Consider the following 114,821-nt stretch of genomic DNA (forward strand, 5'->3'; position numbering starts at 1 on the left):
ATTGAACTATATCCGTATTCCATCTCTATTTTTTAAATAGTATTATTTAAACCTTTGGGTTGGAAATGCGAATAAAAATAATAGAAGAAACATAAAATCGAATAAAAATTAAAAAATTAAGAAAAATAAAATATTAAATAAAGATTAAAACGGCCAAAGCGATCAAGTGAATGACCATGAAGAGCGGAACCATCCATGTGAATGGTTTCTTTTGTGTTTTGTGCCGGAAAACCTGCATGCCGGCATAAGCGCCGAAGGGGCCGAGGAAAGCTAAAAACAAAAGGGTGGCTTCCGGTGTGCGCCATTTGGCATTTTGGGCTTTTCTTTTATCGAGACCGTACGCGGCAAACGCGACAACGTTCAAAAGAACGTAAATGAGTAGAAGGATGTACAAATAGTCCATGCATCTAAAAATCAATGATTTTATAAATAGATTTTGACAAAAACATTATACAGTAACACCATTATAAAAATAATAAAATATATACAAATTAAAATAATTGAAGAATGAGAAGAAAAATAGAAAGAAGACGAAAAAAGAAGAAGAAGGAGAAATCGGAAAAATAAAAGATAAAAATAAAAGATAAAAATAAAAGATAAAAAAATAAAAAGAATTGAGAGAAATATTCTCTCAAGTTAATTTTTAATTGTTCAAATTAAAGCCGGGTGTATTCCGCAGCGTTGCCCAGTTCTTCTTCAATCCGGAGAAGCTGGTTGTATTTGGCCGTCCGTTCACCGCGGGCCGGCGCGCCTGTTTTGATCATATCGGCGCCGAGCGCGACCGACAAATCGGAAATGGTTGTGTCTTCCGTTTCGGCAGACCGGTGGCTCACGAAGAGGGAGAAGCCGTTTCTTGTTGCAAGCGTGGCGGCGTCAATCGATTCAGAGATGGTTCCGATTTGGTTGACTTTGAGCAAAAGACCGTTTGCGGCGCCGCAAGCGATTCCTTTGGCGATGCGGTCCGGATTGGTGACAAACAAGTCGTCGCCGACGATAATGGTTTCCCAAAGTTCGCCGGTCAAGGTTTCGAAGTCTTCGAAGGATTCCTCGTGGAACGGATCCTCGATGGACAAAATCGGATAGCTGTTCACCAATTCGACGTAATAGGCCGTGAGTTCTTCGGGCGTCATGAGTTCGCCGTCGATTTTGTAATTTTCGCCGTCAAAGAATTCGGAAGCTGCGGCATCGAGACCGATTTTAATGTCGTCGTCGGTGTAGCCGGCGCGTTCGATCGCAATCATGAGCGCGTCCAAGGCTTCGACGGTTTTGTCCATTTTCGGCGCGTAGCCGCCTTCGTAGCCGACGTTCGTGGAGGATTCGCCGTAGGATTCTTTGAGATATTTGCCGAGCGCATGGTAGGTTTCGGCGCCCATTTGAATCGCTTCTTTAAAAGTTTCGGCGCCGACCGGCTGGATCATAAATTCCTGAATCGCCAAATCGTTACCGGCGTGTTTGCCGCCGTTGAGAACGTTCAGCGTCGGAACCGGGAGACTGAAGGCGTTGGAACCGCCCAAATACCTGTAAAGCGGAACGTTGAGGCTGTCAGCTGCGGCTCTGGCGACCGCCATTGAAACACCAAGGATTGCGTTGGCGCCGAGGTTCGCTTTGTTGTCGGTGCCGTCCATGGCCAGCATCATCATATCGATTTCGCGTTGCTTGCGAACGTCCGTCCCGATCAGATTTTGGGAAATCTTGCCGACGTTTTCAACGGCCTTTTGAACGCCTTTGCCGTTAAAGCGGGTGGCATCGCCGTCCCGAAGCTCAAGCGCTTCATGGGAACCGGTGGATGCGCCCGACGGCACGCCGGCCCGGCCGAAACCGCGGTCGGTGAAGACGTCGACTTCGACGGTCGGGTTGCCGCGGGAATCCAAGATTTCGCGGGCGGTAATTTTTCGAATCGTAAATCGTTCATTATTGCCTAAAATTTTCATAAATTCACCTGAAATTCTCTTGAAATAGTTCTGAATAAATAACATCCATGTTATTAAAGCATTTGACTAAACTTATTGGATTGACAGTAAATAAATTTTTGTTTGATTTTTTTGGCGGCGGCACACGCGCGCGTTATGGCGTCCATTTTTATTTCGATTTTTTAAAAACCGGAGTCGGTTTTGTTTTTGATTCGATGAGTTTTCCGTTCATTTTCATCATATTATCTCAAAACCGTCCGCTCATTTTTATCCATTTGAGCAAACCACCCCGTTTAAACAGACGCAAAGCGTCTGTTTAAACGGATATCACAGAATGAGAAGGTGCAATCGGAAACAAGAGATGCAAAACTGAGCAAAGTAACAACTGTATTGTTGGAAACGGTCGGTGCAAAACGGTACCAAGAAAAGACTGTATTGTTGGAAACAATAGGTGCAAAACGGTACCAAGAAAAACCTGTATTGTTGGAAACAGAAGGTGCAAACCAACCCTAAAAAACAGAAAACTGCAAATGCAAACTGAAAAATAAAAAAGAAAAAAGACCCGTCGGTCTTTCATTACCACTTATTGTAGTGAACCCGTTCTTTTTTGAACCGGTCAGCTGCGTCAGCTTCCTTTTCCGGGTACCCGATAATAACGAACGCATACGGAACAACGTTCGCCGGCAATTTAAACAAATCGACAAAACCGTTCACACGGTCTTCTCTCGGATAAACGCCGGTCCAAACCGCGCCGAGGCCGTTCGCGTGAAGCGCAAGAAGCATATTTTGCGTGGCAGCGCCGAGGTCCTGCGGGAAAAAGCCTTCTGCCCCTTCGTAATCCTTATTGAAGCAAACCAGAACGCCGGCCGGCGCGCCTTTGACCATTGCCGCATGCGGGCTGAAAGCCGGAATTTTATCCAAAGTCTCCCGTTGGTCAACGATAATAAAGTCCCACGGCTGCTGGTTTCGAGCCGACGGCGCAAACATGGCGGCTTTAACGGCTTCTTCAATCAAGTTCATCGGAACCGGTTTGTTTTGATATTTTCGAACGCTGCGGCGCGTGTAAAGTGCGGTCATTGTATCCATAATTTTATCTCCAAGATTTGATTTGACAAAATTAAATTTAAAAGAAGATGAGTAAATGAAATAAATAAACACAAGAGAATATAATTCAACGCTTAAATGGCTTTCGTTTTTCGATAACCGTTTTCATCCGCCAGTTCCGCCACCAACTCTTTTGTTTCCGTACCGGACCAACCTTTTAAAACAAAATCTGGATGAATCGGCAGCCGTTCATTAAATTCGTAGCCACTCGACGCCAAAGTTGTCCGCAATTCATCGATTTTCGGCCAAGCCGCTTCCGGATTGATATAATCGATCGTCACCGGAGAAATGCCGCCCAAATCAGAAACACCATAACGGATCAAATCAAGCGGTGCAATCAAATTCGGCGCCACTTGAATCGCGACGTCCGGCGGCAGAATTTCGCGGCTCATGACAATCGTTTCCATCATTTCATCCCGCGTCGGCGGGCAAAGTCCCAAGGACTTTGCCGCCTCAGCAGACAGATTTGGTTTGGGCGAATAATTTTGAAGGATCACTTCCTGAATGTGACCGTATTTTTCGTGCAGCGCCGCAATCTTTTGAATCGAATCGACGCGGTCATCGCGGCTTTCGCCGATACCGATTAAAATACCGGTTGTAAACGGAATGCGAAGAATACCGGCGTTTTCAATCATTTCCAAGCGAACCCGCGGCTCTTTTCCGGGGCAGTTCTTGTGCGCCGGAATGTCGGCCGTCGTTTCAAGCATCAGCCCCATGCTGGCGTTTTTTGGAGCCAGCTGTTTCAAATCGTCAAAAGACAGAACGCCGCCGTTTGTGTGCGGCAAAATTCCAAGCCGGATGGCAATATCGGACAGATGCGCCACATAACCCGTCAAAGACGAAAAACCGATTTCGTTCAACAGTTCCAAAAAAACAGGATCTTCTTCCGGATATTCCCCAAATGTGAAAAGTGCTTCCGTGCAGCCCGCTGAAACGCCTGACCGAAGAATAGAAACAACTTCGTCCTCCGACATCAAAACAGATTCCGGGTCGGAGGCGTTTCGTCGAAACCCGCAGTAAGCGCAATGATTCCGGCAAACGTTTGTGACCGGAATGAATACATTTTTGGAAAACGTAATCGGCATCATTTTAATCAAATTATTTTTAAAAAAGTTTTTTTATTCGAGCCAAGCAAACCATCCCGATTAAATCAGTAAGATACATTGGGAAATATCCAGTAATCTGTACAGAATTTACAGTTTCAGTTTGCATCTGCAGGTGACTTTTTTAGATTGCAGTTTGTACCTACTATTTCCAAAATACCATCTGTTCTGCTGACTGCAATTATTATATCTGTTAACGGTATCCGAGAAATTCGAACGCGATACGCGTTCGAATTTTCGGGATGGTTTGCATGATATCTATTATGGAGCGTTTACAGTTACAGATACTTTAGGTCAATGGATTATGATAGGTTCGCTTTTTCCCACGCAGCCACATCGTTCATGGCGTTTTCAACGCCAAGGGCAATTCCTTCCACTTCAATGCCGCCGCGGCCTTTGGCGCCGTCGCCGACGATGAACATGTTTGGAATCGGTGTTGTGTTGCCGAAATCTTGTCCGGAAAACGCGCGGTTGACCGGCCATTTGCCGTGGTGAACCTGAATCATAAGAATTTCCGGCTTTTTGCTGGGGAACAAATCTTTGAGATCGGCCAGTCCGAGATCGATTTCTTCTTCGATTTTATCGAGGCGGTCTAAGGCGGTTCTCTGGTGGGCCATCACCAAATGTTTGCCGGGCGGCGCCAAGTTCGGGTCCGCGTTCGTGACTTCGTTCATACCGTTAATCCGGCGTGTATAAGGCGTGAGAAGCACGCCGCCGTGTTCGATCATCGGCTCATCGATCGCAAAACAAATCTTCAGACCGGCGGACGGTTCGATTTTCTTCAATTTTTCCATATAATCGCCGTAGCCGGAAAGCTCCGCCATTTCCGGGTCGCACAAATCCCAAGTTTCCTTGTGGCCGATGTCGCTGACAACCAAATCCGCGTAAATCTCGTCGCTGCCGATCGCAACACCCGTGGCTTTTCCGTTCGCCATCAAGATTTTTGTAATTTCCTTTTTGGCGTGAACCTTGCCGCCGTTTTCAGTAATGATGCGCACAAGTTCATCAATAATAGATTTGCAGCCGCCGACCACAATGCCGGGGCCACCGTATTTGAAAATGTTGTCAAAAATTGTAAACATTTCTTCCGTTGTCACTTCATCCGCAGTTGTGCTGAGCGACCAGCCGGAAAAAGAGTCGGCGCAGCGGTCAATCCGGTCATCCTGAATGTATTTGGAATACCACGGTTTAAACATCGTATTCTTCGGGCGAACGAGCCTGATTTTGTAGCCGAACGTCAACAAAACCATCATCAGTTTATTCTTTGATGTCAAATGTTTCTTAAATTCGACATACGGAATGTCCACAAAACCGTTGGAATAGTCGGTGTCCGCCGAATTCTTCGGCATACGGACGGTTGCCATCGGCACGGACGGAATCACTGTCACGTCGGCGCCAAGCGACTTTAACATGAGCGCCAGAGGACCGGAATCGCCGTGCGGCAACATATGAAGCGCGCCGGTAGACAATTGATAGCCTTGATATTCGATATTCATAAAGCGGCCGCCGATGAGCGCCAGCCGTTCGTAAACATCGACCTGATAACCTTTTTTGGATAACTGCGCCGCCGCCAAAAGACCGCCGAGACCGGCGCCGATGACGATTGCCGTCGGCTTTTTGTCGGCATTTGAATTAGAATTGGGATTGGAAACCGTGTCCGCCATTAAGACATTCCCCCATTCGATGCTGTTTCGGTTGCATTAACCGCATTAGATGCACCGGCCGCATTGCCCGTTTCAATCGCTTTCATCGGACAATAGGAAACACAGAACCGGCAGTTGACGCATTTTTCGGAAATCGTCGCCTTTCCGAAGACGGAAATCGCTTCGTATTTGCAAAACACCATACATTGGCTGCAACCGACACAATTGTTATTGACATACATTGACGAATACACCTGATATTGAAATGAGTATGAAATCATAAATTAAAATAAATCTGAATAAAAAAAATCATAACCTGTCAAATTGTTGCATAATTCAATTTGACTTTATATAAATTTAATTCAAATTTGATCAAAAATAAGAGTCAAACCCCCAAAATAAGAGTCAAACTCTCAAAAATAAGAGTCAAATCCTCAAAAATAAAAATAGGTCGGATGTCAAAACAAAATCCAAAAAAAATAATGAAAAAATGAAAAATGAAAAAATGGAAAGGTCATCCGGAACCGGGCGGCAGATTCGAATCGGCCGGATTTGTCGGATTTGCCGGAAGTTCTCCCGGATCTGCAAATGCATTAATACCGTACCGGCGAATCACACGCAAACTGGCCAACGAACCGGCAATGATGTTCACATAATACGTAATCGCGCGCCAGGCAATCACGGCGACGCCGACCAGAGGCGCCGGGATGAAGAGGGAAAAGAGCGAATACGCGCCGATTTCCGCGATACCGCTGCCGCCGGGCGTCGCCGGAATGACCATGATGAGCACCAAAACAACCTGCGTGGCGTACAAAAGCAGCAGTCCGTTCATATCCAACCGTACGTTCAGTCCCATCAAAATAAACAACAAGATCGAGAAGTGGGCGAACCAGTAAAGAGCCGTATAGAAAAGCGAAATCAAGAAACTGACTTTGCCGACGGAAATAAACCGCCGGAAACTGCTGTGAAACAGATCCATTTCATTTTCGGAAGCGATAATCATGCGGTCAATTTTTGGCCGGTATTTGGCCGGCAAGATTTTTGACGTCAGCACCAAAACATACCGGATGCCCTTTTTGGCAGATTCGGGGCGGAAAACGCCGTAAAGCAAAACCGCAACGACAAAGACTAAAATAACCAAAGCAAGGATCAGCAAAGTGCCGAGGCTCAGAATACCGTTATCGTCCGATACAAACACCGTGTGCAAGATAAAAATGGATGGGATCAGGCAAAGGAAGATGAAAAAAACATCCAAGAGCCGCTCCATAAAAATGATTGCCGTCGACTTGCCGACCGGAACGCCGCTGTTTTTATTCAGCAGCAAGATACGGACCGGCTCGCCGCCGACCGACGACGGCGTCAGGGAAGCGAGCAAAATGCCGGCCAAACAGTTTTCCAGCATGTGCCGGGTCCGAACGTCATAACCAAGCGCGCGGGCCAAAAATTTTGTTTTCCGGGCCGTAATCAGATAAGTCAGAATTTGAATGGCCAAAGCCGCCAAAATATAAACGGGACGAATTTGAAGCAGCGCATCAATCGTGTCCGCGTCCGTCGTAAAAAGAATTAAAGCAACTGCCGAGATGAGGCTGATTGCCAGGCTGATCAAAAAGAGTTTTTTATAATTCACCATTTTTTCATCTCAAAGTCGTTGCGAATTATGATTGCAAAGTACGGTGACACCATAGGATGACAATAATAATTTCGAAATAAATCGCACTCAATCACACTAAATCGTACTCAATTGCGCTAAATCACACTAAATCGTGCAGGATCGCGCCAAAACATAAGCGTTTGAACGCTCATAAAGGGTATGATGACATAAATATATAACTGTTTGAAAATAAATCTTGCCCCTATTTGTTGATTTTACATTTATTCCAAGAATATTATTTATATAAAAGAAGTTTACAAGAAGATTTTTATGTTCCTTATTCATTTGATTCATGATTGAGTTTTAAAATAAATTAAGATTAATTAAAACGATTTAAAAAAATAATTAAAAATAAATGAGAAACAAATAAAAATTAAAAATAACAAAATAAAAAAAATTAAAAAACAACAAAATAAAAGGAGAATTAAAATGAGTGAATATTCCGAATCCATTTGCGCGCATGAAAACGTCCGGGGAAAAATAACGGACGTCGCCGTATTCTTAAACGGCGCGCAGCTGACGCGCGCCGCTTCTTTAAAACTTGCCGCCGGCCTCAACAAAATCACATTTTCCGGCATTTCGGCGGACCTTTATCCCGAAAGCCTGACGGCGGCGATCGGAAACGATTGTCAAGTGACGTCCGTCTCCCATCAAATCAAATACGTAACAGACGCACCGGATTCCGGACGCGTGGCGGAATTGCTGAAAAAGAAGAAAGAGCTGGAAATTTCGGTCCTTCAAAAGAAAGGGCAGCTTTCGGTTTGTGCGGAAGAACGCACGCTGCTTGAACTGAACCGCGAAGTGGCGGGAAAAGAAGGGCTCAAAATCACCGAACTTAGAGAAACGCTGGATTATTTCAAATCCAAGCTGACAGATATTGAAAATGAAAAGATAGATTTGTCCCTTCAAATCGAAGAGTTGCAGGAGCAGATCCAACAAATTAATCACGAAGTCGGCCGGGGCTATTCATCCCGAAACGAATCGGAAATTGAAGTGGAAGTTTTCGCGCCCAAAGACATGGAAAACACAGTCGAATTGTCATATTTCCTCAACAACGCCGGCTGGACGCCTTACTATGACATTCGCGCCAAAGACGTCGAAAGTCCGGTGACGCTCAACTTCAAAGCATTCGTTCACCAACAAACGGGTGAAGATTGGGAAGACGTGAAACTGACGCTCTCCACCGGCAACCCGTCCCTGTCCGGAAATTTGCCGGAACTGACGCCGCAATACGTTGACTTTGAACAGCCGCATCCGGCCGCCCCAGCTTACGCGCCGGGCAAACAGAAAATAGCGGAATACCAATCCTTTAACGCGCCGTCCGCCTGTATGGCGATGGAGGAAATCGACGAATGCGAATACGTTATTGATGAAAAGGAGAAACGGTTCGTCAAATACGAGCCGCCGCAGACAATTTCCGCAAGCAATTTGACCGGCGTCGAATACATCCTCCCGGCCCTTTATTCGATTCCGTCGTCGTACAACCAAAAACCGGTCGACATCAAATCCCACCAACTGAAAGCGGAATTTAAATATTACAGCATCCGGAAACTCGAAAAAGACGTCTTCCTGACAGCATCCGTCATGGATTGGACCGACCTCAATCTTCTTGAAGGAAACGCCAACATCTTCTTTGAGGGAAAATATGTCGGACAAACATACATTGATCCGCGCCGCGCCGGCGAGTACATTCAGTTGTCCCTCGGCCGCGACCCGGGCGTTATTGTGACCCGCGTCAAAGGAAAAGACATGACGGAAAAGAGTTTGATCGGCGGCAACACAAAAGTCACCAAAGAATGGACGCTGACCGTCCGAAACGCCAAAGGACAAGCCATTGACATAGAAATTTCAGATCAGCTGCCGGTTTCCGTGAACAAAGGCATTACAATCGACGCCGTCAACATTTCAAGCGCCGAACACGACAAAGAAACCGGAAAACTGACATGGAATTTGACCCTGGACGCCGGAAAAGCAAAGTCCATGGTTGTGAAATATACAGCGACATACCCGAAAAATAAAATTGTGGTTTTGGAGTAATCCAAAATCCCTTTTTATTTTCTTTTTTTCTTTTTCTATTTTCCACTTTTTATTTTTCGTGTTTCTATTTTTCCATTTTTATTTTCATCTTTTCATTCATTTCTTTTTCATTCATTTCTTTTTTATTCTTTTGATTTTTAAAAACAGACCCCGGTTTTTGACACATTTTGAAAAGCCGACGCCATAACGCGCGCGCCGGCGCAGCGCACACAGAAAACGCAGTACTCACAGCAAACGAAGCAAGTCAGCAGCAGATGCAGCAGTACCTGTCCCAAATGTTATCCCGCAAGTTCAGACTTCTGAACGCCGAAGGCGTGAAGAAGGCGGAACTTGGCGGATTTCCATGAAATAAGATGAAATCAGTAAACAGTAGATGCAAATTATATTTTTTAGATTGCAGTTGCACCTTACAGTAACTATTTTTAAATTCCAATTGCATCTACAGTTAACTATTTTTAGATTACATATTGCACCTGCAGTTGACCGTTTTTAGATTTCAGTTTGCACCTGCTGTTTCCAACAATACACATGTTTTCTGATCCGATTTGCACCTACAGTTCACAATTTTAGATTGTATTTGTTCGCGGTATCCGTAAAATACAGATGCTTCGCATCTGATTTTACGGGATGGTTTGCTTGACATCATCGAAAATTGCTCACCGCTTTTAAAAACGCAAAACAAAAAGTGCCGCCGTAACGCGCGCGCATGCCTCCGCCAAAAAAGAAAAGAGAAAAGGAAAAAGAGAAAAAAGAAATAAAACGCCGTTGTATTTTATTTCAAATCAACCGGACACGTGCACATTTCAATCAACGCTTCTTCACCGACGCGGGAGCCGCGTGCGATAAGAATGTCATTTTCATGAATAGTAATTTTGCCGCTGACGGAATAAATCCAGCGGTTGTCGCGCTTGATGGCGAGAACGTGAATGCCGGTCTCGGTTTCGAGACGCAGATCTTTGAGCGTTTTGCCGAGAATCGGAGAACAGGACGCCACGTCGATTTTGATGATGATTTCATCAGATTCGCGAACAGCCATCGCGATAATCGGGTGGAGGCCGATTTCACGAATCACCGGGTCGGCAATGTCGGATGCCGCGTTGGAAATCCGTTCGGACGCACTGGACAGGATCAGAATGCCTTTGAGATCGGCCGGCGCTTCCATCGATTGGGCGGCTTCCAAAACCAAATCCTGAACCTCGTATTTCATTTCGTCCAAGGTTTCCTCAATCGATTGCACTTCCTGCGCAATATCTTTGTTGTTGAACAGCAGAGCGGAATACGCGAGACCGACCGACAGCTCGCACATGTTTTTCATTTCAACGATGATTTCAATCGCCTGCTCAAGACCGGCGGTTTCGTTGCAGTCGATCACTTTTCGGGGCGTGTAAATTTTGAGCGTTGCTTTCTCAAAGAAAATCGGAACGCCTTCGTCGTGGCCGCGCGCAATGAGAACGTCGCCCTGCCGGAGCCGGGTTTCACTGTCCGGCGCGTAAATCCAATCGGAATTGCGCCGAATCGCAATCAGCCACATGCCGGTTTCGACGTCGAGACCCAAATCGCCGAGCGTCTGCCCGACCATTTCGGATTCGTCATTCAGGCGGACTTTGACGATTGTTTCGTCGGCATTTCGAAGCGCCACTTTGAGCCGGTCCGGAATGGAAATGTCCATCAGCACGCATTTTGAAATTTCCTTGGCGGCGTTCGCAATATATTCGGAAGCGGCCGCAACCTCAAGAACGCCGAGCAACTGCTCGCCCTCGTCAATCCGGCGCGTGCTCAGCATCGCACCCATCTTGACGTGATAGTCGAGCATATCCATTGTTTCTTCCAAATGCATCACTTCTTCGGCGATGTCTTCATCATCATAAATCATGGCCGAATACGCCAAATCAATCATCAGCTCAGATGTGTCTTTCATCTCAACGAGAAGCTCCTTGAGATTCCGCGGCGCATACTTGTACTGCTTTTTTGTCATAACCTGATAAACCGTCCGTTCATTCAACACAGATAGATTGTTTAATATTGTTTACTTAAAATTTATTTTTTTTCGTTGACATTAGGGTTTTAGATATTTATTATAATTGTTTTGTATTTTTCAAAACGATAAAATGGAAATGAGATGAGGGAATAGGGATCGGAACAATGACACAATATGAGATAACAGATGAAATAAGATAGATGAGATACGTTGACCGCCTTTGTTTCAAAAGATATTCAAGGTGTAAAGACCGAAAATGATAATGAAAACCATCATACCAATGACGCCGACCAAATCACCCAAACTGGCCACGACCGGAATCACGGTGTCATCCGGATCCATTCCGACTTTGTGGGACAAAAAGGAAAGCCCGACCGTCGTTGTGTAAACGATGACGATGTCAAAGAAAACGACGATGCCGCTGACGCTCAATATTAAAAAGAGAGACGTCCCGTATCCCAGGAAAATGTTGATGACATAAACGACAAAGCTCACAAACGTCGCCGAAACGACCGCAACGATGATGGCGGCGATGACGCTGTTTTTGACCACCGGATTTTTACGAATCCGGCTGCTGAGACCCAAGTGAAACGCCGACGACAACCGGGACGCCATCATGCTGCCGGTATCGCCGCCGATTTTGAGCAAAACCGGCATCAAAATCAAAAGCGTCGGATATTCAATCAAAATATCTTCCTGATAACCAAGCAGAAGACCGACGAAAATCGCCATGAAGCAGGTGACGAAAAGAATCGGAAGCCCGTTTCGAACAAGCCCGCGAATCGTGTAATACGTCATAACATGATCACCAGCCGCGCGATGATGAAAATCATAATCATCGACAGGATGTCGCCGATGGTGGCAATCGACGGTGTGACCACGTTGTCAGGATCAAATCCGAATTTGAACGTGCCGATCGCCAAGTAAGTGGAAATAATCGATAAGATGATCCCGGAAAAGAAGCCGGATAAAAGCGAAATCGTCACAAGCTGAAGCAAACCCGCGCTTTCCAAACCGAGAAGAAGAGAAATGTAATGTCCGAGAATTCCCAAAAAGGTGGAAACGATCACGGTTAAAATCATGGAGCCGATGATGTTGTTGGTCAATTCTTTGTTCTTGAAATCGGCTTTCGTAATCAAACCCATGTGAATCGCGCTTCCGAGCCGGGAGCCGAGCGCCGATGAAATGTTGCCGCGAAGACCCATCACACCCGGAATAATAACCAAAAGCCCCGGAATCAGCTCCAGTTCGTCAGTCATGCCGGATAAAATCACACCGGAAACAATACCGCCGACAACCGCAATCAATTCAAAAGGCAACGCCTCTCTCACAATGGAGAAGACACTCGCGTATTCCCCGAGATATTGTCCAACGTCGGACTCATCGTTTTCACGTTCGCGGTGAGGCATGAGCGTGTATAAAGCGGGGATATTATTAAAATATTGGCAAATTCAAAATAAATAAAATAAATAGAAACCGTAAATTTAAAATCAAAAACTAAAATCCGCTTTCAAACTCAATAAAAATAGCGGACAATTTTAAAGCTCTTCAAAAATGATCGCCATACGCGCGCGGCGGCGCAGCGCAAAAATGAAAACAAAAATGGAAATGGAAAGCATTTTTTCAGGCATAAGAATTAATATTTCCAAAGAAGTATAATCAATATTGTTTTTCATGGTTTTATTTTTATTATTTTTTTCAAATTCGTGATTGAATTATTTTAAATTTTTCATAATTTGGCGGGGATAAATATGCAAAATCGAATGAAAACACATCAATTGACTGAAAATGAAATCACCGCCCTCTTAGAAGGGCAACCGATCGGCCGTTTGGCAACAGTCGACATTTCCGGATTCCCGTATGTGATTCCGGTCCACTTTGTTTACCTCAATCAGAAAATCTACATCCACGGCTTGATCAAAGGCGAAAAATTGGACAACATCATCAAAAATCAAAAGATCGGTTTTGAAGTCGACCGGTTCGACGGATTTATTCGGCCGGAAGAAAAAAATCCGTGCGACGTCAACACTGTTTACCAAAGCGTGATTATCCGCGGAATTGCAAGCATCGTTGAAGACGAAGCCGTAAAAACAGAAGCACTCAACAAAATCGTTGAGAAATATACGCCGGAACTGGCCGGAAACTCATTCAAAAACTCAATCAAAGCAACCGCTGTGATTGAAATTACAGTTAAAGAATGTACCGGCAAATATTACAAGTAATCAAAATTAAAAATAAAATAAAATTAAAAATAAAAATCGAATAAAAGTATTAAAAAATATAAAGAAGATTAAAAAAATTGGTTTTTTAAAAAATGATTAAAATGGAAATCCGTTAGCTCATGTCTAACGGATCCGTTTTCATATATTCGCGCAAAACAGTTGTCGCGTAACTTCCTTTCGGCAGCGAAAACTCAAGTGTGAGCGCTGTTTTCCCCATAAATTCGGAGTCTTCTGTTGCTGAAAATTTCGGTTCGGCTTCCAGAAGAATCTCTTTTCGAAGTCCCCTGGACGCTGTTTCCGGAAAAACCGGCACTTTGAAATCGTCGGCGGTAAATCCTGTCTTTTCAATAATGTTTCGTTCAATTTCACCCGGAATACCGGAAGCGAGCGGCGTTTCCGAGCCGAAAAGCGGTGCTGTGACGAAAGCCCGTTTCTTTTTGAGAAGATTGTTGATGCCGTCGATGTTTTCCGAATCCACGGTTTCCAAACGGCCCGGATCCGGAACTTTGCCTTTCCGGTAACAAACGATGTCGCCGATTTCGGCGCGGTTGAGTGAAAATCCTGCGTTTAAACGCGCGCAGATGATTTGATTGAATAAATAAGACTGGTAGGCGTGAACAAACATGGTGTATAGGTTTTTCGGAAGGACCATAAACGCGCCTTTGAAGTCGCCCGGATTCGAGATCAAGTGATTGAGAAGCGCTTTTTCGTGCCCCAAATGGTCCGGCATTTGAGAAAGGCCGCCTTTGAGGTCATTGGTTTCTCGAATATAGTCCCGCACCCGTTTCGTTTCCTCCGGCTCGTCCGGATAGGATTCAGCAATGTACCGCATGACCGCTTTTTCCAAGTCGCCGGATAAAATGTCCTGTCCGACCAAATGCGTCATCGGCCGTTTGGTTCCAAACCGCTGGATACCGAAAAAGTTCGGAACGCCGCCCATCGCTGCAATTTCAGATGTTGTTTTTTCGGCCATTTGGGTGGTTTCTTCCGGTGAAAAATCGATGTTTCGGATGATGATTTTGAACATATTGCCGTCCAAATCGCCGAGCGCGACCGGGCCTTGAGATTTGCCTAAAACGCGAATGGAAACGTCTTTTAAGGAAACGTTCTCCAGCGATTCGGCCGGCAGATCGTAAACGCTCATTTTTTGAACCGTCACGGCGCGCTTGTCTTTGGTCCCGGCATAACTGATCCGTTTATGGCTGATACCGAGATGGCTTGAAAACGCCTTTAAGAAATGGTTGGTGTCCCAATTGTTTTTGGTGAGTTCAAAAACCAAATACTTCAAACTCTTGTTATCAGCATCTATCGGGCTGACTTTGACGTCTGAGATTTCCTCGACATAGAAATCTTCCGGCCGGTGGCGCAAAATTCCTTTCACGCCCAACGTGTCCGTTTCATAGCGGTCGATGCCGATCTGTTTTTCAAGATTCGGGACTTCGATTCTGTTTTCCATAATAATTCCGTATTCCGTTGTTCAAACTTAGAGCATTTTCAAATGCCCGGTAATTTTGTCAATTCGTTCTTCCGCTGCCGGTCCGATGCCGAGAACCGTAATCGTTCCGGGCGCAATTTCCGTCCGTCCGGCGTCGGTGATGAGCGCCGTCGGAAGTCCTTCCCGCCGCGCTTTTTCCTTCAATTCGAAGAGTTCCTGGAGGCTCGACGCTTTGAGCACCACTTTCTTTTGTCCGCCGGCTTTCCAAGCGTCCAGTTCGCGCTTGTCCGCCCACTCGGCCGATGAAACCGCCGCGTGCGCCACCTGAACGGCCAATTTCCCGGGCGACAGTTTCAGGTCCGTCCGCATGATAATGCATTGTTTGTATTCGCTCATCCGTATCCCTTTTTTAAATTTATAACGTCATTTGTGATTTAAAATAAAATGTTGGTTTCTCAAAACAAAACAACAAACCAACTATAAAAATAAATCCCAAAAACAAAATTCAAAGACAAAATCCCGTTTTTGTTTCAATCAAAATTGTGGACACTTTTCAATGAAATTCTTAAAAAATGATCGCCATAACGCGCGCGGCGGCGCGGCGCATAAAATGAAAAGAAAAATAGAAGATAACAAGAGAAAGAAATGAAAAATAAAAAAAAGGAAAAGCGGAAAACCGCTTTTCATCAAATTAAAGTTCGGCGCCGACAATTGTTTGCGTGGCGGTGACGTTCGGGTTTTCACGGATCTTGTCGACGACATCGTTTAATTCGCGAAGCGTCTCCAATTCCATGATGACGACGAAGTCAAATTCTCCAAAGACGTGGTAAACGTCCTTGACGCCGGCAAACGACTTTAAATCGTTGTAAGCGTTTTTTTCGGAACCGGGCAATACGTTTAACATAGTAACTCCAATGACCATTTTTATCTCCTCCCATTTTTATAATAAATACGGTTACCCAAAATTTGAAATTTTCGTATATAACATTTTTCATCCGCAAGAAATGTTTTTTCTGAAAATGTAAAAATAATTCCAAATCAATAAAATCAATTTTTATTATTAATTTATTTTTAATTGTTTTTTATTTTTATTTTTAATTTATTTTTAATTTCAATATAATGTCTCAACAATTTCAAATATTTTTATGTCAACCCAAAAAATCAACCTTTATATAGAACCACATGCACATTAAAGCCACCATCTTTCAAAAATGAATAGTGTTGTATGAACAAAAGAACAAATTCAAAAACAGTGATTGATTTTTATGTACAAACCGCAACCGAACCCGGTCACGTCTTCAGAGAACAATAATCCGACGTACACGTCCCGAGAGAAAAAAATCGTTTTGGCAGGCGCTTCAATCGCCGCTTTCATTACGCCTTTCGCCGGCGCCATGGTCAACTTATCGCTGCCGCACATCGGTGAAACGTTTCAGGTGACGGCCCATGCTCTTGGCTGGATGTCAACCGCCTACCTTTTGGCGTCCGTGCTCTTCCTCATACCGGTTGCCCGTTTGGCTGACTTGTACGGCCGGAAAAAAGTATTCTTAATCGGTACCGTGATCATCGTCGTCACCTCCTTTTTGGCGCCGTTTTCGCCGACATACGGCATATTGATTCTGCTGCGGTTTTTAGACGGCATGGGGATGGCGTGTATCTTTTCAACGTCGCTGGCCATTCTCAGTTCGGTTTATCCGCCCAAAGAACGAGGCGCCGCCTTTGGAATTAACGTCGGATTCGTTTACGTCGGATCGTCCATGGGGCCGGTCATCGGCGGCATCATGACGGATAATCTCGGCTGGCAGAGTTTGTTCTTTTTGCTGATCCCGTTGGCGCTGATCGGCGGCCTTCTGATTTGGCGCGGCGTCAAGAGCGACTATGCCGAATCTCACGGCGAACCGTTTGACTGGATCGGAACGATTCTTTACGGCGCGACGGTTTTCTTCTTGATTTACGGACTCACAAACCTGCCGGAGCTGTGGGCTTTCGGTGTGTTGTTCATCGGCATCTGCGCCCTCCCGTTGTTTGTTCTTTACGAGAAAAGGCAATCGTATCCGGTGCTGAAAGTCAAATTGTTTATTCAAAACAAGCTGTTCCGGCGGTCCAACATGGCCGCCTTTTTGAATTATGCGGCGTCGTATTCGATTATATTTTTCCTCAGTTTGTATTTGCAATCCGTCGACCAATTGTCGGCGCAAAACGCCGGTTTGGTTTTGTTGGCGCAGCCGGTGATCCAAGCCGTCTTATCGCCGGCCATCGGAAAATTATCGGACAAAATTGACACGAAATACTTGTCGACGCTCGGCATGCTGTTCATTACGGCCGGCCTTCTCTTGCTCACGACGCTGCAAGGAAACACCCCAATTTCCCACATCATTGGCATTGAGATCGTCCTCGGTCTTGGATTTGCCTTCTTCGCCGCGCCGAACACGTCGGCTGTAATGGGATCTGTCGGAAAACGGGATTACAGCAGCGCCAGTTCCATGCTGTCGGCCACCCGCCAAGCCGGTATGGTCGTTTCGATGGCGATTGCCATGTGCAGCATTTCATTCTTTGTCGGCAACACGGACATGATCGGCCCCGATATGATTCCGAACTTCCTGACCGCCATGCGCGTCACGTTCATGGTTTGCGCCGGATTGTGCGCGATCGGCGCCGTTTTGTCTTACATGCGGGGACCCAGCAACCGGGAAGTCGTGGCTTAAACGTGTGTCCGGGAACGGATACCGTTTTCTTTTTTTATTTTTGTTCTTTTTTTGGCGGGCGGCAGGCGCGCGCGTTATGGCACCCATTTTCGTTTTGTGTTTTTAAAAAACAGTGATTGTTTTTTGAAAATTTCAAGCAAGCCATTCCGTAAAATCAAACGCGATAGCGTTTGCATTTTACGGATACTGCTCAGTAGTACAATCTGAAATTGCAAACGGATGATACAACTCAGCACTTCCGGCAGATACAATCTGAAACTATCAACTGCAGATGCAACAGAATAAAAATAGTGAACTGCGGGTGCAAACTGAAATCTAAAAGCAGTGAACTTCCTGCTGATTCGTACGCTGCGCCGCCGCGCGCGTTACAGCATTCATTTTTGACGTGCCGCCAAAACCGGATCCTGTTTTTAAAAGATAAAAATCAGAAAAAAGAAACAAAAAAACAAGACAAAAAACAAAACGAAACAAAGAAACGAAACAAAACAAAAAAACAAGACAAAAAGAGAAAGAGAAGAAAATATTGAAAATGAATTCAATATTTTTCATCACATTCAGAATTAAGATTCTGTCACATTCACAACTTCGATGGTTAAGTCGGTGTTGACTTTGACGTCCACTTTAACGGTGGCAATCGTGGAGTTGTCTTCAAAGGACCGGGCATATTCGAAGGTCAACGTGGTGTTGCCGTCTCTGACGCCGTCAAATGTCCAGTAGAATTCTCCCGGAACGCCAACCATGTTTGCGTCGGTGGTCGGGTCAGTATATCCGGAGGAAGTTTGGTTCAAAACACCGACAACGGTGGTGTTGGTCAAATTCCAGGTGTAGCCTGTGGTCGGGTTGCCGACGATTTTGACGGATAAGGTTTTGTTGTCGTTGATGACTGTGACATTCGGTTCAAAGTCAGTTGTGTTGTTGGTGGTGGTGTTTGTTGTATTGTTGGTTGTGTTGTTGGTTGTGTTGTTTGTCGTGTTGTTGGTCACGTTGGCGTCGTTGTCGGTACAGCCGGATGCGCCGACTGCGAGCGCGACCACAAGAACCAAACTCACTGCAAGTAATAATTTGGATGAAACTTTCATAGTTTTAGACCTCCTTGAGTCTTACCTTCAAGCAAAAATGCTTGTATGTTCAATCGCGGACAATGCTGTTTTTAAAAAATAAAAATGAATTGCGCGGACCAAACAAAAACAGTTTTTATTGTTAAGATATTATTTATATAATTTTTTCAATAAATTTGTATATGATTTAAATTATATCATAAAATTAAATAAAAAATATAGAAAATATATAGAATATATTATTCAAATAAAAATAAAGAGTAGAATATATAAAAAATATATAAAAAGTATATGAAGAATAATATGAGAAATAAGGAAAATAGATAGAAAGAATAAAAAATAAAAGAGAACGGAAGAACCAAAAATAGCGAAATGGATCAGATAAATATCCAAAGACTTTTTAAAAAACGAAAAGAGATTGATTTTTCAATCAATCCCATTTATGTTTCTCAAACTTGACTATATTTCAAACTTGACTATATTTCAAACTTGACTATATTTCAAGCTGTTTTGACGGAACGTTTTGATGAATAATTTTGACGGAATTATTCTGCGTTTGTTGTTTTGACATCCAAGATGGTGATTGTCTTATCGCTGTTCACCCGAGCTTCGATTTGAACGGTTTGGATGGCGGATTCATTGGCGCGCTTGTAATCAAACGTGTAGATGGTTGTTCCCGCATTGAGTCCGTTAAATGTCCAGGTTTCCCAAATCGGGGCGCCCGGCATGCTGGATTCGGTTGCTTCAAAACCGGATTGGTTCAAAACGTTGTCCGGATTTTTGTTGGTAATGTTCCAGTCATATCCGGTGGACGGATTGCTTTCCAATTGAACATAGAGAGCTTTGGAATCGTTGCTGACGGAAATGTTCATTTCCATCAAGCCGCCGGAAACGACGGTTGTGTTGTTTGTGGTATTATTGGTTGTGTTGTTTGTTGTGTTGTTTGTTGTATTGTTGGTCGTGTTGTTTGTGGTGTCCGTACATCCGGAAACGCCGACGGCTAACGCCACAACAAGAACCAAACTCATCATAAGCAGTAATCGGGTTGTATTTTTCATTTTATCCCCTCCGGCCCGGATTTTCACCCGGAAACACGTACAGGTTTATTATTCATGAATTAAACACGGAACATCAAGATTTTCGGATTCATTTTATCATGTGATGTCAAATATAATTAAGTGACAAATATAAATCTCGAAAGACCTTGTTGATATATATGATGAATTAATAGTAGATATATTTTTTTAAAGGAATAATTTTAACTGATGATTATTTCATTGTAAATAAATATATTAACTAAAATAAATTATAAAGAAGTATAAAATCAAATCCAAAAATAAATCAAAAATAAATAAAAAATCAATAAAAAATCAAAAATAAATTCAAAATAATTCAAAAATAAATTTAAAAATAAAAATGATTGTTAACCACATTAACATTCATTTTTGGTTCAACATTTTTAAATAATATTGTCACAATGTTGCCGCCAGCAAATAATGAGGTGACGATTATGTTTATTCCATCCGATAAAACAAAAGCAAAAACGATCGACCATTTAGAAACGCTCCGTCTTAAAAAACCGCTTGTCCACTGCATCACCAACCGCGTCACCATCACCGAATGCGCAAACGGTCTTTTGGCGTCGGGCGCCGCCCCGATTATGGCCGAAGACCTGCGGGAAGTGGAAGACATTGTTTCGATCTCACAGGCGCTTGTCATCAATATCGGCACGCTGATGCCGCTTCAGATTGAAGCCATGCTGAAAGCCGGCCAAAAAGCCAAATCTTTAAAAATCCCCGTTATTTTCGATCCGGTCGGCGCCGGCGCGACGCCGCTCCGAGACGCTGTTTCCAAACAAATCTTAGACGACGTGAAACCGGATATTATTCGCGGCAACATGTCCGAAATCCGCGCCCTTTACGGCTTGGAAGGAAAAACCAAAGGCGTGGAAGCCGACGCGTCCGACTTTGTGACGTTTGACAACGCCGAGTCCGCCGCCAAAATCGTCGCCGGACTGGCCGAACGGTACAACTGCGTCGTCGGCGCGACCGGAAAAATCGATATTGTTTCCGACGGCAAAAACACTTATTTCATTGAAAACGGACACGAAATGCTGTGCAAAATTACAGGTTCCGGATGCGTTCTCAGCAGCCTTGTCGGCGGATTTGCCGGCGCAGCGGACCGGACCGATTATTTGACCGCCGTGGCGGCCGCCTTTGTCTTAAACGGCATGGCCGGCGAAGCAGCGTACGCTTACGTAGAAAAGACGAATCAAGGACTTGGAACGTTCCGGGAAAAAGTGATGGATTACTTGTACTTGACCGGACGTCAGGAAATGGAAGCGGGTGCCAAGATTTATGTTTTGGAAAAATAAATCCAAAAAAACGGAAAACAAAGACGGCGTTGATTATTCCGTGTATGTCATCACGGACAGCGTGATTTGTCCGCCGGAGCGGCTGCTTTTTCAAATTGAGGAAGCCGTTCTCGGCGGCGCGACCGTTATTCAGCTTCGGGAAAAAAAAGCGGATTCACTCACATTTTACAAAACCACAATCGACGTTTATGCCGTCGCCAAAAAGCATGGCGTTCCGCTCATCATCAACGACCGGACGGACATGATGCTGGCCGCCGGCTGCGACGGGCTTCATATCGGACAAAAAGATTTGCCGGCTGCCGTCGCCCGAAAACTGATCGGACAAAATAAAATTCTTGGCGTTTCCGTGTCAACGGCGGACGAAGCAAAAAAAGCAGTTGCCGACGGCGCTGATTATTTGGGTGTCGGCGCGGTTTTTCCGACCGGAACAAAAGACGACGCGGATTCCGTTTCTCTTGAAATGCTTAAAGAAATCAAAGAAACCGTCGGCATCCCGGTGGTTGCGATCGGCGGCATTTCCAAAGAAACAATTCCCAAATTGACCGGAACAAATATTGACGGCGTCGCCGTCGTGTCGGCCGTGATGGGCAGCAGCGCGCCGAAAAACGCCACGGAAGAAATCAAATCGGCTTTTGACAAAATCAGAAACGTATCAAAATAATCAAATAAAAACGAATATATTAAGAATTAAATAAAAATTTAAATTAAGATTTGAAAATTAAATCTAATTTAAATGAATCAAAATAAATGAATTAAAACAAAATGAATCAAAACAAAATAAATAAAAACAGAATGAATAAAAATTCATGACTTAAAATAAAGTTCAAAACGATAAAAACAAACCGTGTGTGTGAGAATATGGATCTGAAAGAAAAAGTTCGAATTATTGAAGATTTTCCGTTTGCCGGCATCAGTTTTAAAGACATTACCCCGCTTTTGTCGGACCCGGACGTTTACGTGGAAACGATTAACCAGCTGGAAAAGGTTGTCCAAAATCTGGATGAGAAGCCGGACATAATTGTCGCTCCGGAATCACGCGGCTTTTTCTTCGGCATACCGCTGTCGTTTAAGATGGGCATCGGATTCGCCCCGGCCCGAAAGCCGGGAAAACTGCCCTGCGAAGTTGTTTCCCAAGAATACACCTTGGAATACGGCACCAATTCGATTGAAATGCACAAAGACGCCATCAGCCCCGGAACCAAAGTGCTGATCGTTGACGATTTGATCGCAACCGGCGGAACGCTTCTCGCCACCGCGCAGCTGGTGGAAAAAATGGGCGGCGACATCGTCGGCATGATTGCGGTCATCGAGCTGACCGATATCGGCGGTCTTGAGAAATTAAAGAAATACAATCCGACGGCTTTGATTTCTTACCCGTATTAAGAAATAAAATTAAAAATTGATTTAAAAATTTGAAAGGATGATTATGACCACTTCTGTTTATTTTTGTTTTGATCCGGCTGATGCAGAGCGTGCGGAGAATGTTATTTCCGGAATCAGACCCCTGAAAACGGAATCAGAAACAGAAGCAGACGGAGAGTTGAACAGAACAACACTTTCAGATTCAGAAGTGACAGTCGTTCTCATCGGAAAGCACACTTTTGAAAATCAAAACTGTCTGGCTGAAATCAAACAAAGCTTAGAGTTGGAAAAAGCGTTTTTGGCGGTTTATTTGGACAACAAAAACGATACCAAAGCCGACGGAAAAACGCTTCTCGGCAAAAACCCGTTGGGCCTTTTTTATTTTGAATACAAAGACAAGAATATCACATTGGGAGAAGGCGCTGTCGTGATGGCCGGAAAACTCAAAAGCCGTTTCCTGAGCAAAGAAGTCAAGGCAAAGGTTTCCGATTTCACCAAATCCTACGATTACATTTTGGACAACGGTTCCGAAAACATGAGCGGCTGGATTCAAACGGAACTGAAAAAGAAGAACGATTTCTTCGCCGAATGCGATAAAATCACGCCCAAAGATTGGGACGCGGTTTTGAAATTAACGGCAAAGGGCGGCAGCAAAACGTCAGGCATGTTTTTGTATTACTATTGGCTGAAAAAACTTCAGATTGATCAAAAACAGATTGAAGCGGAAGCGGAAAAACAGATTATTTCGGACACGGAATCGTAAACGAAATCAACTTTTTTAATTTAGATTTTTCACCTGTGGTAACTGTCTTTAATCCCAAGCAAACAACCCCGCAAAATCAGACGCTTTGCGTCTGTATTTTGCGGAATCCGAACAGTAAGATACATTCCAATTTATAGTACAGATTGCACCTACAGTTAACTATTTTAAATTTAATTTGCATCTACAGTTAACTATTTTTAGATTCCGATTGCACCTACAGTTAACTATTTTGAAATTTCAGTTTGTATCTGCAGTTAACTGTTTTTAAATTCCGATTTGCACCTGCTGTTTCCAAAAATACAGTTTATTCCTCACCCAACTTGCATCTTCTGTTCACGATTTCTAAAATGTATCTGCTCAGTGGTATCCGTAAAATACAGATGCTTCGCATCTGATTTTACGGGATGGTTTACTTGGGAAATTGGAACAAGAAAAACCAAACTTTTAGCGACCGGAGGGAGCATTCGCGAAGCGAATTTACAGAAACAGACTCCCACCGCCCTTGAAAAATTCCTAGCGAAGCGACGGAATTTTTGCGCGCATGCCGCACGCCAAAAAATGAAAAATGAAAAAAAAGATTTTTAAAAAATAAAAAAGGCGGTCTTATACTTTCCCTGCTTTTAAAATGCCGCAAACGTTTTCAACTTCCTCCCGGAACTGTTGGTCAGAAACGCCCAGGAGCGCCGATAAATACATCGCACCGCCGGCGCCGGCGCCTTCTTTGATTGTTCCGGCTTCATACCGCTGGATGCCGGGCAATTTTGATTTTCCGAAACCAGGGTCGGCGATATATGATTTGAATCCGATTTCTTTGGAAAGCGCGTCAAAGTTGGCGCTTTGGTCTTCCATAACGTAACGCGTCGTCGCCAAGCAAACATTTTTCGTGTTGACGCCCGCGTGTTTTAAAACCGCAAAAACGGCGGCCATTTGTGTTCCGCCGGCCAAAACGATATGCATTTCCGGATCATATTCTTTGAATCCGGCGACAAGCCCTGCGGCAGCCGGCATCATCGGGTCGCCAAGGTAAGAAACGGCTTTCCACGGATCGTCGGACAGGCAGCCGAATGTGAGATTGTTTTTCGCCATCGCTTCACAGATGACTTGTTTTTTCAATTCCATCGGATTGATGTCGGCGCTGCTGCTGGCTTTGGCGTCGTAGCCGAGCGACATTAAAACACCCATCGCGGTTGTCGTACCGCCCGGCGTGCTTTCGCCGATCACGGGGTGGTCGGTCGCCGGCGCCAGCTCGTAGCCGATTTTTTTGGCGTTTTCAAAAATCACTTTCGGATCATGAACGGCAACACCGCTGCGGATGTCTTCGCCGGGCTTTCCGGACGTCGATTTCATGGGGATGGACGCATCCGGCAAAATCATAAGGCCGGAATTGACGAAAACGTACGGCGTTTTGGTTAAATTCAAAGCGGACCGGGTGATTACGGCCGGCGTCGGCGTGTCCAAAGGCGGCGTCATCGGCAAAACAGGAACGCTGATGATGTTTCCGGTGTGCATGAGTTCGCTGTCGCCGGCCGGCGTGTAAACGGTCAGCTCGGCCGTCTTGCCGGCCGCCGAGAGTCCCGGAATTTGAGATGTTTTCGTGTTGGATAAAACACAAATGTAAAGCGGCTTTTCAACATCTAAATTCGGTTCCGGGGTAATCCAACTCATATAACTGCTTCCTTAATCGGTTTTAAATAATTGTGACAAAGATGAAACTGAAAAATAAACAAATAAAACAATAGATAGGATATGAATAGGTTTTGATTGAATATTAATTATGCGTTCAATTTAATTGAAAATAAGTTAATTTAAATTGATTTCGAGAAATTGAAAAACAAAAATAAAATCGATCGCCGTTGTTCTAAGCGCATGAAAAATTGGTGCCGCAACGCGCGCGCATGCCGCCCGCCAAAAAAACAAACAATAAAGAAAATTTAAAAAGAGAAAAAAGAAAGAGAAAAAAAGAAAAAAGAGAGGGGAGGTTTAGTAAAAAACCTCGCCCGTCCGAATGGTAATCGCTTTTTCCACCGGCAAAACAAAAATGCGTCCGTCTCCGATTTTTCCGGATTTGGCCGCGGTCTGAATGATATCGATCACTTCATCCGCCTTCTCGTCGCAAGTGGTCATCTGGATTTCGATTTTATCAATCAAATCCACATGAACCGGTTTTCCGCGGTACTGGAGCGTGACGCCGCGCTGCTCGCCGCGTCCGCAAACGTTGTGAACGGTCATGCCGAAGTAGCCTTTTTCGCCCAACGCGTCTTTGACGGCGTCAAATTTGTCGGGACGAATGACGGCAACAATCATTTTCATATGAATCCTCCTGTTGAATATTATTTTTTCAGTCTTGTTGCTGATCGTATTTTTTCGTTAAGCCCGTTCACCGTGGTTCGAAATATCGAGACCGAGTTCTTCTTCAAGTTCGGAAACACGAAGCCCGATGGTTTTGTGAATCACGTAAGCCAAAACGTAAGTGACGACGAACGAATAGACCATAGCGGCAACGGCGTCAATGATGTTGGCGGCAAAAAGCGTAAAGTTGCCTTCGATGAGCCCGCCGGTTCCCGCAAACGCGGCCGTCGCAAAAATCCCGGTCGCAACGGCGCCCCAAAGGCCGCCGACGCCGTGAATGGCCCAAGCGTCCAAACTTTCGTCCCATTTCTTTTTCAAACGGAAGGAAAGCGCCGCGTAACAAATGACGGACGCAATGCCGCCGATGATGACGGCGGAATAGACCGGCACGTATCCGGCTGCCGGCGTAATTCCGACAAGGCCGGCCAGCGCGCCCGAAACCAATCCGACGGCACTCGGTTTTCCGTAAACGGAACTGATGAGAATCCAAACCACCGCACCGGCCGCAGCCGCAATCGCCGTGTTCATGACGGCCAACCCGGCAATGCCGTTGGCGGCCAAAGCCGAACCGCCGTTAAAGGCAAACCAGCCGACCCAGAGCAGACCGGCGCCGAGAAGCGTCAGCGGAATGTTCTGCGGGGCTGAAACCACGCGTGATGAACCGAAACCGCTGCGTTTTCCGATGACAAACGCCGCCGCCAGCGCGCCGAATCCGGCGCTGATGTGAACGACCGTGCCGCCCGCAAAGTCCAAAACGCCCATGGCGTGCGCCCAGCCGCCGCCCCACGCCCAGTGCGCGAGCGGATCGTAGACGATCGTCGTCCAAAGAAGTCCGAAAATAATAAAAGAACTGAGTTTGACACGTTCGGCAAATCCGGAAACAATAATGGCGAGAGCGATGCCCGCAAAAACCATCTGGTACGCGACAAAAGCCAAATCAGGAATACCGGAAACAATCGTGTCTTCAATACCGATGCCGGAAAGGCCGATAAAGTCGAGACCGCCGATGAAGCCGAAAAGATCATGACCGAATGCCAGAGAGTAGCCGAAAAGAACCCACTGGAGGCTGACCAAAGCCAAAGATAAGAAGCATAAGAAGATGACGGAGATAATGTTTTTCTTTCGAACCAACCCGCCGTAGAAGAGTCCCAAACTCGGAACCATGAGTGTTACAAGAGCGATGCATATTAAAATGAAGGCTGTAGAGCCGCTATCAATCAAAATTTTCACCTTTTGAATATAAACGTTATTTGTAGACGATCCGGGTTCATAATGGAAGGGACCGTTGATTTTGAAGCATCAATCTCACCTCTTGAGAAATTTTTATCCAATTTCACTGCCGTTTTTGTTCAATGTAAACCGTTTTTTTGTGTAATGTAATCCGTTTTTTGTCAATGTTTAATCCGTTTTGAGACGTTTTTGATCGTTTTGAGACGTTTTTCATTTGAACCGTTTTGAGACCGTTTTTGGATTTGTCATTACAATTCCGGCAAATTTAAACGGCAAAAAAGATGAAAACTTCGTAGTATATAATATTTTTGTCTAAAATTATATAGAATAGAGTATTAATTATAAAAACAAAATTAAAATATTTTTAATTTTTTGATGTCAATAGAATCTATTTTTGAAAAAGATATGTCATAAATTCCCATTGTCAAAAAATAATTATTCATGATAATTTAAATGAATTATTTTTGAAGGAGATCTGAAGGATTTGTCATGACAAACTGATTTTTGAAACCGTTTCATTTCCGTATATAAGTCTTCCGATTTTGATATTTTCAGAACGTATTTAACGGAGACAAGAATTTTGGATTTTGGAGGTTTATCATGAAAAAAGAAAACAAAATCGTTATTGTCTTATTTCTGACGGCTTTTTTGTCCGTCCTTTTGCTCTACGCCTGCGTTTTTGATGCCGGTTCCGGGGACGGACAGCAGCAAATCCCGGTCATTCCGACGGAAAATGATATCGGAAAAAGCGTTTACATCGAAGGAACCGTTCTGAATAAAAAAATGACGTTCAAGGGCGAGAATTTAATCATCAATATTGAAGGAAAGGATCAAACCGTTTTGATGATTTTTGTGCCCAAGTCGTCCGGTGCGGCTTCGATTTCCCAAAAGATCGGCGCGGGCGATCAAATCGGCGCCGCCGGAATTGTGGAAGAATATAACGGAACACTGGAAATCGTCTTGAAAAAAGAATCCGATTTAAGAATATTCAGAGAACAATGAAAATATTCGGAGAACAATAAAAATATTCGGAGAACAATGAAATATTCGGTGAACAATGAAATTTTATAAAAATATAAAACGTATTTTTTAAAGAATGGGCCGATATGAACGAACACCGAGCCGATATATTATATAAAAAAGATCAAAAATAAAAAAAAGATAAAATATATATCTGATAAGGAAAAATAGTCCATCGTTGTGTGAAAAAAACGCAACATTTTCAATGACCTATAATTCGACGGCAAAATGAATCATTTCGATAATGAGGGATAGATTCGAAATGTTGTTTGCCGAATGATTTCAATAATTAAGACATAAATGCCGCTTGATACGGCAGAACCGGATCTTCAAAAGAGGATTCAACAACCACAATTCAAATGGACAATTAAATGATTTATATGTTTACTTTAGATAACACAGAAGGTTTCGACCAGAAAACACTTGACAGAATGAACGCCGAAGTCCGGGATAAAATGAAAAAAATTGATCAAAAATCCAAGGACTACAAAAAAATGCACGCCGATGTCGAAGACGAGATCTTTGACAAATACTGCTTTGAACACTTTTCACCATCGATGAAATTCTGAGATTGAAAACAACCCATCTCAAATTTCTTTTTTATTTTTTTTGGCTTTTTTGATTCTTATTTTTATTTCTTTTATTTTCATAGTTATTTCATAGTTATTTTATTTGCTTTCGTTTATTATTCGTTTATTTTTTCTCTTGCGCCGGCACCGCGCACGTTATGGCAACACATTTCGTTTGGATTTCAAAAATCAAAGGGCGGTTTTTGAAAAATTCGAATAAACCGCAGACGCCAAAAAATTCAAACATTTAAAAAACAATTCCCATTAATTCAGAAAGCCAAAACAACAAGCAGTATCATATTTTTTAGTTTTAAAAAGTGAAATTCAAGCGAGAAGAAACTTTATATACCGCGAAATTAACTCTTATGCGTTCATAAAAAATAAATGAAATAATAACCGACCAAAATAAAACCCGATTCAATTCATGATAAAAATTATGTTTGAAACAGAAAGGGCAAGAGGTTTTTAAAAAACAAAAATCTCCTGTCCTTTTTTTTATTTATTTTGGCCGAATGAAATTAAATCAACAGGATGCGGAAAAATTATGAAATACATTGTCGTTACCGGCGGCGTCATCAGCGGCCTTGGGAAAGGAATCACAACAGCATCGATTGGCAGAAACCTGAAAAACAGAGGCTACAAGGTAACGGCAGTGAAAATCGACCCCTACTTAAACGTGGACGCCGGCATCATGAGCCCGCTCCAGCACGGCGAGATTTTCGTCCTCAAAGACGGCGGCGAAGTCGATTTGGACCTCGGCAACTACGAGCGTTTTTTGGACACCGAACTGACCGCCGACCACGACATCACCACCGGAAAAGTCTACCAAGCCGTCATTAACCGTGAGCGGCGGGGTGAATATTTAGGAAAAACCGTTCAAATAATCCCGCACATTACCAATGAAATCAAAGGCCGCATCCGCCGCGCTGCCGAAAAAAGCGGCGCCGAAGTTTGTATCATCGAAGTCGGCGGCACCGTCGGCGACATTGAAAGCATGTCCTTTTTGGAAGCCATCCGCCAAATGAAAAACGAAGAAAAGCATGAAAATATGAAGTTCGTGCACGTGACGCTGGCTTTTGACGACACGCAAGGCGAACAGAAAACAAAACCGACGCAGCACTCAGTCAAAGAAATGAGAACGCTCGGACTGTCGCCGGACTTCATCGTCGGCCGGGCCACCTATGCCTTGAAAAAGGAAACAAAAGAAAAAATCGCTCTTTTCTGCGACGTTCGCGAAGAATACGTCGCCAGCGCCTACAATGTACCCAACCTTTATGAAATTCCGCTGATTTTAGACAGCGAAGGCATTACCGACCATATCATTGAAGAATTGAAACTCCCAAAACTCGAACGTGACCTCGTCAGTGAGAAAACATGGAGCGACATGGTTTCAAAAATGAACGACATCAAAGAAATGCCGAACGAAGAAGCGCTTCGTCTGGCCGTCGTCGGTAAATACACCGATCTGCCCGACTCCTACATCAGTCTTTTTGAAGCGATTAAACACGGCTCAACCGCCGTCGGCGTCAAAGTCGTTTGCGAACTCATCAGTTCCGAAAAACTTGAATGCGACGACTCTTGCTTCGCCAACTTGGAATCTTTTGACGGCATCGTCGTTCCGGGCGGTTTTGGCGAACGCGGCAGCAACGGAATGCTTCGCGCCATTCGCTGCGCCCGTGAAAACGACATCCCGTTCCTCGGAATCGGCCTCGGCATGCAGTTGGCTGTTGTGGAATACGCCCGAAGCGTCGCCGGCATGGAAGGCGCGCACACAACCGAATTCAACGAAAAGACAAAATATCCGGTCGTCGACACGATTTCTGAAAACAACGACGGAACCGGCTTTGGCGGCATCATGCGTCTCGGCGAATTTGAAATGACCTTAAAAGACAGCACATTATTCAGGGACGTTTACGGCAAAGAAAAAGTTCTCGGCCGGTACAGAAACCGCTACGAAATCAACACCGATTTCGTGAAACCCTTAGAAGAAAGCGGCCTCGTCTTCTCCGGAGACATTCGCGGCGCCCCCCAAACCGTTGAGCTGCCGGACAAAAAGTTCTTCGTCGGAACCCAATACCACCCACAATTCAGATCCCGGCCAACCCGCGCCGAACCTTTGATTGAAGCGTTTGTGAGAAGCATGAAGAACTAATCGTTCTTCTCTTTTCTATTTTTTCAATATTTTTTTCAATATTTCTTTTGTTCCTGTATTTTTCAGTTTTGTTTTTTTTTGAGCGGCGCCGGCGCGCGCGTTATGGCGACACGTTTTCATGAATTTTCAGTAAAGTGATTCCTCAATTTTTTAATTAAAATAAAACTCACTCACCATTTTTTTGATATCAAGCAAACAGCCCCGCAAAATCAGACGCTTTGCGTCTGTATTTTGCGGAATCCCATCAGTAAGATACACTGATTTGAAAATTCCAATTGCACCTACAGATTACTATTTTTAAATTCCAATTGCACCTGCAACTAACTATTTTTAAATTTCAGTTTGCACCTGCAGTTGACTGTTTTTATATTTCAGCTTGCACCTACTGTTTCCAAAAATACAGTTGATTCCGTATCCAATTTGCATCTTCCGTTCACTATTTCTAAACTGTATCTGCTCAGCGGTATCCGTAAAATACAGATGCTTCGCATCTGATTTTACGGGATGGTTTTCTTGACATCGATAAAAATGAACAGTTGTTTTTTGTAAAACTTAAAATGAAAAATGATCGCCGTAACGCGCGCGCATGCCGCTCACCAAAAAAACAAACAAAACAAAACAAAACAGAAAATAAAACAAGATCAATAGAAGGAAAAAATCGAAAAAAAGAAAACAAAAAAGAAGAAAGAAGGGAATCAATCAATTCTGATTTAAAACCGCTTCAATCGACTGCATTTGTTGGACAATATTGGTCAGTGACGTGTTGAGATCTTGAAGCATTTTTTCAAGTTTACCTTTTCTGTCGTTCAAGAATCCGATCGCATCCTCGACACTCATTTCGATGTTTGCGCCGGCGCCGACACTGACAATAACCTTTGAAAAGTTCTTGATTTCGGCGTGGACAAAACAACCGGAACCGACCGGAATGACCGATTCGACGTCGTTTGTCGCCGCCTCTTTGAGACCCGTCACGGTCCGAAGGGTGCTTTCACAGCCCGCTAAAGTGTTCCGGACCATATTCATCTGGTCCTGAATCATTTCAGCGTTTCTCTGAAAGTCCTGATACTGAGCAACCAATTGACGGGCCTGCTGCTCACTGACCTGCGCCATCATTAAACCTCTTTGATGGATTCGATTTTAATGGAACGTCTCTCAAGGTGGTGTTTGCTTCCGATGGTGGAATAAACTTTGTCAAGAGCGTTCTTTTCATTCTGGCTCTCCACGGTTTTTGTGAAGGATTGCCAGAAGAATCCGGGCTTGAATTTTCCTGTAACAATATAACTTGGCATTGATATCACCGATTTTATTATTCTATACTTAATTATTTTATCATATTTGCAATGAATTGCAGATTCGATTTTCAGATTGATTATTCCGATCGATTTTTCAAAATCGTTTTCATTAATCAAATCCAAGAGCCGTTGCAATTCTTCCGAGTTCGTAACCGCTGGTTTCGGTTCCCGCCAAATATCCTTTGGAATTGGCTAAGATGCCCGAGCCGACCATCTGTGAACCAAAGTTCACGCTGCCGACCATCGGCGCAAATCCGAACAGCTCTTCCAAGAGTGCGGATTCGTCCTCGGTAATTCCCGGGCTCACCAATAGACCGTTGTTGGTCACGCAGCCGGCCATGCCGACTGTTTTGATGCCCGCGATTGTTCCGCGGCAGACGTCGATTTTGAGCGCATTTCCAATGAACTCAAGCACGTTGTCCGCAACGTCGGGATGAACCAAGCCGGCAGTATCGTTCGCCAAGACCAAGTTTCCGACGGCGTTTAATTTGCCGGGAAGCGTGTGAAAAGCAAAACCGGTTTGCTTTTCCAAGGCCTTCGTGTCCGCTCTTCCCGGAATGATAAATCCGTTGGAATTGCCGCGGCACAAAGAGCCGACCAAAACGCTGTCGTTGACCAGACAGGAGTGAACCGGAACAGAGAGCCTCTTTTGAATCAGCTCGACCGCTTCCGGCGTCGTTCCTTTCGGGACCAAACAGACGTCTTCCGTGCAGGTGGAAAAAACCCCGATGACAGGGGTATCCATAATGTTAATCGTTTGTATTGTCATAATTCTCTTTAATTTTGGATAAGTCAAAATTAAAACGACGACAAACCAACAAACAAATGAAATGTGGGTCAAGAATTTTTGTAAAATTCTTTGACGTTCAGCTCATCTGTGTTCGTTTAAGAGTTCTCAGACAACTCAGCCTGGACCTCGCCGTCCGCGTATTTTGCGGCTCTGACGCGGATGAACGACGGCGGCTTTTGGTTGCCTCTTTCCCAGATGCGTTCGTTGATGGATTTGTCGATTTTAATTTTGTCGGATTCGACTTTCATGTGCCGTTCAAGGTATTCCCGAATGATGGACATCGCTTTGTTGGCTCTCTTCCATTTGGGCACCGCCTTCACATCCCGGAGCGGGATGGTGTAAATTTGTTCTTTGACAATGTCTTCTGCCATTTAATCACCTGATTATTGTAATGATATTACTGAGATATTCCTGATATTTCATTCACAAAAGATTGAAAAATTACTTCAATCTCATGCTGGATCTTCTCCAGTGGCGTCTCTTGGGGTGTGAAGTCACATTTCTCTTGGTCTTGATGATGACCCAGACCGGCACGCGGGCGTTTTGAACGTGCGCCTTTGCTAATCTTTTCTTTTGTCCTTTCAGATTTCTGCTCATAAAAAAACACCTTCTAGGGGTTATTTCATAAATTTAATTGAATAAATTATTTAATTAAATTATAAATTGAATAATGAATGATTGAATTGTCGAATTGGATCGATATTGATTGACTGTTACAGACATTCATTTTTGATTGACTGTTACAGACATTCATTTCCGGATTCTGGAAATGACCCGCGATTGCTTGTGAGATTTGGGAAACAGCTTATGTGTTGCTTCTTCTCCGATTTCGCCGTACAAATATTCCCGAAGCTCAGCCTCGTAATCGCATTTGAGCATAACGGCGCTTTCTTCTTCCGTAATGACCAAATTGGATTCGATCATTTTGTTGATGGCCGCGCGCCCGAATCCCATAAGGGGGCTGCAATAGAGAACTTTGTTTTTGGCTTCGAAACTTTGAATTTCGGGAAGCGGCACGTGGGGAACACGGTCGTCCCGGCGAAGTCCGTCGGCAATCATGGATACGCCGTCTGTTTTGGCAAGCATTGTCAAAACGTGGCGGTGAATGTCGTTGATCGCATTGTTCGGAAAGCCGTCTTTCACGGCAGTTTCCGCCGCCGCTTTTAAGACGCTGACATCCGGTTTTAAGATTTGATGCGGGAATCCGAGTTCTTGGGCGATATCCGCCGCGACCGTTCCGGTCGGCAGAATACCGAAATTGCAGGTGACCAACTGAATGTCAAAGAACGGCTCAAGGATAATGGCTGACAAAGAACTGTCTTTTCCGCCGCTGAATAATACGTGAGCTTTTTCTGTCATAACATTTCTCCATTTCTGTTTTTTGAATTTTGGTTTTTTAATGGTTTTGATGTTGATTTTGGTTTTTGACGTTGGTTTTTGATGGGTTTTGTTTTTGCTGCAATCTTTTTTTGGAATTCGGACCGCTTTTTTCTTAAACGCGCTTGATGGATGTTTCGCGTTTGGGCGGTTGAATTTGCGTCAACAGCTGTTTCAATTGTTCGTCGTCAATCATGTTTTGAATGCGGCCGCTTTGCGCCAGTGAAATGAGCTGCATTTCAAGCTGTTCGACCAGGGCCGGGCGAGACATGCGAAGCGTGGTCAACCGTTCGCGGGCTTCGGGCGTTAAAATCTTCCGGAGAAGCTCTTGTTTTCGAGCGTCCATTTCTGATTTGGCCTGTTCCTGCTGATAGGCGGCTTGCTCGGGGCTCATTTGAGCCTGAGCCTGTTGTTCTTGCATTTGTGCAAGTCTTCGACGTCTGATTTCTTCAAGCTCGTTGTCCATATTCAAAACTCCTTTTCAATTCAAATCGGTACAATTAGTACAATTGGTACAATCGATACGTATTCCGTGATTAGTAGTTTTTAAGTCCCGGGTATTTCTCGAGGAGTTCGCCTTTCAATTCGTAGGCGGTGTTGTCGAGAAGCGCCCGTCCGGGGCCTGCGACGACGCGGCCTTCTTTGTCGGTTTTAGCGACATAGCCGGCGGCTTCGAGTTGTTGAAGGGCTTTTCTGATGATGGAGCCGCTTCCTTTGGCACGGTGGTACGGTTTGGATCCGCGGTCTTGTTTGCCGCCGTAGATGGAGGAAAGTCTTTCCACGCCGACGGGGCCGTCTGTGTAAATCATCCGGAGGATGGCGGCGCAGCGAATGAACCACCAGTCTTCTTGGACCGGCGGGAATTCTTTGTGAACGCCGGTTTTGACGTATTCTGCCCACTCGGGCGGGACGATTTTGTCGTTTTCTTTCAATTTCTCCGCAACCTTCGCGATTAACTCGGCTGCCGGAACATCGTATGCTGTTGTCATAAATAATCTCCTTAAATTTTTATAATCTGAATTTGTCCGAAATATAAAGTCAATATCGGATAAACAACCGCGACAAAAAGAGCATGAAAAAGCAGTCCCAAAAAGGGTCAATAGGAGTCACTTAAATGGCAGTCCGCAATTTTTTGCATGTGAACTGAGACGGTCAACCGACAATCATAACGCAGTGCAAAACTGCTGTTACAACCGAAAAGTGTTCAAACCAACCTGATGTTGATTTTCGGTTACCGTGATACGACAAGTCGTACCGTTTAAATTCAACTCCCCGCTTTTCTTCTTTTGAAGTCATCGGTTCGTTCGGATTATATTTGTTGTCTAATACGACGCTGGCTGAAGTATCAAACGCTTATGTCTCAAAGACCCCATGGCCGAAACGGGAAACTTTGAACATTAAGGACTCAAATGTAACTCAAAACAGAGCGTTTCTATATAAAGATTGTGTTAAAAATCGGCATTTCTGCCGTGTTTGCAGGCATTTGGAAAACGGTATTTGGTTTTGAGCGGGCGGCAGGCGCGCGCGTTACAGCACACATTTTCTTCAATTATTCAAAAATAAGAGGCGCATTTATTTAATTATGTCGAGCAAACCATCCCGCTTAAACAGACGCTTTGCGTCTGTTTAAGCGGATACCGCGAACGGATACAATTGAGATGGAAAACTGTAGATGCAATTTGGTTTTATTCTGTATTTGCAAACAGAAGGTGCAAATCGGTACCAAGAAAAGACTGTATTGTTGGAAACAGAAGGTGCAAATCGGATCAAAAAAAGACTGTATTGTTGGAAACAGAAGATGAAAATCGGATCAAGAAAAGACTGTATTGCCGGAAACAGCAAGTGCAATCTATACTGTAAATTGGAATGTATCTTGCAGATGGATTCCGCAAAATACAGACGCAAAGCGTCTGATTTTGCGGGACGGTTTGCTTGACAAACTGATACAAACCTGACTAGATTTTTAGTGACGAAATTCTTTTACAATCCTCTTGCAAACTTATTGCAATAAATTTCAGGCTCACGGTCCGGCATTTTAAACGTTTGCTCGCGTCCGGGTCCGACGGAAACGTAGGTGATCGGAATGTCGCACAGTTTTTCAATCGCGGTCACATATTCCCGGGCGTTTTCCGGCAAATCGTCAAAACATTTGACGTCCGTCAAATCTTTAGTCCAGCCGCTCATTTCAGAATAAACCGGAACGCAGCGATCCAGATCTTTGGTGAGCAGCGGCGGATAATCCATTCGTTCGCCATCTAATTCATACGCGACGCAAATCTGAATCGGGTCGAGTCCGGTCAGCACGTCCAATTTTGTAAACGCGAGTTCGGTGTAGCCGTTCAAAAAGATAGATTTTTTCACGAGCGGTAAATCAAACCAGCCGCAGCGGCGTTTTCTGCCGGTCGTCGTTCCGAATTCTTGGCCGACGTTCACTAGGTGGTCGCCGACTTCATCCGTGAGTTCCGTCGGCAGCGGACCGTTACCGACACGGGTAATATAAGCTTTCGTGATTCCGATGATGTTTGACACGCAAGTCGGGCCGACGCCGAGACCGGTACAGGCGGAACCGGCGATGGTGGACGACGACGTCACATATTTTTGCGTGCCGTGAACGACGTCAAGAAGCGATCCTTGGGCGCCTTCGGCCATGATCGTTCGGCCGGTTCGGAGTCCTGTATTAATGATTTGAGACGCGTCGATGGCGAAATCTTGCAGTTTTTGACCGAGTTCAAGCATTTCCACGATGGTTTTTTCCGGCATAATATATTCCGGACTGCCGCCGAGTTTTGCAATCGCCTGCGCCTTGGACGGCCAAATGTCTTTGATTTTCGCGCGGAAGACTTCTTCGTCGAAAAGATCTTCGAGGCGGATTTCGTCCCGCAGAACGCGGTCGGAATACGCATGCGAGATTCCTTTTTTGGTGGTTCCGATTTTATCTTTTCGAGAAACTTCGGACAATGTGTCCAGCGCAATGTGGTACGGCATAATGATGCTGGCTTTGGCATCGATACCGAATTTGTCCGGCGTCACCTTGACGCCTTTTTCTTCCAGCATTTTCATTTCGTCCATGAGCGAAAACGGATTTAAAACAACGCCCGGACCGATAATGACGGACGAGCCAACCAAAATGCCGGACGGGATTTGATGTAATTTATAAACGTCGTCGCCGATCGTCACGGTGTGTCCGGCGTTGTCGCCGCCCTGAAACCGCGCGACAATTTCATAGTCTTTCGCCAAAAGATCGACAATCTTTCCTTTTCCTTCATCCCCAAATTGAGCGCCTGTAATGATTGTGAACATAAAAGGTAGGAACAATTTGCATTATAAAAGGATTGTGTTCACTGAAAATGAATGCATATGTACATAAACAAATTATTTTTTATTTATAAAAACAGAGATATTTTAACTTACGAAATATATATATATATATATTAAAAAATTGAATGACTGTGCTTAAAAAATTTGAGGTTTAAGCAAAAATAGGAGGATAAAATGAGATTAAAAATTACTTCAATACTTTGCGCATTGATTATATTTTCAATGATTTCCAGTGCAACTGCATGTAATTTCCATATTACAGAAGCGGTCGATTCAAAAAAAGGTATGCAATATGGTGGAACACTTGCATACTATGTTGGTGATTTAAACACATCTATCGCAATATGGAATGCATTAGGAAAAGTAAAAATTGAGAAAGATACAATATTAACATTGCAAGATTTAGATATCCATATACTAAATAGGTATGATCCATACCAGCCAGCTACACCCGGAGTTTATAATTCACAGAATAAATCAATTACATATTATGTACCAGTCATAAGCAATTTTACACAAGCGCAACGTGTAAAAACAATGACTCATGAACTTGGTCATGCTTTAGGAATTGATGAAATCCACGTTGATAATAATATTATGCAACCAAGTCCTGCTAACAATCCATCTAGTCTAAATACTCTTGGAACTCAAGATAGAGCAGTATACACATGCAGGTGGGGATAATATGAGATATAAAAATAAAAAATTCCTTTCAGCTATTTTAATAGTATTATTTTTATTTTCAGTTGTATCAATAATATCATTAACAACTGCTACAAATGAAAAAGAGTTATATGAATCTGAATATCAGCTTTTTAGAGAAGTACACAAAGATCTCTACGGAATTGATGTAACTCAAGAAGAATATGACAACTTACGAAAAGGTTTCTTTGAAATGGCAGAGGATTATGAATTATATGGGTCATCAATTCCGGAATTTAAAATTGCTTATTGTGACCATGTCTTCGTTGGAAGAGTTGTCAGTCATAATGGAAATTTTCAACCTGAGAAAGGAGATTTCCCAAATCCCAACAATTTATACGATGTTGAAATCATTGAATTAATCAAAGGCCCTGCTTTGAAAGATACTATTGAATTAAAACAATACGGTGGTTATTATACGGAAGAATATCTCCGTAAAGAAATAATTGGCGAAAAAAATATTTCAATAGATTCTTTTGAAAAATTCGGTGATGGATATTATGGTTTTATGACGCCAGGTGACTCACTTCTTGAAGTTGGAGAGGTTTATTTATTCATAACAACAACACAAGACGATGGTTACTGTACGATTGCTTATCCGGAATACCGTATCCATTTAGAAGACTATGATAAAATTGGAAGCGACGGATTCGAAGAAGTTGTTTTGTACAAAAAATTGGTTGAATCTGGTTTAAAAGAATATTACAGAATCAGACCCATGGCAAATGAAGAAATCGAAAACAGAAGAATATTGTAATTTAATTTTAACTTAAAAAAGGTTAAAGAATAAAAAGTCCGTCGGACTTTTTATTTTCTATTTTTTATATTCTATTTTATTTTATTCAAACCGACCGATCGGACTTGCTTCATCTGAAATGTCATGAGACAACTCTTCTTTATCGATGTCCAGAATAATCATGCCGGTTTTCAAATTTTCCAATTCGTCACAGGTCAGCTCTCTTGATTTCGCGTTGGCGGACAAAATCGCGCTGTTGCCGAGCGGATCTTTGATTTCAAGCGTCATTTTGCATTCGGCAGTTGCCGGATTGTCGATGATTTCGTCAATCCTGGCCAACAAATAAAGCCCGCGTTCGACTTTATCCATTTCGAAGTCAGCCTCCGACCAGCGGGTCGCGCTTTCAACAACGTTGCGGATGCGTTGGAGAACGCCTTCCACGTTTGTAATGTAGGATTCGGAAATCGGGCCCGGCTCGACCATGATGCCGAGTTCCTGAATAATGATGGTTCCCGAGGTCGAGCGAATGACGCGAGCGTCTAAGTCGTCGAGCGTGTTGACGGCCAACGAATAGCAAACCGGATCTTTGCCGGTCAAAATCATCGTGTCGGCGAAGCGGAACGTGCAGTTCGAACAAATGGACGTCGTGTACATGATGTCGCCGAAATACGGAATGTTGTCCCGCTGCCATTTCATGATCAGCTCGTTTTGACAAAGCGGGCAATTGGTTCGTGTTTCAAAAGTATCTTCAATCAAAAAGTATTCACCTGGTGGAAAGAATCGCCTTTGCATATATAAAGGCAACTCAAAATATTTCCAACATTTCAGAAGTATATATTTTAAAAGTATAGATTGCACCTACGGGGGACTATTTTTAAATTTCAGTTTGCATCTACAGGTGACTGTTTTCTAGTTTCAGTTTGCATATACGGGTGACTGTTTTCTAGTTTCAGATTGCACCTGCAGTTCACTATTTTTAGATTTCAGATTGCATCTACAGGTGACTGTTTTCTAGTTTCAGTTTGCACCTACAATTGACTATTTTTAAATTTCAGTTTGCATCTGCAGTTCCTAACAATACACCTATTTCTTGTTCCGGTTTTCAGCAACAGGTTCCAACAATACAGATGATATTTCCCTCAGTTTTGTACTTACTGCCGCCAATTGCACCTTCCCATTCTGCGATATCCGCTTAAACAGACGCCAAAGGCGTCTGTTTAAGCGGGGCGGTTTGCTTGGGATGATGAAAAAAACAGACTCCGAAATAAAAAAACAAAATAAAAAATGAACCGCTCAGTTCTTAAAAAACAAAATAAAAAACGAACCACTAGTTCTTGAAAATCCAAACGAAAATGGGTACCGTAACGCGCGCGCCTGCCGCCCGCCAAAAAAGAAAACAAAAACCGAAGCGAATGAAACGAAAAAAAGAAATGAAAAAAGAAAATCGGAATCAGTAGTTTCCGCCGATTTTTCTTCTGTCGACCTTAATGCCGGTCGGGGTGACTAAAATGTTGTTGTCTTTCATGCCGACAATGTCGCCGTGGACGTCCAAAACCACATCTTTGAGTTCGTTGAACAAGTGGTTGCGGAGGCGCTCGTCAGCTTTGATGTTGGAAATGTCGACGATGAGAATGTTGCCGTCGTAGATTTCCTTTTTGAGCATCGTGATTTGATCAAAATTGGTGAAAATCGCAATCTTGACGTAAGTTTCCGCCGGCTCGTTCGCCGTGTCTTTGTCAATGTCCTTTTCGAATTTGTCAAGGTCAATGTATGCTGAATAGTCGTCCGATTGCTTGGATTGGCCGGACCCGCCAAGGATTTTTTTCATGAAACTCACGATAGACACCTTTGGTTTGAATTGGAATTCAAAGTTTAGAAAGTAAGTTAAAATAAACAAATGGAAGTGTGAAATAAATTGACAATTTGAATTTAATTGCTCTATGTATAGCTTAATGATTTATTAATCTAATTATCAAAAATCATCTGAATAATCAATAGCTTAATGATTTCTTCATTTATAAACTTATATATAAGTGATGCCCGAAAGCCGGCATTTTAGCCGAATTCGGGAATTTGAATGAATAAACGAATAATGAAAGAAAGAATCAAATTTTTGGATTAAATTTCCAAATTCCACAGCGTATCGCCGACATACGACAACGATTTCACCGCTTTGCCGGATTTGGAATTCGTCATTTCTTCGCCTGAAATTAACGCGCGCCCAATGGCGAGCGGTTTTTTGTGCGTCATGTCGACAACGATCACCAAATCATCTTTTTGAATGCCCGTGTCCGCCAAAACGATGCCCGGACTCATGACGTCCGCCCCGTTGACCACGAATTTAACGGCGCCCATATCCACAACGACCAGCCGTTTGTCCGGCATCAAAGACAGCGCGCCCCGAACCGTCGGGAAAATATCGCCGTCGAATTCGAAAAACATCTGCTTGCCGTCGACAAAAATCACCTTGAACTCGTCCGTCGTGACGACCTCAAATTTGGAATCGGAAAGAGAAGAGACGCTGTCCCCAAAAACTTCCGCCAATGATTCAACAATTTTATTTTTATCATTTTTTCTGAGACTGACTCTGGACTTAATTCTCAAAAAATCACCTGTTGACGGGTAAATACGGAACAGGCATATAAAAAGATATTTACGCGAAAATCCCGCCGCTTTTTAAAAAATCGTCCCGCGTTTTTGACAAAAGAAGAATGTGCCGCGATAACGCGCGCGTGCGGCGCGCCCAAAAACAAAACAGAAAAGATCAAAAACAAATAAAAACACAAAATAAAAAAGAAAAGAGAAGGAGTCGAAAGTCGATTCCTCTTTTTTTCAATTTAAAACAATCCGCCCAAAAGTCCGCCGCCGATGAAAAGGGAAGCGAACAAAATGGCGATCATGTTAACGACTTTGATCAAAGCGTTCAAGCCCGGACCGGAGGTGTCTTTGCACGGGTCGCCGACAGTGTCGCCGACAACGGCCGCCTTGTGAGCGTCAGAACCTTTGCCGCCGTAAAGACCGGATTCAATCAACTTTTTCGCATTGTCCCAGGCGCCGCCGCCGTTGTTCAAGGTCATGGCGAGCATGAGACCGACGACGATGATACCGATCAAAAGACCGGCAAGCGCAGCGGATCCGAAAACGTATCCGACAACGAACGGAACGATGATGGCCAACGCACCCGGAATCACCATTTGGCGAAGCGCCGCGGTTGTCACGATGTCGACACATTTACCGTATTCCGGTTTTGCGGTTCCTTCCATAATGCCCGGAATTTCCCGGAACTGGCGGCGAACTTCTTCGACGACGCCCATCGCAGCTGTTCCGACCGCACGCATGGTGACGGCCGCAAACACGAACGGCAAAAGCGCGCCGATTAAAAGACCGACCAAGACAAGCGGGTTGTCAATGGCGAGATCGCCGGAAGTGAGTCCGGATTTCAATTTGAAGTCCGCGAACAAGGCCAAGGCACCGAGAGCGGCAGAGCCGATCGCATATCCTTTGGTGACGGCTTTGGTGGTGTTGCCGACCGCGTCAAGCGCATCGGTAATTTCACGAACAGATTCCGGCTGGCCGGACATTTCGGAAATACCGCCGGCGTTGTCCGTAATCGGACCGTAGCAGTCAAGCGCCACAATCATACCGGTCGTGGAAAGCATGGAAACGGCTGCAATCGCAATACCATAGAGACCGACGGTCGAGTCAGCTGCGCCGCCGACAATGAAGTAAGAAATCAAGATACCGGCAATGATCGCAATCACCGGAAGGGCGGTGCTTTCAAAACCGAAAGAGAGACCGGAAATGACGTTGGTACCGGCGCCGGTTTGGGAAGCTTTCGCAATGTCTTTGACCGGGCGGTATTTGGTGGAAGTGTAGTATTCCGTGAACACGACCATCAAAACGGTGATCGCCATACCGACGAGGGCTGCCAAATAGAAGCGGTAGTCGGCCATCAAGTAGTACGTCACGATGAAGAAGAGAACGGCGCTGATAACAGTTGCAGCGGCAACGCCTTTGTAAAGCGCGTTCATGATATTCTTGCTCTTGCCGAGACGGACGAAGAAAACGGAAACGATGGAGACCAAAATGGCCACCGCGCCGAGAATCAGCGGGTACAAAATCGCATTCGGAATGGAAGTCAGCACCAAGGATCCGAGAAGCATCGCAGCAAGCAAAGTGACCGCATAGGTTTCGAACAAGTCGGCGCCCATACCGGCACAATCGCCGACGTTGTCGCCGACGTTGTCTGCAATAACGGCCGGGTTTCTCGGGTCGTCTTCAGGGATGCCTGCTTCGACTTTTCCGACAATGTCCGCACCGACGTCAGCCGCTTTGGTGTAAATACCGCCGCCGACACGGGCAAACAAACTGATTAAACTGGCACCGAAACCAAATCCGACGACAAGGTTGACGTCGCCGTAGATGATGTAGAACAAACTGACGCCGAGAATGGAAAGACCGACAACGGAGAGACCCGTGACAGCGCCGCCGCGGAACGCGACGTTTAAAGCGTGTTCCAAACTGTCCCGGGCCGCGCTGGCGGTTCGGACGTTAGCGCGAACGGAAACGTTCATACCGATGTAACCGGCGGCAGCGGATGAAAGCGCACCGAAAACGAATCCGATGGCAATTTTAAGACCGCCGTGCGGCCATAAGAAGACCGCGATTAAAATTGTTAAAATAACGGCAACGACAGCAATCGTTTTGTATTGCCGGTTCAAGTAAGCCATTGCCCCTTCCTGAATCGCCGCAGAAATCTCTTGCATTTCTTTTGAGCCTTTGTCCTCAGCAAGGACTTTTTTCGCCAAAAGGGCTGCAAAAAGAAGACTGATGAGACCGGAGATGGGAGCAAGGTAAATCAAATATTCCATCATGGTAAACCTCTTAACCTCTTTTTAAAACATAGTTGAAAACAATGAAAATGACAAAATCATTTCATGAGAATAAAAATAATAAGGATGATAATAACCACAAGCCGCTTCCCGAAAAATGGTTAAACAACCGGAAGGAAACGACAAGTTCTGCATGGAAATAGGTATTTACCTATATAATTGTTTCACAAAAACGGTTTAAAATTCCGTTACAGTGGTAGTTCATTCAAAAAGAAGATGAGCGGAAAATAAATAAATTTAAATAATAAAATTCATAATAATTAAGGTTATAACCTAAATTTAATTGAAATTAAGGATATAACCTAAAATTGACATAAATTAAGGTTATACCGTAAATTTAATAGAAATTAAGGATATAACCTAAATTTGATTTGAATTAAAGATTTAACCTATATTTGACTGAAATTAAGATCATAATCAAAATCAATAAAAATAAAGCGTTAACTGAATTCAACTAAATTAAGTGTCAAACCCAAATTCAACTAAAATTAAAGTTATAACCGAAGTTCCATCCATTCAACAAATTATTTTCAAAAATCGTTCACAGACAGTGAGACAAAATGAATGAAAAGACATATTTTGCCGTCATCGGCGATATTATTTCATCCAAAAAAATAACGGACCGAAATAAAATTCAAAAAAGACTCAGCGACGTGCTGGCCGGAATCAATCAGCAATATGCCTATGAAATTGCCTCTGATTTTGTCATTACGTTAGGAGATGAATTTCAGGGACTTCTGAAAGATGCAACACTTTTGCTTGAGATTTTAGACCGGATAAAATTTGAGCTGGAACCCGTGGAAATCAGGTTCGGCATCGGCATCGGAAAAATTGAAACGGAAATTAACAGAAAATCAAGCGTCGGCGCTGACGGACCGGCTTATTGGTGCGCCCGGCAGGCGATAAATATTATCCACAGTAATAACGATTATAATATATCTAAGATTGCGGTAGAAGTTGAAAATAATGAATTGCCGGATATTGTCAATTTGGTCAACGAAAGTCTCCGAATGTGCGATTACATGGAAAAACACTGGCGGAAAACACAAAAAACTCTTGTAAAGGAAAGCGTTCTTCGATTCGGACATGACACAAAGGTTTCCCAAAAAGAATTGGCAGCTTTGTTAAATGTGTCTGCGCCCGCCTTAAACTTGAGAATCCAAAGTTCAGGTTACTATAATTACCTCCGAATGAAGAAATCGATTTGCAAGACGCTCCAAGTCCGGTATGGGAATTAAGGGCTTTGCACGAAAAGTCCGTTTTGCACGGAAAGTTTGTCATTTGCACGGAATGTTTGTCATTTGCACGAAAAGTCTGCCATTTACGACTTTGGCTTTATGAGTTTTGCACAGAAAGTAAAATTCTACACGAAATATCATTTTTTTAGATAATTTAAATAAATTCAACCGGCTTTGCACGAAAAGTCCATTTTGCACGTAAAGTATGTCATTTGCACGAAAAGGCTTTGTGTAAGAAGTCTGTTTTTTCTCCGACTTTATACACAGAATGCGGACTTTTTACACAGAATTAAACTTTGAAAATTTTCATATTATGACTTTGAAAGAAAAATCCTTTTGAAAACGTTTTAAAAAAAGAAAGAATGGGAAATTTTTATGAGAAATAACCCATATCTCTTAACTCAATCCACTCCTCCCAATCAAATGACCCTTCTTCTATTTCATAAGGCGTAAGTTCAATTGGATAGTGTTTGTAATCATTTTCTAAGTTTTCAAAAACTTGTCCTTTACCATTTATGAAATAATATCCATCACGGCTATTTTCACTGTTTTTAAAAAACAAGTAGTATGTATCAGGAGATAAATTTTCACTTGTTACGTTATTGGGATTTCCGATTGGATAAACAGTTCCATCATAACGGACAGTACCGTAATTGTCTGTATTTTCAACACAGCCGGAAATAAAAATGCCGGCAACGATTAACAAAAGTAAAAAAATAGAAGTTATTTTTTTCATAATCGTTCATTCCTCTTCTTCCATTATCTGCTTTGGCTTTTTCAATTTAATCAGGACAATACATAAAAGAAGCAAAGGCAAAAACACGATTATAAGAAGCTGTCCAATTGGATAGCCGATTAATGCGACTAAAATTCCGATAATTAACATAATTTTTGAAAAGCTTTTGATTTTTTCGAATCGGTTAACCCATTTCAATCTATTATCTTCTGCTATTTCTGCTTCACTTTTTTTAACACCCTGTTCCTTATCAAAATCCTTCCGCTTCATTCGATTTACACGAAGATAGATTTCTGTTGCGAGTTCGGTTGATGTATAATCTAAATCTTTCTCTGAAAAATCAACATTTTCATTTAGATACGCATCAATTTCAGCCACGCTTTTATTCAAAAACGTATCCCATCCGTACAACTTAATCATATGATTAACAGGCTTCTCGAATGGATTTTTATTGTAAGTCCAATACGCTACAACAAGCATAATTAAAAACAAAATAAATATACCTGCGTTCTCTCCAAACCATGCCGGAGTCAAAAAATCTGCCATTTTATAGTTCTCCTTTCTTTATCCACAAAAGTAAACCCGATGCAGGGTTATAACAATGATAATGGATTATCATTGTATTTATAAAATACGCATAAATGATTAGCAGTAATCATTCATTTGATGTATGCGTACGGGTTGTCACGAATGATAATATTTTCAAAAAACATCAAATTATTATGACTCAACGGGGCAAAAAAAGCTCAATATCATTTACAATAAGCCAAAAATTATTGAATCAACTGAATTCAATGACCCAATCGGGAAAATTTACTTCAATATCGGATGTTGTAAGCACTTCAATAGTGTTTTTAATTGCAGAAAGAACAAATCTCAATTTTGATGATTCAACACTTATAGAAACAGTACCAGAAGACAATTCCGTAAGGCCAAAAATATCAGCAGCATTAAATGAATATTTGGATACCGAACTTGAAAATATATCAAAAGACACTCAAAAAAGCAAATCCTATATTGTTCGAGTAGCCTTGTATCGTTTTATTGAATTTTACAACAACAATGAAATCACAAAGAAACAAGAGGTCGTCCCGGGAGACGAATTGCTTGTTCAAAAAACAGAATTGAAAGAAATGGTTCGTGGAATAGCTCATGAAGTCGTTCCTGAAATCATAGATGAATATCTCAAGAAAATAAATGAAATATGAGATTGTATCAATACTTAATCCACCAAAAAACAGAATTACCCTTTATTCCACCATCTACATAATTTTTTTTGTGCATTTCATCAAGGTATTTTTTAGTCGTCGGCCACGACAATTCTGCCCTTTCTGAAATCTCTTTTGTAGAAAGTGGTTTGTTTGCCAAATACAGAACTTTCATTATTTTTTTTTCCTGCGCGTTCAAAATCATCATTTTGCTACATCCTGATTCTCTTTACCCTTATTTTTGGAAACTACTTTTATCTTTGCTTCTTTTATCACATTTTGTTCATTGGGTTTTGATTTTGCCAATTCAAAGTAGATAGCATCTCCTTCTTTAATATTTAGTTCACTCGCTATTTCTTTTGGAATTCTGACAGAGAATAATTTGCCATCAAACGATGTGTTCATTTCTTTTTTAATTATATGTGTTTCGTCTTTATAAAATTCATTTAATATTTCTTTCGGAATATTCTTATAATCAATATCGGGAAACTCTTCAATTAATTTCATTTTATTTTTGTCCAATTTTGTCATAAACATCTACTATACTATAGTGCAATTCTATTATAAATAATCTTTTATTTGACATAGAATTGGGCAAAATATTTGAAATTTTTTAAAGATACATTTAAATAACAAAATTGTTTATTATAGAATTGTGCAATTTTATTGCAAATTTAATTAATAGGAGATAACAATATGGAATTAAAAACAAATGATAAAATCACAATCAAGCAAACCCAGCTATCTGAATGGTCACTTTACAACAAATCGCAAACAAGTGAAATTGAATTGTTCGACACATACCTTTTAGACCTTGTTAATACTGTTGAAAATAAAGAAAATTAGATTGGACGACCGAGAACACCTAATCAAGCCCTTTTATATTATTCGATACAAAAGGCATACCTCCAAAAATCGTCACGAAGAGTACAAACATTGTTTAAACGAATAGCAGAGCAGAATAAAATCTCCCGTACGCCAGGTATCAATGGGGTTTCTACTTTTCTTAATAGAAAAGAAGCCACACCCATTCTCCGAGAGCTTCTTCGCTTATCCGCAGCTCCAATGGCCTCAATCGAGGAGAATTTTGCTGTTGACTCATCCGGCTTCCGGACAACAACTTATTCCGAGTGGTGTAGAGAGAAGCATAGAACCGGAAAAAAGAACGATTGGTTAAAGGCACATATCATCACGGGCGTGAATACGAATATTGTTGCTGATATGGTGGCTACTGATGGAAATTCTGCGGACATAAAAGAATTCAACCAACTTGTTGAAGGTGCCATGAAGAACTTTGATGTAAAAAGAGTAACTGCTGACAAGGCGTACCTTTCTAGAAAAAATTATGATTTGGGGAAAGATTGCGGTTTTGAATTACTTATCCCGTTTAAATCAAACGCTACAGGAAAACAAAGAGGTTCCAAAGCGTGGTTCGATGCGTTTTATTATTTTAAAACAAACGAAGAAGAATTTATGAAAAAATATCACGAGAGGTCAAATGTTGAATCAACATTCGGTGCAATTAAAAAGAAATTAGGAGATTCCTTGAAATCAAAAAATCACACTGCTCAAATAAACGAATTGTACTGTAAATTTATTGCCTATAACATCACAATGTTGATTAGAGCAAGATATTTACATGATGTAGAGATTGATTTTAATAAATTTGGAGAAATTGGGGCCGTCAAAACTGAAGTAGCATGTTAAAAATTTGAGATTTTATAAATCACGGGAGAACGTTTTTTTGAAATCTGCACGAAAAGTAACCAACTTGCACGAAAAGTTTGTAATTTTACCGACTTTTCGTGCAAAGCCGGAATTAAGAGATGAGGGAGAAATAAAATGGATACGGAAATTTTCAACTTTTATCTGTTCATTTTCTTATTTTGCCACGTCGTTGGAGACTATTATTTTCAAACGGAAAAGCTCGCTGGCGAAAAAGAAAATAATTATCGGAAAACAGGAATACACTGCATTCTTTATGCCGTTCCGTTTTTAATATTCCTAATTGTCTACTTATTGTTCCCAACCCTATTTCATATTCCAAGTCCGTCAAATTCGGAAATTTTTGCCGTCATTTTGGCGATAGCCGGAATTATCATTTCCCATGCTGTGATTGATTTGGTGAAATGCCGGTGGATTAAAAACACAGCTGAGTTCAAAATTGAAAGGCAGAGAAACGCTTACATTACGGACCAAGTTCTTCACCTGATTGTTATTTTGGTTGCCGCCGCTTGGCTTTTCGTTGAAACAACATCCGACGCGGCGGAAATCATCATTTCATCCGCCGATTTGTATATGGGATTCAAAATTGTTCTTTTTGCGGCAATTATCCTCAAACCGGCAAACATCAGCTTTAAAAAGATTTTTTCAAAATACCAACCGCTGAAAAATGAATCACAAAATGACGAAACGGACAAAACGACAATTGCGGGCGCCGGGGCGACCATCGGATCTTTGGAGCGGTTGCTGATGGGTTTTTTTATGATCATCAATCAATTCGCTGCCGTCGGCTTGATCATGACCGCCAAATCAATCGCCCGCTATGATAAAATATCTAAAGATCCGTCCTTTGCGGAATATTATTTGATCGGAACGCTTTACAGCATCCTGATTACATTGGTTGCCTACTTGTTGATATTCCGGCTCTGAAAAATAAAATCTGAAAAAAATCTGAAAAATAAAATCTGAAAAACGGCCGTCCGTCCAAAAAATCAAAATGGAAATGTGTTGCTATAACGCGCGCGCCGCCGCCACCGTAAAAACAGACCGGAAGGGCATAAAAACAACGAAAAATAAAAACAAGAGAAATAGATTTTTAAAAAAATCCGGCAATCAGTTCAACCGAATTCATTTTTCATTTTACTTTTCACTTTTTTTCGATTTCTCATAAAACTGCGTGATTTGTTCCCGAATCATTTCGCTGAGCAGCATGCGGTCGCTCTCGGACATGGAACTGAAGGAAGGCGATTGTTTCTCGTCATATTCCCGCAAATATTCGGAAACGGCTTGATTTAAAAAATCAGAGACACTCGCAAACTCACCTTTTTGGATTAAGTCATCAATTTTCCGTTTATGAGCAGGGCTGATGGTTCCACTAATGACCGGCTTTTTACGAGTGTAGTTTGTCATTGCCGTTTAAATCGGCAAACAGATTATTAAAACTGATTCAGACTATTGTTTTTCTATTGTATACAATTCGATTTGAAATTAAATATAATTTAGAAAAGATGAAAAAATATGAAAAAAGAAACGTCATTAAAAGAAGAACAATCAGAACAGTATTTAAATTTTTTTGAAAATGTGAGAATTATTTGAATCATACGGATTTCAAATAATTCAAAAAACTGTCAATGGCGCGCCGCCGGTGGGAAATTGTATTTTTGAATTCCGTTCCGAGTTCGCCGAATGTTTTTCCGTTGTAATCGAAAATCGGATCAAAGCCAAACCCGCCGGTTCCGCGTTCTTCAAATGCGATTTTCCCCTCAACAATTCCGGCAAACGTCAGCGGTTCTTCGCCGGGTTTGCAAAAAGCGACAACCGTTTTAAAATAAGCGTCCCGGTTTTGTTCCCCGTCCATCAATTTCAAAACGCGGGGATTGCCGAGATGATCTTCAACAAACCGAGAATACGGCCCCGGAAACCCGTTTAAAGCTTTAATAAAAATGCCGGAATCATCAACCAAAACCGGAATGCCCAGATCTTCCGCCGCCGCCTTAGCGCTCGCCGCCGCAATCGGTTCCAAATCATCCGCCTGAATTTCCGGATAATCGCCTTTGTTTTGAATGACTTCAATACCAAAACCCGATAAAATTCCCTGAATTTCATTGAATTTTCCGGCGTTTCCGGTCACGAAAACGATTTTTTGAATTTTATGCTGCAGATTTGGGAGTCCTTGGTCTTTCATTATGATCCTCCGATTTCAGTTTTTCAAAATAAAAATAGTCCAAATTAAAGATAATAAAGTTTAAAGTTAAAATTAAACGTAACGTCCTCTTAATTTGATTTCTTCGGCTCGTTTTAAAACGTCAGCCGCCTGTTTAAATTCGGATATATATCCTTCCGAGAACGATTCTATCAACGCCTTTGAGTTCCGGTGCGAACTTTCGAGCGTTTGGAACAAAACATGAACGTCAACACCTTTGGCTTCGATATTTTTGTCCGTAAAGGAAAGCCCGAAATCAATAAAGCAAACAGCTTCCTCATCTGTATAAATCATATTGGACGTGGTGAGATCCCCGTGAATAATGTTGACCGCGTGAAGTTTTCCGACCATTTTGCCGACGGAAATTCCTAATTTTTTTGTGAATTCGACATCGTCTCCACCAGTTCCATCGTGTTCATCGATGACAAATTTAACCGGAATGCCGCTGATGTATTCCATTTTAATGGCAGTTTCGGAAACGCCGTACACGACCGGCGTTAAAACACCTGCCTGGCGCGCTTCCGTCATCATTCGGACTTCGACACGCGTTCGTTCTTTTCGAATCCGGGCGTCCAAAACATCTAAACGGTATCCTTTTTGAACCCGTTCTTTGACAACCATTTCGGATTTGAGGGCATCAGGGTTTTGATTTCCGAGATTATCGGACACAACGGCGCGGATTTGATTTTCAAATCCGAACACTTTCGGACAAATGGAAACAACCGCTTCCGCCCCGTTTTTCATTTTTTGAATTTCCATTGCCACATGAATGGGATTTTTTTCTTTCCAGGTGACGGAAACATGATCTGCCCTAAATCCGGCGTCGACCGCGGACTCTTCCAGAGACAGCGTGTCGCCGGCTTTGTACATGAGAAGTCCGGTATAAGCAATCATGGCGCCGTTGTCGCCCATGAACCTTTTTTCCGGAACATAGAATTTGGCGCCGCGTTCTTCACACATTTGATTGAGCATTTCACGAAGGCGTGAATTGGCGCCGACGCCGCCGGCGAGAAGCACTTCGGATTTTCCGGTGTGTGCAAGCGCCCTTTCGGTGACTTCGACCGACATCGCAAAAGCGGTTTCCTGGTACGCCCGGCAAATGTTGGCCAAAAATTTGTCATCAGGATCAACGTTGCCGTCTTTTTCGCCGTTGTTTTTGTTTTGAGTTTGATTCTGATTTTGAGTTTGGTTCTGATTTTGGTTCTGATTCTTACTTTTGTTTTCTTGAAGAAGACGGGTTGCAGCTGTTGAAAGACCGGAAAAGAAGAAGTCCATACCTTTGACAGTATACGGAAGCTCGATGTTTTCCGTCGCCTCTTTGGCATATTTTTCAACAAGCGGACCTCCGGGATGCGGCAAACCGGCCGACCGGGCGAATTTGTCCAAGGAATTCCCGAGACCGATATCGAGCGTTTCGCCGAAAACGCGGTAGGTTCCTTCTTGGTACGCTAAAACTTGAGAATTGGCGCCGCTCACGTAAAGAACAACCGGATCGACGGCCGCCGTTTTCCAGACGCCGACTTCGATGTGCGCCACGCAATGGTTGACGCCGACGAGCGGTTTTTTGAGAATTTGAGAAATCATGCGCGCGGCCGTTGCGACAATCCGAAGGCAAGGACCAAGCCCGGGTCCCCGGGAAAAAGCGACGGCGTCGATCTCGTCGTGGGAAATGCCTTTTTCTTCCAACTGAGAAAAAACGCCGCCGATGACTTCCCCGATATGCGCCGCATGATGCTGGGCCGCTTCGCGTGGATGAATACCACCGGTGGCCGGCCGGTACGTGTGCGTGACTTCGACGATGACATCGTCTTCATCAACAACGGCCGCGCTTAAGTTCCAAGCGGTTCCTTCAATGCCCAAAACAATCGTTCGCTTCAAGTCAAAACCTCAATAATGATGAAGAAAAGAAACGGATTAAGATATAAAATAGTATTTCAAGAAATTTCGGGTTCTGCTTTGGGGGCGGGCGGCAGGCGCGCGCGTTACGGCATTCGTTTTTGTTTGGATTTTTAAAAACGCAGAGGCGGTTTTTTGAAAATGTCACACAAACCATCCCGTAAAATCAGATGCGAAGCATCTGTATTTTACGGATACCAATGAGCAGATACATTAGAATTGCAAACAGCAGGTACAAATTGGATTAAGAAATACGTGTCTTGTTGGAAACTGCTGGTACAAACTGAAATCTAAAAATAGTCAACTGCAGGTGCAAATTGAAATTTAAAAATAGTCAACTGTCAGGTGCAGCACAGTGTCTGAAAATATAGAACTATCACTGTCACTGATTTCAGATAATATTTACAGCAATCCGCCAAGTTCCACCCTCTTCACGCCTTCGGCGTTCAGAGGTCTGAACTTGCGGGATCACATTCGGAACAGGCGCCATATTGCTGCAATTTGTGCGCTGCCGGCGCGCGCGTTATGGCGTCGGCTGTTCATAAATCGTCAAAAATCAGCCTCGGTTTTAAAATGAAATAAAAAAAGAAATAAAAAAAGAAATTAAAAAAGAAATTAAAAAAGAAATTAAAAATGAATGAGAAAATGAATTAAAAAATAAAATTAAACTAAATCAGTCAAATCTTTTTGTTCCACCTTCATTTTCTCTGAAAAGCTCAAACTTTCGGAAACTGCGTCTCTATTACACGTTTTCGTATCAAAAATCCGGCAATCCAGATACAAGGAAATCCATTTGGACCTGACATCATTCTTGATTTGATTTAGTTTTTGGACATCGGTTTCGGTTTTTCCTTTCGGGAAAAGCGCGATAAAAGATGGACCGGTTCCGGAAAGTCCGGAAACGATGCCGAACTCTTGACCGAGTTCCATGCAGGAAAGCGCCGGCTCCGGACTGAATGCGAGCGCGCCGCAATACAACAGACCGTTGAGTTTCATCGCTTTTTCGTATTGCCCGTCTTTGGCCAAATCAAACGCCATTTCCACCAAATCTTTGAGAAGAACGCTGCGGGCAACGTTCGTATCGGCGCTGTGCGCTTTTTGGTTCGGATTGAAAATTAAAACATCGTAATCAAACGGCTCGTTTTTGATCAGTTCCATTTTTTTGTTATCGGTCAGCGCGACGCCGCCGAAAAATGAAGCACAGGCATCGTCAAAGGCGCCGGTAATCGTCACTTTCGCGTCTTTCGCCGCCGCAACGCCCCATTTGACAACTTCAAGCGGATCAACGGACTTTTCGGCGCCGATTTCATTCAAATAACCAAGCGCGTCAAGCGCTGCCAAAACGCAGGAATTGGCGGCAGCGCTGCTGCTTTTCAAACCGCCGGCGGCCGGAATATCGCTTTTCGTCATGACGCGGGCGGACTTGGAAACATCAAATTTTTCAAAAACAATTTCGACGCAGCGTTCCGTCAGATACGGATTCATCGAAATGTCATTCAAATTCAGACCGGAAACCGAAGGGATACCGGCACCGCTCTTGGAATCAGAACGGACGCCGGAAACGGTACCGTTGCCGGACCCGGGCCCGGCATTGTCCGGTTCAAGAATCACTTGCGCATACGTTTTCATTTCCGTCGCAAAAGCCCCGCCTTTCCAAGCGGCAATTGCGTTGATAATGGTCCCGCCGCCGAAAGCACATCCGTATCCCTTTTGAATCATAAGACGAAGTAACGGGATTTTGTTATAAAATGGTAATCTATGAGAAAAGCGGATTTTTTAGAAATATAAGTTTATTCTATTGAAATAATTTATTTTTGGAAACAACATATATAGATTATCAAAATATATATAGAATCAATCGTTTTACTCATTTCCTATATTTTTGAATCATCAAAAAATGACTTCTATATTTTCTATATTTGATTAGAATTTCACAAATTCAACAAAATTTACAATTAAACTGACAAATTCAATTTATTCAATTTATTCAATTTACTTTCAACACATTTCCGATTGGGGATAAAAATGGAAACCAGAAAAGTGCAGCAAACAGGCGGATCGACATATATTATTTCTCTTCCGAAACAGTGGGCCGATAAAGTCGGCATCGCGCCCGGCATTCGGGTCGGCGTTCAGCCGCAGCCGGACGGAAAATTATTGATTTGTCCGACCATCGATTCAAAACCGCTTCGGAAAAAAACAATCGACATCACCAATATCACCGGACAGGCGCTGGAGCGCGACGTGATTGCGGCTTATTTGGCCGGCTACGATATCATCGAATTCGTGTCCCCCAAAATTATGGCGGAACAAAAAAAGATTCTCCGGACGATTTGTTACAAATTGATCGGTCCCGAAATCATTGAAGAAAACTCAAACAGCGTCTTGGTTCAAGATCTGTTGAACCCGAACGACCTATCCATCAAAAAAGCCATTCAGAGAATGTATCTCATTTCCAATTCCATGTTTTGCGACGCGGTCATCGCGCTCAAAAACTGCGATTTAGATTTGGCGACCGACGTCGACGAGCGGGACGACGAAGTCGACCGCCTTTACCTTGTGATTTCCAAACAATTCAAATCCATCCTGTGCGGCACCAGCTTTTTGGACACCAATGAGGCTTCTGTTGAAGAATACCACGACTTTCGGATGGCAGCGACGCCGATTGAAAGAATTGCCGACCACTCCCAAAAAATCGCGCGCGTTGTTTTGTCCATGAAACCGAAGATCGATCCTGAAACGATGGATGAAATCGAAAAAATCAGCCGGCTGGCCAAGCAGACGTCCGAAAAAGCCATGGACGCCCTTTATAGCTCCAACGCGAAACTGGCCAACCAAGCGATTGACAGCCAAAAAGAAATCAATACATTGATTGCGAAATTTACACTGGAGAAATTTAATAACAACACAAAACTTTCGTTTGAAAATGTTTTGGCGCTCCGGGTCGTCATGGACAGTATCGGCCGGATCGGCGACTACAGTATGAACATCGCGGAAATCGCCATCAACGCGTCCATCGAATCCAAATAAATTTAAAACAGCTGACGGTTCGAATTTAAATCAATAATTAAAATTTAATAAAATTCAAAGAATATAATCGAAAAGCACTTATAAAAACAACTCATTTTTACCGTAAAATTAAATTTGAATTTTATTAATATTTTCATTTTAGTTTTTATTTTATTATGAATTGATATATTTCAGTATATTATATTTGATTTTATATTTGATTTCATTTGACAATGGATATGTCATAATTGTTACAATACTGTTGATTGTTTGAGGATTGGAAATGAAAATGAAGATACAAAATGGTTTGGTTTTTGCGATTTACGCGCTCATTTTGGGTGCGTTTGTCGGCGTTGTCACTTTTATTTTTTTAAAATTAATGAATTACGGCATTGATTTCTTCTGGGTTTACCTTCCGGGTCAAGTTAATTTCGTTTATTTGCCGATTGTGATCTGTGCCATCGGCGGCGTTTTTGTCGGCCTGACGAAGAAAATGTACGGCAACCAGCCGCCCACATTATCGGTCGCGCTCATGGAAGCCCAAAAGAACAAACGCGTCGAATACAAAAATCTGCCGTCCGTCGTTTTATGTGCTTTTATCCCATTGATTTTCGGCGGCAGCATTGGTCCGGAAGCGGCCTTGGTCGCCATTTTGGGCAGTTTGTGTACGTGGATCGGCGACCACGTCAAAGCGTCCGCCAAATCCGTTCAAGCGTTATCCGAAATCGGTATGGCGGCGACTTTGGGCGCTTTATTCGGTTCTCCGTTCTTCGGCGTTGCGAAAACAGTTGAAGAAGAGGAAGAAGCGAACATTCTTTTCGCCAAAGAAGTAGAAGAGAAAAAATTTAAAGCGGAAACAAAGGCAGAAGAGAAAAGCGGCTATGTGGAATCGGATGACGACTTCCGAAAAAAAGCCGAATTTGAAGACGATTTTGAAAAAATCCTCGACAAAGACGAAGACTTTGTGATTCCGAAACAATCCAAAATGTACATTTATATCCTGGCCGCCATTGCCGGCTTTGGAACATATTTCCTGCTGACCTCTTGGTTCCCGACCGGCGGATTTTACAGATATGATTACGCCGGCATCGGTATCAATGAAATTTTGGCGCTGTTACCGCTGGCCGTCGTCGGTGTTTTGGGCGCTTGGCTCTATTTCACATTCGGCTATCTCATTAAAAAAGCGATCAAACCCGTTTTAAAATACAAGATTCTTCTGGCCGTCGTCGGCGGTATCGCGCTTGGCGCCATCGGTATTCTTTTGCCGTACACCATGTTTTCCGGAGAAAAGCAAATCGGCGAAATGGCGATGAATTGGACGATGCTGACGACAGCGGTGCTGTTGCTGACCGTGATCGGCAAATTATTCATCACCCGGTTCTGTATCATGACCGGCTGGCGCGGCGGACAAATTTTCCCGGTGATTTTTTCCGGAATTGTTCTCGGATACGTGATCGCGTCCGTATTCCCGATTGACCCCATCTTTTGCGCGGCGATCGTGTCCGTTTCACTGACAACCGTCATTCTGAGAAAGCCGGCAGCCGTCGTGATTTTATTCATCATCATCTTTCCGATCGGATACATTATTCCGCTGGCAGCCGCATCCATCATCAGTAATTTCATTCCGGTTCCGAAATTTTTGGCCAAATCCGAAAAAGAAGATTTCGAAGCCGAATACAAAGAAACGATGCGTCTCACGGAAAAAGCATTGGAACGGCCGGAATTAGCTGAAAAGCAACAGGCGGCTTAAAGCCGTATGAAAAGGGAAGAACATAAATAAAAAAACAAAAAGAATCAAACTAAAAACAAAACAAAATCAACTAAAAAGCGAAATAAAAAGATTCAAAACCAATCCACGGAGAAATTATTTTGACAACAATCGGAACCCCTCTTTCCCCCAATGCGACAAAAGTGGTTTTATGCGGCTCAGGCGAACTTGGAAAGGAAGTTGCGATCGAACTTCAACGCCTCGGCGTTGAAGTGATCGCCTTGGACCGGTACGCAAACGCGCCGGCCATGCAAGTGGCGCACCGCGCGTATGTTTTGCCGATGACAAACGGGGAAGAGCTCCGAAAAGTGATTGAAACGGAAAAGCCGGACTTCGTGGTCCCGGAAATCGAAGCGATTGCCACCGACGTTTTGGAATCACTTGAGAAGGAAGGATTTAAAATCGTCCCTTCAGCGCGGGCGGTCCGCCTGACCATGAACCGGGAAGGGATCCGCCGGCTGGCGGCCGAAGAACTCGGTTTGAAAACGTCGCGCTACATTTTCGCCGAATCGGAAGAAGACGTGGCAAAAGCGGCGAATACCTTGGGTTTTCCGTGCGTCATGAAGCCGATTATGAGTTCGTCCGGCAAAGGACAAAGCGTGATTTGGCAGCCGGAAGACGTGACGCCCGCGTGGGAAAAATCTCAGACGGAAGCGCGCGGCGGCAGCGGAAAGGTGATTGTGGAACAATTTATCGATTTTGATTTTGAAATCACATTGCTGACAGTCCGGTGCGTCAACGGTACGCTCTTTTGCGAACCAGTCGGTCACAAACAAGTCAGAGGCGACTACCGGTCGTCTTGGCAGCCGCAGAAAATGAGTGAAAAAGCGCTTCAAAAAGCGCAGAAGATGGCGGAAAAAGTCACGAAGAGCCTTGGCGGTTTCGGGATTTTCGGCGTCGAGTTTTTCATCAAAGGCGACGACGTTTATTTCAGCGAAGTGTCGCCGCGCCCGCATGATACCGGCATGGTGACGATGATTTCCCAGGATTTGTCCGAATTCGCGCTTCACACGCGCGCTTTTTTGGGGCTTCCGATTCCGCTCGGAACGGAAACGAAACCGGCAAAGGGAAAGAGAAAAACGAGGGGAAAAAGGAAAGAAAGTCCAAAGAAAAATGTGGTCCCAAACAATGGACCGGCGGCTTCTCATGTGATTTTGCGGGAAGGAAATTCCGACCGGATCACCTATTCGAATTTGGAAAAAGCGCTTTTGGAAAAAGACACGCAGATTCGTCTTTTTGGAAAGCCGGAAATTAAAAACGAGCGGCGTTTGGGCGTTGCGCTCGCCAAAGGAAAAACGATTGGCGACGCCAAGAGAAAAGCAAAGAAAGCGGCGGATTCGGTTGTTGTCAAGATGGAATAAAAAATGACAGAAGAACTAAATAAATCAGACTTATCAGCATTTATGAATAATGTCCCATTAATAAAGGTGAAAATATCAGAAATTGATATCCAAATAAGACCGGTTTTTGGTATAAGTTCCGTGGAAGTACTTTTTGAGTGCCACAGACGGGGAGAAAATTATCGTTCTTCGTTTTCCAAAGCTGTTTTCCATATGTATGAACAAACAAAATATTTCAATGAGATCATTCTCACTGAAGATGATTTTGTAAACACCACTGATGAAAACTTATCTTACATCCTTAACCGCATCCTTGAACACGACGAAGAAATAAAAATGGAATATGACAAAGAATATATAGAAAATTCATATGAACGGTTTTATAAAGCGAATGAGGAAGTCTTGAAAAGAGCGACAGAAGGGATTAAGAACCCATTGGTCGAAATGATAAAAACATATGAATCATTGAACAAACCATACATGGAATGGCTTAACAACGTAACAAGATTAGTGTCAACCCCACGTGATTATTTGTTAGGATTTAATGTTGCAATTGAAAACAACTCAACTTTTGATTTTTTAAAGGCTCATCCTGCGTTGATAAATACCCACCAATTTCAAACCCAAAATATAAAGATGCTGCATCCATTTTTTGAAGAAAATGGATATTCACCATTACATAAAATGATGGAAAACATCCACCTTATAAATGAAAGTGTAAACCAACTTTTCCAAAATTACATTGTACAAATGGAAAGAACAATACAGTATCCAATATTCACTTATTTGCCTTTGTTTTTCCATAAAGAATGGAGTGAACAGCGAAAAACATTATTAAATTTTGGTTGGTTTTATTCAGACGAATTACCAAATGAACTTGTCAATGAAATTCATGAAAAAAGAAATGAATTAAATATTGATGAAGTGAACAAAATGATTGTTGAATATTTCCGAAAGGACAGATGTGAAATTTTAAAAAATATGGTAAGAGGGTGGAAAGATTTATCATATTTTCGTTGTCGAGAAAACATATTCCATGAAGCCCTTGTTAATCATTCAAGAAAATACTTTAACTCTTCTGTAACTTTATTAACTATACATACAGAAGGGGTAATTACAGATTTTGTAAGAATAGAACTGCAAGCTGCAAAATATAAAATGATTCTCGCAATTGATGATATAAAAAAACTAATAGAAGTAGAAAACATTTCAGTTAACAAATATGAAATTTATATTGATGTGATTGAACAAATTACGAAAGGATTTATAGAAAAATTCGATCATTCTAACCCAGAGGAAGCATCAAATAAATCTCGTCACAAAATTGCCCACGGACATGTTTATGAAAAAGAGAGTGAAGTGAACTCATTAAAACAATTTTTATACATTAATGAGATATATCACTTATTTGTTCAATTAAATAAATCTGAACAAATAAAAAATTGTTAATTTTCACTTATAATGAAAAAATTTATTAAAAAAAATGGATGCACAAAATTTAAAAAATACAAATCATGAAGAATTCACTTCATCTTATTTTTTATTTTTGTTCGTCGTTTCAGACATATTTTCGGAAAATATTATAACTTAAAATGCATGAGTTGCAACTTTTTTCAGATATTTTTCAGAAAGGCATAAATAGACGGTATTTCTCATAAATGTAATTCTATCATATACAGATAATAATGACAATTATTCAAACGATTCAATTATTCAAATTAAAAAAATACAACAAAAACAAAAGGACTGAATTTTAAAAATGGAAAATGACGAACAATATCCCGAATATTGCCGCAACAAGCTGATGGATTTTGTCAAAAAAAGAGACATCAAGATCGAGATTTGCGATGTGACGCTGCGCGACGGCGAACAAACACCGGGCGTTGCTTTTTCGAAGGAACAAAAAATGTCCATCGCCCGGCACTTGGATGAGATCGGGATTGAAGTGATCGAAGCCGGTTTTCCGGTGGTGTCGGAGTCCGAAAAAGATATTGTGAAAAGCATCTCTCAAATGGATTTGGACGCGAAAATTTGTTGCCTCTGCCGGTCCACAAAAAAAGATGTGGAAATCGCTCTGGATTGCGATGTGGACATCGTCAGCGTCTTTTTAGCGATGTCCGACCTTCATTTGAAATACAAATACCACAAGGAACTCGATGAAATGCTGACGGTGGCAATGGACGCCATCGAATACGCCAAAGACCATGGCCTTGGCGTTCGTTTTGCGGCGGAAGACGCCACCCGAACACCGATCGACCGTTTGGTCGGCGCGTTTAAACAAGCGGAAGAGCGCAAAGTCGATTATGTGAGCATCGCCGACACGATCGGCATTTTGAATCCGTCCACCGCCAAGTATCTGACCAACGAGATTTACAAAGCGGTCGACACAAAAATCTGTATCCACTGCCACGACGACTTGGGCATGGCGGTCGCCAACACGCTGGCTGCAGCCGAAGCGGGCGCTTACCAGCTTCACACCACCGTCAACGGCATCGGCGAACGGGCCGGCAACGCGGCGCTGGAAGAGGTTTTGGTCGGACTGCGCGTTCAGTACGGCATTGAGCGGTACAACCTCAAAAGCCTGGTCGATTTATCCAAAGAAGTCGCCTGTTATTCAAAGATTGAACCGGCCATCAACAAAGCCGTCGTCGGCGAAAACGCGTTCTCTCACGAATCCGGCATTCACGTCGCCGCCATCCTTGAAAATCCGCGGACGTATGAATTATTCCTGCCGGAAATGGTGGGCGGGCAGCGCAATTTAATTGTCGGAAAGCACACAGGAACAAAAGCGTTGGCGGGAATCATCAAAAGCATGGGATACACGCTGGATGAAGACGATTTCAACGTTCTGTTCGATCAAGTCAAAGTCATCACTGAAAACGAGCAGAGAAGCGTTAACCGGGATGAACTGGAAGCTCTGATTATGAATATTTTAGAGGTCAGCGACTAAGGTCGCGCCTCGCCTTTTGTTTTCATTTCGGATTTCTTTTTTTGTTTTCTTTTTTGGCGGGTGGCGGCGCGCGCGTTATGGCGGCACTTTTTTGTTTTGTGTTTTTAAAAACGATAGGTCGGTTTTTAAAGACTTCATGAAAACCAGCCCGTAAAATCAAACGCGATAGCGTTTGTATTTTACGGATACCGCTAAACAGATACGATTTTAGTTGTAAATAATAAGGTACAAATCGGATCAAGAAATGTGTGTATTGTTGGAAACAGTTGGTGCAAAACGGATTAGGAAAAAACTGTATTGTTAGAACAGCAGATGCATCCTGAAATCTAAAAACAGTCATCTGTAGGTGCAACACAATATAATAAAAATACAGTACGTTAACTGTTTGCCAATTTCATCTTATTTTAGTAGCAATCCGCCAAGTTCCGCCCTCTTCACGCCTTCGGCGTTCAGAGGTCTGAACTTGCGGGATAACATTCGGAACAGTAACTGATTGCTGCAACCGTTGCATTTGTGCGCTGTGCCGTCGCGCGCGTTACGGCGGCAATTTTCATGGTGTGCGAAACCCGACCGATATTTTCACATTTAAGCTAAAAGTCTCCCCCGATTTTTATAGATACATATTTATAAATTAAAATGACTTTACCAAAAATTATTTGTCTGAAAATAGAAATAAATGAAACAAACGGAAATAAAATAAAAACAATCAGGCGCATACACATGGAAGAGCGTTACAACAAAATGAAAACGGACCCGATTGAAGATTTGGTCATTCAGTCCCGCCTTGAAAAAATAAAACGGGCGCGTGAAAATCCGGATATTGAAGTGATTGAAATCGAACTCAGCTCCGTGGAACAGGTTTACAACCACATGGACCCGTCGCCTTTTTATGACAAAGAATTGGACGCCAACGCCGAACAATACCTTTTGTCCGCTCTGGATGAGATTCCGCTCAAAAAAGAGGCGATGCTGGTCATTTATGTTCAAACAAAGAAACTGACGGAAAAGAAAGAAACGATTCTGAAAGACTCGATTCACCGCCATTTTGAACGAAAAGCCAAATCGCTGGACCGGCAAGCGCACAAAAAAACAAAACGCGTCACCTACAGCGCGATTTTCGGAATTATTTTCCTCGGCCTTTGTTTGACGATTTCTTACAAATTAACAACGCAGACGTCGCCGGAAAGTTATTACCAAATTCTGGGACAAGGCTTGGTCGTGATCGGCTGGGTGGCGCTTTGGGATCCGACGGAATATTTCCTTTTCGATTGGTGGGAACCGCGCAAAGAAATCGCCGAATGTAAGAAGATCAGCAAAATCGCAATTGAGGTGATTCCGGTCAACCCGCCGGACATCGAAAAACAAGCAAAGCAAGATGACCGAAAAATTAAATCGGGCGATATAAAAGTAAAAACGGATGACGCAAAAGTAAAAACGGAAGAGAGCAAAAACATATCGGAAGAAATTAAAAACGTATCGGATGACGTCAAACAGGAAACAGATGAGATGAATTCAACCGGTCAAAATCAAAACTAAAAACGAATGGCTTCTGCCGATTAAAAATAAAAGAAATGAAAAATAAAAGAAATGAAAAATAAAAAACCGAAAAAAGAAGGAACATAAAAAAAGAGGGAATGTTTTTGTTTTTTGGAAAGCCGGTATTCCGGCTTTCCGGTCCCGTGAGGGATGAAACGGTTATTAGTCGGTTTTTCTGTTTTTACTTGTTGATTTGAACAGTTTATTAATGTTGCTGCTATTAATTATGTTCATTTTTAGAATTACAAGTCGTTGCAAATAACGACCGGTTTAATTAAGTCCTTCGGTTTGTCTTTCATCAACAAGAGCGCCTTTTCAATGCTTTCAAAGCCATCGAAAACGTGCGTGGCCATCTTTTCCGGGGCGATTCTTTTGTAGGTACAAAGGTCGACCATGCGTTCCATTTTCAAGCGTCCGCCAGCCACAAGTCCGCCGCGGATGTCTTTGTGGGACATACCGTTGCCCCATTCCAATCTCGGAATCGGGAGTGTTTCGCCGCTGCCGAAGTAGTTGACGTTGGAGATGGTTCCGCCGGGTTTGGTGATTCTGACGGCTTCCGAAATCGCATTGGAGTCGCCGCCGGCAATAACGGTGGCGTCAACGCCGCGTCCGTTGGTGGCTTTTAAAATTTGTTCGACGATGTCGCCTTTCTTGTAGTCGATAATGTCGGTGGCGCCGTATTCTTGGGCCAAGTCCGTACACACTTTGCGGTTGCCGACGGCAAAGAGACGGCCTGCGCCGTGGATGGCTGAACCGGCGACGGACATGAGTCCGACCGGACCGATACCGATCACCGCAACGGTGGCGCCGGTTTTGATGTTGGCGAGTTCTGCACCCTGAATGCCCGTCGGGGCCATGTCGGACAACATAACGGCTTGCTCAAGCGACATTCCTTTGGGCATCATGGCCAAGTTCATGTCAGCGTCGTTGATGTGGATGGCTTCCGAGAAAACACCGTCTTTGATGTTGGAGAATTTCCAGCCGGACAACATACCGTTGGAGTGCTGGGCATATCCGTCTTGGGCTTCAAGGGAGCGCCAGTCAGGCGTAATGGCCGGGATGACAACGCGGTCGCCGACTTTGAAGTATTTGACTTCGCTGCCGACTTCAATGATTTCTCCGGCGGCTTCGTGGCCGAGAATTAAGTTGTGGCGGTCGCCGATGGCGCCTTCGAAAACGGTGTGAATGTCAGATGTACAGGGCGCCAAAACGAGCGGTTTGACCAACGCGTCATACGGACCGACTTCCGGCTTTTCCTTTTCGATCCAACCAAGCTTTCCGATACCTAACATCGCAAATCCTTTAACTTTCATTTAACGAACCTCCTTGATTAAACAACAGGTTTAAACCGACCTGCTTAGTGAGGACGTTATTTTGGACATATATAAAGGTTGCGAAAGTCTGTCATGAAAATAAATTACATAGAATAAATCTATACGATCCAACTAACTTTATCTTCCAAAAATATTTTGTTCAAAAAAAGAAGAAAGAAGCGAATTATTTTTTAAAATATGTTAACTTTTAAAAAATAGAATGAGAAAATATGAGTTAACAATAAATATTTTAGAAATTTTATTAAATTATCATGAATCTTCATTTAGAAATATACATATGAAAGAGGCATGAAATCATAAAAAAGAAGAACGAGAGAGAAAACGGAACAGAAATAAAACAAAAATAAAAAGAAATGAAACGAAACGAAATAAAACGAAATAAAAGAAACAAATAAAGAAACGAAATAAAAGAAACGAAACAAAATTGAAAAAGAAATGATGAAAACAGAGAAGAAATAAAATAAAAGAAGAAAAATTAATTAAAAAATTAATTTTTCAAGGCGCGTTCCATAACGATTTCAGCAATCCGGTCGTCAGCGCCGATCGGTCTTTTGTAAACGATCTCGACGTCGCTTGGAATATCCACTTTTTCAAAGTCGTGGTGGTGACCGTGACCATGTCCATGACCGTGGCCATGTCCGTGTTCTTTGTGACCGCCACATTCTTTTTTATGAGCGCATCCGCCTTCTTTGTGATCGTGTCCGTGATCGGCGTGGTCATGCGCAATGCCGTGGTCGTGGCAGTATTGGTGGTCGTGGTCGGCCGTGTCTTTCAAAATGCCGAGCATACGCGGAATATCTTTTTCGGTGTGGGTTCCCGGGGCGAGGAAAACCGGAACAACGACAATTTTTTTGGTTCCGTCGGCAATGATTTTTTTCAAGGATTGCGGGATGGTCGGCTCATTAAATTCCATGAGGCCGATTTCAACATGTTGGAATTTGCCGGAGGCTTTGACTTTGTCGGCCACATCAATCAGCAGCTGCTTGGAATACGGTAATTTGCTGCCGTGTCCCACCAAAAGCAATGTTTCTTTTTTGTCCATATTTTGACCTTTTTTGATTCAAAAACAGAAGTGAAATAAGCAAATAAGCATTAAAACAGGCGCCAATGAGGACGCCGATTTGAAAATGCGTGTAAAACGATCGTGTAACTACCATCAAAGCTCTTTATTTTATATAAGTATTACGAAGAATCGTAAAAGTAATAACTGTTCAAAAGAGACCCCTTCGACAGAAACAAGGACGACATGGATAGATTTTTAAAGGATAAGTTCATGCAAATTAGATCCTTTTAACCCGACACCGAATTTTGAATATTTTTCTTTGGAACCGGTGCGTTTCTTTTTCAACCGATTCATGTGTTAAAAATATTGTATCACATAAATTTATATAATTTAAAAAGAGAGATGAAATAAGTTCAGTTCGATTAAATTTTTTCGTTTTTATCAATTCTTCAGCCTTCCGCAAGGAAGAATAGAATTAAAAAGAATTTAAAATCAAGAGATAAGGAAATCGTCAAAAAAACAGACGATTCAACGAAAATTATTCAGAAACAACAGGAAGAACAATCATGACGTCGGAACGAAAAGAAGATTATCTCAAAACCATTGACAAAATCATTTCCGAAAAAGGATACGCCCAAGTGAAAGACATTTCACGTTCCTTGGAAGTCGGCCCGTCCAGCGTCACCGGCATGCTGAAAAAGCTGACGGACGAAGGCTACATCAATTACGAAAAATACGGCGGCGTGACGCTGACTCAAAAAGGAAAAGAAACGGCGGACGAAACCAAAGAAAAATACAGAACCATCAAGGAATTCCTGACCGCGCTCGGCGTTTCCGAAACGGTTGCTGAAGACGACGCCTGTAAAATGGAACACGTGATTGCACCGGACACGTACACGAAATTCCTCATGTTTTGTGAATTTTCCATAACGGAAAAGGGAACAAATCAAATGGAAAATTTCAAAAAATACTGCGAAACCGGAAAAACCGAAAAATGCACGTGCGGTCCGAAAATTCAAAAGTTGTAAATTGAATTTGACAAAAAATTAATTGTTCAATCTTCCTCTTGTTTTTTGTTCCTTTTTTCTTTTTTTCATTTATTCTTTTTTTATTCTTTTTTTCATCTTTTTATTTTTTCTTTTTTTCATTTATTCTTTTTTCATATTCATTTTTTCATTATTTGGCGGCACATGCGCGCGCGTTACGGCAGCACATTTTAAAGAGCGGCAAAAAGCATACCAACATTTTTGTATAAAAATGTCATTTTCAAACCGAAGGGTCAATTTGACCAATTCGGAGAATCAAAATGAAAACGAAAATATTAACAGCCACTGTTTTATCACTGTTATTGATTTTTACCGCAGCCGGCTGCATCAATTATGACGCGAACGACACAAAAGCACACAACGAATCAGAATTGGGAGACTTTAACAAAATAAACATTACCGGCGTTTCACACCTGAAATTGATCAATTCAGATACACAAAGCATCAGCATTGACGCCGGCCAAAAAAATATTCAAAACATAACATATAAAGTCGTTAATGAGACCCTTGAAATCACGGCTGAAAAATATGTGAAGTCCAACCAAGACACGGAAATTACCGTTTATTACAAAGAACTCAATGAAATTGCCGTTGCCGGCGTTCACGATGTGGAAGCGGATGCGCCGATTACAACCGAAAACTTAACAGTGAAAGTTGACGGAACAAACAACGTTGATTTAAAAATCAAGGTCACAAACTTCACACTCAATGTGGTCGGCGTTGACAATATCGATGTTGAGGGAACAGCACAAAACGTCACCGTTCTTGCGGACGGCACGTCCAATGTGGATTTAGAGGATTTGAAGGCCGTCAATGTGACCGTAACGGCAAACGGTGTTTCCAATATTGACGTCTATGCTTCCGAGACATTAAGCATCAACTTGGACGGCGCTTCAAAATTATCTTATGCTGGAAACCCGGCCAATGTCAACAACAATGTTTCGGCCGTATCTACGGTTGTTAAAAAGAACTAAAACGATGTCAGAAAAGAAACGTCAAATTTAAAAAACAAAAAACGAAAAAAACCAAGATCAACAAATCTGCTTTGATTTGTTGATTTCTTTTTTTGGACGAAATTCAATGAATTCGCCCGCATATTAAAAAAAGAATGGAATAGAATTATTCATTCAAAAATCCGGGTTTGACCGACTCAACCGGATTGGCGAACCAGGCGAAAGCCGCCAGCGCGCCGATCATGCCGTTGCCGCCCAAAATAACGTCCACCGCATTTTCCGCGGCGGTTTTTTCCGCTTCGGCCCGCGTGACGCGGGATGTTCTTCCCTTTTGGCTGTAATCCGCCAAGCCTTTCGGAATCGAAAAGCCGGAATAAACCAGCATGCCTGTGTTTTCACTCACGCTGTATTTTAAAAGAAACGCTTTGACGTCGGCGATTAACTTTTCTTTGGCTTGTTGGCTGACGCATCCAAATTCCAAAACGGTCGACATACAGTTTTGCGTCTTTTCCGGAACCGGATAAAGTTGGACCAACGCCTGGGATAATAAAACCGCGTCGTCGTTGCTGACCGCTTTGCCGATGTTGTGCGTGAGCGTCCAGGTTGCGCCGACGTCGCAGGAATCCGTGTCGTCGATTGCAATCAACACACGTTCGCGCCGCGGGACGTAAATGGTTCCTTTGGCGGTTTTGCCGCCGCCCGACTCTGTGATTTCATAGCGGGAAACGCCGTTGGCAAACGCCCGGCATTTGGTGGCGCCGACACCGCCGCCGCCGAGACCGGCATACGTGATTTCGACGTCGCCATCCGCATTGCAGACGACGGATTCAATTCCGGCCGCCGCGACAGAAGATTGCAGCTCAAACGGAAAACGTCCGACAGAAACGGTATAGCGAATAGATTCGCCGTAGATTTGAACGTTTTTCACCGCCGGCGATTTGGCGTAATGATGATAAGACCAGCAGGCGCCGCTGAAACAGTTGGCGTGTTCGATAATTTCGGCAACGTCGTTTTTGCCGTCGCAAATCGCGTAAATTCCCTGATAAGGAACCGTGTACGGATCCTCTAAAACGAGGGAGCCGCCGCCGGAACTCTCATGGCTTTGATTTTTCAAAAGATAAAACCTCTATAAACCTGTGTTCCTTTCTAAAAGGAATGGTTTGTTATAAACCATACGGTAAAAATACCCTTTTTTGGACACATTTCCGATTTATTTTGAGTTTATTTCCATTTATTTTTGATTTGAAGGACGTTTTGACAGAGATTCTGTTGAAAACCAAAAAGTATTGTCCTTTTTGTCCGCATTTGGCGGAAAATATTCATTAAATATGCCCCTCCTGCTTTAAACTGATAAAACAGCCGTCTCCGACAATGATGTGGTCCAAAACATCAATCCCAAGCAAACGGCCGCAGCCGGCGAGACGGGCCGTCACGTCGAGATCTTCCGGACTGGGCGCCGGATCTCCGGACGGGTGGTTATGAATCAAGACAATGGCTGCCGCCGATTCCAAAAGCGCCGGCCGGAAGATTTCCCGCGGATGAACGATGCTGGCGTTGAGGCTGCCGATGGAAACGACTTCTTCCCGAATGACGCGGTTCTTGGAATCCAGGCACAGGATAATGAATTTTTCCCGCTTTTCTTCCCGTATTTTCGGATAAATGAATTGATAGATGTCTTCCGGCGATTTGATGCGGCGCTTCGGCTCGTCCGTAAATGATTCCAGCCGGCGCGACAACTCAAACAGCGCAATGATTTGACAGGCTTTGGTTTCGCCGATGCCGTGTATTTTTTTCAATTCCGAAACCGACATCCGGCTCAATTTTTTAAGCGAATTGTCGGACAGCATGCCTTGACACAAGTCCAATACGTTTTGGTTTTTGGTACCGGTCCGAAGAATAACAGCCAAAAGCTCCGCATTAGACAAGGAATCCGAACCGGATTTTAAAAGCCGTTCCTGCGGGCGCTCGCCGGGCGAGATGTCTTTGATTTTCAGAGCTGAAACAGAGTTGGGGGATTTGCCGAGTTCAATCATAAAAACGGAAAAGATGTGCCGGCATATAAAAAGTCCGAAAATAACAAAATCGAAAAAGATTTATAGGATTTATTCCGCCAAAACAAACCGGACGTTTCGCCGCGTCAGCTCTTTTTGAATTTCGTCCATAAAAACACCTTGACCGGGGGCAGGCGTCCCGTCAAGATCCGGATCGGTTTGAGAAGGAAGTCCGACCGTTGTCGTAAAAACGCTGCAGGACGGGCTTTTGGGAACGCCTAAAATCAATATGGAAAAGCCGTCCCGTTCGAATTGTTCAATCTGCGCGGCATAGGGTTTGAATAAGTCCGCGCAAAAAAGCCGGTACTTCGGAAAATCCAATTGATCTTTTGTTACTTTGCCGCGCCCGATTCCGAAATAAATTGATTCGGGACACGGAAGCTGAAGCAAATAGTCATTGCGGCCGCCGGTCGGCTCCCGGTTAAAATAATCAAAATAAAAGTCGAACGGAACCGGTTTTTTAATGCCTTTGACGCGTGCCGCCGGATTCAACAGACAGTGAGAAACAACATACATTTTTTTTAACGATTCAGATTCAGAAACCATAAAAACACCACCGGCATACAGCATTTCGGATTGATCTTGAGATTCGATTTTTAACGATTCTCTTTCTTATTTTTACTTTTTATTTTTATCCTTATTTTTATTCTAATTTTTATTCTTATTTTTATTTACCGTTTTGTTCACAGTATGTTTTCATTTTTAATTTTTGGAAATAAATTTAATTTATAAAAGTAAAAAATATATTGTAATAAAAAATAAAAGTTTATATATATTCAACAACTTATAATAACTTCAATTGCCTTGCAACTTATATTTTTAAAAAAATATATTTTGTAATGCGATAATAATAGATTTTATCGTTACATTTGTCATTCATCAAGAACTATAGGAGAAATTTTATGGCAGAAGATTCCATTGATGTTTTAGCAAACGGGGTGCGGCATTTTATTAAAAATCCGATCATGCTGGCGCCGTTTATCTGTTTGCTGATTGTTTTCATTATTTTAACCATTATTGAAGGCGCCATCTTGAGCATTTACCTCAGTAACTATATCGGCAGCTTGTTCCAATCTACCAACGATATTTACTACTCTCTGATTATGCTTTTCATTTACGCCGTCGTTCTTTTACTGACAGCTTCGTTCTTCGGCGCCGGCCTCACCGGCATGGCCAAAACAGCGGTCGCCACCGGAAAGACAAGCTTTTCCGACATGGTTACCTACGGCAAAAAGGGATTTTTGAAATTCTTCGAACTTTCCGTTGTGTTCGTCGTTTTGGGCTTACTCGCGCTGATTTTCTTCATCCCGCTCTACCTCCAGCTCGGATCGTTCACTGACCTTTTGACCGGCTACTTGCTTGTGGATTTGGCAACCTTTTTGTCCAAACTCGGCATCGCTTACATGGCATTCTCCGCCGGCGTGGTTTTATCAGTGATTTACTTCCTCGTCCTTTGGATTGCGTTCTTCTACGCTTACTATGCAGCCATCGTCGACGACCTGTCGTTTGTGAACGCGCTTAAGAAGTCGGTCAGCATGCTCAAAAACAAAAAGGCGCTCGGATTTGTTATCCTTTTGACGCTTTTCATCGCGGTGCTCATTGACGGCAGCTCGCTTTTCGTCTGGATTTTCTCGTTCCTCGGACCGCTCTCGGTTCTCGGACCGTATGTTTATGATATCCTTGTGATGGTCATTTTAACCTTCGGCTACGTTTGCGGCGCCAGAATGTACATGACCATCGAAGGACAATCCGTCTCCGACGCCAAAAACGATTAATTAAACCATTGAAAACCCATAAAACCCATAAAAACAACCCATTAAACCAAACCTGAAAACACACCATTTTTCCGGCCCGGTTTTAAACAACCGGACCGGAAAAATGAAATAAAGTTTGAATAAAATGGAAAAATAAGAAAAGAGAAGAAAGAAAAACAAAAGCAAAACAAAAGAAAAAATAAAAAAACAGAAAGAAAAGGATTAAAATTAATCCAAATACTTCTTAATAACGGTCACTAAATCGTTGCTTTTGATCGGTTTTCCGATGATTTCTTTAACGCCGGCTTTGAGGATTTCGTCGCCTTTGGCGGATGAGAATGACGTCAACGCAATAACAATTGCGTCCGGATCATATTTTAAAATGTTGATGGTTGCGGCAATGCCGTCGGTGTTGGGCATAATGACGTCCATGATGACAATGTCCGGATGGAATGTTTTGTACATTTCAAGAGCAATCGCACCGTCTTTGGCTTGCTCAACGGTGTAGCCCGAATTTTTAATTGTCTGGACCAAAAGTTCACGCAATAAGTCTTCATCATCGACAACAAGTACCTTTTTTTTCATATAAGTCCCTCGAAAATAAATATGAGTTTTATAAAATGAATCATTATATTAATTTAAACAATTCATATAGAAGACTCAAACCATATAAAATAATATGCTTAAAATCCGGTGAAATAGATTATAAAGAATTCGCTCAAAAACGAAATCGGATTATATACATTTACAAAGATAATATTGTTTAAAATAATTAGTTTTTTGTTATTCTTTAATATTTCAAAACTAATCGTTTAACAAAAAAATAAAAAAATAAAAATAAAAAAATAAAGAAAATACCTGTAAAACAAATAAAACCGACGGCATTTTGAATAAATCAATACAATGCGGCGTACCACGCACGGTGTCCGCCAAATAAGGAACAGAGAAAGAAGATAGAGAAAAAGGAGAGAAAGAAGACAGGGAAAGAGATAGAGAAGACAGGGAAAAGAGAACGCTGCAATGGAAAATAATAATAGAAATCAGAAAAAGATATCAAAAAGAATGAACAAAACAAAAAAATGAAAAGAAAAAAGTGGACTGATCGGGAATTGAACCCGAGGCCTCTACCATGCCAAGGTAGCGATCTTCCGCTGATCTATCAGCCCAAATGTTTTAATGAAAGAAATAAAAGAACTTCGCCGCTTTGGTTCCTGAGAACCTATGGCGTCGGATATGAACTAACGCAAATTTGGTATAAATATTTGTCGATACGATGAGCCGTGTTTTAAGATTTCAAAAGTTGAAAAGACTGAAAATGGCAAAACCTTTAAATATCAAAATAGGTATTTAGAGGAATGTTGTCACACGACAGCAATAACCAAATCACAAAGCACATTTCGATTTTTCGCTCTAAAATTGAAATTAAATAAAGATTAAATTTCATTTAATTTGTTTTTCTTTGTTTTTGGTCTCATCAATTTGGGCCCGTAGCTTAGCCTGGTGGAGCGTACGGCTGATAACCGTAAGGCCCTGCGTTCGAATCGCAGCGGGCCCACCACACCCTTTTTGAAATAATAATCTGCCTACTTTAGGTTTTCGATTTTTAAACGGCGTTCCAATTCTGAGTCCGTAAGGCTTATTCTGAATCAAATATCCGGATTCACTTTTGATTTCTAATTTTAAGTTTCATACTTTATGTTTCATTCTTTATGTTTCATTCGTACCGCCGGCGTCCGCGATAAAGTGTCAATTCTCAGCAGCTTCTGTTTAAAATTCAGATTTACATCGATCGTTTCTGAGCTTAAATTAACGCAAACCGGCATAATCGACATCACCCGGGGCAACAATAAAGAGATAATACGATACGTATATCAGATATATTGGGGAAAATATATATAATAAATTAGAATAATAATAAATATGAGAATAAAAATCTCAATATAAAAATAAGCAATGCCATAAAACAGAAAAAACAGTTTAAAGATTCAAAATAAAAATATTTAAATAAAATGAATACTATATTTGAGTCTTCTTGTGAAAAACAATAGAGGCAGACAACATATTCGAAAAATGTTCTCGATTTTTAAAGAACGGAATTCAAAGCAGCTGCCGATTGCATCACACCCGATCTCTTTCGTTAAAAACAATAATTCAACGTCATTTTTTTAAAATTTCGTAAATTATAAAAGTTTTTATTAAATTAGAGAACTATAAAGCAATAAATATAAATAAAATAAAAAAATAGAGTAGTATGTTGATAAATGAATATTCAATCATTATATGAAAAGAATATTCGAGCAAACATATTACGTGATCTAAAAAACGAATTCAATCGACGTACCGCATTTTAACATGCCGGCAAAACATTCCGCGAGAGATGACAAATATTTCCGAACCAACGCCTGAAACGGCGGTTTGCAGCAGAAATAATCATCATTAATCATGAATGATTTGTTGATTTGATTGGCTTCAAATGTCATAAAATATCTGCCGTTTTTAAAAAAAACGAAAGATATAAAAACAATTAAATAATTGTATGCGTAACCATACGGTTATTATTATATAATTTATAGAACAAACCTGAGACAACATAAAAAAATATGATTGATCATTACAAATCATAAATATCAGGTTTGGAATAATAAAAACGAAAACTAAACCAATAAAAAAACGAAAACAACGTCAAACGAAGGTTTGAATCACTTAAAAGAGGGAACTATAAATGATGAACGAATACACAAAAGATTCTGAAATGGTAGAGTTATTGAGAAAATTGGATATCAGCAGACCTGTCGCGAAAACACTCGCGTGTTTGTCCGACGGCCGGGAATTGACCTCCCACTCCATTGAAATGACCTCCGGACTCAGACAACCCGAAGTCAGCATCGCCATGCGTTACTTAAAAAGCAACGACTGGATCGACATCCGCGAAGAAAAAAGAGACAACGGCAAAGGAAGACCTGTGAAGTATTATAAGCTTGTTGTTCCGATGGACAGAATCATCGAAAAAATCGAAGAAAACATCATCGAAGAAAGCAGAATTATCTTGAGAAACATTGAAGAATTGAAGAAAATCTCTTAAATTCATTCATTCTCATTTTTTTAAAAAAAGAGCGCCTCAAATCCGAAAACGGATTTAGGCGTTGACTCTTTGCTTTTTTATTTTTAATTCTTTATTTTTGGTTTATTTCTTAAAACTGAAAGACATTTTTTGGATGCGTTTTTGAAAACAGCCGCTTTTTTATTGACTTTTTTTGATAAATACGCAAAGATATTTTTATCGGCTGCCCATCAGCGCCTTTCGTTTGTTATTATAATATTGCGGCGATTGTCCTGAAAGAAATGAATCGCTGCAATATCACTGCCATATCGCCGCATTAATTCGTCAGCGATTGAATCGGCGCCGGGATCCGGCCGCCCCGTTTGATAAATTCTTCCGAACTGAACCGGGAAACTTTCATCACCGGTGCGCGTCCCAAAAGACCGCCGAATTCCACCGAATCGCCGACAACTTTGCCGGGCGCCGGAATAATCCGGACGGCCGTTGTCTTTTTGTTAATCATGCCGATCGCCATTTCATCAGCGATAATCGCCGAAATTGTCGCAGCCGTTGTGTTTCCGGGAACCGCGATCATATCCAGACCGACCGAACAAACGCAAGTCATCGCTTCCAATTTTTCAAGCGACAAAGCGCCGCAGTTGACCGCTTCGATCATACCCGCGTCTTCGCTGACCGGAATAAAAGCGCCGGAAAGGCCGCCGACCGAAGACGAAGCCATCGCGCCGCCTTTTTTCACCGCGTCATTCAAAAGGGCCAGCGCCGCCGTTGTGCCGTGCGTGCCGCAGCGCTCAAGTCCCATCGCTTCCAAAATTTCAGCCACGCTGTCCCCGACAGCCGGCGTCGGCGCCAAAGAAATATCGACGACGCCGAATTCCACATCAAGACGGCGTGAAACTTCCCGCGCGGCCATTTCGCCCATGCGCGTGATCTTAAACGCCGTTTTCTTGATTTCCTCGGCAATGTCGCCAAACGTCGGATCTTTGAGCCGACGAAGCGCGGAATTCACGACGCCGGGACCGCTCACGCCGGCATTGATGACGCATTCCGCTTCGCCGATGCCGTGAAAAGCGCCGGCCATAAACGGATTGTCGTCAGGAGCGTTGGCAAAAACCACCAGCTTCGCGCAACCGATGCCGTCCCGGTGAGCCGTTTTTTCTGCCGCCTCTTTAATCACTTTTCCCATGAGAGCGACCGCGTCCATATTGATGCCGGCCTTGGTGCTGGCCAAATTAATGGACGAACAAACTTTATCGGTCACCGCAAGCGCTTCCGGAATCGATGCAATCAACCGTTGATCGCCGTTCGTCATGCCTTTTTGAACCAAAGCGCCGAAACCGCCGATAAAATCAATACCGATTTCCTTCGCCGCTTTGTCGAGCGTCTTCGCGATCTCAACGTAATCAGCAACGTCCGTATTTTTACAGGATTCGGCGACGATCGAAATCGGCGTCACCGAGATTCTTTTGTTGATGATCGGAATCCCGTACAAATTCTCCACATCGACAACCGTTTTCACCAAATTTTCGGCGCGGGACATGATTTTTTCATAAATGTTTTGATTAAAAACATCCACATCCGGATGCGCGCAGTCGCGCAGACTGATGCCCATCGTGATCGTGCGGATGTCTAAGTTTTCCATCCGGACCATGTCGATGGTTTCCATAATTTCTTCCGAGGTAATGTACATAAAAAGCCTCCGGACTCAGATGCGGTGCATGAACCGGAAAACGTCTTCATGCTGCACGCGGATTTCCACTTTAAACCGGTCGCCCGTCTCCTTCATTTCCCGCTGAAAATCCGAGAGAACAAAGTTTTCATTTTTGACTTCGCCGATCATCAGCATCGTAAAAATGTCTTCCATCAACGTTTGCCGGATGTCGACGATGTTGACGCCGAAGTCCGACATCACTTTTGTGACGCCGGCGACGATACCAACCGTGTCCACACCAATTACCGTAATAACATAACGATCTGTTTTCATAATGAGCTTCCCAATGATTATTTTAATAGAATAATGAAAATTAAAGATAAGGACATTCAACCATTTTAAAGTATATATCCGTTTTTGATTTTAATTTCTGATATAAACAAAAAAAGATAAAAACAAATCAGAAAAAAGAAAGGAAAGCAGAAAGGAAAAAAGAAAAGAACGGAAAAAAGAAAATCAAATACAATCAAAATCAAAAATAAAAAGATGAGCAACAGCCACCACAAATATAAATAAAATAGGCCGGAGAGAGGGGAATCGCCGGCCTGTCCGTTTTTGAGGTTTTACATTTATGGCATCCGTTTTTGTTTTTTCGTTTTGGTTTTTGAACTGGCTTTGTTTTTGGTTTTTTCCGTTTTTGGTTTTTCACATATCTGACTTTTTTGACGATTTTACACGATGGATTTGTCCGGTGCAACCCGGCGCAAGAAACCGGCATCAAACGAAACCATGAAGGCCGGCCATAATTCGGACAGAAGCCCGAATCATAATTGAGAGGGAGACGGAAGGGGAATGTATAAGATACAAAATATATTGAATAAATATTTATTTTGAAAAATATAAATTGCGAACCAAATATATAACTAACATTAATTATAAATAAGCATGAATAAATATTTAAAAGTTTTTTTAAAATATTTGAATAGAATTATAAATTAAGATTTAAACAAATTCGGAAAATTAAAGAATAAAACGAGATGCAACGCGATTTTGTGAAACGGTTTCAGCATATACAAAAACCGTCCCCTAATTTTGAACTCAAAAAAATGTATGCTGTCACGCGCGCCCGCTGCCCGCCAAAAAAAGAAACAATCAAAATCAAAAATAAAAAGTTAAGGATTTGTCAATAAAATATTGAAAAAACTTATGAATGATGTGAATCATTTCATTGATATTGGAATAATAAAATATTGAAAATTCATAAAAGAGAGTCGTTATGATCACCCGAGAAGAAATCTTCGTCCATGTGAAAGAAAAATACGGCGTTGAACCCGATTATCCGTGGATGCGGACGCCGAATTACGCGATTTTACGGCATGCCGGCAACCGCAAATGGTTTGCCGCGATCGTTGACGTTTCAAAAGACAAGCTGGGACTTGAGGGAAAAACCGTCGTGGACGCGATCAATTTGAAATGCGACCCGATATTGATCGGGATTCTGAAAGGCGACGCCGGAATTTTACCGGCTTACCACATGAACAAAGAGCATTGGATTACGGTTTTGCTTGACAGCCCGATTCCGCCCGAAAAAGTCTGCGATTTGATTGATTTGAGCTACAACTTGACAATAAATGAAGGGAAAAGCAAAAAACCAAAAGAGGTAAAACCGCAAGAATCAAAATCAATAAAACCAAAGTCAACTGAGTCAAAAAAATCAGAGAAATTAAAATTAAAACTGAAAGAATAAATTTGAAAATAAAAAGAAAATCAATCGAAAATCAACTTGATGAAACCGACACGTCAAAAGCCGTCTGAATCAAACGAAGCCAGGTGTTTAAGGCAGAACGCAGGGAAATCACGTCGTCGCTTTGAATGTTCAAAACCAGGCGGTTTTCGTCCAATTTGAGCGTAATGACGGATCTGTCCGAGATCGGATCGCCGGCTTCGGGAAGAAGGCTTTGATAAATCTCCGAAATCAAATTCAAATCGTCCGATTCAAAGAAAAATTCGGCCTCGGCTTTCATTCATCGTCACCCGCGTCATCGCAAACACCGACGTCGCCGGTTTTCACACTTTTCACATAAAGGCGCATGAAAATGCGTTCGTCGGACGAGAAGTCCATGCGGTCGTTGTAAATCTCAAGTTTGCGGACAAACGTTTCATTCTTTTCTTTGGCGGTCAGCACTTTTGCAGCTTGTTCTTTTTTGATCGGATTCTTTTTGGATTCCGACAGGGAAACTTCCGAAACGATATCGCCGGCGCCGCCCAGTAAATATTCATTCAGTTTTTGAAAAACCGCGTTGTCCGTTCCGCAAAAAACGTGGCGTCCGAATCGGATGTCGTCTTGAGGAATCTTTTCCGGATAGCTTTCCGAAATATAAACCGAGAGGAACGGCTGACCGGATTCGTCATAAAAAGACAGGCTGCCGGGATTGCCGTGAAACTCGCCGACGACCAAAAGAACGCCGCCTGCACCGTTTTCCAAGACGTCCGAAAAACCCATCTTACCGCGGTTCATGTACGCCGCGTCGAAAAAAAGAGCCAGCTTCTTGCACAAAATTTTCGTTTTTTGAGACGGTTTTCGGGAAGACGTGAGAAGCATCATAGAAAAACCTCAGTGAGAAAAAACACAATACAAAACAGTAACAGTAAACAATAACAGTCAACAATAAAAGAAACCTTGTAAAAGAAAAATGAAATTGAAATCTTATTTCAATTTCCGAAAGCCGAACCGGCGAAATCAAAAACCGTTATCTGGCTTCGATTTTCTTCCGGGTGGTCGGGCGTCTTTTCACAAGAATCCGGTGGCCGCAGTATGAACAGCGGACGCCTGACGTCTCATAGTCGATATCGATTTCTCTTTTACATTGGGTACAATAGTAAGACATATTCACCCTCCTGATTGAAATGATTTAAAAAAAGAACAAAAAAATAAAGAAAAGGAAAAGACGAACGGCCGTTCATCTTCTTTATTTTTTGAATTAATATTCGTCTTCCTGTTCCTCTTCGTCAAGGAAAGCGTAGTGGTATTTGGAGGCGCTGTCGGAGAGCGCGTTTTTCATTGTGTTTTGGAAAGTCTTTCCGACGGCGGTCTGCGGAATAAAGGTACCGCCGGCAAACTTGTAACCGCATTTGCGGCATTCCCAGATACCGGTCCCGATTCTTCTGACGGACGGCATGTCGCATTTCGCACAGGTGTGCGGTGCGTGTGTGCGGATTTCAAGGTCCGCCACTAACTTTCTGTCTTTTCTGCCGTATCTCACACCAAATCTGCCTGCAGATCTGGAAACTTTTCCCTTTCTGACATTTTTCTTAGCTGCCATAATGTTCACCAATCAATAATTTGTAATAAATTTAATCATAATTTTGTTACTGTAAACGTAAAAATCGTTGTCGTTATAATAAATTCAGACGATTTATAACCGAGCAGATTCAACTTCTTACAGAGAGATTGAATAAATATCTTTCCCTTAATTCAGCCGCCTTGTCTCGTCCGAGATTGACCATCTCAAAAACTTGCGCCGGGGTCAAAGCTTCCGAACCGCTCTTCTGCATACCGGAAAGCGCACCTTCCTTGTTGGTAATGACGGTGAGCTTCGTGCCGCACACTTGTCCTTCGTCCAGCGTCGGGTCAAGCATCAGCTGGCCGCCGACGTTGACAACGGTCACACCGACCGGATAATCTTGAATCGGCAACGGCATCGACGGGAAGCCGGTTTTTTCATCCGCCGGAACGGTCGTGGTCATGAGCGCCGCAATCGCGCCGAGGCTGGAAGCGTCGACCAAGTTGCCCGCGTCGTTGATGACGCTGATGTCGACAAAAACCATCCACACCAACTCGCCTTCTTTAATGCAAAGCTTCGCCAGGTCGATGGAATGAGATTCACGGATTCCGCGGTCCACAATCCGGGCCATTTCAATGGATTCTTCTTTGGGCGGTCCCGGTTCAAAGTCGGGTGACGCCAGCGGATTCATTTCCATACCGGTCATGATGATGCCCTTGTCCGGGTCGTCCGGGAACGGGGTGCCTTTTTGAAGTTTAATGCCGACGATCACTTTCGTTTCGCCGTATTTAACATAAGCGGAACCTTCGGCTTTGGCGATAACATTCGTTTTCACCGAAATGTCGCGCATCTCAAAGAAGCCGCGGCCATCGGCACGCTTGCCTTCGATCACTAAGTTGTGAATAAAATCTTTCTTTAAAGCGGAAATCACTTCATTGCTCATGAAAATCACTGCTCCTCATCGTCTGCGTCGTCGTCTTCATCTTTGGTTTGACAGGCCGCTTGACCTTCTGTGTCGCCGGCGTCGTCAAAATCATCGTCTTCCAAAACGATAACTTCAAGATCGTCGTCGGTGATTTCAATGATGTCGATTTCGTCATCCGTCACTTCAATAATATCAATTTCATCGTCAAACTCGGCAACGATATCGATTTCGTCGTCGCTTTCAACAATAAAGACGTCGGCGTCCGCTTCATCCGCGTCGTCCAAAACGTCTTCAACGATGCCTTCAACAAATTCGTTTAAGCTGTCTTCGCTTTCGAAAAGACCGGCTGCCAAATCGGCGTCGCCGGCGTCAAGAGATTCTTCGTATTTTTTAATCAATTCGGAAACGCCTTTGGCCAACCGCTCGGAAACGTTGTTCACGAATTCTTCAATGTCTTCGTCGGTCATCGCAATGTCTTCGACGTCGTCGCCGCACTCACAAGCGCAGGCGCCGTCTTCAATAACGATGGTTTCTTCAACCGTTTCATCGAAATTACCGTCCGCCACGAACTTTTCCATAAGGGCGGCTTTTTGGATTTCAAGAACTTGGCGGCATCCTTTTTGAACAAGCTCCATCGCTTCTTCAAATTCGCTCGGCGTCAAGTGTCCGTCCATCTGAACCAATGTAATTTTGCCGTCTTCCGTCATCGCAATCGGCAAATCGGCTTCGCCGTAGTTGTCTTCCGGCTTGTTCAAATCCAAAACGATTTTGCCGCCAACTTTTCCGACGGCGCAGGCGGAAACGAGGCCGCGGATCGGGATACCGGCGTCAACGAGCGCCAACGACGCCGCGTTGATGGCGGCCGTCCGGGTGCCGGCGTCCGCTTGAAGAACTTCGACAAAAATGTCGATCGCTGCTTTCGGGTATGCGTCGGTGAGCACGACCGGCTCAAACGCTTCGCGGCTGACCTTTGAAATTTCGCTGCTCCGGCGGCTCGGGCCCGGGCGGGCGCGGTCTTCGACGGAGAAAGATTGCATATTGTACCGGTAGCGGATAATCGCTTGTCCGGCGCGCTGGGTGCGCTTCGGGTGGGCTTCTCTCGGGCCGTAAACGGCGGCCAAGACTTTGTTGGCGCCCCATTCCAAATAACAAGAACCGTTTGCACGGGAAAGAACGCCGATTTTAATTTTCATCGGGCGGATTTCATCCGGTCTTCTTCCGTCTGTCCTCAGACCGTTCTCATCGAAGAAAACCACATCATTCTGATTTGAGCTCATTTGACTATCTCCAGTTGCATAGATAACATTGAATTTTGAATTTAAATGTATGGATACGATATTTATAACAAATTCCGACTGTCTGAATCATACTATCCGAACTTAAAAGGACCGTCAGATCAGAGATTTGCCTCCGGTTTCGGCGTCTTTTTCAAAGACGCGGTCTTCGGCCGCTTGGCGCGCACCGGACGGCTTTCGCCGGATTCATTGTCAACCGGCGCCTCGGGTTCAATTTGAGACCGGGCTGTTCTTTTCGGCGCGGATCTGGGACCCCGGGACGGTTTGGCTTGGGCGGCACCGGCAGGTTCCGCAAGCGTTTCGGATTTTGATTCGGATGCGCCTTCATTCTCTGCCGCACCGTTTTCATCACCGTTTTCATCGCCGTTTTTCACTTTGACCGCTTTGCCGACGTTTTTCGCCGGTTTTTTGGCTTTCAAGGCGTTCGGCGAAGCCCTTTTAGGTCTGTTGTTTCCGTTCAAAACCGCTTCGGTGCCGGACTCATTCTCGACCAATGCCGGCGGTTCTTCAGCGTCAATATTTGAGCCGCCGCAGCCGCAGCTGCCGGGGCAATCACAGCCGATGAGCGCGTATTGCTCATCAATAAAAGCGGAAACCAAATCCGTCAAACCGGACAGTTTCGCGTCCCGTTCAATTTTGGCCAGCGCTAATGTTAAAATTTGCAGATCTTCTGACGCGCCGTTCATCCAAATACGGCCGTTGTTGCCGACAAAGATGTCGCAGCAGGTTTTGGCTTTTAACATGGAAATCATGGAGCCGGACCGTCCGATGACGCGCGACACTTTGGAAATCGGAATGTCGTAAATGCGACCGGTTTTTAACTTTTTACAGATCGGGTCGCCTTTGTACGTCAATTCGATTTTCATTTCCGGATTGACGTCGATCACTTTTAACAAAACAGCATCGCCGACGTCGAAATGTTGATTCATTTCCTCGGACGGCACACGAACCGGATATTCCGACACGTGCAAAAGCCCTTCGTAGGGACAGCCGATATCAAAAATCCAATTCGACGGCGTGACGACGGTCACATAACCGACAACTAAATCGAACTTTTTCGGCATGTAAGGACCTGAAAAAGGGAGAACTGAAACTTTATCCTTCTCGGACACAAAACCGCAAACGGACGCATAAACTTTTCCGCCGGACACATAAGTTCCTGAACCGGCTTTTGACGGGGTTGACGATAATAATTCTCCGGGTATGACTATTCTTTTCGTATCCATTTGCATCCTCTGAAAAATTCATTCCTTGAATTTGTGACTTTTCTTCTCTAAACTTTACCCTTTACGTCCTTATCTTTTTTAAGCCTATTCACTCAAAAATGGAGAATCATAGAAATAAAAGAGAAAAAAGAAAAAAAGAAGGAAAAGATATTTTTGAACAATATTTTGAATCATTAATATTTTAAAACCGCAATCAATCTTTTTTGGGCGCGTCGTCCTTAATGAGTTTGGTTTCCGCTTCGCCTTTTGTAAAGTGGTTGAGCATCGCGTAAAAATCGGTTTGCATGCCGGCCGGAATTCGGATGACCGCAATCCAGGAACCGTCTTTTTGCCACTCGTTTTTCAGCATTTTACCAAATCCGGAAACTTCACCGTAGGCGCGGGGCGCGTAAAGCGCCGGGATCCGAACGGCAACGCTGACTTCTTCAAACCGGATCGGAATGAGCGGCCGAATCGCCTTCATGGTGATGTTGACGAGCTCGTCGACGCTTTTCATCGGATCGATATTCACTTTGGCTTCTTCCATCGCGAGCTCAATCCGCTGCGGCGGATGCGGCGCCATGGTTTGCGGGTTGATCGCGTTTTGAGCGATAAACGTGACGACCATGCGTCTCTTTTCTTCAAGGAAACGCTTGCGCTGCTCTTTTGTGAGTTGAAGTTCGCCGTCGGTTAAAATTTGCTTGGCGATTTCAAGCACGTCGTCCGTGTGAAAAATGGAAATGAGATCCGTTTCAGCAATACGTTCGCCGCCGCGGGCGTCTTCAAAAACGCCTTCGACAGCCAACGCTTTTGCGATATCGACGGGTTCTCCGCGTTTAAAAGCAAGACCCAGTTCCGGGTCGACGAGAATTTCGAATTCTTTGCTTCCCTTTTTTAATCGAGCCGTGACGGCTTCATCCAAAGAAACCATAAAATCAACTCCTTTCCGAAGGCGGTTTTGAACAAATTCATCATTGAAGTGACATGAATATTAAATATTAATTTAAATATCGCTGTCTTCTTCCTCAACTTTTTTGTCGGACTTCTCGTCTTCTTTTTCCTCAGTCTTCGGATATTTTTCATCAATTTTATCCGCATATTGAGCGACTTCGTCGGCAGTCAGTTTTCTGAATTTTTTAAACGGCGCGGTGATGACGCCGACTTCGAGCGTCATGGGATCAAATTTGCCGTCCGCCGCTTTGTAAAGCGCTTCGACGCCGAGGAAAATCGCGTCGTCGAGATCCATGTTTTCATCGTATTGCGCTTCAAACGTTTCGATGACCGAAATCCGGCCGGCGCCGATGGCTGTGGCTTTGTATTCCAAAAGTGCGCCGCTCGGGTCGGTTTCAAAAAGACGCGGTTTGTCGTCTTCGACGCCCGCGATTAAAAGAGACGTTCCGTACGGGCGGGTGCCGCCGTATTGGGTAAATGTTTGTTTGTGGTCGCAGATTTTTTTAGAAAGGACTTCGACGCCGATGGGTTCGTCGTAAGAAACGCGGTTGATTTGCGCTTCCACGCGGGCGCGGTCGATGAGGGCGCGGGCGTCGGCGACAAGACCGGACGTGGCGGCGCCGATGTGGTCGTCGATCTGGAAAATCTTTTCAATGGACGCTGCCTCGATGAGGCGGCTGGTGACGCGTTTGTCCACCAATAAAACAACCCCGCCTTTCACTTTTAAGCCGACCGCCGTTGTTCCGCGTTTCACGGCTTCTCTTGCATATTCTACTTGGTACAACCGTCCGTCCGGACTGAAAACAGTGCTGGCGCGGTCATACATTTGGGGTGCCATTTCTCTCATTATTTATCTCCTGATTTTTGGATTCTTTTGTAAGTCGAATGTATTTGAATTTTATTATATGGTTTTAATTTTATTCAAACAGAATGGATGATTTATAGGATGTTTCTATTTATAAACTGTGATATAAAGATGTCAGGGTGTAAATAAATGTACTCTTTTTTTGTTTTGGCGGGCGGCATGCGCGCGCGTTATGGCGACACATTTTCTGCGAGATCTAAGAAAGACTTCCCCCGACGTCTCATTTTGAGTTTTGGAAACCGGACTTTAATTTCTAATTTTGAGTTCAAGCAAACCGGACATTAATTTCTAATTTTGAGTTCGAGCAAACCAACCTTTAATTTCTAATTTTGAGTTCGAGCAAACTAACCCGCTTAAACAGACGCCTTTGCGTCAAAATTCCTACGCTTCGCTCCGTAATTTTCAGGGCAGTGGGAGGCTGTATCCATAAGTTCGCTACGCGAACAGCTCCTTTCAGTCGCTAAAAACACATTTCATTCAAATTTTATCCCAAGAAAACCACCCCACTTAAACAGACGCTTTGCGTCTGTTTAAGTGGATACCGCGCAATTGGAAAGTGGAAATTGGAAACAAATCGGTGCAAAACTGAACAAAATGAAACCTGTATTGTTAGAAAATAGTTGATACAAAACGGTACCAAGTAAAACCTGTATTGTTAGAAACAGTTGATACAAAACGGTACCAAGTAAAACCTGTATTGTTAGAAAACGGTTGATACAAAACGGTTGATACAAAACGGTACCAAGTAAAACCTGTATTGTTAGAAAACAGTTGATACAAAACGATACCAATAAAACCTGTATTGTTAGAAAACAGTTGATACAAAACGGCACCAGTAAAACCTGTATTGTTGGAAACGGCAGGTACAATCGGCACCAAAAACCGAGCCCGGGCGTTTAAGCGCCGTTCAAAAATTGAGTGGCGGCGCCTTTCACGGTACCGGAAACGCCCAGCGTCTGAACGACGACCCTTTGGTTATCGATGACGGAAATAAAAGCCAGAACCGCAATTGTTTCGGAAACGGCGGTATGATGGCATTTGACGATTCCTTTGCCGTTTTCAAAACCGTAAACGGAAATTCCGGCAGCGGCAAAACCGACGTCACCGAGAAGAGAAGCGCCGGCGGACGAGACGGCGGAAATCACAGATTCCCGAGACACGTTCGCACCGAGAACCTCAATCGCAACATACCGTTTTCTGAGACGAAGCGTCGGAAGAAGCGGCTCCATTTTAGATCTCTCCTTTGTCTTTGTCACCGACATTGATGTCGAGTTCTTCGATTTCGACGCCGTTTGACAGTTTTAATCCGGACAAGATTTTTCGCCGTTCATCAATGACGGTTTTCGGAGAATCGTAAACCGCTTTTTTGGCGTCCGCTTCGGAAAGCCCCAAAAGTTTTCCGAATGCGACGAGCGCATAAGAGTCACGCAAATCGTAAACGGATTTCGCGCCGCTAAAAACCAGAATCGGAACGTCGTATTTTTGAAGAATCGGAATCATTTCAAAAACGCCGGCCAACAACTTGCTGCGGCGAAAACCGCGGGTTTGAAGGAATGGAAACAAATCAAAACCGAATGCGAGATGGTTGTCAGCGGCCAGTTTGGCGACAATGTGATTGATTTGACCGATGGCCGTATTGTAAGAACTTCCGCGGCCGTATCCGTTGTCGCGAACAGAAATCGAAATCGGATTGATTAAATCAATATGATTGGATTCAACAGCCGCCCGAATGATTTTTTCATCGGCCGAGCGGACCGACAAAAAATCGGCTTTTTTGCGGAATTTTTGCATTTGAGACGTCAAATCGCCGGTGCTCGACGGACTCATCTCAACGCCGGAATAAAAAGATAATTTTGAAGATAATTTGGATAAATCGGATAAATTTGAAGGATGGTTTGATTGAAAACCGGATGAAACGGAGGCGTCCGAATCGGCCGTTTTTAAAACAACGATATCGGAAAAGCGGAACTTTTCAAACAAAGACAAAAGCGGCGGCTCGTTTGAAGCGGCTTGCATGTTGCCGGATGAAAAAAAAGATGCGGATTCATCCGACTCGTCAAAAAGAGCGGCAGAGACGAAATCGAACGTTCCGGATTTCGCCGAATCAGCCAAATAATTCCTCCACAATGAGGCCTGCTTTTTCCCAGCATTTGGGATAAGTTTCAATTTTAATTTTCACAAAAATGGCGTCTGAAGACTCCGTTAAGCGGAGGCGTCCGAGCGCGGCGTCTTGTTTGGAAAAACGCATGAAAAAGTTCAGGTCGTCGTCCAAGCGTTCCGGCATTTGGGAACGGAGAAGTTCGCGGTCGTCGTCCGTGAGATTTTCCTGGAAAAACTTGGAGAATTTCATGCAGGAACTGTTGCGTTTCAGTTCGGCGGTCGTGATCGACATCGGGTTGCCGAAATGGCCTTCAACGGAGATAGTTTCCACTAACTCGGAGAGATTGTCTTTCGGGGAAAGACAGGGAAGCAAAAAAAAATCCAGAGCCCCAAGGACTCCGGATATGTCTTCTGTCGCGTGCGTAATCACGCGAAAATGGATATGATGAATCACTTTCCTCTGTTCCTGTTGGCGCGAAGGCTCGGTCTGTTCTTTTCAGAACCGTTACCGCGAATCATCAAACCGCGTCCTTTCTTACCGGCGCTGGTCAAGCCGCGTTGGGCTCTTCCGCGGTTGGCACCTTTACAAATCCAGTTCAGGTGTTTGTCGCTTTGGATGACCGGGTGGTTCGGGTCCACGAGGATGACTTCGTACCATTTGAATTTTCCGTCTTCGCCGACCCAGTAGGAGTTCAAGACTTCCATGTTCGGGTATTTGCGGGCGGCACGTTCTTCACAGATTCTCTGGATGCTTTTGCCGGCAGTGATTTTGTTCATGCCCATGTTGTGTGTGCGTCTTCCGCGGATGTATCTCGCATGTCTGAGACCTCCTCTTCTGACTTTCACACGGGTGACAATAATGCCCTGTTTGGCTTTGTATCCGAGTGCGCGTGCGCGGTCGATTCTTGTCGGGCGTTCGACTCTTGTGACAGAGCCGGCACGTCTCCACACTTGGAGGCGTTCCCATCTGAGTTCGTCAACGTAAGTTTCTTCCGGTTTTTTCCAGGCGTCTCTGACGTATCCGTAAAAAGATTTTACCAATTTGTTTCACCATTTTATTTCTCGTTTCACGGTTCAGCCGACAGATTTTACCGGCCACATTCCAACGGGACGGATCCCGAAATGAAACAGGAGTCAGATAATTGCCTCATTGCATTTAAAGGTTTTTGGGAAAAAGATGAGAAATAAAACTAAAAAATAATGAAAAGTAACATTGTTATTCAAAAATTGAAAAGTTCTTTTTGATACTTCTTATTACTTTTTAATGAACGGTCTTTGATAACATCTTTGGAAGTGACATCCCCGATTAACAACGGTGACAAAGAATTATGTAATCCGGAATTTTTCACAACTAAGCTTTTGCTGTGATTTGCATAGCAATACCGGCAGTCGTTCAAACAACTATTATAAGCTCCAATGTCAATGCTTTCAACACAACTGCATTCTAATCTTTGATTTTTATCTTTTTTCAAATTCAAATGAGAACCTGTCAATCTTTCAATTAATTTTTCATTAATGCAGTGCGCATGATTGATCCCGTATTGAGATAAATTGAGATCCTCCGCACAAGTTTCAATCAGAAGATTATTCTCGCGAGAAATAGCTGAAAAACCATCAGCAATAATATTTTTTTCATCAAAAGACAAATCTCTGATGTTCAAATTAGAAATATTTTTTTCTATTTTGGAGTAAAAATCAATATAACTGAAAATGATCTTTTCCGTGAAACCATTGAGCTGACCGGCCAATTTTTCAAAATTTTCAAGGTGATAGGAAACGGTATACTTGTCACTTAAAAATACAGGATCGTAACGCCAAACGATCCTTTCGGGACCAATGAGATCTGATAGTTTTTGGAAAGTTTTAATAATTTTTTCTTTATTTGGCAATCCTGCTTCAACTTCTTTGTCATAAGGATTTAAGGTAAACAAAAAATAAAACGGATAATTTTCCAGTTCATTTAATCTTTCGATAAGAGGTTCCGGATTCTTCGTCCAAAAAACAATGCAATCTACAACATCCGGAGATAAGGAAATATTACTGATTTGATTAACATTCATTGGATTTCGAACATAAACAAATCCTTCATTGAGCCTGTTTAAAAACCAATCGGAATAATAAGACGGAATGTCAGTTCGTCGGCTTGCACTGATAATCATTATCTGACCTTTCTTAATATCATTTGAGCACTCGTACACTTTGCATGTGGGTCGTATATTCTCTTCAAATTCAATGGTATTTGAATAGGAAACTCATTTGGATTCTCATCACCGTATGGGTAATAACGTCCATAACCTTCAAAATGGTATTTACTAACGGAAAAGTTTCCGTTTATCAATCTTTCAAAACACATCCTAACAGATGCGTAGTTTATATCATTTATGATAACATAAGAATTCATCGGTAAATTGTTGATAAATTCATCCATATCTCGGATAAACGCTTCAATATCGTCTTCAAATGCCACAATATGTGAAAAAACATAATTAAAAATAACAAGATTCGGATTCCAATCCCTTGCCAAATTATTGATATTAGGAGAAAACGCCACCTGAGGATAATGTTCTCTAATTTCACCCTGGACATCGTCCCAAATATCACAGGAATCAATTCCGACAAAATCAAAATTCTCAAATCTATGATCCTCATGAGCCATATAATCTATTGCAAAAAGATCAGTACATGGTCCGCACCCAATAGAAACCGCTTTTATTTGATCAAGATTAATATTCCTCAATGCGAAAACCATTTCGTTTGCATATTTAAAAGAATATTTACAAACATAATAATTCGCCATATGAATGCAATCATATTTCCTTTTATACGACAAAGGATTCAAACTAAAAATATTATCAAAACATTCTTGACAACCCACATCATTCTCACATTCGAATTCATTTGCAACGCATGAAGGACATTTTAAATTGTTATTACATCCTGAGCATCCGGACACATAAGATTCATGACAATACCCAACAATATCTTCAATAAGCATAATTCATTGAATAAATTTATGAAATATAAATATTTTTAATTGTTGAAAAAATATACTAGCTAATTATATCGATATGAAGAACAATAAAAATCAATTAAAACTCAACCAACCCCTTATAATAAGATATAAAAGCGATAGGCGCTTATAGGATGTTTCGTGACTTCATTAAATCGAAAAATAACGGTTGAAATCGACCAAAACGGGCAAAAATCCGAGCGGGAAATCGACGTTTCGGAAAAAGAAACCTACGAGGGTTTGCTCAAAAAGATGGGCGTCAATGAGGAAACGGTTTTGGTTTTTAACAACAAAAAACCGGTTCCGTACGACGACGTTATTGAAGACGGAAAGATTCAGATTTTAAAAGTTGTTTTTGATCAATAATTTTGATATTTTTGATCAATAATCCAAAAAAAGAACAGGAAGATAAAAATGGTATTCAGTGCCGTCGGATGGTTTGTATTGGCTTATTTTTTAATTATTTTTGTGATCATTGTCGGCGCCGTCCTTTTACTCATCAAAGTGTACAATGACCGCGTCAAAGACAAAGAAGAAGAAAAATACAAAGATATCAAAAAATAATCATTCGATTCAGATTATAAATTCAAAAATAAATTAAAAAATAGATTCAAAACAAATTTAAAAACGAAACCACATAAAAATTCAAAAAACAAAAGGGAACGACAATGTTAACCACCACTCAAGATAATTTTTCAAATTACGACGTTGAAGAAATCGTCGGCATTGCCCGCGGCAACACCGTCCGCGCGCGCCACCTCGGAAAAGACATTATGGCCGGATTCAGAAACATGGTCGGCGGCGAAATTTACGAATACACGAAGATGTTGGCGGAAGCCCGCGAGCAGGCTTTTGACCGGATGGTCGACGACGCGAAAGGCATGGGGGCTGACGCGATTGTTTGCTTCCGGTTCCAGACGACGACGATTCAAAACGCCAGCGAAGTCTTGTGTTACGGTACAGCTGTGAAATTAAAAAATTATGACGGGAAGCACCATAGGGAATAAAAATCCCAATGGGTTGCAGTTTCACACCGTTGCAGGTCTGATCCATCATGACAAACGAAATAAGAAATGAAATCCGGAAAGTCGACGAGACAAAGGAAAAACTGGTTTTCATTTACGCCATGGACGGCGGCGCGATGAACAAGGCGTCCTACTTTTTTAAAAGAAGCCTGACGCCATCAAAAATCGAGTGCCCGCTTTACAGCGTGACGCATGATGCCAAAGGCATCAAGCCGGAAGTTGTGGACTTCATGAAGCGGTTCGGCGTTCCGTATGAGATTTTGTACCAAAACGAATTCATTCAAAAATACGAAGGTTTTGAGATTTTCGGGAAATTTAAGATTGCGGAAGCGCATTTCCCGTCCGTCTACATTATTCTCGGCGACGAGAGAGCCGAGCGCGATATTTATGAGTTGATCCAGCCGAAATATTTCCAAAAATGTGAAAGCCTTTCCTGCTTCGGTAAAGTTTTGAAACGAAAATATACCCAATTCCATGAACTCGGTCCCGAAGAATTCCGCGCGCAAAGTAAAAAAGCGCAGGATTTTGAAACGGACGAAGACGCCGAAAAGAAACAAAAAATCGAAAAGGCGCACGAAAAAATTGTCGAGATGGAAAAACAAATCGAAAAAGAGTAAGATGATTCAAAATTCAACCACTCAAAACTCAATCATTCAAAATCGTTGATGGGAAAACATGACGGAAAAACAATCGACTAAAAGCCAATGCCAAAGCAAAAGTAAAAGCAAAAAATCGAAGGCGAAATCCGTTCAAAAATTAAAATCTGATTTTTACACCCGCGACGTTTTGGAGGTTGCGCCGGAACTGCTGGGCAAACTTTTGGTTCGGAAACTGCCATCGGGCGAAATTCTCAAATACAGAATTACGGAAACCGAAGCTTACCGCGGCATTGAAGACACCGCCTGCCACGCAAAAGCCGGAAAAACAAAACGCACGTCCGTCATGTTTGAAGAAGGCGGCTGTTCTTACATTTATTTGTGTTACGGCATTCATTTTTTACTCAATATTGTAACGTCGACAAGCGAAATCCCGCAAGCGGCTTTGATCCGAGGCGTTGAAGGATACAACGGTCCCGCCAAACTCACAAAAGCGATGCAGATCGGAAAGGAACTCAACGCTGTGGATTTAACGGAATCGGACGAACTGTGGATTGAAGACGATGGCTTTGCTGCGGAATATATCACAACAAAAAGAATCGGAATCGATTATGCAACCGAGCCTTACAAGAGTATTGAGTGGCGCTACGTTTTGAAAAACAGATGAAAAGTTGTTGTTTTTCTTTTTTGCCTGTTTCTTTATTTTTGTTTCATTTTTTTGGTTTATTTTTTTGTTTCATTTTTTTCTCTTTTTTTGGCGGGCGCCGCGCGCGCGTTATGGCAACACGTTCTTATGACCCGAAAAAACCGTGGTTCGGTTTAATTGATCATGACAAATCTGCGGTTTGTCATATTAATATGCCAGATTATTCCAGCAAAAAATCTATCATAAATATACATACAAGTGACATCATTTTACAGGACCATAAGCAGTTCATTTAAATAGAACCTCTGTAAATAGTGCCGCAGCCCACCGTCATGGACCGTGTGGCGCTTAGGAGGAAAACTTATTGTTATTTAAAAATAAAACAGAAGAGCTCTTTTTTGCCCTATTGTCATCCTGCCTGATGGCGTACGGGATGAACGTTTATAACATTGCGATCCACACCGGCGGACTTCATTTGACCGCCTTTGTCGACGCCCTTTACTCATTTCCGCTCAGTTGGTTCATTGCGTTTTTGCTCATCACTCTGATCGTCAGCAAAACAGCTGTCCACCTCACTTTTAAGATTGTGCAACCCGACGGCCGCCCGGCATTTAAAACGCTCGGCATCCAAACGTTCACCGTTTGCATGATGGTCCCACTCATGGCGCTTTACGGAACACTCATCTCTTCCGGATTGACCGCCAATTTGCCAACCCTGTGGCTGCAAGCCATTTTGTTGAACTTTTTGATGGCGTACCCGCTTCAGGTCTTTATTGTCGGACCGTTCGCACGGAAGGTTTTTGGCATGGTTTTCGGCAATGCCCATACGTCGGATAAGATGGCTGAACCGGAAATCGTTTGAGTTTCTTTTTAGATCGGTTGCCGGCGCGCGCGTACGGCGACCATTTTTATTTTGATTTTTAAAAACGGACGGCGTTTATTGAAGATGCCAAGCAAACCACCCCGACTCTTAATTTTGATGTCGTGCAAACCCTCCCGAAAAATCAAACGCTTTGCGTTTGATTTTCTCGGAATCCGATGAATAAGATAGGATACAGTAGCAGTAGATGCAAACTATAACTGTCAACTGCAGGTGCAATCTGAACTAAAAATTAGAAAACAGAAAGTACAAACAGGACAGTCAACTGCAGGTGCAACCTGTACTGTAAATTGGAATGTATCTGCGGATCGGATTCCGCAAAATACAGACGCAAAGCGTCTGATTTTGCGGGGTTGTTTGCTTGGCTCGAAAAAAGAAATGAAATTAGAATTGAAATTAGAATTGAAATTAGAATTGAAAGTTGAATTAAAAATTCAACCTATTTTCAATGGTGCGTTCCTTCGACAACGGAAAGCCCCAAATCTTCAACCATTTTTTTGATGGAATCAATGTGCGGACACTTGGCGTAACCGTCCATGTCTTTGCACATGCAGGAACTCAAATGAACGGTGGTTGCCCCGAATTTTTGAACGGATTTGCACAACCTTTTGACACGCCGGCCGCTGCAGCCGCCGCACGTAAAAGCGGCCACCATTTCGGCGGAATCGTCATAATCGGAAAAGGCAACGGTCTTGTTGTTGAACGCTTTGAAACAGCCGCCGCCGGAACAGACTTCGGCGACGATATGGCAGCGAACCAAAGCGATTTTGACCGGCTTTTCGGATTCCGGATCTGAAACCAGAGACTGTGTTGATTGGATTTCATGAGACAAATAAATCACCTGTAACGGAAAAACAAAATAAAGCAAAATAAAACAAAATAAAAAACAACATAATGAACGAATGAACAAATCCAACCAATAATAAAAACCAATAATAAAAACCAATAATAAACCAATGACAGAACAATAATAAATTCAATTGAAACAACAATTTTTAATTTAAATTTAAGAGGGATTGAAAAACAAACGGAAAAACATATCCCGTTTGCTTTTCTGAGGTTATAGAATTGTAGACAACGACCCCGATTTATGCCTTTTTATCGAAATAAACGATCGGCTTAATCAAATCTTTGGGTTTGTCGCGCATCAAATAGAAGGCGTCTTCGCAAGCGTCAAGCCCGTAGAACTTGTGCGTGATCATTTTGGACGGGTCAATCCGGCCTTCCAAAATCATGTCAAAGAGGCGTCCCATGCGGCGGCGTCCGCCGGGGCAAAGACCGCCGATGAACTTTTTGTGGCCGCAGCCGAAACCGGAGCCGAATGTCGGAATGAGCAAACCTTCCGGATCGGATTGAACTTCAATGTTGACGACCGTTCCGCCGGGGCGCACCATGTTGAATCCTTCTTCGATGCTGCCGGTACCGCCGCCGGCGATGATGACGACGTCGATTTGGTGGCCGCCGTTTAATTTGAGGACTTGTTCCGCAATCGGACCGTTCTTGTAGTCAATGACGTCGGTTGCACCGTATTCTTTGGCCAACTCGACGCAAACCGGACGGCTGCCGACGGCAAAGAGTTTTCCGGCGCCGCGCAGCGCGCTGCCGGCCACGGCCATCAAACCGACCGGACCGATACCGATCACACAAACGCTGTCGCCGAACTTAATGTCCGCGAGTTCCGCGCCGTGAAAACCGGTCGTGACCATGTCGCCGACCAAAACGGCAGCTTCGAGCGCAACGCCGTCCGGCACTTTGGCAACGTTCATGTCAATATCGTTGACTTTGAAACATTCCGCCATACAGCCGTCTTCACCGGATGATAATTGCATGCCTTGGAAAAGACCGCCTGCGTGCTGGTGGTAAGAATCTTGAACATCTAAGCTGCGCCATTTGGGCGTGACCGCCGGAACCGCGACAACGTCGCCGACTTTAAAGTCTTTGACTTCACTGCCGACTTTGATCACGCGGCCGACGGCTTCGTGTCCCAAAATACGGTTGGGCGTCGCCGGAATGTCGTAGGCGGTGTGAACGTCCGACGTGCACGGACAAATCGCCACCGGCTCCAATAAAGCGTCGTACGGTCCCAAAACGGGAACTTCTTTGTCGACCCAGCCAACCTGTTCAAACGGTTTGATAACACCAAATCCTTTCATCGAAAATAGACCTCCATTTGTAATTTAGATTATAAAACATAATCAATAAACATGAAATTTCGATGTTATTTAAATATTATGCTAAGGAATTTAGGAAGATATGACGAAAAACAAAGAATAAATATAATTAACAAACGTGAGAAATGAATCCGAATAAGAAAAATAAATTCAAAAAGAAAGGTGAATTCAAAAAGAAGGAGGTTACAAATGCCGCCGATTTTAAGAAACCGGCGGCATTTGAAATGTCTGAGACAATTTTATGACTGATTTGTTTTTACCGTTTTGTTTTTAATATTTTGCAATTACTGTTTTGTAACTACTGTTTTGTAACTACTGTTTTGTAACTACTGTTTTGTAACTACTGTTTTGTAACTACTGTTTTGTAACTACTGTTTTGTAACTACTGTTTTGTAATTACTGTTTTGTTGTTACTGTTTTGTAATTACTGTTTTGTTGTTACTGTTTTTGATTTATAATAGAGGGTACAAATCCGAAAACGAATTCGTTAGATGGTAATCAAACGCTTCATGTCGGCGTCCACGTCCGAATTTTTGCTGATGTTAAACGTCTTGATCAAAACATCCAGCACGTTGGGTGAAACACACGCCGGCAAGACCGGTCCGAGAACAATGTTTTGAACATTGAGGGACAAAAGCGCCAGGAGGACCAGGCAAGCCTTTTGCTCGTACCAGGCGATGTTGTAAACCACCGGCAAATCGTTGACGTTTTCAAGACCGAACGCCTTGGCAAGTTCCAGCGCAATGACGACCAACGAGTAGCAGTCGTTGCATTGTCCGGCGTCAAGAACGCGCGGGATGCCGCCGATGTCGCCCAGATCCAGCTTGTTGTACCTGTATTTGGCGCAGCCGGCCGTCAAAATGACCGTGTCTTTCGGAAGCGCTTGTGCAAATTCAGTGTAATACACACGTTCTTTGTGGCGGCCGTCGCAGCCGGCCATGACGACGAATTTCTTGATTTGTCCGCCTTTGACCGCGTCAATCACTTTGTCGGCGACGCTAAGAGTTGCGTTGTGCGCAAATCCGGTGGTGACGGTACCGTCTTCAAGCGGCGTCGGCGCCGGGCATTTCTTGGCCAGCGCAATGATTTCGGAGAAATCCTTTTTGCCGTCCTTGACCGGGATGTTCTTGAGTTTGAGGCCGGTCTTTTTGTCGGAGAAGCCGACCATGTTGGTTGTGAACAAACGGTTGGCGTAAGACTCTTTCGGGGGAACCAGACAGTTGGTGGTCATCAGAATCGGACCGTTGAATTTTTCAAATTCGTCCTTTTGCTGCCACCAGGCGTTGCCGTAGTTGCCGACCAGGTTTGTATACTTTTGGAAGGCCGGATAAGCGTGCGCCGGAAGCATTTCGCCGTGTGTGTAGACATCGACGCCGGTGCCTTTGGTTTGCTCGAGCAGCATTTCCAGATCTTTCAAATCGTGGCCGCTGATGAGAATTCCCGGATTTTTGCCGACGCCGGTTTTGACCGCGGTCGGTGCCGGGTTGCCGTAAGCGCCGGTGTTGGCGGCGTCCAACATGGCCATGACGGTCACGCCGTTGCTGCCGCATTCCAAGAGGAGTCCGACCATTTGGTCCACGGAAAGCGTGTCGTCGAAGGTGGAGACCAAGGCCTTTTCAATAAATTTGTAAATTTCTTCGTTTTCGGAACCCAAGATACAGGCGTGGATGCCGTAAGCGGCCAATCCTTTGAGGCCGTAAACCAATGTTTCCCGAAGGGAGCGAACGTCCACGTTTTCCGTTGCCAGGACGCTGACGTCGGCCGGATTTTTCGCCATCAACTGGTCAAGGGAAATGGTGGCTGCGTCGGCCATCTTTTTGGACGCGCCGGAAAGTGCGGCGGAGCATCCCGCATTGCCGCAGACTTTATGGCAGACGGCGTCGCGCCGTGCAATAGTGTCCGCAATGGACTTTTTGAAATAATCTTCATCGAAGTTGACGTTGGTGAGCGTTGCAAAAAGCGCTTCCATGACGAAAGGACCAAAGGTTTTGTCGTCAACATTCTTTTCCCGCGCCTTCATGTTGCAAAAGGCGTATCCTTTAAGGGCGTAAATCAACTTGTCCTGAAGGACCGCAACATCTTCCTTTTTACCGCACGCGCCGCCGTTGGTGCAGCCGGTTCCGTTAATTGTTTCTTCGCACTGATAGCAAAACATTATATTCACTCCTGTCTGATCAATCGCAAACGAAAAGTCAAATGAAGCGGGAGCAGATTTAAAGCCGCATTCATTTGACGGTTTCATACTTTTTTCGTTTGAAGCAGATTGAAAATTGTTTTTAATTTTTAAAATATGGAACGTAGACGCTCCATATTTTATGTTTTAATTTTTGGTTATTAATTATTTAGTTGGTTTTTGGGTTGGTTTTTAAATGTTTTTGGATTGTTTTTTGTTTTTTCAAAAAGACGTTCTTGGAAGAAATACTATCTTTTTGATAGTTACTAGTAGGAAGATATTTATTTAAATAGTAGATAGTATCTATTCAGATACCTATGAAAGATTGTACGATTTACAAAGTTACGGACCTTGTCGGCAAAAAGTGGACCCTTTGCATTCTTCACGAATTATACAAAGGCGACATGTGCGACAAACGGTTTAATGAATTGAAGAACTGCCTGTGCGACATCACGCCCAAGACGCTCTCCATGCGGTTAAAGGAAATGGAAAGCGAAGGCTTAATTGAAAAAAGAATCGATTCGTCGTCCTTCCCGGTCAAGTGCGAATACACGCTGACCGACAGCGGAAAAGAACTGGTGGAAGTTGTCCAGGCGCTTAAAACCTGGGGCCACAAGTGGAAAGTCGATAACGAGGCTTGCAAAAACACGCTCTGCATTCAGTGTAAAAACTGAAAAAAGGAATCATTTTTATAAGATTTTGGCGTTATTGATTGGAACCAGGGGACAGTTTAGAGATCCCCGGAGGAAAATCAATGTCACCATGGATTTATTTGCTCATCGCCGGTATTTTTGAGATCGTCTGGGCGACCGGATTGAAATATTCAGAAGGATTTACAAAATTGGGACCATCCGCCGCCACCATTGTCGGCATGATCATCAGTTTCTACTTTTTGGCGCAAGCCACCAGAACGCTGCCGCTCGGAACGTCTTATGCGATTTGGACCGGCATCGGAGCCCTCGGAACCGTCATCATCGGCATCCTCGTTTTCAAAGAGCCGGCTTCATGGACACGAATGTTGTTTTTGGGATGTTTGATCGTCGGCATCGTCGGCTTGAAACTGACGTCCGGCGTGTCAACGCAATAATTGAAAAATAACGATCGTTTTTGGATCAGTCGTCAAAAACGAATGCGATAACGCGCGCGGCGGTCGCGGCACACGGCAGCAAACGGGTTTAGCAACACATCGGCACGACAATACGCAGGCACGTCAACACATCGCCATGACAGAACGGTTTCCATTCCGAATGTTATCCCGCAAGTTCCGAACTCTGAACGCCGCAGGCGTGAAGAGGCGGAACTTGGCGATTACTATAAAAATAAGATGAGTGGACAAAACAGCAGATGAGTTCCGTATTTTTAGATTCATTCCGATTTGCACCTACAGATTACTATTTTTAGATTGCAGATTGCACCTTACAGTTAACTGTTTTTAGATTTCAGTTTGCACCTGCAGTTTACTATTTTTAAATTCCAATTGCACCTACAGTTCACTATTTTTAAATTCCGATTGCACCTACTGTTCCCAACAATACAGGTTTTTCCTAATCCGGTCTGTTCTACTGTTGACAACTGAAACTGTGCTTGTCAGCGGTATCCGTAAAATACAGATGCTTCGCATCTGATTTTACGGGATGGTTTGCACGGGAAATTGGAACAAGCAAAATCAAATTTTTAGCGACCGAAGGGAGCCGTTCGCGTAGCGAATTTTAGAAGCAGACTCCCACCGCCCTGAAAAATTCCGAGCGAAGCGACGGAATTTTTGCGTCAGAATTTCCGGGATGGCTTGCGTGATATATTCAAAAACAAGCCACCCATTTTTAAAAATGCAAAAAGAAAATGTATGCCGTAACGCGCGCGCCGGCCGCGGCGCAAAAAAGAAAACAGAAAACAAAAAAGAAAAATCATGATAAGAAGAAAGCAGGTTTAGAGGTGGAGTTTTAAACGCTGCTTTCTTCCTTATGAAAGCTGCCCGGCAATTTGATTGGCATGTGACGCAATCGTAATTTGTGATGGACAAATCTTTGAGGGAACGATTGCAAACAATCACCGGCAGTCGGCAGTCTGTCTTCAATTGAAAGGGTGTCGTGCGGTCCTTTCAACGGAGTCTAAAAAAGATGACAGCCGTGTATATTATTGGAATTTTGAATAAAATTAAAATGAATTTGAGTGGTTTTTTAAGCAAATTTGAAACTTTTAAGTAAATATTGAAACGACAGAGACGCCGTTTCATATTACGTTTTACTTTTCGGTTTGAAAGAGTCATTCAAATTTCCGGCAGCCGGATTTGTTTTCTCTTTGCCGTCCGTTTTTGATTTCGGCGGCGAACAACAGCCGCTTGATCCGTATGCTTTTGATTTGGCGCAGCACCCCGAAGAAGAACAGCTGCTGCAAGATGTTTTTCCGTTCAGCATTCCCCACAGCTTGTAAAGAATCACGATGCCTGCAAAGGCAATCATGCCGTAAACAAGAAGCTGGGGAAGAATGGAAGGATCCATAATTCCGCCTCCGTTTTATTTTTAATTTATTTTTAAGTTTTATTTTTAAGTTTTATTTTTTAAAATGAACTGTACGGTTTCCCGTACAGCATTTCGTACGCATTTACATAATTTTCAACAGACCGTCAGCCGGTGAAGTACATCGAGATGTGCGGCCATCCGACCAAAGCGACCCTGTAGACGATAAAGGCAACCACGTAGGCGATCACGGTTTGGTAAGCCGCCGCAAAGACGGCCAGTTTCCAGCTGTTGAGTTCCCGCTTGATCGTGACAAACGCCACCAGGCAGGGCAAATAGAGGAGACAGAAAACCATGAACGACAGCGCAACCGCCGGTGTGAACGACACCAGAAGTTCTGCCGGAGAATACAGGATTTCAAGAACCGAAACGACGGCTTCTTTGGCGACGAATCCGGTGAGCAGCGCGTCTGCGGCGCGCCAGTCGCCGAACCCGAGCGGACCGAACAGCGGCGCGATGACGGAACCGATGACGCCGAAAATACTTTCGGCCGGATCATCAACGGCTTTGAGGGCGAAATTGTATCCTTGGAGGAACCAAACCACGATCGACATCGCAAAGATGAGCGTTCCGGCACGGATAATGAATCCGCGGGCTTTTTCCCAAATGTGTTTGATGTAAGTATAAATGTCAGGCATCCGGTACGGCGGCAGTTCCATAATAAACGGCGCGTCGGGACCTCTAAAGAGGGTCTTTTTCAAAAGCCAGGCCGAGAAAATGGCAATCACAATGCCGAGCACATAGATGAACAACATGATGATGCCGGCGTGCGCGGCGAAGAACGCGGCGATGAAGAAGCCGTAAATCGGAAGCCGGGCGCCGCAAGACATGAACGGCGTAATCATAATAGTGACTTTGCGGTCCATTTCGTTGTCCAGCGTTCGGGCGGACATGACGGCCGGAACGGAGCAGCCGAAGCCCATAATCATCGGAATGAAACTTTTTCCGGAAAGGCCGATCTTGTTGAAGAGACGGTCCATGATAAACGCCACGCGGGCCATGTAACCGGTGTCTTCCATGAGCGTCAGGAAGATGAACAGAATCACAATCTGCGGAACGAAGGTGAGCACACCGCCGACCCCGGCAATGATGCCGTTGACGACGAGGTCCAACATCCAATCGGAAACGCCGGCGGACGTAAACCAAACCTCGACCCAGCCGGCCAGCGTTTCGTTCAGGAAAATATCGATGGCGTCTGAGAAAATTGAACCGAACCATCCGAAAGACAATTGGAAAACAATCAGCATGATGGCCAAAAAGATCGGGATGCCAAGCCATTTGTTGGTGAGGAGGGCGTCAATCTTTTTGGAGCGTTCGGCCTGAACCTGCTTTTCGCCTTGTTTGACGGATTCGGCGACGATTTTTGTGATTTGATCGTAAACTTCGGACGAATGTTCGTCGAAATCGATCTCATCCGCGGATTTGAGCTGAGATAAATCGAATTTGGTTTTGTCAAACGCGTAGCCGGCTTTTCCGGGAACATATCCGGGCATGTTTTTGTAACTGTGATCCAGGATGTCGTTGCTTTTGTCAATCAATTTTTGAACGCCGCCTTTGGCGACCGACGACGTGTGTTTGCCCATCAGTTTGGCCATTTTGGCGGAAATGCCGGTGCCTTCGATGGCGGAAATCGGAATGACCGGAAAGCCCAGCAGGACGGACATTTTTTCAAAATCAATAATGGTCCCGTTTTCTTCGACTTCGTCCATCATGTTGAGCGCAACGATAACGGAGCAGCCGAGTTTTTTCAATTGAAAAGTGAGATAAAGACCGCGTTCCAGGTTGGTCGCGTCAATAATATTGACGACGAGATCCGGTTTTTCATCAATGATATAATTGCGGGCAATAATTTCTTCCGCCGAATACGGCGTGAGCGAATAGATACCGGGCAAATCGACGACGTCGACGGTTTCTTTACGGCCGTCTTGACCGGTTTTAATATAAGAACCGGTTTTTTTTTCAATGGTGACGCCGGCCCAGTTGCCAACCTTTTGGTTGGAACCGGTCAGCCGGTTAAAAAGAGTTGTTTTTCCGCTGTTTGGGTTTCCGGCCAGTGCAATCGTGTATTTGCCGGACATTTAAGAAACGCTCCCGGTCACTTCTGTCTTGGCAGAGTCGGCGCCGGCAGCCGGGACGGTACATTTGCGGATGTTTTCAACATGGATGCCGGACGCTTCTGTTTTCCGGATTGACAAATTGTAGTTGCGGACGCGCAATTCAATCGGATCGCCCATGGGCGCCGTTTTGACGACTTCCACGCAAGTGCCGGGGGTCACGCCCATGCACAGCAAGCGGTTTTTCAAAACGTTGCTGCCATCGATACCGACAATTTGACAGGTGTTTCCCGGTTTAACTTCTTTTAATGTGTGTGTCATGATTTTTGAATCCCTGTATTTTTATGTTTAAATTTTTGATTTTTTGTTTTTATTTAAAGTAAAGATTATGAGAATAATTATAGGAATAAGAATGAAAATAATTACAACATGATAAGGACGATGATGATAATTTGATGATAATTTGATAATTGAAAAGATTGAAAATTAAGATTTTGAAATTGAATCTTAATTTTCAATATTTTGGATTTTTGCTTTCAGTTTTGATTGATTTCGTTTTTTGGGAAATGACTGAATGGAAAACATATGTATTTTGTTTTCTTTGGGTGTTGTGATTTTGAATTCACTTAGTCTGCTTAATTGGTTTTTTAGAGTTTTAAACAAACAAGCCGTTACGAAAACATATGAATGAGAGGGTTTTTCATAAAACTCATATTTTTTCATATAGGACATTGTTTTTTGTCCGTTTAAAATATTTCGTCGTGACGAAACAAATCCTAATAGACGTACAGAGTATATAAAGGTTTTGGAAACAAATCCGATGAAACTAAAGAAGACAATAAGGAAACCGGACTTGTTTTAAGATGAAATAAATACAGATTTACAGGTTAACATTGAACATTAAATTTCGGATAGCCGAACAATAAAATAATAAAGCAAAAGCGGGTAGAAATAAAGAAAAAACTGAGAAATAGATATAAAAGGAAAATTTAGAACGATCAAAATCAGAGACAATATTATGGACTTAGAAGGCTACGCAAAGCAATTTATAATAAATAACGACCCGGGCGCCGGAGAAAAACTTCAAAAAAGAATCACTGAAATTAAAAACATAACAGACGCGGACGCCAAAAAGATTGCGGACGCGGTGTTGGAAGAAGTGAGTCTGACATTGGATTTGACCGGCGACGTTTTTTCATTTCAAAAATCCGGCGTCACCGTCGGCAATTTCGGCGTCGGCTCGCGCGGAACCGGCGATTTTTATGTACACAGCAAGATCGGCGACGTCATCGGAAAGACGGGCGCTGTTCTCGATGCTTCCAATTTAGATGATTCCGGCGTCGTTTCCGTGCCGTCCGATTTGACCGATTCTTTCGATTTGACCGGTTCTTCCGGACATTCTGATTTGTCCGGCGACAACTCTTTTTTGATTTTGACCGTCGACGGCATGCATTCCCGTTTGAGTTCATATCCGTTTTTGGCCGGCTTTCACGTTGCCCGAGCCGCCCTTCGAGACATTTACGTCATGGGCGCAAAACCGCTGGCAATGTTGTCCGACATCCACGTCGCCGACGACGGCGACGTTTCCATGATTTTCGATCATTTGGCCGGCATTTCCGCCGTCTCTGAACTTTCCGGAATTCCGCTCGTGACCGGCAGCACGCTTCGGATCGGCGGCGACATGGTGATTGGGGACCGGATGACAGGATGCGTTGGCGCGGCGGCCGTTTCCGGCGCCGCGACGTTGACCGCCCGCAAACAAGCCGTTCCGGGGGATTTGATTTTGATGAGCCGGGGCGCCGGCGGCGGAACGATTACGACGGCCGCCATTTATTCGGGCTACGTTGACGCGGAAGCCGTGGTTGAACGGACGCTCAACGTTGATTTCCTGACAGCTTGCCAAGCGATTTTGGATGACGGGTTGAACCGACGGATTCATGTGATGACGGACGTCACAAATGGCGGCATCCGCGGGGACGCGCACGAAATTTCCAAAGAAGCGAATGTTCGCCTCGTCTTTGAGGATGATAAACTGAAACAGTGTGTGGATCCGGTTGTTTCAAAAATGTTGGACGCGCTGTCGATTGATTTCCGCGGCGTTTCGATTGACTCTTTGCTTGTGATTTGTCCGCCGGATGTTGCGAAATTGGTGATGAAAGCCGTTCAAAAGATCGGCAGTGAGATTTTTGTTGTCGGGCGGGTGGAAGAAAAACTTCAAGGAAAGCCGGGCGCCGTTTTGATTCGGAATGGGGAGGAAATGGATTTTAAGCCACTTTTCCGGGAAGCACCGTATACGCCGCTTAAAAAAGCGATTGGTGAACAGACGCCGCCTGACTTTGAAGAAATGAGATTGAAAGTGGATGAGGCGGCAGCGGCATCGATTTTGAAGAAAGAGAGAATTGTGAAGCGGATTCGAGAAAACGGACAGTAATTTTTCTTTTTTACTTTTTTAAAGCCGCCGATTCTTTTTTTGAGATGCGGGGCGGCGCGTTCTTCAAGTCCGTTGGCGGTTTTATTTTTGCACCATGCGAAAATAAGATGCAGTTTTCGGCAGCAGTTGATACATTTGAAGCAAAGCAAATCCTGTATTGTTGGTTACTGTTGTTACATTTGGAGCAAAGCAAATCCTGTATTGTTAGTTACTGTTGTTACATTCGGAACAATCCAAACCATTCTCCCCGCAAGTTATTCAGGACGCTCTGCGTCCTGAATAAACTTGGCGGATTTACCTAAAATGAGATACAGGAACTAATATTCAGAAATTGGTACTTATAGTATCAGACATACTTTTCCAAAACAGCCCGCAGTTCTTCCACGCTCGAAACAAAAGCTTCCAGCGTTTCTTGAATCATCAAATTGACTTTTTCGTTCGGCGTATGAATCCGGAAATCGGTGCGCATGCCGATGATCGGAATACCGGCCGCAAATGCGTAGCCGAGTTCCCAAGCCGTGCCGCTGTCAACGTCCGGACCGTCCAAAACCGCAACCACCAAATCGGATGTGTCCAGACCGGCAAAGCAGCTCGCAAAAATCCCGGATTGGTTTTGGTTGTGGCGCTCAACATCGTTGTCTTCCGCGTCTTCTTGCGGGAAAAAAACGGAAAAACCCATGTCTATGAACATCGAATTGAGTTTTTGATTAAATTCGCGTTCGGCTTGTGAAAAAAGCGGGCCCGCTAAGTAAATTTTGACCATTTGAAAACCTCGGATTTGATTTTGAATAAAAATAAAATGAAAATAAAATAAATTAAACTGAATTCGTTCTTTTGGATTTAACAGTTCCTATTTCAAACTGTGACTTTCAAATTTCAGTCTGCATCTACAGTTTCTATTTTTAGATTGCAATTTTGCACCTACAGGAGACTATTTTAGAATATCAGTTTTGCACCTACTGTTTCTGTTTTAAGATTAGAGTTTGCATCTACAGTTTCTGTTTTTAGATTTCAATTTTGCACCTACGGGTGACTGTTTTAGGATTTCAGTTTTGCATCTACTGTTTCTGTATCGAGATTGCAGTTTGCATTTACTGATTCTGTTTTAAGATTAGAGTTTGCATCTACAGTTTCTGTTTTAGAGTTGCGGGTTGCACCTTCCGTTTTCTATTTCCAATTGCATCTTACTGTAAGTGGTATCCGCAAAATACAGACGCCAAAGGCGTCTGATTTTGCGGGGTGGTTTGCTTGATAAATTGAAAGAGAAACAAATTCCGAAATGGAGCGTAGGAATTTTTGTTGTTCATTTAAAACTGCCGATTCTAAGAATAAAAATAACAAATTTGTTAAAATGTATGTGATTTTTATTTCAAAGTTGTCAAAAAAAGTCCTTCGATTTTTGATTTTAAGGACATGTTTTATATATTCAATATTTCTTTTTTCACTTTTATTAACAAAATATTGACATGAAATAAAAATAACGGGTTCATTCAGGAAAAAGAAATTCCGTTGAAAAAATTGAGAAAAAGGAAGGAAATAAAAATTATGATTAAAGCAGGAATTATCGGCGCGTCCGGATATGCCGGCGAAGAACTGTTGCGGCTGCTGGCCACGCATCCGTCGGTTGAAGTTGTCGCCGCTACCTCCCGGAATTTAGCGGGAAAAAAGATTGCGTCGGTTCATCCCAATTTGTCCGGATTCTATGACAAACTGATGTTCGAAAACTTGAGCAACGATGACATTAAAACGCTTTGCGATGTGATTTTTTTGGCCGTTCCGCACGGCGCGTCTATGGACATCGTTCCCGAACTGCTTGACAAAAGCAACTGCAAGATCGTGGATTTGAGCGCCGACTACCGCCTCAATGTCGCCGATTTTGAAAAGATCTACGGGCAGCCCCACAAAGATCCGCGGGAAGCCGTCTACGCAATTCCGGAAGTTCACGACGTGGCATTGGAACTCAAAAATTCTAAAAATCCGCGCCTGATCGCCAATCCCGGCTGTTTCCCGACGGGTGCAACGCTTGCAGCAGCGCCGCTCGCGAAACTCGGCGTTCTCGACAACGTGATCTTTGATTCGAAATCCGGCATCACCGGCGCCGGCAACACGCCGACGCAAACGTCCCACTTCCCGAATTTGACAGAAAACATCATCCCGTACAAATTAACATCACACCGCCACCTCGCGGAAATGAAGCAGGAGATCTCACGCCTGCAGCCGGGATTTTCAAATGTGTGCTTTACACCGCACGTTATTCCCGCAGCACGCGGCATTATGACGACAGCGCACGTGTTTACGACCAAAAAATACACGACGGCCGAAGTGAAAGAAATTTACGCGAAATATTATGAAAACAAACCGTTCGTCCAACTGGTTGACGGCGTCCCGTCTCTCTTAAACATCCGCGGATCCAACTTCTGTCACATCGGCATCGAAGCGGAAGCCGCCAACAACAGAATTGTGGTCACGTCCGCCATCGACAATCTGGTGAAAGGCGCCTCCGGACAAGCGATTCAAAACATGAACATCATGTTCGGACTCAAGGAAACGGAAGGACTCTGGTTCCCGGGATTGCCGTAATTGAAAAGATAACAGAACAGATGATCAAAATAACAAATTCAAAATAACAAATTAAAAGTTAGAAATTAAGATTCAAATTAATTCAAAATAATAAGATTCAAATTTAAAATAATAAAATTTAAAATTCAAAATATAAGAGGAAAACAAATGATTCAACAAATTGAAGGCGGAATTACCGCCGTTTCCGGGGTTTCCGCCTTTGGTTTAAAGGACGGTAAAAAAGGTCTCGCGATCATTTTGGCTGAAGGACCCGCCGCCGGCGTTTTTACACGCAACAAAGTGATTGCGGCGCCGCTCATTGTCACCAAAGACAAACTCGGCATCAACGGCGGCTATTTATCGGCCGTCATCGCCAACAGCGGAAACGCCAACGCGTATACCGGCGAACAAGGTCTCAAAGACGCGAAAGAAATGACGCGCCTGCTCGCTGAAAAGATCAAAGTCGACGACAAATTCATCGCGGTCGCCTCAACCGGCGTCATCGGCCGCAAAATGGACATGCCTTGGATAACATCCCACATCGACCCGGTCCTGTCATCGGTTTCCGACGAAGAAGAAGGCAGCATCGGCGCGATGCGCGCGATTATGACGACCGACCTCGTCCCGAAAGTTTACGCCTGTGAAGTCAAAACCGACGCCGGAACCTACCGCGTCGCCGGCATTGCCAAAGGCTCGGGCATGATTGAGCCGAACATGGGAACGATGCTCGGATTCGTTTACACCGACGCCGCCGTTGCGTCCGGACAACTTCAAAAATGTTTAACGGCCGCGGTCAACAAGAGCTTTAACATGATTGTCGTCGACGGCGACACGAGCACCAACGACATGTGTCTGCTCACCGCCACCGGAAAAACCGGCGTCAAAATCATTGACGCGGCTGCCGTGGACAGTTTCCAAAAAGCGTTGGATCACGTTTTGATCGAGCTCGCGAAAATGATTGCCAAAGACGGCGAAGGCGCGACCAAATTGGTCGAATCGACCGTGATCGGCGCCAAAACCCAAAACGACGCGAACTTGGCCGCCAAATCCATCGTCCGCTCGCCTTTGGTCAAAACTGCAATTTTCGGCAACGACCCGAACTGGGGACGCATCGTCGCCGCCGCCGGCTATTCCGGCGCCGATTTCGACCAAACGAAAATCACGCTGTCCATATCGAACGGAACAAAAACAGCCGACCTCGTGAAAAACGGCGAAATCATCGAAAAAGACCCGGCCGTTCTCGACGAACTCAAAAAGATCATGTCCGCCAAAACCATTTTCATTAAAATTGATTTGGGCGCCGGATCCGAAACCGCGACCGCGTGGGGCTGCGACTTGACGTACGATTACGTGAAAATCAACGCGGATTACACGACTTAAAAACAAATGAATAAAATCGAATTAGATAGAATTAACAAAATAAAAAAATTCGACAAGTATATTTAGAATCAAAAGAATTGCAAAAAATCATCAAAGGTTTTAATACAATTCCTTTTTTATTTATCGGCTCCGGACTAACACGGCGATATTGTAACCTTCCGGATTGGAAAACATTGCTGGAGATTTTTGCAAATAGAATCAACGATGATGAATTTGCCTATGTTAGTTATGAAAACAAAGCAAAAATAAACAATCCAAATTCAGGATTCCCGGAAATTGTTGATTTAATTGAAAAAGATTTCAATGAAAAATGGTACTCAACTTCTTCTTTTCGCCAATTGGACGATGAATACTTGGAATATGTCCGGGACGGAGCGTCTCCATTCAAAGCTGAAGTCGCCGCGTATGTTAAGAAGAATTCAATAATTCGTCCGGAATGCGAAAATGAAATCAGAAAATTAAGTCAAATTTCAAAGAAAAGTATATCCGGCCTCATCACAACAAATTTTGATTGTTTTTTAGAAAACATAACAGATGGTTACAAAACTTACATCGGTCAAGAAGAACTCATATTTTCACCGATTCAAGGTATCGCCGAGATTTACAAAATACATGGATGCGTCAACAATCCTAAAAGCATCATCATGAATCAAAGCGATTACAATGATTTTGAAAGAAAAAGTTTGTACTTGGCTGCAAAACTGATGACCATATTTATGGAGTATCCAATCATTTTCATCGGATATTCCATGTCAGACCCAAATATTCAGAGAATACTGGAATCAATTATCAATTGTCTTTCAGCTGAAAATCTGAAAAAATTAAAAAACCGATTCATATTCATAGATTATGATGAAAGTTTTCAAGATGTTGAAATAAGTCCGTATACATTTCATTTTGATGTCAAAGCCATCGAAATGACAAAAATAAAAATGAGCCGTTTCGAATTACTTTATGATGCGCTTTCAACAAAAAAATCAGCATTGCCTGCAAAAGTATTACGTTTATTTAAACAAGAATTTTACGATTACACCTTAACGAATATGCCGACTTCAAATTTAAGAGTCGGGTCTATTGACGACACACGTATTGAAGATGAGCATTTAATCGTAGCCATTGGAAAAGCATCTGAAATCGGGTTAATCGGATTAAAGGGGATCAGTGGAGATGATTGGTATGAAGATATCGTCATGGAAAATTTGAATTTTACAGCCGATGACTTGCTTGAATATGCTTATCCAAATTTGATTAAAAATGCAAGTATTTTGCCGTTAAATAAATATCTTTCAATCTGTGAGGGAACTTATCCAAGTTATACCGACGCCAAGATGAATGATTTTGAATCGATCATTAATAGTTCATACAAAAAAAGAAGACATACAATCGCAATTTCTGATCGAAGCGTATTGGGAATTTGGAAACAAAATGATTCATTGGAAAAGAAAACAAGATTAATCGCCCATTTATATGAAGAAGAAATTGACGTTGATGATTTGGAAAGAATTCTTAAAGAAATATTTCAGATGAATCCGGATTTCTTTATAAATGTAAAAGCACCGGAAAAAACGAATGTCAGAAGACTGATTCGAATATATGATTATTTAAAATTCGGAAAAAAGGAACTTTAATGAAAGCAGAATATAAAAGACCACCTTAATAAGCCCCTTCAAATCTTAAACACAATATCAAATAAAGCGCTAATCAGATTAACACCCAATGACAAGTGCTTATTAACAAAACATAAGCCAAACTTGTATAAATAAATGTAACATCATGAAAAATCAAAAATCAAAATTAAAATAAAAATTGAAAAAAAGGAGAGAATCAATTCTTCTCTTCCGGCACTTGCACCGGCAAATCAATGTAAAAAGTCGTTCCTTCTTTTTTGCTGCTCGTAAACCCGACTTGGCCGCCGAGATATTGCTCGCCCAGAAGCTGAACGCTGTAACTGCCGAGGCCGCGGTTGTCGCCTTTGGTGGAAAACTGTTTCTTAAAAATATGCGGTTTGAACTCTTCCGGAATTTCGGAATCGTTGTGCACCCAAAAGCGGATAAAATCCATCGGATAACAGTCGCCGGCCATGTGAGCGGCGTCCTTGCAGTCGCTGCCGTTGCCGCGTCCTTTCCGGTGGCCGTTGTTTTTCGGATGGCGCAGTTCGGAACCGATGACGACCATACCGCCGGAATCGGTGGCTTCGAGCGCGTTTTTCATCAAATTAATCAAAATGCGGGACAAAAGAACTTTATCCGTTTGAACCGGAACCGATTGCGAATCCGGAGAAATTTCAATCACTTTGCCCTTGGAAACATCGTGATTTTCGAATTTCATCGCCGCCGATTTGAGAACATCAACCGTGTTGACGTCGCTTCTGAGGACTTTTAAATCGCCGTTTTCAGCCAGCGTAATCTGGCGGTAAGACTGAATCTCTTCAATGAGAGAATTACATAACTCAAGCGAGCTTGAAACGTATTTTTGAATTTTGGCCGGATCCGAATTTTCAGACATCAATTCCAAAAAGCCATGAAGACCGCCAACCGAATTCAAAAGGTCGTGAAGAAAAATGCGCTCGTGACTGCTTTTGATTTTGTCGTCGGAATCATAAATAGACGGACCTGCCGGTGAAGACGGAGAACTCAAAACATGTTCAGACGTTGAGCACAGAGGCACCGAATCCGATAAACCCGGACCGGATTTGGCCTTCAATGTTTCCGATTTGTTATCTGCAGTCATAAAACACACATCGTCAAATAGAAATGATATTTAATAAGAATCTGGCATTATATAATACATTTGTCGAATTAGATTATAACAGAAATATGCAATAGAAGAATTTAATAAAAATATATCGATGAATTAAAAGTGCGGCTCACCCAAAAATATCGAAAGTATAACCAGAGACGAGAAGACGTATTGAACAAAATCAAAAGAATTCACGCCGTCTGATTCGAATCAATTGAGCTCAGATGCGGTTCTTACAGTACGGACAGCGTCGGCCGGTCGCAGACCATGCGCCGCTGAAATTATCCAAATCGATCAAAGCCGGAACATAGATTTTGCATTTTTGACAATAATCCACGCCGCCGCAAGTGATACATTGATCCGACGTTTTTCTCAAAGACCCGATAGAGTAGGCATTATACAAAATCAAGTGCGGAGACGAACCGCAGCGATGACAATTTTGATCCGCTATGCTGTAATAACGCGTCAGTTGGCTGCCGCTGATCATTTCCCGATCATAGACTCTTTCATGAACATATTTCACAACCAATTTCCCGCACGATGTGCAGACACCCTTTGACGGCGAATGAAATTCTTGTTTGCATAAAACGCAAACGCAATCCTTGACATCATGTTCTTCATCACGTTTCCGACCGCATATTTCACAAACGCATCCATGCCATTTGTGACCGGAATTTTGAGTTTGTTCACAAATTTCGCATTTGCATCCGTTCCATTTGTGATCCTTGTATCGGACATATCCGCACCGTTCACACGTGCAGCCATTCCATTTACAACCCAAAAGATAACAAACAATGCTCATCAAGTTCCTCCCGACACATTCCGTTTATGCGATCGTTTACTATTTTTGAATAAAAAGGAAAGAAAAACAAAAAGCAAAATGAAAAATGAAGAAAACAAAAAGCAAAATGAAGAAAACAAAATAAAAAATAAAGAAAAAAAGATTATTGGGGAATGTTGCATTCCTTAACAACAATCTTTTCATCCGGCTTGGTCGGCGAGCGTTTCACCGTCACGTCAACCACCGGCGCTTTGGCGTAAACTTGTTTGCTCCAGGAAATAATGTATCCGTCCGCCATCGGGGACACTTTATATTCGGAAGTTTTCAGTTTTTCACCGCAGTTGCACATCACGTCGGCTGTGAATCCTTTGAGCAATTTCAATCTTTTCACTTCGCAGCGGCTGATTTCAAAGAAGTCTTCGTCCGCGATGTTGTTCCACAGGAACGGATTCATCAAATAGACGTGTTTCAAGTTGACCTCGTCGGAAACCTGCGCGGCTTTGGCGGACGACGACGACACGAAGGACGCCGGCGCGTCGGGATTGCCCAAATCCGCGTTTGTCGCCACGTTCGGCAATTTGTCGGAGATTTTTGAAACCGCCGGTTTGCTCTTTTTCTCGAGCGGCTGAATTTTGAATTCGTCATCGGTTGCGCCGAGCATTTCCAAAGATTTTGCGTGCGCTTCGTCAAACGTCATCGGTTTTCCGCCGAGAGCGGCCAGCAGATCGGACAAAGCGTTAAATCCGGTGAGCAATGTTTCGCCTGCGTCCGTGGACAAATTGATCAAACGGCCTTCCGAGTTCATGACCGAACCTTTTTTCTTGTAGAACGGTTCGGACGCAATCACAACATTCGCATCGTTGCAAGCGGATGTGTAGCGCGACGACTGAACAATCAAAGCGTCCAAGTTTTCAAGCGTCTCCTTGACGTGGTCGTTCAAGCAGATGTCGATCAAATCGGATTCCAAACAGTACAGCACTTTGATGCTGCCGTCGTCGATTCCCGCCAAGATGTCGTCAAACGATTTTTGTTTGGTGTGTTTGGACAAATAACCAGCGCCGGTTGAATTCATGAACGGGCGCAGGAAAAGCATGTTGCCTGATTCCGGTCCCTTGCCGGCCGATAACTCGACGATTTCCGCCAAGCGTTTGGCGTGCGTGTACGGCGTCAAGTCGGAAATGACCAGCGTGTCGGCGTCCGGTTTGAAATCGACGTCGTAAAGGCTCATTTCCGGCGTCAGCAAGACGTTTTTGTCGGCGATCGGGAATTCTTTGAGACCGAACGAAATGATTTCAGCGCCTTTGCTTTTGGCGCGAATCAAACGGCGGACCAAGAGCGGATACGACACATACGGGTCAACCAAGAGGTAAATTTTCTTGGCTTGGGCGACATCGTCATAGGTGACGCCGCGGCCCGTGTACGCGTGAAGTTTGCCGATGGATTTGAAAAGGCCGGTCATGCCGGTATTGACCGGAACGCCCAGCTTTTTGCCGACTTCCATGAACATCAAATGTTCTTCATTGGCGGCATTGCCGATCGACAAAAGACAAACGTTTTCCGGTTTGGCTTTCTTGAGAATCTCAGCCGCTTTGGAAACGGCGGTTTTTGTGTCCGCCTCGTCGCCGTCAATCATGGTTTGAGCCGGACAGAAGTTCTTCGCCAGCTGAACGCCGAAGCGGCAGAGCTTTCCTTCGTTGACCGGTGACGCTTTTCGGTAATCAATGTGAAGCAGCGGTGCGCCGCAAGCGGTTCCGGTCGGAACGTCGGTCATGATTTCGCGCATGTAAACGCCGCAGCCGAAACCGCAGCCTGAACAAACGGTGGAATAAACGTTTTCTTTAAAGACGACGTCGCAGACTTTCGTCCCGTCCGTGTTTCCCGTACCGGTGCCGCACGGACCTGTGTTGTTATTGTTATTGGCTGCCATTTACTGCACCTCCTCGAGTTTGATTTCAAAGAAAGGCGGCGTCCGGTCGTCCATTCCGGTTGTGTATTGGAGTTCGTCCTGAATCGGGTTGGCAAACTTGCGGTAGAGGCGCGCGAGCGGAATGTCCGCCGGACACACGTCCGAGCATTGGCCGCAGCCGACGCAGGAATCCATCAAGTGCAGGAACCGGATCATGTGGAAAAGCGAAATGTCGTAGCTGTCCGATAATTTGTCAAAGGACGTACATTTGGCTTCGGGACCGCAAGCGCAGGGCGGGCAAACGGTTTTACAGGCGCCGCAGTGAATGCAGTTGACAAGCTCCTTTTGGAAAGCCGCCAACTTGTCGCCGTCGATCGGCGCAAACACTTTTTCTTTGGTTTTGGCCGACATTTTCAGCATGATGTTGTTGGTTTTGCCGCGCGCTTCCGACGCTTGTTCGCTGGCCGCTTTGACTTCGGCGTAGCCGTTGTCGACTGCGTTTCTCAAGAACTGAGCGCCTCTTTCAGTATTGACTTCGACGAACGTTCCCTTGCCGGATAAATCTCCGAGAACGCCCCAGTTACCGCAGGCCAAATCAGCGTTGGTCGCGATTTTCACAATACAGTAGCGGCAGTTTTCACGGCGGCCGTTGTCCTCGATTTCCATTTCGTCAATGGATTGAGAGTGGTGGGCGCCGTCCTTGGTTTCCATAATCAGCTGTCCCTTTTCGATTTCTTCGCCGCAGACGTCGTCCGGATTGAGTTGGTAAACTTCTTCCACGACCCGGCGGATCTTGTACGGCGGAATGGTGCCGCCGCAGTTGAGACCGATGGTGAAAACTTTGTCCAGATTGATCATATTCCGCTTAGCTTGTTCACGGATGCCGCGCATATCGCACGGTTTGACGGCAATCGCAATGTTGGCGTCATTCTCAAAGTGGCGCAGGTATTTGGTCGGGTTGGAAATCAGCATGTGCATGGAACCGGCCGATTCGTAAATGTCTTGAACGTTGGACGTCAGAACCGGAACCGCTTCAAACTGGTTGGATTTTTTCAACACGACGGTGTTCGCCACAAGTCCTTTTTCAAGCGCAGCCGCGAG

At 43.4% G+C, this 114,821-nt stretch carries 116 protein-coding genes and 2 tRNA genes (1 of these 118 cut by a window edge); 42 read left to right on the forward strand and 76 right to left on the reverse strand.

The window, feature by feature from the left end:
- Positions 1-133: 133 nt before the first annotated feature.
- Together MsAg5_RS05585 and eno are read right to left on the reverse strand one after the other, a co-directional pair.
- The gene (locus MsAg5_RS05585) at positions 134-403 is read right to left on the reverse strand and encodes a DUF1294 domain-containing protein (protein ID WP_338099638.1); all 270 of its coding nucleotides are present in this window, start codon (positions 401-403) and stop codon (positions 134-136) included.
- 253 nt (positions 404-656) lie between these two features.
- Positions 657-1,931 (reverse strand): phosphopyruvate hydratase, encoded by a 1,275-nt coding sequence (gene eno, locus MsAg5_RS05590; RefSeq protein WP_338099639.1) that lies wholly within the window; start codon positions 1,929-1,931, stop codon positions 657-659.
- 321 nt (positions 1,932-2,252) lie between these two features.
- On the opposite strand from eno, the gene MsAg5_RS05595 reads away from it, so the two are divergent.
- Positions 2,253-2,423: a hypothetical protein gene (locus MsAg5_RS05595; protein WP_338099640.1), complete on the forward strand. Its 171-nt coding sequence runs from the start codon at positions 2,253-2,255 to the stop codon at positions 2,421-2,423.
- 63 nt (positions 2,424-2,486) lie between these two features.
- Here the strand turns inward: MsAg5_RS05595 and MsAg5_RS05600 are convergent, their stop codons facing one another.
- The 5 genes from MsAg5_RS05600 to MsAg5_RS05620 all read right to left on the reverse strand — a co-directional run bounded on the left by MsAg5_RS05600 (position 2,487) and on the right by MsAg5_RS05620 (position 7,390).
- On the reverse strand, positions 2,487-2,996 hold the full coding sequence (locus MsAg5_RS05600) for a nitroreductase family protein (protein WP_338099641.1): 510 nt from the start codon (positions 2,994-2,996) through the stop codon (positions 2,487-2,489).
- A 92-nt stretch (positions 2,997-3,088) separates the two neighbouring features.
- The gene (gene cofG, locus MsAg5_RS05605) at positions 3,089-4,102 is read right to left on the reverse strand and encodes a 7,8-didemethyl-8-hydroxy-5-deazariboflavin synthase subunit CofG (RefSeq protein WP_338099642.1); all 1,014 of its coding nucleotides are present in this window, start codon (positions 4,100-4,102) and stop codon (positions 3,089-3,091) included.
- Between the two features lie 317 nt (positions 4,103-4,419).
- On the reverse strand, positions 4,420-5,781 hold the full coding sequence (locus MsAg5_RS05610; RefSeq protein ID WP_338099643.1) for a phytoene desaturase family protein: 1,362 nt from the start codon (positions 5,779-5,781) through the stop codon (positions 4,420-4,422).
- On the reverse strand, positions 5,781-6,002 hold the full coding sequence (locus tag MsAg5_RS05615) for a 4Fe-4S binding protein (RefSeq protein ID WP_338099644.1): 222 nt from the start codon (positions 6,000-6,002) through the stop codon (positions 5,781-5,783). Before MsAg5_RS05615 ends, MsAg5_RS05610 begins: the two co-directional genes overlap by 1 nt.
- A 272-nt stretch (positions 6,003-6,274) precedes the next feature.
- Positions 6,275-7,390 (reverse strand): lysylphosphatidylglycerol synthase transmembrane domain-containing protein, encoded by a 1,116-nt coding sequence (locus MsAg5_RS05620; RefSeq protein WP_338099645.1) that lies wholly within the window; start codon positions 7,388-7,390, stop codon positions 6,275-6,277.
- 450 nt (positions 7,391-7,840) lie between these two features.
- On the opposite strand from MsAg5_RS05620, the gene MsAg5_RS05625 reads away from it, so the two are divergent.
- A complete protein-coding gene (locus MsAg5_RS05625) occupies positions 7,841-9,448 on the forward strand; it encodes a DUF4139 domain-containing protein (protein ID WP_338099646.1) in 1,608 nt (535 codons plus the stop codon).
- Positions 9,449-10,220: 772 nt separating this feature from the next.
- Here the strand turns inward: MsAg5_RS05625 and MsAg5_RS05630 are convergent.
- The 3 genes from MsAg5_RS05630 to MsAg5_RS05640 form a co-directional block, all read right to left on the reverse strand.
- Positions 10,221-11,423 carry a potassium channel family protein gene (locus MsAg5_RS05630; protein WP_338099647.1) on the reverse strand — a complete coding sequence of 401 codons (1,203 nt, stop codon included), beginning with the start codon at positions 11,421-11,423 and terminating at the stop codon, positions 10,221-10,223.
- A 228-nt stretch (positions 11,424-11,651) separates the two neighbouring features.
- Positions 11,652-12,224 (reverse strand): magnesium transporter, encoded by a 573-nt coding sequence (locus MsAg5_RS05635; protein ID WP_338099648.1) that lies wholly within the window; start codon positions 12,222-12,224, stop codon positions 11,652-11,654.
- Positions 12,221-12,835 (reverse strand): magnesium transporter, encoded by a 615-nt coding sequence (locus MsAg5_RS05640; RefSeq protein ID WP_338099649.1) that lies wholly within the window; start codon positions 12,833-12,835, stop codon positions 12,221-12,223. Before MsAg5_RS05640 ends, MsAg5_RS05635 begins: the two co-directional genes overlap by 4 nt.
- Before the next feature lie 342 nt (positions 12,836-13,177).
- Here MsAg5_RS05640 and MsAg5_RS05645 point away from each other — a divergent pair, with 342 nt between their 5' ends.
- The gene (locus tag MsAg5_RS05645) at positions 13,178-13,648 is read left to right on the forward strand and encodes a pyridoxamine 5'-phosphate oxidase family protein (protein ID WP_338099650.1); all 471 of its coding nucleotides are present in this window, start codon (positions 13,178-13,180) and stop codon (positions 13,646-13,648) included.
- A gap of 112 nt (positions 13,649-13,760) precedes the next feature.
- Here the strand turns inward: MsAg5_RS05645 and truD are convergent, their stop codons facing one another.
- The 3 genes from truD to MsAg5_RS05660 form a co-directional block, all read right to left on the reverse strand.
- The gene (truD, locus tag MsAg5_RS05650; RefSeq protein ID WP_338099651.1) at positions 13,761-15,104 is read right to left on the reverse strand and encodes a tRNA pseudouridine(13) synthase TruD; all 1,344 of its coding nucleotides are present in this window, start codon (positions 15,102-15,104) and stop codon (positions 13,761-13,763) included.
- Between the two features lie 27 nt (positions 15,105-15,131).
- Positions 15,132-15,479: a peptidyl-tRNA hydrolase Pth2 gene (gene pth2 / locus MsAg5_RS05655; protein WP_338099652.1), complete on the reverse strand. Its 348-nt coding sequence runs from the start codon at positions 15,477-15,479 to the stop codon at positions 15,132-15,134.
- Positions 15,480-15,774: 295 nt separating this feature from the next.
- Entirely contained in the window at positions 15,775-16,005 is a 231-nt protein-coding gene (locus MsAg5_RS05660) for an Lrp/AsnC ligand binding domain-containing protein (protein WP_338099653.1), read from the reverse strand.
- 343 nt (positions 16,006-16,348) lie between these two features.
- Here MsAg5_RS05660 and MsAg5_RS05665 point away from each other — a divergent pair, with 343 nt between their 5' ends.
- Positions 16,349-17,788, forward strand: coding sequence for an MFS transporter (locus tag MsAg5_RS05665; RefSeq protein WP_338099654.1), 1,440 nt, complete (start codon positions 16,349-16,351; stop codon positions 17,786-17,788).
- A 560-nt stretch (positions 17,789-18,348) separates the two neighbouring features.
- Here the strand turns inward: MsAg5_RS05665 and MsAg5_RS05670 are convergent.
- Together MsAg5_RS05670 and MsAg5_RS05675 are read right to left on the reverse strand one after the other, a co-directional pair.
- Positions 18,349-18,867 (reverse strand): protease inhibitor I42 family protein, encoded by a 519-nt coding sequence (locus tag MsAg5_RS05670; protein WP_338099655.1) that lies wholly within the window; start codon positions 18,865-18,867, stop codon positions 18,349-18,351.
- Between the two features lie 524 nt (positions 18,868-19,391).
- The gene (locus MsAg5_RS05675) at positions 19,392-19,904 is read right to left on the reverse strand and encodes a protease inhibitor I42 family protein (RefSeq protein WP_338099656.1); all 513 of its coding nucleotides are present in this window, start codon (positions 19,902-19,904) and stop codon (positions 19,392-19,394) included.
- A gap of 452 nt (positions 19,905-20,356) precedes the next feature.
- On the opposite strand from MsAg5_RS05675, the gene thiM reads away from it, so the two are divergent.
- The 4 genes from thiM (at position 20,357) to MsAg5_RS05695 (ending at position 23,345) form a co-directional block, all read left to right on the forward strand.
- A complete protein-coding gene (gene thiM, locus MsAg5_RS05680; protein WP_338099657.1) occupies positions 20,357-21,220 on the forward strand; it encodes a hydroxyethylthiazole kinase in 864 nt (287 codons plus the stop codon).
- On the forward strand, positions 21,204-21,881 hold the full coding sequence (thiE, locus tag MsAg5_RS05685) for a thiamine phosphate synthase (protein WP_338099658.1): 678 nt from the start codon (positions 21,204-21,206) through the stop codon (positions 21,879-21,881). The genes thiM and thiE overlap by 17 nt, the downstream gene beginning before the upstream one ends.
- Positions 21,882-22,078: 197 nt before the next feature.
- The gene (locus MsAg5_RS05690; protein ID WP_338099659.1) at positions 22,079-22,603 is read left to right on the forward strand and encodes an adenine phosphoribosyltransferase; all 525 of its coding nucleotides are present in this window, start codon (positions 22,079-22,081) and stop codon (positions 22,601-22,603) included.
- A 43-nt stretch (positions 22,604-22,646) separates the two neighbouring features.
- Complete coding sequence (locus tag MsAg5_RS05695) at positions 22,647-23,345, forward strand: TIR domain-containing protein (protein WP_338099771.1); 699 nt, start codon at positions 22,647-22,649, stop codon at positions 23,343-23,345.
- Positions 23,346-23,948: 603 nt separating this feature from the next.
- On the opposite strand, the gene cobT is transcribed toward MsAg5_RS05695, so the two are convergent.
- The 3 genes from cobT to MsAg5_RS05710 form a co-directional block, all read right to left on the reverse strand.
- Positions 23,949-25,010: a nicotinate mononucleotide-dependent phosphoribosyltransferase CobT gene (gene cobT / locus MsAg5_RS05700; protein WP_338099660.1), complete on the reverse strand. Its 1,062-nt coding sequence runs from the start codon at positions 25,008-25,010 to the stop codon at positions 23,949-23,951.
- A 315-nt stretch (positions 25,011-25,325) separates the two neighbouring features.
- Entirely contained in the window at positions 25,326-25,655 is a 330-nt protein-coding gene (locus MsAg5_RS05705) for a P-II family nitrogen regulator (protein WP_338099661.1), read from the reverse strand.
- 57 nt (positions 25,656-25,712) lie between these two features.
- Positions 25,713-26,924 (reverse strand): ammonium transporter, encoded by a 1,212-nt coding sequence (locus MsAg5_RS05710; protein ID WP_338099662.1) that lies wholly within the window; start codon positions 26,922-26,924, stop codon positions 25,713-25,715.
- A 600-nt stretch (positions 26,925-27,524) separates the two neighbouring features.
- Here MsAg5_RS05710 and MsAg5_RS05715 point away from each other — a divergent pair.
- The 3 genes from MsAg5_RS05715 (at position 27,525) to pyrG (ending at position 30,665) form a co-directional block, all read left to right on the forward strand.
- Complete coding sequence (locus MsAg5_RS05715; RefSeq protein ID WP_338099663.1) at positions 27,525-27,926, forward strand: hypothetical protein; 402 nt, start codon at positions 27,525-27,527, stop codon at positions 27,924-27,926.
- A gap of 389 nt (positions 27,927-28,315) precedes the next feature.
- On the forward strand, positions 28,316-28,513 hold the full coding sequence (locus tag MsAg5_RS05720; RefSeq protein WP_338099664.1) for a hypothetical protein: 198 nt from the start codon (positions 28,316-28,318) through the stop codon (positions 28,511-28,513).
- A gap of 544 nt (positions 28,514-29,057) precedes the next feature.
- Positions 29,058-30,665, forward strand: coding sequence for a glutamine hydrolyzing CTP synthase (gene pyrG, locus MsAg5_RS05725; protein ID WP_338099665.1), 1,608 nt, complete (start codon positions 29,058-29,060; stop codon positions 30,663-30,665).
- A gap of 699 nt (positions 30,666-31,364) precedes the next feature.
- Here pyrG and pfdA read toward each other — a convergent pair.
- The 9 genes from pfdA to MsAg5_RS05770 all read right to left on the reverse strand — a co-directional run bounded on the left by pfdA (position 31,365) and on the right by MsAg5_RS05770 (position 37,424).
- Positions 31,365-31,775: a prefoldin subunit alpha gene (gene pfdA / locus MsAg5_RS05730; protein WP_338099666.1), complete on the reverse strand. Its 411-nt coding sequence runs from the start codon at positions 31,773-31,775 to the stop codon at positions 31,365-31,367.
- A gap of 2 nt (positions 31,776-31,777) precedes the next feature.
- A complete protein-coding gene (rpl18a, locus tag MsAg5_RS05735) occupies positions 31,778-31,954 on the reverse strand; it encodes a 50S ribosomal protein L18Ae (protein WP_338099667.1) in 177 nt (58 codons plus the stop codon).
- Positions 31,955-32,066: 112 nt separating this feature from the next.
- Positions 32,067-32,702, reverse strand: a complete 636-nt coding sequence (locus MsAg5_RS05740; RefSeq protein WP_338099668.1) for a translation initiation factor IF-6 — start codon at positions 32,700-32,702, stop codon at positions 32,067-32,069.
- A gap of 140 nt (positions 32,703-32,842) precedes the next feature.
- Positions 32,843-33,118, reverse strand: coding sequence for a 50S ribosomal protein L31e (locus MsAg5_RS05745; RefSeq protein WP_338099669.1), 276 nt, complete (start codon positions 33,116-33,118; stop codon positions 32,843-32,845).
- Between the two features lie 70 nt (positions 33,119-33,188).
- Positions 33,189-33,344, reverse strand: a complete 156-nt coding sequence (locus MsAg5_RS05750) for a 50S ribosomal protein L39e (RefSeq protein ID WP_338099670.1) — start codon at positions 33,342-33,344, stop codon at positions 33,189-33,191.
- Between the two features lie 153 nt (positions 33,345-33,497).
- Positions 33,498-34,106 carry a DUF7411 family protein gene (locus MsAg5_RS05755; protein WP_338099671.1) on the reverse strand — a complete coding sequence of 203 codons (609 nt, stop codon included), beginning with the start codon at positions 34,104-34,106 and terminating at the stop codon, positions 33,498-33,500.
- Positions 34,107-34,239: 133 nt separating this feature from the next.
- Positions 34,240-34,590 carry a DNA-binding protein gene (locus MsAg5_RS05760; protein ID WP_338099672.1) on the reverse strand — a complete coding sequence of 117 codons (351 nt, stop codon included), beginning with the start codon at positions 34,588-34,590 and terminating at the stop codon, positions 34,240-34,242.
- Positions 34,591-34,660: 70 nt separating this feature from the next.
- Entirely contained in the window at positions 34,661-35,113 is a 453-nt protein-coding gene (locus MsAg5_RS05765; RefSeq protein ID WP_338099673.1) for a 30S ribosomal protein S19e, read from the reverse strand.
- A 991-nt stretch (positions 35,114-36,104) separates the two neighbouring features.
- Positions 36,105-37,424, reverse strand: a complete 1,320-nt coding sequence (locus MsAg5_RS05770) for an adenylosuccinate synthase (protein ID WP_338099674.1) — start codon at positions 37,422-37,424, stop codon at positions 36,105-36,107.
- 192 nt (positions 37,425-37,616) lie between these two features.
- On the opposite strand from MsAg5_RS05770, the gene MsAg5_RS05775 reads away from it, so the two are divergent.
- Together MsAg5_RS05775 and MsAg5_RS05780 are read left to right on the forward strand one after the other, a co-directional pair.
- Positions 37,617-38,126 carry a zinc metalloprotease gene (locus MsAg5_RS05775; protein WP_338099675.1) on the forward strand — a complete coding sequence of 170 codons (510 nt, stop codon included), beginning with the start codon at positions 37,617-37,619 and terminating at the stop codon, positions 38,124-38,126.
- Position 38,127: 1 nt separating this feature from the next.
- Entirely contained in the window at positions 38,128-38,901 is a 774-nt protein-coding gene (locus MsAg5_RS05780) for a hypothetical protein (RefSeq protein WP_338099676.1), read from the forward strand.
- A gap of 81 nt (positions 38,902-38,982) precedes the next feature.
- Here MsAg5_RS05780 and MsAg5_RS05785 read toward each other — a convergent pair whose 3' ends face one another.
- The 4 genes from MsAg5_RS05785 to MsAg5_RS05800 form a co-directional block, all read right to left on the reverse strand.
- On the reverse strand, positions 38,983-39,636 hold the full coding sequence (locus tag MsAg5_RS05785; RefSeq protein ID WP_338099677.1) for a ZPR1 zinc finger domain-containing protein: 654 nt from the start codon (positions 39,634-39,636) through the stop codon (positions 38,983-38,985).
- A 694-nt stretch (positions 39,637-40,330) separates the two neighbouring features.
- A complete protein-coding gene (locus MsAg5_RS05790) occupies positions 40,331-40,708 on the reverse strand; it encodes a cell division protein SepF (protein ID WP_338099772.1) in 378 nt (125 codons plus the stop codon).
- Between the two features lie 290 nt (positions 40,709-40,998).
- The gene (locus MsAg5_RS05795) at positions 40,999-41,484 is read right to left on the reverse strand and encodes an RNA-binding protein (RefSeq protein ID WP_338099678.1); all 486 of its coding nucleotides are present in this window, start codon (positions 41,482-41,484) and stop codon (positions 40,999-41,001) included.
- A 233-nt stretch (positions 41,485-41,717) separates the two neighbouring features.
- Positions 41,718-43,751 carry a sodium-translocating pyrophosphatase gene (locus tag MsAg5_RS05800; protein WP_338099773.1) on the reverse strand — a complete coding sequence of 678 codons (2,034 nt, stop codon included), beginning with the start codon at positions 43,749-43,751 and terminating at the stop codon, positions 41,718-41,720.
- Positions 43,752-44,332: 581 nt separating this feature from the next.
- Here MsAg5_RS05800 and MsAg5_RS05805 point away from each other — a divergent pair.
- On the forward strand, positions 44,333-45,010 hold the full coding sequence (locus tag MsAg5_RS05805; RefSeq protein WP_338099679.1) for a SatD family protein: 678 nt from the start codon (positions 44,333-44,335) through the stop codon (positions 45,008-45,010).
- 373 nt (positions 45,011-45,383) lie between these two features.
- Here the strand turns inward: MsAg5_RS05805 and MsAg5_RS05810 are convergent, their stop codons facing one another.
- Together MsAg5_RS05810 and MsAg5_RS05815 are read right to left on the reverse strand one after the other, a co-directional pair.
- Complete coding sequence (locus tag MsAg5_RS05810; RefSeq protein ID WP_338099680.1) at positions 45,384-45,746, reverse strand: hypothetical protein; 363 nt, start codon at positions 45,744-45,746, stop codon at positions 45,384-45,386.
- Between the two features lie 6 nt (positions 45,747-45,752).
- On the reverse strand, positions 45,753-46,292 hold the full coding sequence (locus MsAg5_RS05815; RefSeq protein ID WP_338099681.1) for a hypothetical protein: 540 nt from the start codon (positions 46,290-46,292) through the stop codon (positions 45,753-45,755).
- A 176-nt stretch (positions 46,293-46,468) separates the two neighbouring features.
- Between MsAg5_RS05815 and MsAg5_RS05820 the strand changes: the two genes are divergently transcribed.
- Positions 46,469-46,954 carry a hypothetical protein gene (locus MsAg5_RS05820; RefSeq protein ID WP_338099682.1) on the forward strand — a complete coding sequence of 162 codons (486 nt, stop codon included), beginning with the start codon at positions 46,469-46,471 and terminating at the stop codon, positions 46,952-46,954.
- Positions 46,955-46,961: 7 nt separating this feature from the next.
- Here MsAg5_RS05820 and MsAg5_RS05825 read toward each other — a convergent pair whose 3' ends face one another.
- Together MsAg5_RS05825 and MsAg5_RS05830 are read right to left on the reverse strand one after the other, a co-directional pair.
- The gene (locus MsAg5_RS05825; protein WP_338099683.1) at positions 46,962-47,162 is read right to left on the reverse strand and encodes a winged helix-turn-helix transcriptional regulator; all 201 of its coding nucleotides are present in this window, start codon (positions 47,160-47,162) and stop codon (positions 46,962-46,964) included.
- Positions 47,159-47,485: an AbrB/MazE/SpoVT family DNA-binding domain-containing protein gene (locus tag MsAg5_RS05830; RefSeq protein WP_338099684.1), complete on the reverse strand. Its 327-nt coding sequence runs from the start codon at positions 47,483-47,485 to the stop codon at positions 47,159-47,161. The genes MsAg5_RS05825 and MsAg5_RS05830 overlap by 4 nt, the downstream gene beginning before the upstream one ends.
- Before the next feature lie 165 nt (positions 47,486-47,650).
- Between MsAg5_RS05830 and MsAg5_RS05835 the strand changes: the two genes are divergently transcribed.
- From MsAg5_RS05835 to MsAg5_RS05845, 3 genes are all read left to right on the forward strand, one after another.
- Positions 47,651-47,800, forward strand: a complete 150-nt coding sequence (locus tag MsAg5_RS05835; RefSeq protein WP_338099685.1) for a hypothetical protein — start codon at positions 47,651-47,653, stop codon at positions 47,798-47,800.
- Between the two features lie 90 nt (positions 47,801-47,890).
- A complete protein-coding gene (locus MsAg5_RS05840) occupies positions 47,891-48,661 on the forward strand; it encodes a transposase (protein WP_338099686.1) in 771 nt (256 codons plus the stop codon).
- Positions 48,662-48,796: 135 nt separating this feature from the next.
- Positions 48,797-49,606, forward strand: coding sequence for a DUF3307 domain-containing protein (locus MsAg5_RS05845; RefSeq protein ID WP_338099687.1), 810 nt, complete (start codon positions 48,797-48,799; stop codon positions 49,604-49,606).
- A 210-nt stretch (positions 49,607-49,816) separates the two neighbouring features.
- Here MsAg5_RS05845 and MsAg5_RS05850 read toward each other — a convergent pair whose 3' ends face one another.
- The 4 genes from MsAg5_RS05850 to MsAg5_RS05865 form a co-directional block, all read right to left on the reverse strand.
- A complete protein-coding gene (locus MsAg5_RS05850) occupies positions 49,817-50,086 on the reverse strand; it encodes a ribbon-helix-helix domain-containing protein (protein WP_338099688.1) in 270 nt (89 codons plus the stop codon).
- Positions 50,087-50,273: 187 nt separating this feature from the next.
- Positions 50,274-50,825 (reverse strand): XTP/dITP diphosphatase, encoded by a 552-nt coding sequence (locus MsAg5_RS05855; RefSeq protein WP_338099774.1) that lies wholly within the window; start codon positions 50,823-50,825, stop codon positions 50,274-50,276.
- 108 nt (positions 50,826-50,933) lie between these two features.
- Positions 50,934-52,757: a Kae1-associated kinase Bud32 gene (locus MsAg5_RS05860; protein ID WP_338099689.1), complete on the reverse strand. Its 1,824-nt coding sequence runs from the start codon at positions 52,755-52,757 to the stop codon at positions 50,934-50,936.
- Between the two features lie 681 nt (positions 52,758-53,438).
- On the reverse strand, positions 53,439-54,494 hold the full coding sequence (locus tag MsAg5_RS05865; RefSeq protein WP_338099690.1) for a shikimate kinase: 1,056 nt from the start codon (positions 54,492-54,494) through the stop codon (positions 53,439-53,441).
- A gap of 306 nt (positions 54,495-54,800) precedes the next feature.
- Here MsAg5_RS05865 and MsAg5_RS05870 point away from each other — a divergent pair, with 306 nt between their 5' ends.
- The 6 genes from MsAg5_RS05870 to MsAg5_RS05895 all read left to right on the forward strand — a co-directional run bounded on the left by MsAg5_RS05870 (position 54,801) and on the right by MsAg5_RS05895 (position 63,378).
- Positions 54,801-55,805, forward strand: a complete 1,005-nt coding sequence (locus tag MsAg5_RS05870) for a PhoU domain-containing protein (protein WP_338099691.1) — start codon at positions 54,801-54,803, stop codon at positions 55,803-55,805.
- 262 nt (positions 55,806-56,067) lie between these two features.
- A complete protein-coding gene (locus MsAg5_RS05875) occupies positions 56,068-57,534 on the forward strand; it encodes a chloride channel protein (protein WP_338099692.1) in 1,467 nt (488 codons plus the stop codon).
- Positions 57,535-57,653: 119 nt separating this feature from the next.
- A complete protein-coding gene (gene purT, locus MsAg5_RS05880) occupies positions 57,654-58,913 on the forward strand; it encodes a formate-dependent phosphoribosylglycinamide formyltransferase (RefSeq protein ID WP_338099693.1) in 1,260 nt (419 codons plus the stop codon).
- A gap of 3 nt (positions 58,914-58,916) precedes the next feature.
- Positions 58,917-60,341, forward strand: coding sequence for a hypothetical protein (locus tag MsAg5_RS05885; protein WP_338099694.1), 1,425 nt, complete (start codon positions 58,917-58,919; stop codon positions 60,339-60,341).
- Positions 60,342-60,651: 310 nt separating this feature from the next.
- A complete protein-coding gene (locus tag MsAg5_RS05890) occupies positions 60,652-61,842 on the forward strand; it encodes a homocitrate synthase family protein (protein ID WP_338099695.1) in 1,191 nt (396 codons plus the stop codon).
- Between the two features lie 720 nt (positions 61,843-62,562).
- A complete protein-coding gene (locus tag MsAg5_RS05895) occupies positions 62,563-63,378 on the forward strand; it encodes a hypothetical protein (RefSeq protein WP_338099696.1) in 816 nt (271 codons plus the stop codon).
- 242 nt (positions 63,379-63,620) lie between these two features.
- Here MsAg5_RS05895 and MsAg5_RS05900 read toward each other — a convergent pair whose 3' ends face one another.
- Together MsAg5_RS05900 and cfbA are read right to left on the reverse strand one after the other, a co-directional pair.
- The gene (locus MsAg5_RS05900) at positions 63,621-64,691 is read right to left on the reverse strand and encodes an NAD(P)-dependent alcohol dehydrogenase (RefSeq protein WP_338099697.1); all 1,071 of its coding nucleotides are present in this window, start codon (positions 64,689-64,691) and stop codon (positions 63,621-63,623) included.
- 508 nt (positions 64,692-65,199) lie between these two features.
- A complete protein-coding gene (cfbA, locus tag MsAg5_RS05905; RefSeq protein WP_338099698.1) occupies positions 65,200-65,754 on the reverse strand; it encodes a sirohydrochlorin nickelochelatase in 555 nt (184 codons plus the stop codon).
- Between the two features lie 527 nt (positions 65,755-66,281).
- Here cfbA and MsAg5_RS05910 point away from each other — a divergent pair.
- A complete protein-coding gene (locus MsAg5_RS05910; RefSeq protein WP_338099699.1) occupies positions 66,282-66,743 on the forward strand; it encodes a metal-dependent transcriptional regulator in 462 nt (153 codons plus the stop codon).
- A 278-nt stretch (positions 66,744-67,021) separates the two neighbouring features.
- Positions 67,022-67,735 carry a head GIN domain-containing protein gene (locus tag MsAg5_RS05915; protein WP_338099700.1) on the forward strand — a complete coding sequence of 238 codons (714 nt, stop codon included), beginning with the start codon at positions 67,022-67,024 and terminating at the stop codon, positions 67,733-67,735.
- 145 nt (positions 67,736-67,880) lie between these two features.
- On the opposite strand, the gene mmp11 is transcribed toward MsAg5_RS05915, so the two are convergent.
- From mmp11 to MsAg5_RS05930, 3 genes are all read right to left on the reverse strand, one after another.
- Entirely contained in the window at positions 67,881-68,828 is a 948-nt protein-coding gene (gene mmp11 / locus MsAg5_RS05920) for a methanogenesis marker protein 11 (RefSeq protein WP_338099701.1), read from the reverse strand.
- Positions 68,829-69,036: 208 nt separating this feature from the next.
- Complete coding sequence (radC, locus tag MsAg5_RS05925; protein ID WP_338099702.1) at positions 69,037-69,747, reverse strand: RadC family protein; 711 nt, start codon at positions 69,745-69,747, stop codon at positions 69,037-69,039.
- A gap of 69 nt (positions 69,748-69,816) precedes the next feature.
- Positions 69,817-70,311 (reverse strand): hypothetical protein, encoded by a 495-nt coding sequence (locus MsAg5_RS05930; RefSeq protein WP_338099703.1) that lies wholly within the window; start codon positions 70,309-70,311, stop codon positions 69,817-69,819.
- Between the two features lie 356 nt (positions 70,312-70,667).
- Here MsAg5_RS05930 and MsAg5_RS05935 point away from each other — a divergent pair, with 356 nt between their 5' ends.
- Complete coding sequence (locus MsAg5_RS05935) at positions 70,668-71,540, forward strand: DUF7847 domain-containing protein (RefSeq protein ID WP_338099704.1); 873 nt, start codon at positions 70,668-70,670, stop codon at positions 71,538-71,540.
- 207 nt (positions 71,541-71,747) lie between these two features.
- Here the strand turns inward: MsAg5_RS05935 and MsAg5_RS05940 are convergent, their stop codons facing one another.
- Both MsAg5_RS05940 and MsAg5_RS05945 read right to left on the reverse strand, forming a co-directional pair.
- The gene (locus MsAg5_RS05940) at positions 71,748-72,104 is read right to left on the reverse strand and encodes a response regulator (RefSeq protein WP_338099705.1); all 357 of its coding nucleotides are present in this window, start codon (positions 72,102-72,104) and stop codon (positions 71,748-71,750) included.
- Between the two features lie 509 nt (positions 72,105-72,613).
- A tRNA-Ala gene (locus MsAg5_RS05945) sits at positions 72,614-72,685 on the reverse strand.
- A 315-nt stretch (positions 72,686-73,000) separates the two neighbouring features.
- Here MsAg5_RS05945 and MsAg5_RS05950 point away from each other — a divergent pair.
- Positions 73,001-73,077: transfer RNA gene (locus MsAg5_RS05950), tRNA-Ile, on the forward strand.
- A 1,164-nt stretch (positions 73,078-74,241) separates the two neighbouring features.
- A complete protein-coding gene (locus MsAg5_RS05955; protein ID WP_420846997.1) occupies positions 74,242-74,601 on the forward strand; it encodes an MreA family transcriptional regulator in 360 nt (119 codons plus the stop codon).
- 295 nt (positions 74,602-74,896) lie between these two features.
- Here the strand turns inward: MsAg5_RS05955 and MsAg5_RS05960 are convergent, their stop codons facing one another.
- Together MsAg5_RS05960 and MsAg5_RS05965 are read right to left on the reverse strand one after the other, a co-directional pair.
- Positions 74,897-76,267, reverse strand: coding sequence for a PFL family protein (locus MsAg5_RS05960; protein WP_338099706.1), 1,371 nt, complete (start codon positions 76,265-76,267; stop codon positions 74,897-74,899).
- A 15-nt stretch (positions 76,268-76,282) separates the two neighbouring features.
- Positions 76,283-76,561 carry an ACT domain-containing protein gene (locus MsAg5_RS05965; RefSeq protein WP_338099707.1) on the reverse strand — a complete coding sequence of 93 codons (279 nt, stop codon included), beginning with the start codon at positions 76,559-76,561 and terminating at the stop codon, positions 76,283-76,285.
- Between the two features lie 943 nt (positions 76,562-77,504).
- Here MsAg5_RS05965 and MsAg5_RS05970 point away from each other — a divergent pair.
- The gene (locus tag MsAg5_RS05970) at positions 77,505-77,975 is read left to right on the forward strand and encodes an MmcQ/YjbR family DNA-binding protein (protein ID WP_338099708.1); all 471 of its coding nucleotides are present in this window, start codon (positions 77,505-77,507) and stop codon (positions 77,973-77,975) included.
- Between the two features lie 31 nt (positions 77,976-78,006).
- On the opposite strand, the gene MsAg5_RS05975 is transcribed toward MsAg5_RS05970, so the two are convergent.
- From MsAg5_RS05975 to MsAg5_RS06050, 16 genes are all read right to left on the reverse strand, one after another.
- Positions 78,007-78,252 (reverse strand): KEOPS complex subunit Pcc1, encoded by a 246-nt coding sequence (locus MsAg5_RS05975; RefSeq protein ID WP_338099709.1) that lies wholly within the window; start codon positions 78,250-78,252, stop codon positions 78,007-78,009.
- A complete protein-coding gene (locus MsAg5_RS05980; RefSeq protein WP_338099710.1) occupies positions 78,249-78,833 on the reverse strand; it encodes a Brix domain-containing protein in 585 nt (194 codons plus the stop codon). The genes MsAg5_RS05975 and MsAg5_RS05980 overlap by 4 nt, the downstream gene beginning before the upstream one ends.
- 145 nt (positions 78,834-78,978) lie before the next feature.
- A complete protein-coding gene (locus MsAg5_RS05985) occupies positions 78,979-79,116 on the reverse strand; it encodes a DNA-directed RNA polymerase subunit P (RefSeq protein ID WP_338099711.1) in 138 nt (45 codons plus the stop codon).
- A 93-nt stretch (positions 79,117-79,209) separates the two neighbouring features.
- Positions 79,210-79,551: a 50S ribosomal protein L37ae gene (locus tag MsAg5_RS05990; RefSeq protein WP_338099712.1), complete on the reverse strand. Its 342-nt coding sequence runs from the start codon at positions 79,549-79,551 to the stop codon at positions 79,210-79,212.
- A 109-nt stretch (positions 79,552-79,660) separates the two neighbouring features.
- Positions 79,661-80,455, reverse strand: coding sequence for an exosome complex protein Rrp42 (rrp42, locus tag MsAg5_RS05995; RefSeq protein ID WP_420846998.1), 795 nt, complete (start codon positions 80,453-80,455; stop codon positions 79,661-79,663).
- A gap of 5 nt (positions 80,456-80,460) precedes the next feature.
- Entirely contained in the window at positions 80,461-81,714 is a 1,254-nt protein-coding gene (gene rrp41 / locus MsAg5_RS06000; protein ID WP_338099713.1) for an exosome complex exonuclease Rrp41, read from the reverse strand.
- Positions 81,715-81,833: 119 nt separating this feature from the next.
- On the reverse strand, positions 81,834-82,958 hold the full coding sequence (gene rrp4 / locus MsAg5_RS06005) for an exosome complex RNA-binding protein Rrp4 (RefSeq protein ID WP_338099714.1): 1,125 nt from the start codon (positions 82,956-82,958) through the stop codon (positions 81,834-81,836).
- 193 nt (positions 82,959-83,151) lie between these two features.
- Positions 83,152-83,868: a ribosome assembly factor SBDS gene (locus MsAg5_RS06010; RefSeq protein ID WP_338099715.1), complete on the reverse strand. Its 717-nt coding sequence runs from the start codon at positions 83,866-83,868 to the stop codon at positions 83,152-83,154.
- A gap of 72 nt (positions 83,869-83,940) precedes the next feature.
- Positions 83,941-84,735, reverse strand: coding sequence for an archaeal proteasome endopeptidase complex subunit alpha (psmA, locus tag MsAg5_RS06015; RefSeq protein WP_338099716.1), 795 nt, complete (start codon positions 84,733-84,735; stop codon positions 83,941-83,943).
- Between the two features lie 627 nt (positions 84,736-85,362).
- Positions 85,363-85,632 (reverse strand): hypothetical protein, encoded by a 270-nt coding sequence (locus MsAg5_RS06020; RefSeq protein ID WP_338099717.1) that lies wholly within the window; start codon positions 85,630-85,632, stop codon positions 85,363-85,365.
- A 17-nt stretch (positions 85,633-85,649) separates the two neighbouring features.
- Positions 85,650-85,982, reverse strand: coding sequence for an Rpp14/Pop5 family protein (locus MsAg5_RS06025; protein ID WP_338099718.1), 333 nt, complete (start codon positions 85,980-85,982; stop codon positions 85,650-85,652).
- A 1-nt stretch (position 85,983) separates the two neighbouring features.
- Positions 85,984-86,865, reverse strand: coding sequence for an RNase P subunit p30 family protein (locus MsAg5_RS06030; RefSeq protein ID WP_338099719.1), 882 nt, complete (start codon positions 86,863-86,865; stop codon positions 85,984-85,986).
- Entirely contained in the window at positions 86,858-87,307 is a 450-nt protein-coding gene (locus MsAg5_RS06035; RefSeq protein WP_338099720.1) for an RNA-binding domain-containing protein, read from the reverse strand. The genes MsAg5_RS06030 and MsAg5_RS06035 overlap by 8 nt, the downstream gene beginning before the upstream one ends.
- The gene (locus tag MsAg5_RS06040) at positions 87,304-87,894 is read right to left on the reverse strand and encodes a 50S ribosomal protein L15e (protein WP_338099721.1); all 591 of its coding nucleotides are present in this window, start codon (positions 87,892-87,894) and stop codon (positions 87,304-87,306) included. Before MsAg5_RS06040 ends, MsAg5_RS06035 begins: the two co-directional genes overlap by 4 nt.
- A 179-nt stretch (positions 87,895-88,073) precedes the next feature.
- Entirely contained in the window at positions 88,074-89,012 is a 939-nt protein-coding gene (locus MsAg5_RS06045) for a DUF1848 domain-containing protein (RefSeq protein WP_338099722.1), read from the reverse strand.
- Complete coding sequence (locus MsAg5_RS06050; RefSeq protein ID WP_338099723.1) at positions 89,012-89,848, reverse strand: hypothetical protein; 837 nt, start codon at positions 89,846-89,848, stop codon at positions 89,012-89,014. Before MsAg5_RS06050 ends, MsAg5_RS06045 begins: the two co-directional genes overlap by 1 nt.
- A 156-nt stretch (positions 89,849-90,004) precedes the next feature.
- Here MsAg5_RS06050 and MsAg5_RS06055 point away from each other — a divergent pair, with 156 nt between their 5' ends.
- The 6 genes from MsAg5_RS06055 to MsAg5_RS06080 all read left to right on the forward strand — a co-directional run bounded on the left by MsAg5_RS06055 (position 90,005) and on the right by MsAg5_RS06080 (position 92,992).
- The gene (locus tag MsAg5_RS06055) at positions 90,005-90,229 is read left to right on the forward strand and encodes a hypothetical protein (protein WP_338099724.1); all 225 of its coding nucleotides are present in this window, start codon (positions 90,005-90,007) and stop codon (positions 90,227-90,229) included.
- 48 nt (positions 90,230-90,277) lie between these two features.
- Positions 90,278-90,427, forward strand: coding sequence for a hypothetical protein (locus MsAg5_RS06060; RefSeq protein WP_338099725.1), 150 nt, complete (start codon positions 90,278-90,280; stop codon positions 90,425-90,427).
- Between the two features lie 104 nt (positions 90,428-90,531).
- A complete protein-coding gene (locus MsAg5_RS06065) occupies positions 90,532-90,870 on the forward strand; it encodes a YbjQ family protein (RefSeq protein ID WP_338099726.1) in 339 nt (112 codons plus the stop codon).
- Between the two features lie 47 nt (positions 90,871-90,917).
- Positions 90,918-91,505: a hypothetical protein gene (locus tag MsAg5_RS06070; protein ID WP_338099727.1), complete on the forward strand. Its 588-nt coding sequence runs from the start codon at positions 90,918-90,920 to the stop codon at positions 91,503-91,505.
- Positions 91,506-91,563: 58 nt separating this feature from the next.
- Complete coding sequence (locus MsAg5_RS06075) at positions 91,564-92,151, forward strand: DNA-3-methyladenine glycosylase (RefSeq protein WP_338099728.1); 588 nt, start codon at positions 91,564-91,566, stop codon at positions 92,149-92,151.
- A 343-nt stretch (positions 92,152-92,494) separates the two neighbouring features.
- Entirely contained in the window at positions 92,495-92,992 is a 498-nt protein-coding gene (locus MsAg5_RS06080; protein WP_338099729.1) for a DUF2798 domain-containing protein, read from the forward strand.
- Positions 92,993-93,455: 463 nt separating this feature from the next.
- Here the strand turns inward: MsAg5_RS06080 and MsAg5_RS06085 are convergent, their stop codons facing one another.
- The 3 genes from MsAg5_RS06085 to hcp all read right to left on the reverse strand — a co-directional run bounded on the left by MsAg5_RS06085 (position 93,456) and on the right by hcp (position 97,336).
- Positions 93,456-93,842, reverse strand: coding sequence for a CGGC domain-containing protein (locus MsAg5_RS06085; RefSeq protein WP_338099730.1), 387 nt, complete (start codon positions 93,840-93,842; stop codon positions 93,456-93,458).
- Positions 93,843-94,098: 256 nt separating this feature from the next.
- On the reverse strand, positions 94,099-95,163 hold the full coding sequence (locus tag MsAg5_RS06090; protein ID WP_338099731.1) for a zinc-binding dehydrogenase: 1,065 nt from the start codon (positions 95,161-95,163) through the stop codon (positions 94,099-94,101).
- 505 nt (positions 95,164-95,668) lie between these two features.
- Positions 95,669-97,336 carry a hydroxylamine reductase gene (gene hcp, locus MsAg5_RS06095; RefSeq protein WP_338099732.1) on the reverse strand — a complete coding sequence of 556 codons (1,668 nt, stop codon included), beginning with the start codon at positions 97,334-97,336 and terminating at the stop codon, positions 95,669-95,671.
- 335 nt (positions 97,337-97,671) lie between these two features.
- Here hcp and MsAg5_RS06100 point away from each other — a divergent pair, with 335 nt between their 5' ends.
- Positions 97,672-98,028 (forward strand): winged helix-turn-helix transcriptional regulator, encoded by a 357-nt coding sequence (locus MsAg5_RS06100; protein WP_338099733.1) that lies wholly within the window; start codon positions 97,672-97,674, stop codon positions 98,026-98,028.
- A gap of 80 nt (positions 98,029-98,108) precedes the next feature.
- On the forward strand, positions 98,109-98,441 hold the full coding sequence (locus MsAg5_RS06105; RefSeq protein WP_338099734.1) for a DMT family transporter: 333 nt from the start codon (positions 98,109-98,111) through the stop codon (positions 98,439-98,441).
- A gap of 1,147 nt (positions 98,442-99,588) precedes the next feature.
- Here MsAg5_RS06105 and MsAg5_RS06110 read toward each other — a convergent pair.
- From MsAg5_RS06110 to MsAg5_RS06120, 3 genes are all read right to left on the reverse strand, one after another.
- Positions 99,589-99,852, reverse strand: a complete 264-nt coding sequence (locus MsAg5_RS06110) for a hypothetical protein (protein ID WP_338099735.1) — start codon at positions 99,850-99,852, stop codon at positions 99,589-99,591.
- A gap of 125 nt (positions 99,853-99,977) precedes the next feature.
- A complete protein-coding gene (gene feoB, locus MsAg5_RS06115) occupies positions 99,978-101,948 on the reverse strand; it encodes a ferrous iron transport protein B (RefSeq protein ID WP_338099736.1) in 1,971 nt (656 codons plus the stop codon).
- On the reverse strand, positions 101,949-102,245 hold the full coding sequence (locus tag MsAg5_RS06120; RefSeq protein WP_338099737.1) for a FeoA family protein: 297 nt from the start codon (positions 102,243-102,245) through the stop codon (positions 101,949-101,951).
- Positions 102,246-102,942: 697 nt separating this feature from the next.
- Here MsAg5_RS06120 and MsAg5_RS06125 point away from each other — a divergent pair.
- On the forward strand, positions 102,943-104,355 hold the full coding sequence (locus MsAg5_RS06125) for an AIR synthase-related protein (protein ID WP_338099738.1): 1,413 nt from the start codon (positions 102,943-102,945) through the stop codon (positions 104,353-104,355).
- A 346-nt stretch (positions 104,356-104,701) separates the two neighbouring features.
- Here MsAg5_RS06125 and MsAg5_RS06130 read toward each other — a convergent pair whose 3' ends face one another.
- Positions 104,702-105,118: a nucleoside 2-deoxyribosyltransferase gene (locus MsAg5_RS06130; RefSeq protein ID WP_338099739.1), complete on the reverse strand. Its 417-nt coding sequence runs from the start codon at positions 105,116-105,118 to the stop codon at positions 104,702-104,704.
- 782 nt (positions 105,119-105,900) lie between these two features.
- Here MsAg5_RS06130 and argC point away from each other — a divergent pair.
- The 3 genes from argC to MsAg5_RS06145 all read left to right on the forward strand — a co-directional run bounded on the left by argC (position 105,901) and on the right by MsAg5_RS06145 (position 109,922).
- The gene (gene argC / locus MsAg5_RS06135; RefSeq protein WP_338099740.1) at positions 105,901-106,935 is read left to right on the forward strand and encodes an N-acetyl-gamma-glutamyl-phosphate reductase; all 1,035 of its coding nucleotides are present in this window, start codon (positions 105,901-105,903) and stop codon (positions 106,933-106,935) included.
- Positions 106,936-107,085: 150 nt separating this feature from the next.
- Positions 107,086-108,294, forward strand: a complete 1,209-nt coding sequence (gene argJ / locus MsAg5_RS06140; RefSeq protein WP_338099777.1) for a bifunctional ornithine acetyltransferase/N-acetylglutamate synthase — start codon at positions 107,086-107,088, stop codon at positions 108,292-108,294.
- Positions 108,295-108,371: 77 nt separating this feature from the next.
- Positions 108,372-109,922: an SIR2 family protein gene (locus MsAg5_RS06145; RefSeq protein ID WP_338099741.1), complete on the forward strand. Its 1,551-nt coding sequence runs from the start codon at positions 108,372-108,374 to the stop codon at positions 109,920-109,922.
- Between the two features lie 196 nt (positions 109,923-110,118).
- Here MsAg5_RS06145 and MsAg5_RS06150 read toward each other — a convergent pair whose 3' ends face one another.
- From MsAg5_RS06150 to MsAg5_RS06170, 5 genes are all read right to left on the reverse strand, one after another.
- Positions 110,119-111,024: a sensor histidine kinase gene (locus tag MsAg5_RS06150; RefSeq protein ID WP_338099742.1), complete on the reverse strand. Its 906-nt coding sequence runs from the start codon at positions 111,022-111,024 to the stop codon at positions 110,119-110,121.
- Between the two features lie 229 nt (positions 111,025-111,253).
- Positions 111,254-111,556, reverse strand: coding sequence for a hypothetical protein (locus MsAg5_RS06155; RefSeq protein WP_338099743.1), 303 nt, complete (start codon positions 111,554-111,556; stop codon positions 111,254-111,256).
- Entirely contained in the window at positions 111,553-111,828 is a 276-nt protein-coding gene (locus MsAg5_RS06160) for a hypothetical protein (RefSeq protein ID WP_338099744.1), read from the reverse strand. Before MsAg5_RS06160 ends, MsAg5_RS06155 begins: the two co-directional genes overlap by 4 nt.
- Before the next feature lie 149 nt (positions 111,829-111,977).
- Positions 111,978-113,741: a hypothetical protein gene (locus tag MsAg5_RS06165; protein WP_338099745.1), complete on the reverse strand. Its 1,764-nt coding sequence runs from the start codon at positions 113,739-113,741 to the stop codon at positions 111,978-111,980.
- Positions 113,742-114,821, reverse strand: partial view of a Coenzyme F420 hydrogenase/dehydrogenase, beta subunit C-terminal domain gene (locus MsAg5_RS06170; RefSeq protein ID WP_338099746.1) — the 3' portion only. It continues 300 nt past the right edge of the window; only the last 1,080 of its 1,380 coding nucleotides appear in the window; its start codon lies beyond the right edge, outside the window — the gene reads right to left on this strand; it ends in the stop codon at positions 113,742-113,744.

The organism is Methanolapillus africanus (genome assembly GCF_032714475.1).
GTDB classification, from domain to species: Archaea; Halobacteriota; Methanosarcinia; order Methanosarcinales; family Methanosarcinaceae; genus Methanolapillus; species Methanolapillus africanus.

What these genes read in the sequence shown, in the direction of transcription:
- MsAg5_RS05585 (WP_338099638.1), bottom strand. Translation starts at nt 403, where the DNA reads ATGGACTATTTGTACATCCTTCTACTCATTTACGTTCTTTTGAACGTT.
- eno (WP_338099639.1), bottom strand. Translation starts at nt 1,931, where the DNA reads ATGAAAATTTTAGGCAATAATGAACGATTTACGATTCGAAAAATTACC.
- MsAg5_RS05600 (WP_338099641.1), bottom strand. Translation starts at nt 2,996, where the DNA reads ATGGATACAATGACCGCACTTTACACGCGCCGCAGCGTTCGAAAATAT.
- cofG (WP_338099642.1), bottom strand. Translation starts at nt 4,102, where the DNA reads ATGATGCCGATTACGTTTTCCAAAAATGTATTCATTCCGGTCACAAAC.
- MsAg5_RS05610 (WP_338099643.1), bottom strand. Translation starts at nt 5,781, where the DNA reads ATGGCGGACACGGTTTCCAATCCCAATTCTAATTCAAATGCCGACAAA.
- MsAg5_RS05615 (WP_338099644.1), bottom strand. Translation starts at nt 6,002, where the DNA reads ATGTATGTCAATAACAATTGTGTCGGTTGCAGCCAATGTATGGTGTTT.
- MsAg5_RS05620 (WP_338099645.1), bottom strand. Translation starts at nt 7,390, where the DNA reads ATGGTGAATTATAAAAAACTCTTTTTGATCAGCCTGGCAATCAGCCTC.
- MsAg5_RS05625 (WP_338099646.1), top strand. Translation starts at nt 7,841, where the DNA reads ATGAGTGAATATTCCGAATCCATTTGCGCGCATGAAAACGTCCGGGGA.
- MsAg5_RS05630 (WP_338099647.1), bottom strand. Translation starts at nt 11,423, where the DNA reads ATGACAAAAAAGCAGTACAAGTATGCGCCGCGGAATCTCAAGGAGCTT.
- MsAg5_RS05635 (WP_338099648.1), bottom strand. Translation starts at nt 12,224, where the DNA reads ATGACGTATTACACGATTCGCGGGCTTGTTCGAAACGGGCTTCCGATT.
- MsAg5_RS05640 (WP_338099649.1), bottom strand. Translation starts at nt 12,835, where the DNA reads ATGCCTCACCGCGAACGTGAAAACGATGAGTCCGACGTTGGACAATAT.
- MsAg5_RS05645 (WP_338099650.1), top strand. Translation starts at nt 13,178, where the DNA reads ATGCAAAATCGAATGAAAACACATCAATTGACTGAAAATGAAATCACC.
- truD (WP_338099651.1), bottom strand. Translation starts at nt 15,104, where the DNA reads ATGGAAAACAGAATCGAAGTCCCGAATCTTGAAAAACAGATCGGCATC.
- pth2 (WP_338099652.1), bottom strand. Translation starts at nt 15,479, where the DNA reads ATGAGCGAATACAAACAATGCATTATCATGCGGACGGACCTGAAACTG.
- MsAg5_RS05660 (WP_338099653.1), bottom strand. Translation starts at nt 16,005, where the DNA reads ATGGTCATTGGAGTTACTATGTTAAACGTATTGCCCGGTTCCGAAAAA.
- MsAg5_RS05665 (WP_338099654.1), top strand. Translation starts at nt 16,349, where the DNA reads ATGTACAAACCGCAACCGAACCCGGTCACGTCTTCAGAGAACAATAAT.
- MsAg5_RS05670 (WP_338099655.1), bottom strand. Translation starts at nt 18,867, where the DNA reads ATGAAAGTTTCATCCAAATTATTACTTGCAGTGAGTTTGGTTCTTGTG.
- MsAg5_RS05675 (WP_338099656.1), bottom strand. Translation starts at nt 19,904, where the DNA reads ATGAAAAATACAACCCGATTACTGCTTATGATGAGTTTGGTTCTTGTT.
- thiM (WP_338099657.1), top strand. Translation starts at nt 20,357, where the DNA reads ATGTTTATTCCATCCGATAAAACAAAAGCAAAAACGATCGACCATTTA.
- thiE (WP_338099658.1), top strand. Translation starts at nt 21,204, where the DNA reads ATGTTTTGGAAAAATAAATCCAAAAAAACGGAAAACAAAGACGGCGTT.
- MsAg5_RS05690 (WP_338099659.1), top strand. Translation starts at nt 22,079, where the DNA reads ATGGATCTGAAAGAAAAAGTTCGAATTATTGAAGATTTTCCGTTTGCC.
- MsAg5_RS05695 (WP_338099771.1), top strand. Translation starts at nt 22,647, where the DNA reads ATGACCACTTCTGTTTATTTTTGTTTTGATCCGGCTGATGCAGAGCGT.
- cobT (WP_338099660.1), bottom strand. Translation starts at nt 25,010, where the DNA reads ATGAGTTGGATTACCCCGGAACCGAATTTAGATGTTGAAAAGCCGCTT.
- MsAg5_RS05705 (WP_338099661.1), bottom strand. Translation starts at nt 25,655, where the DNA reads ATGAAAATGATTGTTGCCGTCATTCGTCCCGACAAATTTGACGCCGTC.
- MsAg5_RS05715 (WP_338099663.1), top strand. Translation starts at nt 27,525, where the DNA reads ATGAAAAAAGAAAACAAAATCGTTATTGTCTTATTTCTGACGGCTTTT.
- MsAg5_RS05720 (WP_338099664.1), top strand. Translation starts at nt 28,316, where the DNA reads ATGATTTATATGTTTACTTTAGATAACACAGAAGGTTTCGACCAGAAA.
- pyrG (WP_338099665.1), top strand. Translation starts at nt 29,058, where the DNA reads ATGAAATACATTGTCGTTACCGGCGGCGTCATCAGCGGCCTTGGGAAA.
- pfdA (WP_338099666.1), bottom strand. Translation starts at nt 31,775, where the DNA reads ATGGCGCAGGTCAGTGAGCAGCAGGCCCGTCAATTGGTTGCTCAGTAT.
- rpl18a (WP_338099667.1), bottom strand. Translation starts at nt 31,954, where the DNA reads ATGCCAAGTTATATTGTTACAGGAAAATTCAAGCCCGGATTCTTCTGG.
- MsAg5_RS05740 (WP_338099668.1), bottom strand. Translation starts at nt 32,702, where the DNA reads ATGGATACCCCTGTCATCGGGGTTTTTTCCACCTGCACGGAAGACGTC.
- MsAg5_RS05745 (WP_338099669.1), bottom strand. Translation starts at nt 33,118, where the DNA reads ATGGCAGAAGACATTGTCAAAGAACAAATTTACACCATCCCGCTCCGG.
- MsAg5_RS05750 (WP_338099670.1), bottom strand. Translation starts at nt 33,344, where the DNA reads ATGAGCAGAAATCTGAAAGGACAAAAGAAAAGATTAGCAAAGGCGCAC.
- MsAg5_RS05755 (WP_338099671.1), bottom strand. Translation starts at nt 34,106, where the DNA reads ATGACAGAAAAAGCTCACGTATTATTCAGCGGCGGAAAAGACAGTTCT.
- MsAg5_RS05760 (WP_338099672.1), bottom strand. Translation starts at nt 34,590, where the DNA reads ATGGACAACGAGCTTGAAGAAATCAGACGTCGAAGACTTGCACAAATG.
- MsAg5_RS05765 (WP_338099673.1), bottom strand. Translation starts at nt 35,113, where the DNA reads ATGACAACAGCATACGATGTTCCGGCAGCCGAGTTAATCGCGAAGGTT.
- MsAg5_RS05770 (WP_338099674.1), bottom strand. Translation starts at nt 37,424, where the DNA reads ATGTTCACAATCATTACAGGCGCTCAATTTGGGGATGAAGGAAAAGGA.
- MsAg5_RS05775 (WP_338099675.1), top strand. Translation starts at nt 37,617, where the DNA reads ATGAGATTAAAAATTACTTCAATACTTTGCGCATTGATTATATTTTCA.
- MsAg5_RS05780 (WP_338099676.1), top strand. Translation starts at nt 38,128, where the DNA reads ATGAGATATAAAAATAAAAAATTCCTTTCAGCTATTTTAATAGTATTA.
- MsAg5_RS05790 (WP_338099772.1), bottom strand. Translation starts at nt 40,708, where the DNA reads ATGAAAAAAATCCTTGGCGGGTCCGGCCAATCCAAGCAATCGGACGAC.
- MsAg5_RS05800 (WP_338099773.1), bottom strand. Translation starts at nt 43,751, where the DNA reads ATGGAATATTTGATTTACCTTGCTCCCATCTCCGGTCTCATCAGTCTT.
- MsAg5_RS05805 (WP_338099679.1), top strand. Translation starts at nt 44,333, where the DNA reads ATGAATGAAAAGACATATTTTGCCGTCATCGGCGATATTATTTCATCC.
- MsAg5_RS05810 (WP_338099680.1), bottom strand. Translation starts at nt 45,746, where the DNA reads ATGAAAAAAATAACTTCTATTTTTTTACTTTTGTTAATCGTTGCCGGC.
- MsAg5_RS05815 (WP_338099681.1), bottom strand. Translation starts at nt 46,292, where the DNA reads ATGGCAGATTTTTTGACTCCGGCATGGTTTGGAGAGAACGCAGGTATA.
- MsAg5_RS05820 (WP_338099682.1), top strand. Translation starts at nt 46,469, where the DNA reads ATGACTCAACGGGGCAAAAAAAGCTCAATATCATTTACAATAAGCCAA.
- MsAg5_RS05825 (WP_338099683.1), bottom strand. Translation starts at nt 47,162, where the DNA reads ATGATGATTTTGAACGCGCAGGAAAAAAAAATAATGAAAGTTCTGTAT.
- MsAg5_RS05830 (WP_338099684.1), bottom strand. Translation starts at nt 47,485, where the DNA reads ATGACAAAATTGGACAAAAATAAAATGAAATTAATTGAAGAGTTTCCC.
- MsAg5_RS05835 (WP_338099685.1), top strand. Translation starts at nt 47,651, where the DNA reads ATGGAATTAAAAACAAATGATAAAATCACAATCAAGCAAACCCAGCTA.
- MsAg5_RS05845 (WP_338099687.1), top strand. Translation starts at nt 48,797, where the DNA reads ATGGATACGGAAATTTTCAACTTTTATCTGTTCATTTTCTTATTTTGC.
- MsAg5_RS05850 (WP_338099688.1), bottom strand. Translation starts at nt 50,086, where the DNA reads ATGACAAACTACACTCGTAAAAAGCCGGTCATTAGTGGAACCATCAGC.
- MsAg5_RS05865 (WP_338099690.1), bottom strand. Translation starts at nt 54,494, where the DNA reads ATGATTCAAAAGGGATACGGATGTGCTTTCGGCGGCGGGACCATTATC.
- MsAg5_RS05870 (WP_338099691.1), top strand. Translation starts at nt 54,801, where the DNA reads ATGGAAACCAGAAAAGTGCAGCAAACAGGCGGATCGACATATATTATT.
- MsAg5_RS05875 (WP_338099692.1), top strand. Translation starts at nt 56,068, where the DNA reads ATGAAAATGAAGATACAAAATGGTTTGGTTTTTGCGATTTACGCGCTC.
- MsAg5_RS05885 (WP_338099694.1), top strand. Translation starts at nt 58,917, where the DNA reads ATGACAGAAGAACTAAATAAATCAGACTTATCAGCATTTATGAATAAT.
- MsAg5_RS05890 (WP_338099695.1), top strand. Translation starts at nt 60,652, where the DNA reads ATGGAAAATGACGAACAATATCCCGAATATTGCCGCAACAAGCTGATG.
- MsAg5_RS05895 (WP_338099696.1), top strand. Translation starts at nt 62,563, where the DNA reads ATGGAAGAGCGTTACAACAAAATGAAAACGGACCCGATTGAAGATTTG.
- MsAg5_RS05900 (WP_338099697.1), bottom strand. Translation starts at nt 64,691, where the DNA reads ATGAAAGTTAAAGGATTTGCGATGTTAGGTATCGGAAAGCTTGGTTGG.
- cfbA (WP_338099698.1), bottom strand. Translation starts at nt 65,754, where the DNA reads ATGGACAAAAAAGAAACATTGCTTTTGGTGGGACACGGCAGCAAATTA.
- MsAg5_RS05910 (WP_338099699.1), top strand. Translation starts at nt 66,282, where the DNA reads ATGACGTCGGAACGAAAAGAAGATTATCTCAAAACCATTGACAAAATC.
- MsAg5_RS05915 (WP_338099700.1), top strand. Translation starts at nt 67,022, where the DNA reads ATGAAAACGAAAATATTAACAGCCACTGTTTTATCACTGTTATTGATT.
- radC (WP_338099702.1), bottom strand. Translation starts at nt 69,747, where the DNA reads ATGATTGAACTCGGCAAATCCCCCAACTCTGTTTCAGCTCTGAAAATC.
- MsAg5_RS05930 (WP_338099703.1), bottom strand. Translation starts at nt 70,311, where the DNA reads ATGGTTTCTGAATCTGAATCGTTAAAAAAAATGTATGTTGTTTCTCAC.
- MsAg5_RS05935 (WP_338099704.1), top strand. Translation starts at nt 70,668, where the DNA reads ATGGCAGAAGATTCCATTGATGTTTTAGCAAACGGGGTGCGGCATTTT.
- MsAg5_RS05940 (WP_338099705.1), bottom strand. Translation starts at nt 72,104, where the DNA reads ATGAAAAAAAAGGTACTTGTTGTCGATGATGAAGACTTATTGCGTGAA.
- MsAg5_RS05955 (WP_420846997.1), top strand. Translation starts at nt 74,242, where the DNA reads ATGATGAACGAATACACAAAAGATTCTGAAATGGTAGAGTTATTGAGA.
- MsAg5_RS05960 (WP_338099706.1), bottom strand. Translation starts at nt 76,267, where the DNA reads ATGTACATTACCTCGGAAGAAATTATGGAAACCATCGACATGGTCCGG.
- MsAg5_RS05965 (WP_338099707.1), bottom strand. Translation starts at nt 76,561, where the DNA reads ATGAAAACAGATCGTTATGTTATTACGGTAATTGGTGTGGACACGGTT.
- MsAg5_RS05970 (WP_338099708.1), top strand. Translation starts at nt 77,505, where the DNA reads ATGATCACCCGAGAAGAAATCTTCGTCCATGTGAAAGAAAAATACGGC.
- MsAg5_RS05975 (WP_338099709.1), bottom strand. Translation starts at nt 78,252, where the DNA reads ATGAAAGCCGAGGCCGAATTTTTCTTTGAATCGGACGATTTGAATTTG.
- MsAg5_RS05980 (WP_338099710.1), bottom strand. Translation starts at nt 78,833, where the DNA reads ATGATGCTTCTCACGTCTTCCCGAAAACCGTCTCAAAAAACGAAAATT.
- MsAg5_RS05985 (WP_338099711.1), bottom strand. Translation starts at nt 79,116, where the DNA reads ATGTCTTACTATTGTACCCAATGTAAAAGAGAAATCGATATCGACTAT.
- MsAg5_RS05990 (WP_338099712.1), bottom strand. Translation starts at nt 79,551, where the DNA reads ATGGCAGCTAAGAAAAATGTCAGAAAGGGAAAAGTTTCCAGATCTGCA.
- rrp42 (WP_420846998.1), bottom strand. Translation starts at nt 80,455, where the DNA reads ATGAGCAATGAAGTGATTTCCGCTTTAAAGAAAGATTTTATTCACAAC.
- rrp41 (WP_338099713.1), bottom strand. Translation starts at nt 81,714, where the DNA reads ATGAGCTCAAATCAGAATGATGTGGTTTTCTTCGATGAGAACGGTCTG.
- rrp4 (WP_338099714.1), bottom strand. Translation starts at nt 82,958, where the DNA reads ATGGATACGAAAAGAATAGTCATACCCGGAGAATTATTATCGTCAACC.
- MsAg5_RS06010 (WP_338099715.1), bottom strand. Translation starts at nt 83,868, where the DNA reads ATGGTTTCTTTGGATGAAGCCGTCACGGCTCGATTAAAAAAGGGAAGC.
- psmA (WP_338099716.1), bottom strand. Translation starts at nt 84,735, where the DNA reads ATGAGAGAAATGGCACCCCAAATGTATGACCGCGCCAGCACTGTTTTC.
- MsAg5_RS06025 (WP_338099718.1), bottom strand. Translation starts at nt 85,982, where the DNA reads ATGGAGCCGCTTCTTCCGACGCTTCGTCTCAGAAAACGGTATGTTGCG.
- MsAg5_RS06045 (WP_338099722.1), bottom strand. Translation starts at nt 89,012, where the DNA reads ATGATTATCAGTGCAAGCCGACGAACTGACATTCCGTCTTATTATTCC.
- MsAg5_RS06050 (WP_338099723.1), bottom strand. Translation starts at nt 89,848, where the DNA reads ATGCTTATTGAAGATATTGTTGGGTATTGTCATGAATCTTATGTGTCC.
- MsAg5_RS06060 (WP_338099725.1), top strand. Translation starts at nt 90,278, where the DNA reads ATGGTATTCAGTGCCGTCGGATGGTTTGTATTGGCTTATTTTTTAATT.
- MsAg5_RS06065 (WP_338099726.1), top strand. Translation starts at nt 90,532, where the DNA reads ATGTTAACCACCACTCAAGATAATTTTTCAAATTACGACGTTGAAGAA.
- MsAg5_RS06070 (WP_338099727.1), top strand. Translation starts at nt 90,918, where the DNA reads ATGACAAACGAAATAAGAAATGAAATCCGGAAAGTCGACGAGACAAAG.
- MsAg5_RS06075 (WP_338099728.1), top strand. Translation starts at nt 91,564, where the DNA reads ATGACGGAAAAACAATCGACTAAAAGCCAATGCCAAAGCAAAAGTAAA.
- MsAg5_RS06090 (WP_338099731.1), bottom strand. Translation starts at nt 95,163, where the DNA reads ATGAAAGGATTTGGTGTTATCAAACCGTTTGAACAGGTTGGCTGGGTC.
- hcp (WP_338099732.1), bottom strand. Translation starts at nt 97,336, where the DNA reads ATGTTTTGCTATCAGTGCGAAGAAACAATTAACGGAACCGGCTGCACC.
- MsAg5_RS06100 (WP_338099733.1), top strand. Translation starts at nt 97,672, where the DNA reads ATGAAAGATTGTACGATTTACAAAGTTACGGACCTTGTCGGCAAAAAG.
- MsAg5_RS06105 (WP_338099734.1), top strand. Translation starts at nt 98,109, where the DNA reads ATGTCACCATGGATTTATTTGCTCATCGCCGGTATTTTTGAGATCGTC.
- MsAg5_RS06110 (WP_338099735.1), bottom strand. Translation starts at nt 99,852, where the DNA reads ATGGATCCTTCCATTCTTCCCCAGCTTCTTGTTTACGGCATGATTGCC.
- feoB (WP_338099736.1), bottom strand. Translation starts at nt 101,948, where the DNA reads ATGTCCGGCAAATACACGATTGCACTGGCCGGAAACCCAAACAGCGGA.
- MsAg5_RS06120 (WP_338099737.1), bottom strand. Translation starts at nt 102,245, where the DNA reads ATGACACACACATTAAAAGAAGTTAAACCGGGAAACACCTGTCAAATT.
- MsAg5_RS06125 (WP_338099738.1), top strand. Translation starts at nt 102,943, where the DNA reads ATGGACTTAGAAGGCTACGCAAAGCAATTTATAATAAATAACGACCCG.
- MsAg5_RS06130 (WP_338099739.1), bottom strand. Translation starts at nt 105,118, where the DNA reads ATGGTCAAAATTTACTTAGCGGGCCCGCTTTTTTCACAAGCCGAACGC.
- argC (WP_338099740.1), top strand. Translation starts at nt 105,901, where the DNA reads ATGATTAAAGCAGGAATTATCGGCGCGTCCGGATATGCCGGCGAAGAA.
- MsAg5_RS06150 (WP_338099742.1), bottom strand. Translation starts at nt 111,024, where the DNA reads ATGACTGCAGATAACAAATCGGAAACATTGAAGGCCAAATCCGGTCCG.
- MsAg5_RS06165 (WP_338099745.1), bottom strand. Translation starts at nt 113,741, where the DNA reads ATGGCAGCCAATAACAATAACAACACAGGTCCGTGCGGCACCGGTACG.